At 67.8% G+C, this 113,127-nt stretch carries 100 protein-coding genes and 1 riboswitch (1 of these 101 only partly in view); of the genes, 54 read left to right on the top strand and 46 right to left on the bottom strand.

From position 1 onward, the window contains the following. Window positions 1-91: 91 nt before the first annotated feature. The gene (locus HWW87_RS24545) at window positions 92-853 is read left to right on the top strand and encodes a M48 family metalloprotease (RefSeq protein ID WP_174433422.1); all 762 of its coding nucleotides are present in this window, start codon (window positions 92-94) and stop codon (window positions 851-853) included. Window positions 854-974: 121 nt separating this feature from the next. Here HWW87_RS24545 and HWW87_RS24540 read toward each other — a convergent pair whose 3' ends face one another. Genes HWW87_RS24540 through HWW87_RS24525 form a run of 4 tightly spaced genes read right to left on the bottom strand, consistent with a single transcriptional unit; the run spans window position 975 to window position 5,687 of the window. Beyond that, a complete protein-coding gene (locus HWW87_RS24540) occupies window positions 975-2,675 on the bottom strand; it encodes a lactate permease LctP family transporter (RefSeq protein WP_175822494.1) in 1,701 nt (566 codons plus the stop codon). Between the two features lie 50 nt (window positions 2,676-2,725). Beyond that, window positions 2,726-4,171 (bottom strand): LutB/LldF family L-lactate oxidation iron-sulfur protein, encoded by a 1,446-nt coding sequence (locus HWW87_RS24535; protein WP_175822493.1) that lies wholly within the window; start codon window positions 4,169-4,171, stop codon window positions 2,726-2,728. Then, window positions 4,168-4,893 (bottom strand): lactate utilization protein C, encoded by a 726-nt coding sequence (locus HWW87_RS24530; RefSeq protein WP_175822492.1) that lies wholly within the window; start codon window positions 4,891-4,893, stop codon window positions 4,168-4,170. Before HWW87_RS24530 ends, HWW87_RS24535 begins: the two co-directional genes overlap by 4 nt. Beyond that, window positions 4,890-5,687: a (Fe-S)-binding protein gene (locus tag HWW87_RS24525; RefSeq protein ID WP_175822491.1), complete on the bottom strand. Its 798-nt coding sequence runs from the start codon at window positions 5,685-5,687 to the stop codon at window positions 4,890-4,892. Before HWW87_RS24525 ends, HWW87_RS24530 begins: the two co-directional genes overlap by 4 nt. 128 nt (window positions 5,688-5,815) lie before the next feature. On the opposite strand from HWW87_RS24525, the gene HWW87_RS24520 reads away from it, so the two are divergent. From HWW87_RS24520 to HWW87_RS24510, 3 genes are all read left to right on the top strand, one after another. After that, on the top strand, window positions 5,816-6,532 hold the full coding sequence (locus tag HWW87_RS24520; RefSeq protein WP_175822490.1) for a FadR/GntR family transcriptional regulator: 717 nt from the start codon (window positions 5,816-5,818) through the stop codon (window positions 6,530-6,532). Window positions 6,533-6,701: 169 nt separating this feature from the next. Then, window positions 6,702-8,324: a phospholipase D family protein gene (locus tag HWW87_RS24515; RefSeq protein WP_175822489.1), complete on the top strand. Its 1,623-nt coding sequence runs from the start codon at window positions 6,702-6,704 to the stop codon at window positions 8,322-8,324. Between the two features lie 243 nt (window positions 8,325-8,567). Then, the gene (locus tag HWW87_RS24510) at window positions 8,568-9,341 is read left to right on the top strand and encodes a class II aldolase/adducin family protein (protein WP_175822488.1); all 774 of its coding nucleotides are present in this window, start codon (window positions 8,568-8,570) and stop codon (window positions 9,339-9,341) included. 31 nt (window positions 9,342-9,372) lie between these two features. Here the strand turns inward: HWW87_RS24510 and HWW87_RS24505 are convergent, their stop codons facing one another. Further along, the gene (locus HWW87_RS24505) at window positions 9,373-10,368 is read right to left on the bottom strand and encodes a hypothetical protein (protein WP_175822603.1); all 996 of its coding nucleotides are present in this window, start codon (window positions 10,366-10,368) and stop codon (window positions 9,373-9,375) included. 490 nt (window positions 10,369-10,858) lie between these two features. On the opposite strand from HWW87_RS24505, the gene HWW87_RS24500 reads away from it, so the two are divergent. Together HWW87_RS24500 and HWW87_RS24495 are read left to right on the top strand one after the other, a co-directional pair. After that, complete coding sequence (locus HWW87_RS24500) at window positions 10,859-11,293, top strand: CHRD domain-containing protein (RefSeq protein ID WP_175822487.1); 435 nt, start codon at window positions 10,859-10,861, stop codon at window positions 11,291-11,293. A gap of 83 nt (window positions 11,294-11,376) precedes the next feature. After that, on the top strand, window positions 11,377-12,339 hold the full coding sequence (locus HWW87_RS24495; RefSeq protein WP_175822486.1) for an alpha/beta hydrolase: 963 nt from the start codon (window positions 11,377-11,379) through the stop codon (window positions 12,337-12,339). Here HWW87_RS24495 and HWW87_RS24490 read toward each other — a convergent pair. Beyond that, the gene (locus HWW87_RS24490) at window positions 12,309-13,151 is read right to left on the bottom strand and encodes an EcsC family protein (protein WP_175822485.1); all 843 of its coding nucleotides are present in this window, start codon (window positions 13,149-13,151) and stop codon (window positions 12,309-12,311) included. The genes HWW87_RS24495 and HWW87_RS24490 overlap by 31 nt on opposite strands. Before the next feature lie 106 nt (window positions 13,152-13,257). Here HWW87_RS24490 and HWW87_RS24485 point away from each other — a divergent pair, with 106 nt between their 5' ends. Together HWW87_RS24485 and HWW87_RS24480 are read left to right on the top strand one after the other, a co-directional pair. Continuing rightward, window positions 13,258-14,853, top strand: a complete 1,596-nt coding sequence (locus tag HWW87_RS24485) for an MDR family MFS transporter (protein WP_175822484.1) — start codon at window positions 13,258-13,260, stop codon at window positions 14,851-14,853. Between the two features lie 58 nt (window positions 14,854-14,911). Continuing rightward, entirely contained in the window at window positions 14,912-15,358 is a 447-nt protein-coding gene (locus HWW87_RS24480; RefSeq protein ID WP_174433434.1) for a MarR family winged helix-turn-helix transcriptional regulator, read from the top strand. A gap of 138 nt (window positions 15,359-15,496) precedes the next feature. Here the strand turns inward: HWW87_RS24480 and HWW87_RS24475 are convergent, their stop codons facing one another. Together HWW87_RS24475 and HWW87_RS24470 are read right to left on the bottom strand one after the other, a co-directional pair. Next, the gene (locus tag HWW87_RS24475) at window positions 15,497-16,078 is read right to left on the bottom strand and encodes a DJ-1/PfpI family protein (protein WP_174433435.1); all 582 of its coding nucleotides are present in this window, start codon (window positions 16,076-16,078) and stop codon (window positions 15,497-15,499) included. Between the two features lie 157 nt (window positions 16,079-16,235). After that, window positions 16,236-17,516, bottom strand: coding sequence for an amino acid deaminase (locus HWW87_RS24470; RefSeq protein WP_175822483.1), 1,281 nt, complete (start codon window positions 17,514-17,516; stop codon window positions 16,236-16,238). Window positions 17,517-17,635: 119 nt separating this feature from the next. Between HWW87_RS24470 and HWW87_RS24465 the strand changes: the two genes are divergently transcribed. From HWW87_RS24465 to HWW87_RS24450, 4 genes are all read left to right on the top strand, one after another. After that, a complete protein-coding gene (locus tag HWW87_RS24465; RefSeq protein WP_175822482.1) occupies window positions 17,636-18,574 on the top strand; it encodes a MurR/RpiR family transcriptional regulator in 939 nt (312 codons plus the stop codon). A 2-nt stretch (window positions 18,575-18,576) separates the two neighbouring features. Then, the gene (locus tag HWW87_RS24460) at window positions 18,577-20,058 is read left to right on the top strand and encodes a D-aminoacylase (RefSeq protein WP_175822481.1); all 1,482 of its coding nucleotides are present in this window, start codon (window positions 18,577-18,579) and stop codon (window positions 20,056-20,058) included. A 78-nt stretch (window positions 20,059-20,136) separates the two neighbouring features. Then, entirely contained in the window at window positions 20,137-20,523 is a 387-nt protein-coding gene (locus HWW87_RS24455) for a RidA family protein (protein WP_124453562.1), read from the top strand. 286 nt (window positions 20,524-20,809) lie between these two features. Further along, window positions 20,810-21,163 carry a DUF1493 family protein gene (locus HWW87_RS24450; protein ID WP_175822480.1) on the top strand — a complete coding sequence of 118 codons (354 nt, stop codon included), beginning with the start codon at window positions 20,810-20,812 and terminating at the stop codon, window positions 21,161-21,163. 502 nt (window positions 21,164-21,665) lie between these two features. On the opposite strand, the gene queF is transcribed toward HWW87_RS24450, so the two are convergent. Together queF and ilvA are read right to left on the bottom strand one after the other, a co-directional pair. Further along, a complete protein-coding gene (gene queF, locus HWW87_RS24445) occupies window positions 21,666-22,496 on the bottom strand; it encodes an NADPH-dependent 7-cyano-7-deazaguanine reductase QueF (RefSeq protein ID WP_175822479.1) in 831 nt (276 codons plus the stop codon). A gap of 12 nt (window positions 22,497-22,508) precedes the next feature. Continuing rightward, window positions 22,509-24,032: a threonine ammonia-lyase, biosynthetic gene (ilvA, locus tag HWW87_RS24440; protein WP_175822478.1), complete on the bottom strand. Its 1,524-nt coding sequence runs from the start codon at window positions 24,030-24,032 to the stop codon at window positions 22,509-22,511. Between the two features lie 576 nt (window positions 24,033-24,608). Here ilvA and HWW87_RS24435 point away from each other — a divergent pair. The 18 genes from HWW87_RS24435 (at window position 24,609) to HWW87_RS24350 (ending at window position 46,696) form a co-directional block, all read left to right on the top strand. Beyond that, window positions 24,609-28,634: a DUF3683 domain-containing protein gene (locus HWW87_RS24435; protein WP_175822477.1), complete on the top strand. Its 4,026-nt coding sequence runs from the start codon at window positions 24,609-24,611 to the stop codon at window positions 28,632-28,634. An 85-nt stretch (window positions 28,635-28,719) separates the two neighbouring features. Further along, on the top strand, window positions 28,720-29,163 hold the full coding sequence (locus HWW87_RS24430) for an HIT family protein (protein ID WP_175822476.1): 444 nt from the start codon (window positions 28,720-28,722) through the stop codon (window positions 29,161-29,163). Continuing rightward, a complete protein-coding gene (locus HWW87_RS24425) occupies window positions 29,160-29,573 on the top strand; it encodes a DUF971 domain-containing protein (protein ID WP_175822475.1) in 414 nt (137 codons plus the stop codon). Before HWW87_RS24430 ends, HWW87_RS24425 begins: the two co-directional genes overlap by 4 nt. Window positions 29,574-29,625: 52 nt before the next feature. Next, window positions 29,626-30,357 carry a bifunctional demethylmenaquinone methyltransferase/2-methoxy-6-polyprenyl-1,4-benzoquinol methylase UbiE gene (gene ubiE, locus HWW87_RS24420; protein ID WP_027785403.1) on the top strand — a complete coding sequence of 244 codons (732 nt, stop codon included), beginning with the start codon at window positions 29,626-29,628 and terminating at the stop codon, window positions 30,355-30,357. A 41-nt stretch (window positions 30,358-30,398) separates the two neighbouring features. Further along, window positions 30,399-31,430 (top strand): TIM44-like domain-containing protein, encoded by a 1,032-nt coding sequence (locus HWW87_RS24415; RefSeq protein WP_174388614.1) that lies wholly within the window; start codon window positions 30,399-30,401, stop codon window positions 31,428-31,430. A gap of 164 nt (window positions 31,431-31,594) precedes the next feature. Beyond that, complete coding sequence (locus HWW87_RS24410) at window positions 31,595-32,221, top strand: SCP2 sterol-binding domain-containing protein (protein WP_174388613.1); 627 nt, start codon at window positions 31,595-31,597, stop codon at window positions 32,219-32,221. Window positions 32,222-32,233: 12 nt separating this feature from the next. Beyond that, window positions 32,234-33,811, top strand: coding sequence for a ubiquinone biosynthesis regulatory protein kinase UbiB (gene ubiB / locus HWW87_RS24405; protein WP_034179005.1), 1,578 nt, complete (start codon window positions 32,234-32,236; stop codon window positions 33,809-33,811). Between the two features lie 17 nt (window positions 33,812-33,828). Further along, window positions 33,829-34,455 carry an SAM-dependent methyltransferase gene (locus tag HWW87_RS24400; RefSeq protein ID WP_175822474.1) on the top strand — a complete coding sequence of 209 codons (627 nt, stop codon included), beginning with the start codon at window positions 33,829-33,831 and terminating at the stop codon, window positions 34,453-34,455. Between the two features lie 96 nt (window positions 34,456-34,551). Continuing rightward, on the top strand, window positions 34,552-34,905 hold the full coding sequence (locus tag HWW87_RS24395) for an FmdB family zinc ribbon protein (RefSeq protein ID WP_175822473.1): 354 nt from the start codon (window positions 34,552-34,554) through the stop codon (window positions 34,903-34,905). A 61-nt stretch (window positions 34,906-34,966) separates the two neighbouring features. After that, window positions 34,967-35,617: a DUF502 domain-containing protein gene (locus HWW87_RS24390; protein ID WP_006477842.1), complete on the top strand. Its 651-nt coding sequence runs from the start codon at window positions 34,967-34,969 to the stop codon at window positions 35,615-35,617. 67 nt (window positions 35,618-35,684) lie between these two features. After that, the gene (aspS, locus tag HWW87_RS24385) at window positions 35,685-37,487 is read left to right on the top strand and encodes an aspartate--tRNA ligase (protein WP_175822472.1); all 1,803 of its coding nucleotides are present in this window, start codon (window positions 35,685-35,687) and stop codon (window positions 37,485-37,487) included. A 159-nt stretch (window positions 37,488-37,646) separates the two neighbouring features. Next, the gene (gene nudB / locus HWW87_RS24380) at window positions 37,647-38,141 is read left to right on the top strand and encodes a dihydroneopterin triphosphate diphosphatase (protein ID WP_034208361.1); all 495 of its coding nucleotides are present in this window, start codon (window positions 37,647-37,649) and stop codon (window positions 38,139-38,141) included. Further along, entirely contained in the window at window positions 38,138-39,412 is a 1,275-nt protein-coding gene (gene clsB / locus HWW87_RS24375) for a cardiolipin synthase ClsB (protein WP_175822471.1), read from the top strand. Before nudB ends, clsB begins: the two co-directional genes overlap by 4 nt. A gap of 200 nt (window positions 39,413-39,612) precedes the next feature. Next, window positions 39,613-40,212 (top strand): TetR/AcrR family transcriptional regulator, encoded by a 600-nt coding sequence (locus tag HWW87_RS24370; protein WP_174388606.1) that lies wholly within the window; start codon window positions 39,613-39,615, stop codon window positions 40,210-40,212. A gap of 56 nt (window positions 40,213-40,268) precedes the next feature. Continuing rightward, window positions 40,269-42,056 (top strand): acyl-CoA dehydrogenase C-terminal domain-containing protein, encoded by a 1,788-nt coding sequence (locus HWW87_RS24365; RefSeq protein ID WP_175822470.1) that lies wholly within the window; start codon window positions 40,269-40,271, stop codon window positions 42,054-42,056. 113 nt (window positions 42,057-42,169) lie between these two features. After that, window positions 42,170-44,605 (top strand): 3-hydroxyacyl-CoA dehydrogenase/enoyl-CoA hydratase family protein, encoded by a 2,436-nt coding sequence (locus tag HWW87_RS24360; protein ID WP_175822469.1) that lies wholly within the window; start codon window positions 42,170-42,172, stop codon window positions 44,603-44,605. Window positions 44,606-44,636: 31 nt separating this feature from the next. Then, complete coding sequence (locus HWW87_RS24355) at window positions 44,637-45,836, top strand: acetyl-CoA C-acyltransferase (protein ID WP_174433606.1); 1,200 nt, start codon at window positions 44,637-44,639, stop codon at window positions 45,834-45,836. A 92-nt stretch (window positions 45,837-45,928) separates the two neighbouring features. Next, the gene (locus tag HWW87_RS24350; protein WP_175822468.1) at window positions 45,929-46,696 is read left to right on the top strand and encodes an enoyl-CoA hydratase; all 768 of its coding nucleotides are present in this window, start codon (window positions 45,929-45,931) and stop codon (window positions 46,694-46,696) included. A gap of 51 nt (window positions 46,697-46,747) precedes the next feature. Here HWW87_RS24350 and fdhD read toward each other — a convergent pair whose 3' ends face one another. After that, on the bottom strand, window positions 46,748-47,602 hold the full coding sequence (gene fdhD, locus HWW87_RS24345; protein WP_175822467.1) for a formate dehydrogenase accessory sulfurtransferase FdhD: 855 nt from the start codon (window positions 47,600-47,602) through the stop codon (window positions 46,748-46,750). Between the two features lie 114 nt (window positions 47,603-47,716). Here fdhD and HWW87_RS24340 point away from each other — a divergent pair, with 114 nt between their 5' ends. Further along, entirely contained in the window at window positions 47,717-48,199 is a 483-nt protein-coding gene (locus HWW87_RS24340; protein WP_175822466.1) for a nitrate reductase associated protein, read from the top strand. A gap of 36 nt (window positions 48,200-48,235) precedes the next feature. On the opposite strand, the gene HWW87_RS24335 is transcribed toward HWW87_RS24340, so the two are convergent. After that, entirely contained in the window at window positions 48,236-48,631 is a 396-nt protein-coding gene (locus HWW87_RS24335; RefSeq protein WP_027785387.1) for an acyl-CoA thioesterase, read from the bottom strand. Window positions 48,632-48,805: 174 nt separating this feature from the next. Here HWW87_RS24335 and HWW87_RS24330 point away from each other — a divergent pair, with 174 nt between their 5' ends. Further along, window positions 48,806-50,677, top strand: coding sequence for an ABC transporter ATP-binding protein/permease (locus tag HWW87_RS24330; RefSeq protein WP_175822465.1), 1,872 nt, complete (start codon window positions 48,806-48,808; stop codon window positions 50,675-50,677). Window positions 50,678-50,892: 215 nt separating this feature from the next. Here the strand turns inward: HWW87_RS24330 and murU are convergent, their stop codons facing one another. Together murU and HWW87_RS24320 are read right to left on the bottom strand one after the other, a co-directional pair. Beyond that, window positions 50,893-51,615: an N-acetylmuramate alpha-1-phosphate uridylyltransferase MurU gene (gene murU, locus HWW87_RS24325; RefSeq protein WP_175822464.1), complete on the bottom strand. Its 723-nt coding sequence runs from the start codon at window positions 51,613-51,615 to the stop codon at window positions 50,893-50,895. A gap of 22 nt (window positions 51,616-51,637) precedes the next feature. Beyond that, the gene (locus HWW87_RS24320; RefSeq protein WP_175822463.1) at window positions 51,638-52,687 is read right to left on the bottom strand and encodes a phosphotransferase; all 1,050 of its coding nucleotides are present in this window, start codon (window positions 52,685-52,687) and stop codon (window positions 51,638-51,640) included. 224 nt (window positions 52,688-52,911) lie between these two features. Here HWW87_RS24320 and HWW87_RS24315 point away from each other — a divergent pair, with 224 nt between their 5' ends. From HWW87_RS24315 to rsmA, 4 genes are read left to right on the top strand one after another with little or no spacing between them, the layout of a single operon-like run. Further along, entirely contained in the window at window positions 52,912-55,272 is a 2,361-nt protein-coding gene (locus tag HWW87_RS24315) for an LPS-assembly protein LptD (protein ID WP_175822462.1), read from the top strand. A 51-nt stretch (window positions 55,273-55,323) separates the two neighbouring features. Then, a complete protein-coding gene (locus HWW87_RS24310) occupies window positions 55,324-56,682 on the top strand; it encodes a peptidylprolyl isomerase (RefSeq protein WP_175822461.1) in 1,359 nt (452 codons plus the stop codon). A gap of 11 nt (window positions 56,683-56,693) precedes the next feature. After that, entirely contained in the window at window positions 56,694-57,683 is a 990-nt protein-coding gene (pdxA, locus tag HWW87_RS24305; protein ID WP_174433597.1) for a 4-hydroxythreonine-4-phosphate dehydrogenase PdxA, read from the top strand. Between the two features lie 48 nt (window positions 57,684-57,731). Further along, the gene (rsmA, locus tag HWW87_RS24300; protein WP_175822460.1) at window positions 57,732-58,559 is read left to right on the top strand and encodes a 16S rRNA (adenine(1518)-N(6)/adenine(1519)-N(6))-dimethyltransferase RsmA; all 828 of its coding nucleotides are present in this window, start codon (window positions 57,732-57,734) and stop codon (window positions 58,557-58,559) included. An 84-nt stretch (window positions 58,560-58,643) separates the two neighbouring features. Here the strand turns inward: rsmA and HWW87_RS24295 are convergent, their stop codons facing one another. After that, a complete protein-coding gene (locus tag HWW87_RS24295) occupies window positions 58,644-59,579 on the bottom strand; it encodes a DMT family transporter (RefSeq protein WP_175822459.1) in 936 nt (311 codons plus the stop codon). A 362-nt stretch (window positions 59,580-59,941) separates the two neighbouring features. Between HWW87_RS24295 and gloA the strand changes: the two genes are divergently transcribed. Next, a complete protein-coding gene (gloA, locus tag HWW87_RS24290) occupies window positions 59,942-60,325 on the top strand; it encodes a lactoylglutathione lyase (protein ID WP_174388591.1) in 384 nt (127 codons plus the stop codon). A gap of 107 nt (window positions 60,326-60,432) precedes the next feature. Here gloA and HWW87_RS24285 read toward each other — a convergent pair whose 3' ends face one another. The 5 genes from HWW87_RS24285 to glyQ are packed head-to-tail and all read right to left on the bottom strand — an operon-like array spanning window position 60,433 to window position 65,874. Continuing rightward, window positions 60,433-61,320, bottom strand: coding sequence for a SprT family zinc-dependent metalloprotease (locus HWW87_RS24285; protein ID WP_175822458.1), 888 nt, complete (start codon window positions 61,318-61,320; stop codon window positions 60,433-60,435). Window positions 61,321-61,365: 45 nt separating this feature from the next. After that, a complete protein-coding gene (locus tag HWW87_RS24280; RefSeq protein WP_174433593.1) occupies window positions 61,366-62,130 on the bottom strand; it encodes a lysophospholipid acyltransferase family protein in 765 nt (254 codons plus the stop codon). A 43-nt stretch (window positions 62,131-62,173) separates the two neighbouring features. Further along, on the bottom strand, window positions 62,174-62,737 hold the full coding sequence (gene gmhB / locus HWW87_RS24275) for a D-glycero-beta-D-manno-heptose 1,7-bisphosphate 7-phosphatase (RefSeq protein ID WP_175822457.1): 564 nt from the start codon (window positions 62,735-62,737) through the stop codon (window positions 62,174-62,176). Window positions 62,738-62,747: 10 nt separating this feature from the next. Then, window positions 62,748-64,847 (bottom strand): glycine--tRNA ligase subunit beta, encoded by a 2,100-nt coding sequence (gene glyS / locus HWW87_RS24270; protein ID WP_175822456.1) that lies wholly within the window; start codon window positions 64,845-64,847, stop codon window positions 62,748-62,750. A gap of 22 nt (window positions 64,848-64,869) precedes the next feature. Beyond that, window positions 64,870-65,874 (bottom strand): glycine--tRNA ligase subunit alpha, encoded by a 1,005-nt coding sequence (gene glyQ, locus HWW87_RS24265; protein ID WP_080681364.1) that lies wholly within the window; start codon window positions 65,872-65,874, stop codon window positions 64,870-64,872. 285 nt (window positions 65,875-66,159) lie between these two features. Here glyQ and HWW87_RS24260 point away from each other — a divergent pair, with 285 nt between their 5' ends. After that, window positions 66,160-67,824 (top strand): hypothetical protein, encoded by a 1,665-nt coding sequence (locus HWW87_RS24260; RefSeq protein ID WP_175822455.1) that lies wholly within the window; start codon window positions 66,160-66,162, stop codon window positions 67,822-67,824. 54 nt (window positions 67,825-67,878) lie between these two features. On the opposite strand, the gene lnt is transcribed toward HWW87_RS24260, so the two are convergent. The 8 genes from lnt to HWW87_RS24220 form a co-directional block, all read right to left on the bottom strand. Further along, the gene (gene lnt, locus HWW87_RS24255) at window positions 67,879-69,579 is read right to left on the bottom strand and encodes an apolipoprotein N-acyltransferase (RefSeq protein ID WP_175822454.1); all 1,701 of its coding nucleotides are present in this window, start codon (window positions 69,577-69,579) and stop codon (window positions 67,879-67,881) included. Between the two features lie 52 nt (window positions 69,580-69,631). Next, the gene (locus HWW87_RS24250) at window positions 69,632-70,519 is read right to left on the bottom strand and encodes a transporter associated domain-containing protein (RefSeq protein WP_059504489.1); all 888 of its coding nucleotides are present in this window, start codon (window positions 70,517-70,519) and stop codon (window positions 69,632-69,634) included. A gap of 294 nt (window positions 70,520-70,813) precedes the next feature. Then, the gene (locus HWW87_RS24245; RefSeq protein WP_175822453.1) at window positions 70,814-70,966 is read right to left on the bottom strand and encodes a hypothetical protein; all 153 of its coding nucleotides are present in this window, start codon (window positions 70,964-70,966) and stop codon (window positions 70,814-70,816) included. A gap of 70 nt (window positions 70,967-71,036) precedes the next feature. After that, the gene (locus HWW87_RS24240) at window positions 71,037-71,669 is read right to left on the bottom strand and encodes a gamma-glutamylcyclotransferase (protein ID WP_175822452.1); all 633 of its coding nucleotides are present in this window, start codon (window positions 71,667-71,669) and stop codon (window positions 71,037-71,039) included. A gap of 12 nt (window positions 71,670-71,681) precedes the next feature. Then, entirely contained in the window at window positions 71,682-72,458 is a 777-nt protein-coding gene (gene ybeY, locus HWW87_RS24235) for an rRNA maturation RNase YbeY (protein WP_174433586.1), read from the bottom strand. A 156-nt stretch (window positions 72,459-72,614) separates the two neighbouring features. Then, window positions 72,615-73,661: a PhoH family protein gene (locus tag HWW87_RS24230; protein ID WP_174388583.1), complete on the bottom strand. Its 1,047-nt coding sequence runs from the start codon at window positions 73,659-73,661 to the stop codon at window positions 72,615-72,617. Window positions 73,662-73,694: 33 nt separating this feature from the next. After that, window positions 73,695-75,068, bottom strand: coding sequence for a tRNA (N6-isopentenyl adenosine(37)-C2)-methylthiotransferase MiaB (miaB, locus tag HWW87_RS24225; protein WP_174388582.1), 1,374 nt, complete (start codon window positions 75,066-75,068; stop codon window positions 73,695-73,697). 214 nt (window positions 75,069-75,282) lie between these two features. Then, a complete protein-coding gene (locus HWW87_RS24220; protein ID WP_174433583.1) occupies window positions 75,283-76,215 on the bottom strand; it encodes a LysR family transcriptional regulator in 933 nt (310 codons plus the stop codon). Window positions 76,216-76,362: 147 nt separating this feature from the next. Here HWW87_RS24220 and HWW87_RS24215 point away from each other — a divergent pair, with 147 nt between their 5' ends. The 3 genes from HWW87_RS24215 (at window position 76,363) to ribB (ending at window position 79,596) form a co-directional block, all read left to right on the top strand. Then, window positions 76,363-77,538, top strand: coding sequence for an MFS transporter (locus HWW87_RS24215; RefSeq protein WP_175822451.1), 1,176 nt, complete (start codon window positions 76,363-76,365; stop codon window positions 77,536-77,538). A gap of 216 nt (window positions 77,539-77,754) precedes the next feature. Next, complete coding sequence (locus HWW87_RS24210) at window positions 77,755-78,441, top strand: XRE family transcriptional regulator (RefSeq protein WP_174433581.1); 687 nt, start codon at window positions 77,755-77,757, stop codon at window positions 78,439-78,441. 177 nt (window positions 78,442-78,618) lie between these two features. Then, window positions 78,619-78,767, top strand: a riboswitch (FMN riboswitch). A 118-nt stretch (window positions 78,768-78,885) separates the two neighbouring features. Then, a complete protein-coding gene (gene ribB / locus HWW87_RS24205) occupies window positions 78,886-79,596 on the top strand; it encodes a 3,4-dihydroxy-2-butanone-4-phosphate synthase (RefSeq protein WP_027789183.1) in 711 nt (236 codons plus the stop codon). A gap of 87 nt (window positions 79,597-79,683) precedes the next feature. On the opposite strand, the gene HWW87_RS24200 is transcribed toward ribB, so the two are convergent. The 5 genes from HWW87_RS24200 to HWW87_RS24180 all read right to left on the bottom strand — a co-directional run bounded on the left by HWW87_RS24200 (window position 79,684) and on the right by HWW87_RS24180 (window position 84,705). Then, window positions 79,684-80,370: an HAD-IA family hydrolase gene (locus HWW87_RS24200; protein ID WP_175822450.1), complete on the bottom strand. Its 687-nt coding sequence runs from the start codon at window positions 80,368-80,370 to the stop codon at window positions 79,684-79,686. A 186-nt stretch (window positions 80,371-80,556) separates the two neighbouring features. Then, the gene (gene iolG / locus HWW87_RS24195; RefSeq protein WP_175822449.1) at window positions 80,557-81,543 is read right to left on the bottom strand and encodes an inositol 2-dehydrogenase; all 987 of its coding nucleotides are present in this window, start codon (window positions 81,541-81,543) and stop codon (window positions 80,557-80,559) included. 74 nt (window positions 81,544-81,617) lie between these two features. Then, a complete protein-coding gene (locus tag HWW87_RS24190) occupies window positions 81,618-82,445 on the bottom strand; it encodes a TIM barrel protein (protein ID WP_175822448.1) in 828 nt (275 codons plus the stop codon). A 38-nt stretch (window positions 82,446-82,483) separates the two neighbouring features. Then, window positions 82,484-83,497, bottom strand: a complete 1,014-nt coding sequence (locus HWW87_RS24185) for a xylose isomerase (RefSeq protein ID WP_175822447.1) — start codon at window positions 83,495-83,497, stop codon at window positions 82,484-82,486. A 143-nt stretch (window positions 83,498-83,640) separates the two neighbouring features. Beyond that, window positions 83,641-84,705: a LacI family DNA-binding transcriptional regulator gene (locus HWW87_RS24180; protein ID WP_175822446.1), complete on the bottom strand. Its 1,065-nt coding sequence runs from the start codon at window positions 84,703-84,705 to the stop codon at window positions 83,641-83,643. A 175-nt stretch (window positions 84,706-84,880) separates the two neighbouring features. Between HWW87_RS24180 and HWW87_RS24175 the strand changes: the two genes are divergently transcribed. From HWW87_RS24175 to HWW87_RS24165, 3 genes are read left to right on the top strand one after another with little or no spacing between them, the layout of a single operon-like run. Continuing rightward, on the top strand, window positions 84,881-85,963 hold the full coding sequence (locus tag HWW87_RS24175; RefSeq protein WP_175822445.1) for a fatty acid desaturase family protein: 1,083 nt from the start codon (window positions 84,881-84,883) through the stop codon (window positions 85,961-85,963). A 35-nt stretch (window positions 85,964-85,998) separates the two neighbouring features. Beyond that, a complete protein-coding gene (locus HWW87_RS24170) occupies window positions 85,999-86,307 on the top strand; it encodes a non-heme iron oxygenase ferredoxin subunit (RefSeq protein ID WP_011546150.1) in 309 nt (102 codons plus the stop codon). Window positions 86,308-86,311: 4 nt separating this feature from the next. After that, window positions 86,312-87,562, top strand: coding sequence for an FAD-dependent oxidoreductase (locus HWW87_RS24165; RefSeq protein ID WP_175822444.1), 1,251 nt, complete (start codon window positions 86,312-86,314; stop codon window positions 87,560-87,562). Window positions 87,563-87,622: 60 nt separating this feature from the next. Here the strand turns inward: HWW87_RS24165 and HWW87_RS24160 are convergent, their stop codons facing one another. The 3 genes from HWW87_RS24160 to glpD all read right to left on the bottom strand — a co-directional run bounded on the left by HWW87_RS24160 (window position 87,623) and on the right by glpD (window position 91,550). Next, a complete protein-coding gene (locus HWW87_RS24160) occupies window positions 87,623-88,339 on the bottom strand; it encodes an MIP/aquaporin family protein (RefSeq protein ID WP_011353113.1) in 717 nt (238 codons plus the stop codon). A gap of 80 nt (window positions 88,340-88,419) precedes the next feature. Next, entirely contained in the window at window positions 88,420-89,922 is a 1,503-nt protein-coding gene (glpK, locus tag HWW87_RS24155) for a glycerol kinase GlpK (protein ID WP_174434835.1), read from the bottom strand. Between the two features lie 104 nt (window positions 89,923-90,026). Then, window positions 90,027-91,550 (bottom strand): glycerol-3-phosphate dehydrogenase, encoded by a 1,524-nt coding sequence (gene glpD, locus HWW87_RS24150; RefSeq protein ID WP_175822443.1) that lies wholly within the window; start codon window positions 91,548-91,550, stop codon window positions 90,027-90,029. A 162-nt stretch (window positions 91,551-91,712) separates the two neighbouring features. On the opposite strand from glpD, the gene HWW87_RS24145 reads away from it, so the two are divergent. Then, complete coding sequence (locus HWW87_RS24145; RefSeq protein WP_175822442.1) at window positions 91,713-92,081, top strand: hypothetical protein; 369 nt, start codon at window positions 91,713-91,715, stop codon at window positions 92,079-92,081. Window positions 92,082-92,169: 88 nt separating this feature from the next. On the opposite strand, the gene HWW87_RS24140 is transcribed toward HWW87_RS24145, so the two are convergent. Both HWW87_RS24140 and HWW87_RS24135 read right to left on the bottom strand, forming a co-directional pair. Beyond that, window positions 92,170-92,367 (bottom strand): hypothetical protein, encoded by a 198-nt coding sequence (locus HWW87_RS24140; RefSeq protein WP_006477892.1) that lies wholly within the window; start codon window positions 92,365-92,367, stop codon window positions 92,170-92,172. Window positions 92,368-92,668: 301 nt separating this feature from the next. After that, on the bottom strand, window positions 92,669-93,448 hold the full coding sequence (locus HWW87_RS24135; RefSeq protein ID WP_006493999.1) for a DeoR/GlpR family DNA-binding transcription regulator: 780 nt from the start codon (window positions 93,446-93,448) through the stop codon (window positions 92,669-92,671). Window positions 93,449-93,659: 211 nt separating this feature from the next. Between HWW87_RS24135 and HWW87_RS24130 the strand changes: the two genes are divergently transcribed. The 3 genes from HWW87_RS24130 to HWW87_RS24120 all read left to right on the top strand — a co-directional run bounded on the left by HWW87_RS24130 (window position 93,660) and on the right by HWW87_RS24120 (window position 97,032). Next, window positions 93,660-95,300, top strand: a complete 1,641-nt coding sequence (locus HWW87_RS24130; protein WP_175822441.1) for a gamma-glutamyltransferase family protein — start codon at window positions 93,660-93,662, stop codon at window positions 95,298-95,300. Window positions 95,301-95,627: 327 nt separating this feature from the next. Continuing rightward, a complete protein-coding gene (locus HWW87_RS24125; protein ID WP_175822440.1) occupies window positions 95,628-96,455 on the top strand; it encodes a ferritin-like domain-containing protein in 828 nt (275 codons plus the stop codon). Window positions 96,456-96,525: 70 nt separating this feature from the next. Then, the gene (locus tag HWW87_RS24120) at window positions 96,526-97,032 is read left to right on the top strand and encodes a hypothetical protein (protein WP_175822439.1); all 507 of its coding nucleotides are present in this window, start codon (window positions 96,526-96,528) and stop codon (window positions 97,030-97,032) included. Here HWW87_RS24120 and HWW87_RS24115 read toward each other — a convergent pair. The 3 genes from HWW87_RS24115 to HWW87_RS24105 all read right to left on the bottom strand — a co-directional run bounded on the left by HWW87_RS24115 (window position 97,026) and on the right by HWW87_RS24105 (window position 100,718). Then, window positions 97,026-98,498 (bottom strand): DEAD/DEAH box helicase, encoded by a 1,473-nt coding sequence (locus tag HWW87_RS24115; RefSeq protein ID WP_175822438.1) that lies wholly within the window; start codon window positions 98,496-98,498, stop codon window positions 97,026-97,028. The two genes, HWW87_RS24120 and HWW87_RS24115, sit on opposite strands and share 7 nt — an antisense overlap. 137 nt (window positions 98,499-98,635) lie before the next feature. Continuing rightward, entirely contained in the window at window positions 98,636-99,934 is a 1,299-nt protein-coding gene (locus tag HWW87_RS24110; RefSeq protein WP_174389779.1) for a cytochrome c, read from the bottom strand. A gap of 19 nt (window positions 99,935-99,953) precedes the next feature. Next, on the bottom strand, window positions 99,954-100,718 hold the full coding sequence (locus HWW87_RS24105) for a c-type cytochrome (protein WP_124453691.1): 765 nt from the start codon (window positions 100,716-100,718) through the stop codon (window positions 99,954-99,956). A gap of 378 nt (window positions 100,719-101,096) precedes the next feature. Between HWW87_RS24105 and HWW87_RS24100 the strand changes: the two genes are divergently transcribed. Next, the gene (locus HWW87_RS24100; protein WP_174433928.1) at window positions 101,097-102,029 is read left to right on the top strand and encodes a CopD family protein; all 933 of its coding nucleotides are present in this window, start codon (window positions 101,097-101,099) and stop codon (window positions 102,027-102,029) included. Window positions 102,030-102,180: 151 nt separating this feature from the next. Here HWW87_RS24100 and dgoD read toward each other — a convergent pair whose 3' ends face one another. After that, the gene (dgoD, locus tag HWW87_RS24095) at window positions 102,181-103,329 is read right to left on the bottom strand and encodes a galactonate dehydratase (RefSeq protein ID WP_021160175.1); all 1,149 of its coding nucleotides are present in this window, start codon (window positions 103,327-103,329) and stop codon (window positions 102,181-102,183) included. A 155-nt stretch (window positions 103,330-103,484) separates the two neighbouring features. Here dgoD and HWW87_RS24090 point away from each other — a divergent pair, with 155 nt between their 5' ends. Further along, window positions 103,485-104,168 (top strand): FadR/GntR family transcriptional regulator, encoded by a 684-nt coding sequence (locus HWW87_RS24090; RefSeq protein WP_034185441.1) that lies wholly within the window; start codon window positions 103,485-103,487, stop codon window positions 104,166-104,168. 28 nt (window positions 104,169-104,196) lie between these two features. Here HWW87_RS24090 and HWW87_RS24085 read toward each other — a convergent pair whose 3' ends face one another. Further along, the gene (locus HWW87_RS24085; protein WP_006483256.1) at window positions 104,197-104,442 is read right to left on the bottom strand and encodes a DUF1272 domain-containing protein; all 246 of its coding nucleotides are present in this window, start codon (window positions 104,440-104,442) and stop codon (window positions 104,197-104,199) included. Between the two features lie 147 nt (window positions 104,443-104,589). On the opposite strand from HWW87_RS24085, the gene HWW87_RS24080 reads away from it, so the two are divergent. Continuing rightward, window positions 104,590-104,937, top strand: a complete 348-nt coding sequence (locus tag HWW87_RS24080) for a GFA family protein (RefSeq protein WP_174433930.1) — start codon at window positions 104,590-104,592, stop codon at window positions 104,935-104,937. A gap of 39 nt (window positions 104,938-104,976) precedes the next feature. On the opposite strand, the gene HWW87_RS24075 is transcribed toward HWW87_RS24080, so the two are convergent. From HWW87_RS24075 to HWW87_RS24065, 3 genes are all read right to left on the bottom strand, one after another. Continuing rightward, complete coding sequence (locus HWW87_RS24075) at window positions 104,977-108,084, bottom strand: transglycosylase domain-containing protein (RefSeq protein WP_175822437.1); 3,108 nt, start codon at window positions 108,082-108,084, stop codon at window positions 104,977-104,979. A gap of 248 nt (window positions 108,085-108,332) precedes the next feature. Next, entirely contained in the window at window positions 108,333-109,220 is an 888-nt protein-coding gene (locus tag HWW87_RS24070; RefSeq protein ID WP_175822436.1) for a LysR family transcriptional regulator, read from the bottom strand. 284 nt (window positions 109,221-109,504) lie between these two features. Beyond that, window positions 109,505-110,422 carry a LysR substrate-binding domain-containing protein gene (locus HWW87_RS24065; protein WP_175822435.1) on the bottom strand — a complete coding sequence of 306 codons (918 nt, stop codon included), beginning with the start codon at window positions 110,420-110,422 and terminating at the stop codon, window positions 109,505-109,507. Window positions 110,423-110,631: 209 nt separating this feature from the next. Between HWW87_RS24065 and HWW87_RS24060 the strand changes: the two genes are divergently transcribed. The 3 genes from HWW87_RS24060 to HWW87_RS24050 all read left to right on the top strand — a co-directional run. Further along, window positions 110,632-111,948: an MFS transporter gene (locus HWW87_RS24060; protein ID WP_175822434.1), complete on the top strand. Its 1,317-nt coding sequence runs from the start codon at window positions 110,632-110,634 to the stop codon at window positions 111,946-111,948. A 39-nt stretch (window positions 111,949-111,987) separates the two neighbouring features. Next, window positions 111,988-112,332, top strand: a complete 345-nt coding sequence (locus HWW87_RS37005) for a hypothetical protein (RefSeq protein ID WP_208449965.1) — start codon at window positions 111,988-111,990, stop codon at window positions 112,330-112,332. Between the two features lie 92 nt (window positions 112,333-112,424). Next, on the top strand, window positions 112,425-113,127 hold the 5' portion of the coding sequence (locus tag HWW87_RS24050) for a porin (RefSeq protein WP_175822432.1). It continues 500 nt past the right edge of the window; only the first 703 of its 1,203 coding nucleotides appear in the window; its start codon is at window positions 112,425-112,427; the stop codon falls past the right edge of the window.

The raw sequence follows: 113,127 nt of genomic DNA, 5'->3' as shown, positions 1-113,127 counted from the left end.
TTAACGTGTCATCTGATGTAAACATCTGGTAATTTTCTGCCGGATTATGCAAAATCGGCGCTCCCAAATACAACTATCGAGGGATTCCGGGATGCAACTCAAAAAAGCGGTGGCGGCGTGTGGCGTGGCGTTTCTGTTGAGCGCATGCGGCGGGGTACAGAGCCTTGACGCGAACAGCCTGACGTCGGCGGGGACCAACCTGTACAAGGCAGCGACGCTGTCGGACAGCGACATCGCCGCGCTGTCGAACGAATCGTGCAAGTCGAGCGACGCCGAATCGAAGATCGCGCCGGCGAACAGCGCATACGCGAAGCGCCTGACGAAGGTGATGAAGGGCTTCGGCGACATGACGCTGAACGGCCAGAAGATCAACTACAAGGTCTACATGACCAAGGACGTCAACGCGTGGGCGATGGGCAACGGTTGCGTGCGCGTGTACAGCGGCCTGATGGACATGATGAACGACGACGAGCTGCGCGGCGTGATCGGCCATGAAATGGGCCACGTCGCGCTCGGTCACTCGAAGAAGGCGATGCAGACGGCGTACGCGGTGAGCGCGGCGCGCAGCGCGGCCGGCGCGGCATCGCCGGGCGTGGCGGCACTGTCGAGCTCGCAGCTCGGCGACATCACCGAGAAGTTCATCAACGCGCAGTTCTCGCAGACGCAGGAAAGCGCGGCGGACGACTACTCGTTCGACCTGATGAAGCAGAAGAGCATGAACCAGAAGGGCCTCGTCACCGCGTTCCAGAAGCTCGCGCAGCTGGACGGCGGCAAGAGCTCGATGATGAGCTCGCACCCGTCGTCGTCGAGCCGTGCGCAGCACATCGAGGATCGCATCACGAAGGGCAGCTGATCTCGTAGCTGTTCGCGCAACGGATCGCCGATCGTCAGCGCCGGCGATCGGCAAGCGACATGAAAAAACCCACGCTCGTTCGGGCGTGGGTTTTTTGTTTTTTCGGCGTGCACGCCGCCGCTTACGGCACCATCCCCGGCAGCACGTACGCCTGCACGAGCGTGATCAGCCCGACGATGACCGCGAACAGCAGGCTGTGCCGCACCGTGAAGCGGAACAGCTCGGATTCCTTGCCGACGAGGCCCGTGGCCGCGCACGCGACCGCGATCGATTGCGGCGAGATCATCTTCGCGGTCACGCCGCCCGTCGTGTTCGCGGCGACCGCGAGCGTTTCGGGCACGCCGAGCTGATGGGCGGTGGCCTGCTGCAGCGAGCAGAACAGCGCGTTCGACGACGTGTCGGAGCCGGTCAGGAACACGCCGAGCCAGCCGAGGAACGGCGAGAAGAACGGGAACGCGCCGCCGGTCGAGGCCAGCATCAGCGCGAGCGTCGACGACATCCCCGAGTAGTTCGCGACGAACGCGAACGCGAGCACGAGGCCGATCGACAGGATCGGGCGCGTCAGTTCCTTCAGCGTCTCGCCGAACGTGACGAGCGCGTCGCGCGGCTTCATCCGCAGCAGCGCCATCGAGATCAGCGCGGTCACGAGGATCGCGCTGCCGACCGCCGACACGAGATCGAGCTTCAGCACCGCGTCGAGCGCCTTCGGCGTCGCGGCGATCGGCGCGGTCTTCACGACGAGCTGGTCGAGCCCGGCCACGTGAAACTTCAGCACGGTCGACGCGAGCGCGCCGTGCGCGGCGAACAGCGCCTTGAACGGCGCGATGCTCCACACGGTGACGACCGCCGTCAGGATCAGGAACGGCGACCACGCGCGCACGGTCTGCGCGAGCGTGTACGGCGACGCCTGGCGGCTCGCGCCCGAGCCGTTGCCGCCCGCGCCGAACCCCGCGAGCGCCGCACCGCCGCCGGACGCGACGATTCCGCCTGCCGTCTGCTTCGCGCTGCTCGGCTGCCAGACCTTCAGGAACGCGGCGAGCGACACGAGGCTGACGAGCGACGACGTGATGTCCGGCAGCTCGGGCCCGATGTGGTTCGATGTGAAGTACTGCGTCACCGCGAAGCTGCCGCCTGCGACGAGTGCGGCCGGCCAGGTCTGCCGTACACCGCGCAGCCCGTCCATCATGAACACGAGCCAGAACGGCACCGCGAGCGACAGCAGCGGCAACTGGCGGCCGGCCATCGCGCCGATGTGGAACGGGTCGATGCCCGTCACCTGCCCGGCGACGATGATCGGAATGCCCATCGCGCCGAACGCGACCGGCGCGGTGTTTGCAATCAGACACAGTCCGGCCGCATGCAGCGGCTTGAAGCCGAGGCCGACGAGCAGCGCGGCCGTGATCGCGACGGGCGCGCCGAAGCCGGCCGCGCCTTCGAGAAACGCACCGAACGAGAAGCCGATCAGCAGCATCTGCAGCCGCTGGTCGTCGGTGATCGACAGCACCGACGCGCGGATGATGTCGAACTGACCGGTCTTCACGACGATCTTGTACAGGAACACGGCCGCGACGATGATCCACGCGATCGGCCACAGGCCGTACGCAAAGCCGAAGCCGGCCGCCGCGAGCGCCTGCGGCACGGGCATCCCGTACGCGACGATCGCGACGCCGAGCGCCAGCAGCAGCGTGATCGCGGCCGCGACGTGGCCCTTCATCCGCAGCGCGGCGAGCGCGACGAAAAAGAAGATGATCGGAATCGCGGCGACGAACGCCGACAGCCCGAGGCTGCCGAGCGGGGTGTAGATCTGATGCCAAACCTGCATGGTTGTCTCCTCCATGGATTTATAGGGGTACGGGTTTGAAAGCGGATGCGCTATTCGGGCTGGCCGCGCGCGCGCAGCAGGTCGGACAGGCTGCGCGGCGCCGGTTCGAGCGGCGTGCGGTGCTGCGTCCAGCCCATCTGTTTCGCGGGCGTCAGCGCGCGCAGGCGCGTCGCGGTCCAGCGGAATGCGCGGTACGCGCGCGGATGCGCGAACGCGCCCGACCAGAAGCGCCACACGAGTTCTTCCGCGCGGTGGTAGTTCGCGCCCTGGCCGCGCAGCGGATGCGCGACCGGCTCGTCGGGCTTGCGGTTCGCTTCGGTTCGCAGCCGCACGAGCAGTTGCGGGATCGGGATCCGCACCGGGCACACCTCGCCGCATGCGCCGCACAGCGTCGACGCGGTCGGCAGGTCGGCCGTCGCGTCGAGGCCGAGCAGGTGCGGCGAGATGATCTTGCCGATCGGGCCCGGGTAGGTCGTGCCGTACGCGTGGCCACCGATCCGCGTATAGACGGGGCAGTGATTCATGCACGCGCCGCAGCGGATGCACTGCAGCGTCGCGCGCAGTTGTTCGTCCGCGTAAGCCTGCGTGCGGCCGTTGTCGAGCAGCACGAGATGCAGCTCGCGCGGGCCGTCGCGTTCGCCGGCGCGGCGCGGGCCCGAGATCAGGTTGAAGTAGGTCGTGATCGCCTGGCCGGTGGCCGAGCGCGTGAGCAGGCTCGACAGCGGCACGATGTGCTCGAGCTTCTCGACGACCTTCTCGATCCCCATGATCGCGACGTGCGTGTCGGGCACCGTCGTCGATAGCCGGCCGTTGCCTTCGTTCTCGACGAGCCACAGCGTGCCCGTGTCGGCCGCCGCGAAGTTCACGCCGGACAGGCCGATGTCCGCTTCCGCGAACGCGCGGCGCAGCGCGCGCCGGCCGGTCTGGATCAGTTCGTCGACGTCTTCCGTGTAGCGCGTGCCGGGAAGGTGTGCCTCGAACAGTTCGGCGATATCGCTGCGGGTCTTGTGGATCGCCGGCATCACGATATGCGACGGCTTCTCGCCCGCGAGCTGCACGATGAATTCGCCCATGTCGGATTCGATGCAGTCGACGCCGTGCTCCGCGAGGTAATGGTTCAGCTCGATTTCCTCGCTCGCCATCGACTTGCCCTTGATCACGCGGCGCGCCTTCTTCGCCTGCGCGATGCCGAGTACGATCGCGTTCGCATCGGCGGCCGTCTCGGCCCAGTGCACGTGCACGCCGGCCGCGGTGAGCTTCGTCTCCAGCCGTTCGAGCAGCGCGGGCAGTTGCGCGAGCGCATGCTGCCGGACGGCTTCGCCGAGATCGCGCAGCTGCTGAAGCTCGGTGTCGTCGGGAAACTGGGTCGCGCGCTTGCCCTGCAGGAAGTCCATCGCGCCGCGAAAGCTCTGGCGCAGCGCCGGATCGTCGAGCGCGGCGCGCGCACGGGCCTTGAAGTCTCCGGGGGCGACGAATTGCAGCGGGTGGTCGCTCATCGCGGCAGGTCCTCGCAAGCAGGGATAGCCGGCGGCGCGGCCGAATCGGTGACGATCACGACCCACAGGCGGCGCGGGCCGTGCGCGCCATAGGCGAGCGTCTGCTGGATGTCGGAGGTCTTCGACGGGCCGGATACCAGCACGAGATTGGTCGGCATGCCGGCTTGCCATCGTTCGGCATGCACGGCTGCGTGCAGGTCCGCATGCAGCGTGTTCGCGTGAACGAGCGCGACATGCAGCGGCGGCACCAGCGATACCGTGCGCGGCGTGCCGGCATCGGGCGCGAGCACGACGGTGCCGGTGGCCGCGATGCCCGAGCGTGCGACGGTGAAGCCCGCGTCGATCGTGTCGAACAGCTCGGCCTTCCATGCATCGATCGGCCGGTCGAACGGCACGGGCGCGACCGTATCGGGCAGCGCGCGGGCGAGTGCCGCGGATTCGGCGCGGGCCGGGTCGAGCAGCAGGCGGCGCACGCCGGCGTCGGCGAGGCGTGCGGCCAGTTGCGCGGGCCATGCGTCGGCGCTCGCGCACCAGACTTCGGCGTGCGACGCGGCGAGCGCGGCCTGCATCGCCTGCACGCGTGCATCGGGAGCGTGCCCGGCCGATGCGCGGCGGGTGTCGTAATGCGTGTCGATGCGTGCGTCGAGCGCGGGGGCGGCCGCTGCGGCGACGCCCGGCGCGGCGGCGCGCAGCCGCGCGAGGATCGCGTCGCGCGCGCTCATTGCGAATCTCCGCGCAGCGAGCCGGCGCCGGCCGTGCGGCGCCACAGGAAGCTCGCGAGATGTTCGACCGGCAGCGCCGCGCCGGCCTTGGTCGCGGCGTGGCCGATGTTCAGCAGGCAGCCGCAGTCGGCCGACACGAGCCGGTCGCAGCCGGTCGCGCATGCCGACGCGACCTTGTCGCGCACCATCGCGCCGGAGATGTCCGGATGCTTCAGCGAGAACGTGCCGCCGAAGCCGCAGCATTCGGATTCGCGTTCGTGTTCGATGCGCGTCACGCCCGGCAGTGCGTCGACGAGCGCGACGCCGTGCACGCGCGTGCCCATCTCGCGCCGCGCCGCGCACGACGTGTGCAGCACGACGCGTTCGTCGGGCCCGGCGTCGGCCATGACCGCATCGAGTTGTACATCGAGCACGTGGACGAGGAATTCGGCGAGTTCGTACGTCCGCTCCGCGATTGCATGCGCCTTCGGGCCGTGCACGGGATCGTCGCCGAACAGCGCCGGCCAGTGGTGCCGGATCATGCCGGCGCATGAACCGGACGGCACGATCACGGGCCACGGTTGCGCGAACAGGTCGAGCTGCGCGGCCGCGACGCGGCGCGCTTCGTCGGGATTGCCGCTGCTGTAGGCCGGTTGCCCGCAGCAGCTCTGGCCGCGCGGATAGTGGACGGTCAAGCCTTCGCGTTCCAGCAGGCGGACCGTGTCGAGCCCCGCTTCGGGGACGAACAGGTCGACCAGGCAGGTCGCGAACAGATACACGTGCGCGGGGGCGGTGGGGTACGGCCTTGGGTTCATGTCTCGCTCCAGAGGCGACGGCCCGGCATGCGGAGCGTCGATTTCGCTGCATAATTCCCGCGTCCGCGCCGCAGCTCAAATTGGTTGGGCCAATCGGCGCGGCACGCATTCCGCGGGGAGACGCGACGATGGCAGCGATGACGGCACGGGGCCGGACCGAAGGCGTGATGCGCAAGATCGAGACGGCGCTGCTCGACGGCACGTGGCCGGCCGGCGCGCGGCTGCCGGCCGAGCGCGTGCTCGCGCAGCAGTACGGCGTCGCGCGCAATACGGTGCGCGAGGCGACCCAGCGGCTCGTCGCGCGCGGGCTGCTGCAGAGCCGGCGCGGCGCGGGCGTCTACGTAACCGACCAGTTGCGCGCCGGCATCGCGTCGCCGTGGGGTCAGCTGGTCGCCGATCATCCGGCGCTGCGCGACGACATCCTCGAATTCCGCCGCGTGCTGGAAGGCGCGACCGCCTATTTCGCCGCGCTGCGGGCCGATGCGAACGACCGGCGCCGGATCCGCGCGCTGCTGCGCGAACTCGAAACCGCGCACGCGAACGACGACGCGGCCGTCGAAGCCGCGACCGACGCGAAATTGCACGAGGCGATCGCGCTCGCGTCGCACAACACGATGTTCCTGCACCTGCATACGAGCGTGATCGGGATGCTGCGCGAGCACATCTCGATCAACGTGGCCGGGATGACGACGGGGGACGAGCAGGCATCCGAGTTGCTCTTGTTGCAGCACCGGGTCGTGTGCGACGCGATTTGCGCGCACCGGCCCGAGGAGGCGCGCACCGCGATGCAGACGCATATCGACTACGTGCGCAGCCATTTCGAGCGCAGCGGCGATACGTCGTGAGATTGGTCGGACCAGCGGCGGGGCCGCCCTGCACGGTGCAGGTGGCGGCCTCGCGGCCCGGCCCAATTGACCGGTTCGTCGGGCGCCCACTAGAATCGACCGGAACCGCCTGTCAGCCGCGCGCCGCGGCGATGACGTGCCCATTGATCCGACTGTCGAGGAAGCTTCCGTGCTCACGTCCCTGATCCGGCGCGCACCGGCCGCGCTGTCGTGGCGCGCCGTATGCCGCCAGGCCCGCGCGCTGGTCGTCTGCGCGCTGCTGCCGCTCGCCGCGTGCGCGACGCATCCGCCCGCCACTTCGCTCGATCGTCCCGTCTCCCACGCGTTGTCGGCCGATACCGCGACGCCGTTGCGCGATGCGCTGGCCGCGCCGGAAGCCGCGCATCCGGGGCAGTCGGGCTTCCGGCTGCTGGCCGACGGCGCCACCGCGTTGCAGATGCGCATCGCGCTCGCGCGGGCGGCGACGAAGACGCTCGACATGCAGTACTACATCGCGACCGAGGATACGACCGGCAAGCTGCTGCTCGGCGCGGCGCTGTACGCGGCCGATCGCGGCGTGCGCGTGCGGATGCTGGTCGACGACCTGAACTTCCACGATATCGACCGCGTGATGGCCGCGCTGAATACGCATCAGAACATCGAAATCCGCGTGTTCAACCCGTTCGGCGCGTCGCAGCGCGGCATGATGGAGCGCACGGCCAACTTCTTCACACGGATCGACAGCTTCACGCGCCGGATGCACAACAAGGCGATGATCGCGGACAACCAGCTCGCGATCGTCGGCGGCCGCAATCTCGGCGACGAGTACTTCAGTGCGAGCCCGACGCTGCAGTTCCGCGATCTCGACGTGCTCGCGGCCGGCCCCGTGACGAACGACGTCTCGAAGAGCTTCGACGACTACTGGGCGAGCGCGAGCAGCTATCCGTTGCGCGTGCTCAATCATCAGACGTTCGATCCGAAGGATCTCGACGCGATGCGCGACGAGCTGCGTGACCACTGGCGCAAGAATGCCGATCCGTACAATGCGAAGCCGCTGAACGCGACGCCGCTTGCGCGGCAGATCGCACGTGACGAACTCGAACTCGTGTGGGCACCGGCCGAATTCAAGGTTGACGCACCGGACAAGATCGCGCGGCCGACCGACACCTACGTGAGCCCGCCGATGCGGCGCCTCGCCGAGCTGACGCGCGGCGCGCAGAAGGAATTCCTCGCGTTTTCGCCGTACTTCGTGCCGCACGATGCCGGCGTGAAGATCCTCGGCGACACGGCCGCGCGCGGCGTGCGCGTCGCGATCGTCACGAATTCGCTCGCGGCGACCGACGCGGTCGCGGTGCAGGCCGGCTATGCGCCGTATCGCGTGCCGTTGCTGCAGCGCGGCGTCGAGCTGTACGAATTCAAGTCGCAGCCGGACCAGCAGCCCGCGCGGCTGTTCGGCTCGCGCTCGCGCGCGAGCCTGCATGCGAAGGCGTACGTGATCGACCGGCAGATCCTCGTGATCGGCTCGCTGAACCTCGACCCGCGTTCCGCGCACCTGAACACCGAGCTCGCGCTCGTGATCCACAGTCCGGTGCTCGCGCAGCAGGCCGCGGCGATCTTCGCGCGCGTGACGCAGCCGGACGAAAGCTACCGCGTCACGCTCGCGAAGCGGACCGACGGCAGCCCGCCCGCGCTCGAATGGACGGGCACCGAAGGCGGTCAGGCCACCACCTATCACGTCGACCCGCATGCGGGGCTGCTGCGCAACGTGATGACGGGCATCTTCACGCTGCTGCCGGTCGACGACCAGTTGTAAGGGCGGGAACGGCTCCGGCAAAACCCGCGATACCGGTGTGCGGGGAAAGGTGATATGGTTGTGCGCGCAACGATATGTTGTATCGTGAAGCGCGCCGCCGGACCACTCACGCAATGCGGGACGGAACAGCGCCGAACGACGCGCCGCCGCACCTGTGCGATACACACCGCGCGGCGCCGGCAGACGATGGACGATGCGCACCGCCACGCGCGGTGGTCGCACGGCCCGCAACCGGAGTTCTCCATGCAACGTGTACCGAACCAGCCGTTCACGCGTCCCGCGCGCTTTTCCGAAGCCGAATGGCAGGCGCGGGTGCAGCTCGCGGCCGCCTACCGCATCTTCGACACCCTCGGCTGGACCGAGCTGATCTACAACCATATCTCGCTGCGCGTGCCGGGCGAGGACGGACATTTCCTGATCAACCCGTTCGGGCTCCATTACCGCGAGGTGTGCGCATCGAACCTCGTGAAGATCGACATCGACGGCAACGTGATCGGTCATTCCGACTGGCCGATCAATCCGGCCGGCTTCACGTTCCACAGCGCGATCCATGCGGCGCTGCCCGATGCGCACTGCGTGATGCACGTGCACACGACGCCGACGATGGCCGTGTGCTGTTCGCGCGACGGGCTGTCGTTCTCGAATTTCTATTCGGCGCAGCTGTACGGGAAGGTCGCGTATCACGACTTCGAAGGCATCACCGTGCATCTCGAGGAGGGCCGGCGCATCGTCGACAGCGCGGGCGGGCGGCCCGTGCTGCTGCTGCGCAATCACGGGCCCGTGACGATCGGCGCGACGCTCGCGCAGACGTTCTCGCTGATGTGGCTGCTCAATCGCGCGTGCGAGGTGCAGGTCGCGACGCATGCGATCGGCGACGCGCTGCCGATTGCGCCGCCCGTGCTCGAAGGGTGCGTGCGCGATTCGCTGAATTTCGATCCGAAGCATGGCGCGGGGCAGGACGCGTTCGACGCGCTGCAGCGCATCGTCGACCGGATCGATCCGGGCTATCGCGCGTGACGCGGGCGGCGCGCCCGATGAGCGCGCCCGACTAGAACCGGTAGCCGACGCCGGCCTGGATCACGTCGGTGTCGCGATCGTAGCGCGTGACCACGCGGTTCCACGTGAGGCGCGTGAGCCAGCGCTCGGAGATCCGGTAACTGGCCGAGATCGACACGATGCCGGAGAACCGGCCGTCGCCCGGGCCCGGCTGGCCTTCGCGGTTGCGCTGGTTGACGGTGAAATACGCGCCGGCGCCGGCCGACAACGTGACCTTGTCGTTCAGGAACGCGCGCGTGAGCCACAGCTCCGAGGCGATCCCGTTGCGGCGGACCGCCTGCTTCGCGCCTTCGTACATCCACGTCGCGGTCCAGTCGATCGAACGCGCGAGGCCGCGCCGGTATTCGAGGCTGCCGCCGAGCGTCGACGGCGACGAGCGGCTGTTGAGAATCGTCTCGCCGAGCATCGCGGTGACTTCGTTGTGCGTGACCTTGCGCATACGCGGCAGCGCGGTGTCGCGCGGGCCCGGCGTGTCGGGCGCATCGAGCTGGTAGCCGACGCCGAACATCACCGACGTCGTGTCGAGGCCGCCGAACACCTGCGCGCGGTTGACCTGAAGCTGCGTGATCCAGCGGTGCGACGTGTAGTACGCGGCGCGCACGCTCATCAGCACGCCCCAGCCGTGTGTATTCGAGTAACCGCGGCCTTCGGCGGCCGGCACCGTGTCGAAGTAGCGATACGGGCCCGCGCCGGCCGACAGCACCAGGCGGCGGTGCTCGAGCGGCACGCGGCCCCAGAACTGCACCGCCTGGCCGTCGCGGTGGTGATTCGGCATGTGCCCTTCGTTGTACCACGTGAAGCCGAGCGCGGTATGCGCGCTCAAGCCTTCCTGGTAATCGAACGCCCACGAATACGTGCGTTGGCCGCCGCCCCACAGCGGGCCGGCGAACAGCGAGAATTCCTGCGCGTCGACGGGCGCGCCGTAGAGGGCGGCGACGGAGCAGAGACCCGCCAGCAACGGGCGGACGGGGAGGGGCGGGCAGGGCATCGGGAGACGGGCCGGCACGGTTCACTTTCCAGTCACGACAACACGCGATGATTTTCCTGCGCGGGAAAACACGTGTCGACCCGGGTTCGCGCAATAACGTATTACACGTATCGTGACAACATGCGGGTACGCGGTCGGGTCTCGGCAATCGTCGGCACGCGCGCCGATCGCGATGTGAGCGAGACGAAAAATGATTCGTCATGCTTGGTATTCTGGAAAGAGGCATACGTGCGCGGCATGCCGGCTTGCCGCCGGAGACACGCAAAAAAACGCGGCCGGGGCGGCCGCGTGAATACTCGCAGACTCCTTCGGACGAAGGAAACAAGCAACTGTGAAACGAAGTGTAGCGAAAGGCCGTGCACGGATTCAGGGGCCATGCTGCAAAGGTCTCTTCCAGGTTTCGGCAGGCTGCCGGATCGGGCGGCAATCGACTACCATCCTGTGTGACGCCGCCGCCCGGGCGGCGTACCCTGTCGTACAAGGAGAATCCATGCTCAAGCTGCGTTTGCTCCAGGTCGCGTTGTTCGCGGGCGTGCTGGCCGCCGGCAGCGCCGCTGCCGAAACGGTGCGGCTGTCCGCCAGTCTGCAGCCGTCGAGCGAAGTGCCGCCGACGGCGACCAAGGGCTCGGGCGCCGTCGCCGCCACCTACGACACGGCCACCCACATGCTGCAGTGGACGGCTACTTACGAACACCTCACGGGGCCGGCCACGGCCGCGCATTTCCACGGCCCCGCGCCGGTCGGCCAGAACGCCGGCGTGCAGGTGCCAGTTCCGAAGGACGAGCTGACGAGCCCGATCAAGGGCTCGAAGGAACTCACCGACGCGCAGGTCACCGACCTGATGGGCGGCAAGTGGTACTTCAACATTCATACGAAGGAACACCCGTCCGGCGAGATCCGCGGCCAGGTGATGCCGGCGAACTGAGCGTTTGATATAGAGGCACCCTTCGAGCGGCGCGGGAACGTTCGCACGTACCATCGTCACACTGCGATGACGGAGTGCGTCCGATGAGTTGGCAAAGCAAGTTCGCCTGCTGGCTGCTGCGCTGGCAGTTTCGTCCCGAAACCACGCGCGAGGTGCTCGACCCCGCGCGTGCCCGGCGCTTTACCGACCTGCGGATGATCGTGCCGCGCCGGCCGCCGTCAGGCTATCGGCTGCGCCAGTGCTACGGCCCGGGCGACGCGCCGCTGCGCGGCGAATGGCTCGAACGCACCGATGCGGGCGCGGCGCGCGGGCCCGGCCGTACGCTGCTGTATTTCCACGGCGGCGGTTACTACTTCTGTTCGACGAAAACCCACCGGCCGCTGGTGTTCGGCCTGACGAAGCGCGCGGGCGTGCGCGCGTTCTCGCTCGACTACCGGCTCGCGCCCGAAAACCGCTTCCCGGCCGCGCTCGACGATGCGCTCGCCGCGTACCGGCAACTGCTGGCGCTCGGCACGCCGCCGGAGTCGATCGTGTTCGGCGGCGATTCGGCGGGCGGCGGCCTCGCGCTCGCGACGCTCGTCGCGCTGCGCGATCGCGGCGAGCCGCTGCCGGCCGGCGCGATCCTGTTCTCGCCGTGGACCGACCTGGCCGGCACCGGCGGCACGATGCGCAGCAACGACGGCCTCGACCCGATGTTCGCGGCCGCGGCGCTGCCGAAGGCCGCGAAGCTGTATCTCGGCGACGAGCCGGCAACGAATCCGTACGCATCGCCGCTCTATGCGGACTTCGCGGGCCTGCCGCCGCTGACCATCCAGGCCGGCAGCACCGAGGTGCTGCTCGACGATTCGCGCCGCGTCGCCGAGAAGGCGCAGGCGGCCGGCGTGGCGGTGGAGATCGAAGTGTGGCCCGACATGCCGCACGTGTGGCAGCTGTACGCGCCGATGGTGCCGGAAGCGCGCGACGCGCTCGACCGCGCGGCCGCGTTCCTGCGCCGCGTCGCGGTCGAGCGGGCGGTTCAGCGCGCGGGCGAGGCGTCGATCGCCTGATAGGCGGCCTTGACGGCCACCGAGCCGTACTTGCGTTCGAGCCGGCGCACGGTGAAGTGGCCGTGCGCCATCTGCTGGAAGTGGTCGATGAACAGCGTGTTGACGGTCGCGCCGAGCACGGCGCCGATCGCCGGGATCGACTTCGCGGCCATCTGCTCGGTCACCTGCACCGAGAAGCGCGAGGCCACCGTCTGCACGAGCTTGAACACGGCCGCCGAGCTGTGCGCGGCGATGCCTTTCGCCGTGATGTCCGACGACGCCTTCGAGATCGCCTGCGCGAGCGCGCCGCGCAGCACGAAATAGCCGAGATCGGCGTCCTCCTCCTGCTTGTCCGGGTTGCCGCCCATGCCGAGCACGGCCAGGCATTGCAGCTGCGTATCGACCGACGTCAGGTCCTCGCCCTCGCTGCGCGCGATGTCGCACACCGAGCGGAAGATCAGCGTGGTCGTTACCGGCAGCTCGACCGGCAGCGCGAGAAAGCCGAACGCGCCGCCCGCCGCGCCGGTCGTCGCGACCGCGAGCTTGTGCAGCAGGTTGCTGGGCTTCTCGGGCTCGGCGTCCGGCGACTGCGGCTTGCCGAGCGTGCGCAGCGCGATGTTCAGGCACTTGCGCAGCGCGAGCTGCGTCGCATCGTTGATCTTGCCGGTCGCGAAGTCCGGCAGCCGCGCGATCATTTTCTCGACCGGCGCGCCGAGCACGCCCGTCAGCTTCATCGTCAGCGACGGGCTTTCCAGCACCTGCTTCGCGCGCCGCAGCGCGTCCCGGTCCCCCGGCGACAGCGTCGTGGCGGGGGTGATTGAAATCGGTTCCATCTTTCTCCTTGGCGTGAACGGGCCCTGAACCATCGCCAGCCTAGATTACTCCGGCATGCTAGAATTTTGAGATTATTTGACTCGGCAAAAGTTGCGTCGACAAAAAATGGCCGTCCATACTGCCGCCCACCATTCGAGCGGGCAAGTCCTGCCGTTCCGCGAATCGCTGCTCGCGATGATCGGGCTTTCGTTCGTCACCATGCTGGTCGCGCTGGACCAGACGGTCGTCGGCACCGCGCTGCCGACCATCGTCGCCGAACTCCGCGGCTTCGACCTGTACGCGTGGGTCGCGACCTCGTACCTGCTCAGTTCCGTGATCACGGTGCCGATCTTCGGCCGGCTCGGCGACTATTACGGCCGCAAGCCGTTCGTGATCGCGTCGATCGTCGTGTTCACCAGCGCGTCGGTGCTGTGCGGGATGGCCAACGACATGCTGACCCTCGTGCTCGCGCGCGGGCTGCAGGGGATCGGCGGCGGGATGCTGGTCGGCACCGCGTTCGCGTGCATTCCCGACCTGTTCCCCGATTCCGTCGTGCGGCTGCGCTGGCAGGTGCTGATGAGCTCCGCGTTCGGCATCGCGAACGCGGTGGGCCCGTCGCTCGGCGGCGTGCTGACCCAGTCGTTCGGCTGGCGCTCGGTGTTCTATGTGAATCTGCCGGTCGGCCTGCTGTCGCTGCTGTTCGTGTGGCGCTACCTGCCGCATCTGCGCCACGTCGAGCACGATCGCAAGATGCGGCTCGACTGGCCGGGCGCGCTGCTGATCGCGCTGTCGCTCGGCGCGCTGCAACTGTTCGTCGAATGGCTGCCGAAGTACGGCGTCGCGAGCTGGGCGTCGCTGCTGCTCGTCGTCGCGGTCGTGGCGGGCGTCGGCCTGTGGCACTGGGAGAAGCGCTGCGCGCAGCCGATCTTGCCGTTCGACATGTTCGGCAACCGCGCGCTGTCGGCGCTGTTCGTGCTCGCGATCCTCGCCGGTTTCTCGATGTTCTCGCTGCTGTTCTACGCGCCGCTGCTGTTCCAGGGCGGCTTCGGGATGTCGCCGAAGGAGGCCGGGCTCGTGATCACGCCGCTCGTCGTGTTCATCACGATCGGCAGCATCATGAACGGCCGCGTCGTCACGCGCATCCGAAATCCGAACGCGATGCTGCACGTCGGCTTCGTGCTGTTCGCGGTCGCGTGCGCGGGCATCGTCGTGGCGACCCACACGACGCCGACCTGGATGCTGATGGCGCTGATGGTCGCGGGCGGCATCGGGCTCGGTTTCGTGCTGCCGAACCTCACCGTGTTCGCGCAGCAGACGGCCGGCCGCGAGCACCTCGGCATCGCGACGGCGCTGCTGCAGTCGCTGCGGATGGTCGGCGGGATGCTCGGCACCGCGCTCACGGGCACGCTCGTCAACCAGCTGTATTCGAGCGGCGTGCGCAGCGCGCTGTCGGCCGACCAGGCGATGCAGTGGCACGCGCGGCTCGCCGATCCGCAGATCCTGATCGATCGCGCGGCGCAGGGCGGTCTCGTCGCGGAGTTGACGCGTGCCGGGCATAATGGCGCGCTGCTGCTGGAAGCGGCCCGCGAATCGCTGGTCGGCGCGATTCACCTGGGCGTCGCGATGGCGGCCGTCGTCGCCGTGGTGTCGGTGTGGCAGTGCCGTCGCGTGCCGCCGATCGCGCTGCGGCGCAAGATCGAACCGCACGTCGCGGCCGATTGACCGATCAGGCGGTCGAGCGATTCGACGACTCAACGATTCACCGGAACGAAATCAGCGCATGGAAGAACAGGACCGCGTCGCGATCTTGCAGCAATTCGGACGCACGTATCGCGCATTCATGACCGCGTTCGAAGCGCACGTCGGGCAGCCGATGCCGCGCTGGCGCATCATGGTCGCGCTGCACACGATGGACGGGCATTCGTCGCAGAAGAAGCTCGTCGAAGTGCTGCGCATCGATCCGGGCGCGCTCACGCGCCAGTTGAAGTCGCTCGACGCGCTCGGCTGGATCGAGCGCGAATCGGACGCGCGAGACAACCGCGTGACCAACGTCACGCTGACGGACGCAGGCCGCGCGGCGTTCGACGCGTGCCTGCCGCGCCGCAAGGCGTTTCTCGAACAGACGATGGCGCAACTGCCGGACGACGTGCTGAATGCGCTGTCGGGCGCGCTCGCGATGCTGGAAACGCGGATTGCGGATGTCGGCTCGACGCCGGCGTCGCGCTGAAGGGTGGGAAGGGAACCCGCAACAAGCATCAGGAAGCGGCAGGAAGGGCGCGCGCCCGGCCGAGCATGACCGGCGCGGCACACGGGTCGCGCGTACCCGCCGCCGGCCGGCTTTTCACTTCAACTCATTTCACTTCGTTCACAGTTCGATGCGCGTGCCCAGCAGCACGAGGAACTGTGCGAGCCAGGCCGGATGCGCGGGCCACGCGGGCGCGGTGACGAATGGCGCGTCGGTCACGGCCGCGTCGACCGGAATATCCGCGTATTCGCCGCCCGCGAGCTTCACCTCCGGCGCGCAGGCCGGGTAGGCCGAAATGCGCTTGCCGCGGATCACGTCGGCGGCCGCGAGCAGCTGCGCCGCGTGACAGATCGCGGCGATCGGCTTGCCGGCTTCGGCGAACTCGCGCACGAGCGAGATCACCTTCGGATCCAGTCGCAGGTACTCGGGCGCACGGCCGCCCGCGATCGCGAGCGCGTCGTAGCGCGCCGCATCGACGTCGTCGAACGCCGCATTCAGCGTGAAGTTGTGGCCGGGTTTTTCGGTGTAGGTCTGGTCGCCTTCGAAATCGTGGATCGCGGTCTTGATCTTGTCGCCCGCGCGCTTGCCCGGGCAGACTGCATCGACGTGATGGCCGACGGCCTGCAGCGCCTGGAACGGCACCATCGTTTCGTAGTCTTCGGCGAAATCACCGGTCAGGAACAGGATCTTCTTCGCGGCCATGGCTTTCTCCAGTGAAGCAGCGTTGAAGGCCCGGTCGCGCCATGCATGACGGCGGCGACGGGCCCCGAGGACGAAAGCGCAGTGTACTCCGGCAGATTGAAGCGCGCGTGACGGCTGCCCTGCGCGAGCGGCGGGGCGGCGCCGCGCGCGGCGTGCGTCAGAAGAACGTTTCGACGACTTCCGTCACGCGGAACTGCGGATCGAGCACGAGCACCTGGCGCCACTTGTCGAACGTCAGGCACGGGTGCGAGATGTCGAACGCGACCATGTCGCCGACCTTCACGTCCGCGCCCGGCGGGATCTGCAGGTACGCGTGCTGGTCCATCATCCCGGTGACGGCCCAGCCTTCACTCGCGGCGACGTCGCGCGGCGCGGTGTCGCGGCCCGGACGGAAGTGGCGCGCCGGCTCGGGCAGGCCCGCGTCGAACGCCGCATCGCGCTTGCCGAGCGCGACGATCGCACGATTCTGCTCCGGCACCGACTGCACGTACGCCCACAGCTGCAGCGCCGGCAGCAGCCCTTCGCCCATCGAGCGGGCGATCGGGTTGCGCGCGAACACGTCGGTCTGCGCCTTCTTGTAGATGCCGACATCGTGCGTCAGGTAGCAGCCCGGACGCAGCACGACTTCCGCGAAGCCCGCGTCGGACGCCTTTTTGAATTCTTCCGCGACCACGTCGTACCACGCCGAACCGGCGCCGGACAGGATCGCCGGCGTGCGCGCGAAGCGGCCGGCTTCGGCCAGCTCGCGCGTGAGCGCGACCGCCTGCTGCAGGAACGTGCGGATCTCGCCTTCCTCTTTCAGCACGCCTTCATAGAGCTCAATGCCGGCCAGCTTCAGCGTGTCCGGATAGCGCGCGATCGCGGCCAGCACGGCCTCGCGCTGCGCGGCATCGCGCACGCCCGCGCGGCCGCCCGGCACGCCGAGCTCGATCAGCACGTTCAGCGATTTCTTCGCGTCGCCGAAGAAGCGGCCCAGCTGGTCGACGCTTTCCGCCGAATCGACGAGACAGAAGAATTCGAAATCGGGATCGGACAGCAGCCCCGCGATGATCGTCATGTTCTGGCGGCCGACCAGCTGGTTCGCGAGCAGTACGCGCCGCACGCCGCCGTGATACGCGGCCTGCGTCTGGTGCGCGGTCGCGAGCGTGATGCCCCACGCGCCGGCGTCGAGCTGGCGGCGGAACAGTTGCGGCGCCATCGTCGTCTTGCCGTGCGGCGCGAACTTGACGCCGTATTTCTGCACGAACGCCTGCATCCAGTTCAGGTTGTGTTCGACGCGATCCTCGTAAAGCACGGCGGCCGGCAGGCTGACGTCTTCCGCGAGCAGGTTCCATTCGAGCCGGCCCGCGTCGCCGAGCGGCACGCTCGCGCTCGGCACATTGCCCAGGCCCTTGCCGAACGGATCGATCGTCGCTTCCTGATAGTTTGTAACTTTCATGTCATCCCGCTCCATCATCACTATGCATTGCACTGAAGTTGACATGCCGATGGTACAGAAAGTAGCATCGGCGCGGTGATGTTATTTAATAACATCCAGCTTCGCACCCTTTTCCGCCGATGAATACGCCCGCTTCCCCGTCCGCTTCGCCCGCCGCTGAGCCTCATCCGGCTCAAGCCGCCCCGCCGGTCCTCGACATCGTCGCGCGGATCGCCGAGTGCGCGCCCGAGCTGCGCGAGGCCGAGCGCAAGGTCGCCGCGTTCATCCTCGCCGATCTGGCGCGCGCCGCGCATGCGAGCATCGGCGCGCTGGCGCGCGACGCGGAGGTCAGCGTCGCGACGGTCACGCGTTTCGCGAAGGCCGTCGGTTGCCGAGACGTGCGCGAACTGAAGGTGCTCGTCGCGCAGGCGGCGGCCGTCGGCCAGCGCTTTCTGGTGCCGTCCGACGACGCGCCGGCCGACGACGCGAGCCCCGCGTCGATGGTCTACGACGAGATTCGCGTGGCGCTCGCGCACAACCACCAGCTGCTGCGCAACACGTCGTTCGACGCGGCGGCCGACTTGCTCGCCGCTGCGAAGATGACCTACGTGTACGGGCAGGGCGGCGGCTCGACCGCACTTGCCGACGAGCTGCGCTTCCGGCTCGTGCGGTTCGGCCGCCCGGTCGCGAGTTATCAGGACGGCTTGCTGCAGCGGATGGTGGCCGCGACGCTGTCGAGCGACACCGTCGTCGTCGCGTTGTCGGTGAGCGGGCGCGTACCCGAGCTGCTCGAGAGCTGCCGGCTCGCGAAGCGCTACGGCGCGAAGCTGATCGCGATCACCGCGCCGGCGTCGCCGCTCGCGAAGCTCGCCGACCACCTGATCCCGGTCGTCGCATTCGAAACCGATTTCATTTACAAGCCATCGACATCGCGTTACGCGATGATGATGGCGATCGACGTGCTCGTCACCGGAGTCGCGTTGCGGCTCGGCGATGCGGGCCGGGAATCGCTGCGCCGCATCAAACACGCACTCGATGCGCATCGCGGCGGCGGAGACCGTCAACCGGTAGGAGACTGACCATGCATTCGCATCCCGAAGCGGCCGATACGCTGATCGTCGGCGCGCAGCTGTACGACGGCACCGGCGCACCGCCCGTCACGCGCGACGTCGCGATCCGCAACGGCGTGATCGCGGCGATCGGCAACCTGTCGAACTGGCTCGCCGAGCACGTCGTCGACGCGAACGGCCGTGCGCTCGCGCCGGGTTTCGTCGACGTGCACACGCACGACGACACACACGTGATCCGTGCGCCGGAGATGATCCCGAAGATCTCGCAGGGGGTGACGACCGTGATCGTCGGCAACTGCGGGATCAGCGCGTCGCCGGTGACGCTCGCGGGCGATCCGCCCGACCCGATGAACCTGCTCGGCGAGCGCGGCGCGTTCCAGTACCCGACCTTCGCCGCTTACGTCGCGGCCGTGAACGATGCGCGCCCGGCCGTGAACGTCGCGGCGCTCGTCGGCCATACGGCGCTGCGCAACAACCAGATGGACCGCCTCGACCGGGCAGCGACCGACGGCGAGATCGCCGGCATGCGCGCGCAGCTCGAGGAGGCGCTCGCGAACGGCGCGCTCGGCCTGTCGTCGGGCCTTGCGTACGGCTCCGCGTTCGCGGCGCCGGCCGAGGAAGTGATGGCGCTCGCCGAGCCGCTCGCCCAAGCCGGCGCGCTGTACACGACGCACATGCGCACCGAGTTCGACGCGATCCTCGACGCGATGGACGAGGCCTATCGCGTCGGCCGCCACGCGCAGGTGCCGGTCGTGATCTCGCACCTGAAGTGCGCGGGCCCGTCGAACTGGGGGCGCAGCACCGAGGTGCTCGCATCGCTCGAAGGCGCGCGCCGCTACCAGCCGGTCGGCTGCGACTGCTATCCGTACAGCCGCAGTTCGTCGACGCTCGACCTGAAGCAGGTGACGGGCGACATCGACATCACGATCACGTGGTCGGAGCCGCACCCGGAAGTCGCGGGCAAGCTGCTGAAGGCGATCGCGGCCGACTGGGGCATGACCGAGCAGGAAGCCGCGCAGCGCATCCGCCCGGCGGGCGCCGTGTATCACAACATGTCCGAGGACGACGTGCGCCGGATCCTGTCGCATCCGGCGACGATGGTCGGCTCCGACGGCCTGCCGAACGATCCGCTGCCGCATCCGCGGCTGTGGGGCGCGTTCCCGCGCGTGCTCGGCCATTACGTGCGCGACACGAACCTGCTGCCGCTCGAGGAAGCGATCCGCAAGATGACGTCGCTGTCCGCGCGCCGCTACGGAATCCCGCGGCGCGGCGAGGTGCATGTCGGCTACCACGCCGATCTCGTGCTGTTCGATCCGGCGCGCGTGATCGACGCCGCGACGTTCGAGAAGCCGCAACAGCCCGCGCACGGGATCGACGCCGTGTGGGTGAACGGCGTGCTGACTTACGAAAATGGCCAGCCGACCGGCGAGCGCGCCGGCGGTTTCGTCGCGCGCGGCGAGCGCGTGCCGGCCAGTGCCGATGCGGCGTTCTGAACGCGGCGGGTGTTCCGATCTTCCGTGCGTGCCGCTGTCGGCGCGCGCATCCGTAACCGAAATTTGAGGAGTGAAACGATGAAGCGATATGGCGTAGGCGAAGCGAAGGGAACCGGCGGCCAGGTGATGCCGTTTGCACGTGCGGTCGAGGCCGACGGCTGGCTGTACGTGTCGGGCCAGACGCCGATGGTGAACGGCGAGGTCGTCGAAGGCGGGATCGTCACGCAGTCGAAGCAGACGATCGAGAACGTGATCGCGATCCTGAAGGAAGCCGGCTACGGCCTCGAGCACGTCGTGCGCTGCGGCGTGTGGCTCGACGACGCGCGCGATTTCGCGTCGTTCAACAAGGTATTCGTGTCGTACTTCGGCGAGAACCCGCCGGCCCGCGCGTGCGTGCAGTCGAGCATGGTCATCGACTGCAAGGTCGAGGTCGATTGCATCGCTTACAAGGCGCCGGTGAAGTAACGCGGCAAGGGCGGAAGCTGTACAACAAGGCCGGTGCATGGACGTGCACCGGCCTTGTTGCATTTGACGAAGTCGATGCGAGGGCGAAGATGGGCGGAGGGCGTTCAAATGCAACTCGGTTGAAGTAGGTATGAGCAGCACCGGAACTTTGCATTGTGTGACGAAGTTTTTCCAACGGGCCTCAACGTGGCACACCTGTCTGAGTGGGCTGCGACAGCGAGCCGTGGCTGCATGGCGCGATTCGCCTGGTACAACCGCCTTTCAAACCAGAGGGCGAGGTGTTTTGATGGAAACCGTGCGTTGGGATGAGATCGAGGTCTTCGTCCGATCAGAGGTAGGGCTTGGCAAGTCGATGCCGTTGTCCGCCGCCACGAGGCTTTGGGAGGATCTGGGCCAGACCGGCGACGAAGCCGACGATTTCATGGGCCGCTTTTTCGAGCGTTTTTCCGTCGATGCCGGCGACTTCGATTTTCACCGGTATTTCCTGATGGAGGGCGAAGGGGGCTTCTATTCGTTGTTTCGCCGATGGGTGCTCCGAAAACCGCACGCTCTCGAACGGGAACCGATCACGCTGGCGATGCTGTACCGCGCAGCGGTTGAACGGAAATGGGATGCGCGGCAACTGACCGAGCTGTCGTGAAATGGTGATTCGAATCGCAATTTTGATGTTGGCGCTCTCGCTTAACCACAGCGCGGATGCGGGCACATTGTCTGATAGCGCGCCACCCGGAGGGGCTGTACCCACTGTTGTGTCGGAGTCGGTCGAAATCGTCAGGAACGGCGCGTGGTCGGCTGACATCAGCGGGGACGAAACGGCGGATATGTGTCGTACGTTCGTTCTTCGGCGTGCGGATGTCAGCGCATTTTTCAAGCGTGCGAACCGCGTAACAGAACGGGCGTACAGCCATGACTTGGACGCCGCGAGTTGCTATGCCGAAGGCGAAGCGCGTCTAGCGGGTGGTGGCGCGGCGAAATGGAGGATAGACCAGGCAAGGCGAGGCTTCATTTCCATGCACGATGGTCGAACAATCTATCTGTATTGTCCGAAGTGCCGGGCCGACGTATTCGCACCGAATTAGAGAGGCGCGCCTTCCGCAAACAGGCAGTGTTGGCGGACCGAAAATGTCCGCCAACTCACTCATTTACTGCCGCGCAGTCCGCGCGTTATCCGGCATCGGCTGGTTGTAGTTGGTGCGGAACGGGTTGATGTCGAGCCCGCCGCGGCGCGTATAGCGCGCGTACACCGCGAGCTTCACCGGTTTGCACGCATGCAGGATGTCGAGGAAGATCCGCTCGACGCACTGCTCGTGAAAGCCCGTGTGGTTGCGGAACGAGATGATGTAGCGCAGCAGCCCCGCATGGTCGATCTGCGGCCCGACATAGTGAATCTGCACACTGCCCCAGTCGGGCTGCCCCGTGACCGGGCAGTTCGAGCGCAGCAGGTCGGACACGAGCGTCTCCTCGACCGGCGCTTCGTCCTCGGCGTCGGCGGCCGACAGCAGCGACGGATCGGGTTCGTACACGTCGGTGTCGAGATCGAGCCGGTCGAGCGACAGCCCGTCGAGCTCGTCCATCTGCAGCTTGCGGAAATCGTGCGCCGACACCAGCTGGACCGACACGCTCGCGCCGCACGCGGCCGACACGTCGCGCTTCAGCACGTCGCGCACCGCGTCGACCGAGTCGAACTTCGACTGCGCAAACGAGCCGAGATACAGCTTGAACGATTTCGATTCGACGATGTTCGGCGATTCGGCCGGCACGTAGAACGTCGCGATCGCGACCTGCGGCTTGCCGCGCGCGTTGAGCCACGACAGCTCGTACGCGTTCCAGATGTCGGTGCCGAAGAACGGCAGCGCCGACGTGATGCCGAGCTGCTCGCGCGCGCCGGCGCGCGGAATCGGGAACAGCAGCGACGCGTCGTACTGCGCCGCGTAGACGGTGGCCTTGCCGAGCGGGGAATGTTCGGGATTCATCGTGTGACGCCTTTACGACAGGAAGAGGCGGTAAGCCGGGTTGGCGCTCTCTTCGACATACGGATAGCCGAGCGCCGCGAGGAAGCGTTCGAATTCGGCGCGATCGGCCTGCGGCACCTGCAGCCCGACGAGGATCGAACTGTAGTCCGCGCCCTGGTTGCGGTAATGGAACAGGCTGATGTTCCAGTCCGGCGCCATCGACGACAGGAACTTCATCAGCGCGCCCGGCCGTTCCGGGAATTCGAAGCGGAACAGGCGCTCGTCGAGCGCGAGCGGCGAGCGGCCGCCGACCATGTAGCGGATGTGTTCCTTCGACAGCTCGTCGTGCGTCAGGTCGACGCTGTTGAAGCCGTGCGACTCGAAGTTCGCGGCGATCTCCGCCGATTCGCCGCGGCGCTTGATCTGCACGCCGACGAAGATGTGCGCCGATTGCGCATCGGCGATCCGGTAGTTGAACTCGGTGACGTTGCGATCGCCGACCAGCGAGCAGAAGCGCTTGAAGCTGCCGCGTTCCTCGGGGATCGTGACCGCGAACACGGCTTCGCGCGCTTCGCCCACCTCGGCGCGTTCGGCGACGAAGCGCATCCGGTCGAAGTTCATGTTCGCGCCGGACGTGACCGCGACGAGCGTCTGGTTCTCGATGCCTTCGCGCTCCGCGTACAGCTTCGCGCCCGCGACCGCGAGCGCGCCGGACGGCTCGAGCACGCTGCGCGTGTCCTGGAACACGTCCTTGATCGCCGCGCACAGTGCGTCGGTGTCGACGGTCACGACGCCGTCCAGGTATTCGCGGCACAGCCGGAAGGTTTCCTCGCCGACGAGCTTCACCGCGGTGCCGTCCGCGAACAGGCCGACCTCGGTCAGCTCGACGCGTTCACCGGCCTTCAGCGACTGCGCCATCGCGCACGAATCCTCGGCCTGCACGCCGATTACCTTGATCTCCGGGCGCACGGCCTTCACGTACGCGGCGACGCCGGACGCGAGACCGCCGCCGCCGATCGGTACGAAGATCGCGTGGATCGGGCTCTGGTGCTGGCGCAGGATCTCCATCGCGATCGTGCCCTGGCCGGCGATCACGTAAGGATCGTCGAACGGGTGGACGAACGTGAGGCCGCGCTCTTCCTGCACCTTGACCGCATGCGCGTACGCGTCGCTGTACGACTCGCCGGCCTGGATCACCTCGACACCCGGGCCGCCGTGCGTGCGCACCGCGTCCACTTTCACCTGCGGCGTCGTGATGGGCACGACGATCACCGCCTTGACGCCCATCCGGGCCGCCGAGAACGCGACGCCCTGTGCGTGGTTGCCGGCCGAGGCGGTAATCACGCCGCGCGCGAGCGCGTCCGCCGGAATGTGCGCCATCTTGTTGTACGCGCCGCGCAGCTTGAACGAGAACACCGGCTGGTTGTCCTCGCGCTTCAGGTACACCGGGTTGCGCAGCCGGGCCGACAGGTTGCGGGCCGGTTCGAGTTCCGTCTCGATCGCGACGTCGTAGACGCGCGCGGTGAGGATTTTCTTCAGGTAATCGTGGGATGCCATGGGCGCTCGCGTGCAGTGCGGATGCAGACGGTAAAAGATCAATGATAGCGCCAAGGGTCCGCCCGCATGCAAGCGGCATGCCGAGCGCACCGTCGCGGGGCCGCACGGGCGGCGCGTTCGCGACGCCGGGCGTCCCGCTTTTACCGGTTTAACCGCACGGTTACCGACCGGACGGACGGCGAATGATCGCGCGAAACCGCGCAGAACCCCGCCCGGCGCGGCTCGCGGCGATAGCCCCACGACCTGTCCGGCGTGTCACGGGCGGCCCGATCATGGGTTAGAATTCCGTTTTGAATCAAGGATTCGGAAGATGCAGAGGCACCCTCGGATCGCACCGTTGAAGCCGACGCCGCGCGCAGCCAGCCCCGCGGCCGAACGGCATGCGCGCCGCGCGCGATCGTGCTGATGATTCCGAGTGCCGCCAGGCCCTGTCGCCGGCCAGGAGGGGCGAGTCGCCCGCTCCGGCCCCATGAAGGACAGCCGCGCGCCTGGTAACAGAACAGATTTCCCCAAGATTGCGCCCACGCGCTTGCCGACGCCCGTGCACGGGATATCGGCCCTCCGAGTCGTCCGAACATGAACGCACCACAAGTTTTCGATCCGAATGGCGCGGCCGCCGCCGTTGCCGCCGACCCCGCGCCCCGGTTGCGCGAGATTCCCTACAACTACACGTCCTTCTCGGATCGCGAGATCGTGATCCGCCTGCTCGGCGAAGAGGCGTGGTCGGTGCTCGACGAACTGCGCGCCGAGCGCCGCACGGGCCGCTCGGCACGGATGCTGTATGAAGTGCTCGGCGACATCTGGGTCGTGCGCCGCAATCCGTACCTGCAGGACGACCTGCTCGACAACCCGAAGCGTCGCGCGCTGCTGATCGAGGCGCTGAACCATCGCCTGACCGAGATCGGCAAGCGCCGCAGCGCGGATCTCACCGCGCACCGCGACGACGCGGGCCGCGAGCGCGCGTCGCGCGTCGAGATGCTCGAGACGGCCGCGCAGCGCGCGGTCAACGAGTTCGCCGACGAATTCGACAAGATGGCCGACCTGCGCCGCCGCGCGACCAAGGCGCTCGGCCGCTGCACGCAGAAGGACAACATCCGCTTCGACGGGCTGTCGCGCGTGTCGCACGTGACCGACGCGACCGACTGGCGCGTCGAATACCCGTTCGTCGTGCTGACCCCCGATACCGAAGCCGAGATTGCGGCGCTGATCAAGGCCTGCTTCGAGCTCGGCCTGACCGTGATCCCGCGCGGCGGCGGTACCGGCTACACGGGCGGCGCGGTGCCGCTCACGCCGTTCTCCGCGGTGATCAACACCGAGAAGCTCGAACAGCTCGGCGCGGTCGAACTCACCGAACTGCCGGGCGTCGCGCACAAGGTGCCGACGATCTTTTCCGGCGCGGGCGTCGTCACGCGCCGCGTGACGGAAGCGGCGGAAGCGGCCGGCTACGTGTTTGCGGTCGATCCGACCTCGCTCGACGCATCGTGCATCGGCGGCAACGTCGCGATGAACGCGGGCGGCAAGAAGGCCGTGTTGTGGGGCACCGCGCTCGACAACCTGGCCTGGTGGCGAATGGTCGACCCGGACGGCAACTGGCTCGAAGTCACGCGCCACGAGCACAACCAGGGCAAGATCCACGACATCGCGGTCGCGCGTTTCGAGCTGAAGTGGTTCGACGGCGCGTATGCGCCGGGCGAGAAGCTGCTGCGTACCGAGATGCTCGAGATCGAAGGCCGCCGGTTCCGCAAGGAAGGCCTCGGCAAGGACGTGACCGACAAGTTCCTCGCCGGCCTGCCGGGCGTGCAGAAGGAAGGCTGCGACGGGCTCATCACGTCCGCGCGCTGGGTGCTGCACAAGATGCCCGCGCACACGCGCACCGTCTGCCTCGAATTCTTCGGCCAGGCGCGCGAGGCGATCCCGAGCATCGTCGAGATCAAGGACTACCTGTTCGAGACGTCGAAGCAGGGCGGTGCGATCCTCGCGGGCCTCGAGCACCTCGACGAGCGCTACCTGCGCGCGGTCGGCTATGCGACCAAGAGCAAGCGTAATTCCTTCCCGAAGATGGTGCTGATCGGCGACATCGTCGGCGACGATGCCGACGCGGTCGCACAGGCGACGTCCGAAGTGATCCGGATGGCGAACGGCAAGAGCGGCGAAGGCTTCGTCGCGGTCAGCGCGGAGGCGCGCAAGCGCTTCTGGCTCGACCGCAGCCGCACGGCCGCGATCGCGAAGCACACGAACGCGTTCAAGATCAACGAGGACGTCGTCATCCCGCTGAACCGGATGGGCGAGTACACCGACGGCATCGAGCGGATCAACATCGAGCTGTCGCTGAAGAACAAGCTGCAGCTGGTCGACGCGCTCGAGGCGTTCTTCCGCGGCGGCAACCTGCCGCTCGGCAAGACCGACGACGCGAACGAGATCCCGAGCGCGGAACTGCTGGAAGACCGTGTCCAGCAGGCGCTGGAACTGCTCAAGCGCGTGCGTGCACGCTGGGAATTCGTGCGCGACCGGCTCGACCAGCCGCTGCGCGAGGCGCAGCACTACCTGGTGCAGCTCGGCTACGAGGCGCTCGCCGAGAAGTTCGCGGATCGCGCGGACGAGCAGCCGGGCGCGACCGTGTTCCACATCACGCAGGACCGCACGGTCCGCATCTCGTGGAAGCAGGAGATCCGCGCGGAGCTGCGCGCGATCTTCAACGGCGGCGCGTTCAAGCAGATCCTCGACGAAGCGCAGGCGATCCACAAGCGCGTGCTGCGCGGCCGCGTGTTCGTCGCGCTGCACATGCACGCGGGCGACGGCAACGTCCACACCAACATCCCGGTCAACTCCGACAACTACGAGATGCTGCAGGACGCGCACGCGTCGGTTGCCCGCATCATGACGCTCGCGCGCTCGCTCGACGGCGTGATTTCCGGCGAGCACGGGATCGGCATCACGAAGCTCGAGTTCCTGACCGACGACGAGATCGCCGAATTCCGCGCGTACAAGCAGCGCGTCGACCCGAACGGCCGCTTCAACAAGGGCAAGCTGCTCGACGGCGCCGATCTGCGCAACGCGTACACGCCCAGCTTCGGGCTGATGGGCTACGAGTCGCTGATCATGCAGCAGTCCGACATCGGCGCGATCGCCGATTCGGTGAAGGACTGCCTGCGCTGCGGCAAGTGCAAGCCGGTGTGCGCGACCCACGTGCCGCGCGCGAACCTGCTGTACAGCCCGCGCAACAAGATCCTCGCGACGTCGCTGCTGGTCGAGGCGTTCCTGTATGAAGAACAGACGCGCCGCGGCGTGTCGATCAAGCACTGGGACGAGTTCAACGACGTGGCCGACCACTGCACGGTGTGCCACAAGTGCGCGACGCCGTGCCCGGTGAAGATCGACTTCGGCGACGTCACGATGAACATGCGCAACCTGTTGCGCAAGATGGGCAAGAAGAAATTCAACGCCGGCAATGCGGCGGGCATGTTCTTCCTGAACGCGACCAATCCGCAGACGATCAACCTCGCGCGCGGCGTGATGATGGGCGTCGGCTACAAGGTGCAGCGCTTCGCGAACGACATGCTGAAGAAGGTCGTGACGAAGCAGACGCAGCACCCGCCGGCGACGACCGGCAAGCCGCCCGCGGTCGAGCAGGTGATCCACTTCGTCAACAAGAAGATGCCGGGCAACCTGCCGAAGAAGACGGCGCGCGCGCTGCTCGACATCGAGGACAACAAGATCGTGCCGATCATCCGCAACCCGAAGTCGACGACCGTCGATTCGGAAGCGGTGTTCTACTTCCCGGGCTGCGGCTCCGAGCGGCTGTTCTCGCAGGTCGGGCTCGCGACGCAGGCGATGCTGTGGGAAGCCGGCGTGCAGACGGTGCTGCCGCCGGGCTACCTGTGCTGCGGCTATCCGCAGCGCGGTTCGGGCCAGTACGACAAGGCGGAGAAGATCGTCACGGACAACCGCGTGCTGTTCCACCGGGTCGCGAACACGCTGAACTACCTCGACATCAAGACGGTGGTCGTGTCGTGCGGCACCTGCTACGACCAGCTCGCGGGCTACGAATTCGACAAGATCTTCCCGGGCTGCCGGATCATCGACATCCACGAGTTCCTGCTCGAGAAGGGGATGAAGCTCGACGGCGTGACGGGCACGCGCTACATGTATCACGACCCGTGCCATACGCCGATCAAGACGATGGACCCGGTGAAGCTCGTCAACGAGCTGATGGGCGCGGAGAAGGACGGCTACCAGATCGAGAAGAACGATCGTTGCTGTGGCGAATCGGGCACGCTCGCGGTTACGCGCCCGGACATCTCCACGCAGGTCCGCTTCCGCAAGGAAGAAGAGATCCGCAAGGGCGCCGCGAAGCTGCGTGCGATCCCCGTCGTGGCCGGCGATGCGCCGGCGCCGGCCGCCGCGGGCGCGAACGGCCCGGACGTGAAGATCCTGACGAGCTGCCCGTCGTGCCTGCAGGGCCTGTCGCGCTACAACGAGGATGCGAACATCGAAGCCGACTACATCGTGGTCGAAATTGCGCGCCAGGTGCTCGGCGAGAACTGGATGGCCGATTATGTCGCACGGGCGAACCATGGCGGGATCGAGCGCGTGCTGGTCTAATGCGGGCATGACGACCGCCCGACCGGGCCGGGAATGAGCGGGCGCCGGCGCAGCCATGCCGGCGCCGGTCCATATGGGAGCGACGATGGAATGCGTGTTTTGCCGTGAAGACGGCGGCGAGGTGCTCTGGCAGGACGATGCGCTGCGCGTCGTGCTGGCCACGGGCGAGCACGACTACCCGGGCTTCTGCCGGGTGATCTGGGGCGCGCACGTGGCCGAGTTCTCCGATCTCGGCGAGCCCGAGCGGGCACACCTGATGCGCGTGGTCTACGCGGTCGAGCGGGCCATGCGCCGCGTGATGCAGCCGAACAAGGTGAATCTCGCGAGCCTCGGCAACATGGTGCCGCACGTGCACTGGCACGTGATTCCGCGCTTTTCCAACGATGCCCATTTCCCGCAGCCCGTGTGGGCGCCGCGCCAGCGCAGCGTGTCCGAGGCGCTGCTGCGCTCGCGCGCGGCGCAGGCCTCGCTGCTGCACAATGCGGTGCGCGAGGAAATTCAACGCATGACCGATTCGAGGCAGCCATGAGCGGTTTGACTTCCACGACGCCGATTCCGTCCGGCGTCGTCGTGCACGCGGTATCGCGCGTGCTCGAATTGCAGTACCCGAACGGCGAGAACTTCCGGGTTCCGTTCGAGCTGATGCGCGTCTATTCGCCGTCGGCCGAGGTGCGCGGCCACGGGCCCGGCCAGGAGACGTTGCAGACCGGCAAGCGCGAGGTGACGATCACCGCGCTCGAGGGCGTGGGCAACTACGCGCTGCAGCCGACGTTCTCCGACGGCCATTCGACCGGCATCTACTCGTGGGACCTGCTGTACGAACTGGCGACGCAGCAGGACGCGCTGTGGCGCGACTATTTCGACAAACTGAAGGCGGCGGGCGTCGAGCGCGACGCGCCGATGCAGGCGGCCGGCGCGCCGCACGGCCACTGCCACTGAAATCGACGGCGCCCGCTCGGCGCCGTCTTGCCATTTACTGAGGATCAACGCGATGAGCAAAACCCACTTCGGCTTCGAAAGCGTCGAGGAAAACGAAAAAGCGAAGAAAGTGGCGGGCGTGTTTCATTCGGTCGCGAGCAACTACGATCTGATGAACGACCTGATGTCGGCGGGCATGCACCGCGCGTGGAAGGCGTTCACGATCGCGCAGGCGAACGTGCGCCCCGGCTTCAAGGTGCTCGACATCGCGGCCGGCACCGGCGACCTGACCAGGTCGTTCGCGAAGGCGGCCGGGCCGACGGGCGAGGTCTGGCATACCGACATCAACGAATCGATGCTGCGCGTCGGCCGCGACCGGCTGCTCGACAAGGGTGTCGTGACGCCGTCGCTGCTGTGCGACGCCGAGAAAATTCCGTTTCCGGACAACTACTTCGACGTGGTCACGGTCGCGTTCGGGCTGCGCAACATGACGCACAAGGATGCCGCGCTCGCCGAGATGCGCCGCGTGACGAAGCCCGGCGGCCGCGTGATGGTGCTGGAATTCTCGAAAGTCTGGGATCCGCTGAAAAAAGCGTACGATCTGTATTCTTTCAAAGTATTACCGTGGCTTGGCGACAAGTTCGCGAAAGATGCTGAAAGTTATCGGTATCTTGCTGAATCTATCCGGATGCACCCCGACCAGGACACGCTGAAGACGATGATGGAACAAGCGGGCCTCGATGCCGTCAAATATTACAATTTGTCAGGTGGCGTGGTAGCTTTACACCTAGGGACCAAGTACTAAGGGGTTCTTTCCCTACATTCGTCTTACATTCGGAGAAGCTGATGTCTGAATCGCGTTCGTTGTTCAACCGTAGCAAACCGTCGAAGCCGTGGGCTCGACGGGTCGGCACGCTGCTGATGGTCGGCCTGCTCACGGCCGGCACGTTCGCATCGCTCGACGCCGAAGCCCGGCGCATGGGCGGCGGGCGCAGCATCGGCCGCCAGAATTCCACCGTCACGCAGCGCCAGGCCACGCCGCCTGCGCAGCAGCCGATGCAGCAGGCCGCGCCGTCGCAGGCGCAGCGTGCGAACCCGGCTGCGCCCACGCCGGCCGCGCAGCCCAACCGCTCGCGCTGGCTCGGGCCGATCGCCGGTCTCGCGGCCGGTCTCGGCATCGCGGCGCTGCTGTCGCACTTCGGCCTCGGCGGCGCATTCGCGAGCATGATGGCGAACGTCATCGTGATCGCGTTGCTCGCGATGGTCGGCATCTGGCTGATCCGCAAGTTCATGAATCGCCGTCGCTCGCAGGAGCCGGCGTATTCGGTCGGCGGTGCTGCGTCGTCGTCGGGCGGCTACTCGCAAAGCCCGTCGTTCCAGCAAGGCAACACCGGCAGCAACTACGCGGGTAGCGGCAGCAGCTATGCGAATGAAGCGCAGGGCGTGTTCGGCGGCGGTGCAGCGGCCGCCGGCGCGGCTGCGGCGGCAGCGGCGCCGCTGCAGGTGCCGGCCGGCTTCGACACCGAAGCGTTCCTGCGCAGCGCGAAGGTCTACTTCGTGCGCCTGCAGGCGGCGTGGGACCAGGGCAACCTGGCCGACATCCGCGAGTTCACGACGCCCGAAATGTTCGCCGAGATCAAGATCGACCTCGACTCGCGCGGCAACGACGCGAACCAGACCGACGTCGTGCAGCTCGACGCGGAACTGGTCGCGATCGAGGATCGCGGCATCGAGCAGTCGGCGAGCGTGCGCTTCCACGGGCTGATCCGCGAATCGGCGAATACGTCGGCCGCGCCGTTCGACGAGGTGTGGAACCTGTCGAAGTCGGGCAGTCAGGGCTGGCTGCTCGCGGGTATCCAGCAGATCAACACGCACTGAGCGTGGCCGGCGGCCCGCGCCGCCGGGCACCCGGGCAGCGGCCGCCGCACTGCGACCGCTTGCCGCCCGGGTGTACGGTCAGGCACGGTCTGCCGCCGATCCGACGTTACAATAGAAACCCGCGTGGGCGCCCGGCCCGCGCGGGTTTTTTCTTTCCCAGCCCGATGACCTTTGCCGCCAAGCCTTTTGCTGCTGCCGTCAATCACCTGCTCGCGCGCGAATCGTGGGCGCGCGACCGCCTGATTCCCTATGCGGGCAAGACTGCCCGCATCGACGTGTCCCCCGTCACGCTCACGCTGCTCGTGCAGCCCGACGGCTATCTGTCGGCCGTCGACGCGCACGATGCGCAACAGGTCGACGTGTCGATCGCGCTTGCCGGCGACACGGTCGCCGCGTTCCTGCAGGGCGGCCAGGCGGCCGTGATGAAGCACGTGAAGATCGAAGGCGACGCGGAATTCGCGACGCAGATCGCGAAGCTGGCCGAGCACCTGCGCTGGGAACCGGAAGAAGATCTCGCGAAGCTGGTCGGCGACGCGGCGGCGTACCGGATCGCGACCGTCGTGCGCGACGCCGGCGCGCGCGCGCGCCGCACCGGCCGCAACGTGCTCGATTCCGTCGCCGAATACTGGCTCGACGAGAACCCGCAAGTCGTCCGGCGCGCGTCGCTCGGCGGCTTCGACGCCGAACTGGCGCGCGCACGCGATGCGCTCGCGCGGGTCGAAAAGCGGGTCGAGCGACTCGAACAAAAAATCGGCGCGCGCACGGGTTCCGGCCCGCGCGGCGCGCACTGAGGGCCGCAGGGCATGCGCATTTTCCGTTTCATCAAGATTGTCTACACCGTCATCCGCTTTGGTCTCGACGAAGTGATGCTGTCCCGGATCGACGACCGGCGCGTGAAGCTGCTGTTGCGGATCACGACGATCGGCCGCCGCTACTCCGATCCGCCCGCCGTGCGGCTGCGTCACGCGCTCGAAAGCCTCGGCCCGATCTTCGTGAAGTTCGGCCAGGTGCTGTCGACGCGCCGCGACCTGCTGTCGGTCGATTTCGCGAACGAACTCGCGAAGCTGCAGGATCAGGTGCCGCCGTTCGATTCGGCCGTCGCGATCGCGATCATCGAGAAGTCGCTCGGTGCGCCGGTCGACGAGCTGTTCGACGAATTCGAGCGCGAGCCGATCGCGAGCGCGTCGATCGCGCAGGTGCATTTCGCGAAGCTGAAGCAGGGCGTGCACGCGGGCAAGGCCGTCGCCGTGAAGGTGCTGCGGCCGAACATGCTGTCGGTGATCGATTCGGATCTCGCGCTGATGCGCGACATCGCGATCTGGACCGAGCGGATGTGGGCCGACGGCCGGCGGCTGAAGCCGCGCGAGGTCGTCGCCGAATTCGACAAGTACCTGCACGACGAGCTCGACCTGATGCGCGAGGCCGCAAACGGCAGCCAGCTGCGCCGCAACTTCGCGGGCCTCGACCTGCTGCTCGTGCCGGAGATGTTCTGGGATTTCTCGACGTCGCAGGTGCTCGTGATGGAGCGCATGACCGGCGTGCCGATCAGCCAGGTCGAGACGCTGCGCTCGGCCGGCGTCGACATCAAGAAGCTCGCGCGCGAAGGCGTCGAGATCTTCTTCACGCAGGTGTTCCGCGACGGCTTCTTCCATGCGGACATGCACCCCGGCAACATCCAGGTGAGCCTCGATCCGAACACGTTCGGCCGCTATATCGCGCTCGATTTCGGGATCGTCGGCGCGCTGTCCGATTTCGACAAGAACTACCTCGCGCAGAACTTCCTCGCGTTCTTCAAGCGCGACTACCACCGCGTCGCGACGCTCCACCTCGAATCGGGCTGGGTGCCGCCCGAGACGCGCGTCGAGGAGCTCGAAAGCGCGATCCGCGCGGTGTGCGAGCCGTATTTCGATCGCGCGCTGAAGGACATCTCGCTCGGCCAGGTGCTGATGCGCCTGTTCTCGACGTCGCGCCGCTTCAACGTCGAGATCCAGCCGCAGCTCGTGCTGCTGCAGAAGACGATGCTGAACGTCGAGGGGCTCGGCCGCTCGCTCGATCCCGAACTCGACCTGTGGAAGACCGCGAAGCCGTATCTCGAGCGCTGGATGACCGAACAGATCGGCCTGCGCGGCTGGTACGAGCGGTTCAAGGTCGAGGCGCCGCAGTGGAGCAAGACGCTGCCGCAACTGCCGCGCCTGATCCACCATGCGATGGCCGCGCGCCACGATGCGCCGCGCGCCGCGAGCGAGGATCTGATGCGTCAGGTCCTCGTCGAGCAGAAACGGACGAACCGGCTGCTGCAGGCGTTGCTGATCTTCGGCCTGGCCGTCGGCGTCGGGGCGCTTGTCGCGCGCGTGCTGCTCGCGCTCGCGTACGGCGCTTGACCGAAAGGAGCACGGCGATGTCCGATCCGAAGCAACCGGCCGCACCGTCGGCCGCCGATTTCTCGACGCGCGACCCGGGTAGCGCGTCGTTCTGGAACGAGCGCTTCGAGCGCGGCGTGACGCCGTGGGAATTCGGCGGCGTGCCGGACGGCTTTCGCGTGTTCGCGCATCGGCTCGAGCCGTGCGCGGTGCTGATTCCCGGCTGCGGCAGTGCGCAGGAGGCCGGATGGCTCGCGCAGGCCGGCTGGCCGGTGCGTGCGATCGATTTCGCCGCGCAGGCGGTCGCTGCTGCGAAGGCGCAGCTCGGCGCGCATGCGGACGTCGTCGAGCAGGCCGATTTTTTCCAGTACCGGCCGCCGTTCGACGTGCAGTGGGTGTACGAGCGTGCGTTCCTGTGCGCGCTGCCGCCGAGCCTGCGTGCCGGCTATGCGGCGCGGATGGCCGAGCTGCTGCCCGCGGACGGATTGCTGGCCGGCTATTTCTTCCTGGCGGCGAAACCGAAGGGGCCGCCGTTCGGGATCGAGCGTGCGGAACTCGACGCGCTGCTCGCGCCGCACTTCGAGCTGCTCGAGGATTTGCCCGTGACCGATTCGCTGGCCGTGTTCGACGGGCACGAGCGCTGGCTCACGTGGCGTCGCCGCTGATGCGCGGGCGTCGCGGCCATTGCCGGAGCGCGCCGGGGTTTCAGCTATAATTCAAGGTTTTGCAAGCCGTTTCCAGTTTCTGCGGGAAAAATAATCATGCCGATCTACGCCTATCGATGCGAAGCGTGCGGTTTCGCGAAGGACGTGCTCCAGAAGATGAGCGACGCGCCGCTGTCGCAATGCCCTGAATGCGGGAAGGATGCTTTTCGCAAACAGGTGACCGCCGCCGGTTTCCAGCTGAAGGGCTCGGGGTGGTATGTCACCGATTTCCGCGGCGGCTCGGGCGGCGCCAGCGCACCGGCGGCGGCGTCGGGCGACGCGGCGCCGGCCGCACCGGCGGCGGAAGCCGCCCCCGCCGCGGCCGCGCCGGCTGCGGCGAGCAGTTCGGGCAGCACCACGACGACGAGCGCCGCGCCGGCTCCGGCCGCAACGCCCGCCGCCGGCAGTTGACCGTCGCGGCCCGACCGGGTCGCGACCAACCCGCGCTTCCGGCGCGGTTCATTGACGGCAGATGATGAAAAAGACGACGCTGAAAACGGTGTTCCTGACCGGCTTGCTGGTTCTCGTCCCGCTCGCGATCACGCTGTGGGTGCTCGGCCTCATCATCGGCACGATGGACCAGACACTGCTCCTGCTGCCCGAATCGTGGCAGCCCGAGCGGATGCTCGGCTTCCATCTGCCGGGGATCGGCGCGGTGCTGACGCTCGCGTTCATCTTCGTCGTCGGGCTGGCCACGCAGAACTTCATCGGCCAGAAGCTCGTCACGTGGTGGAACGCGGTCGTGCGTCACATCCCGGTCGTCGGGCCGATCTACACGAGCGTCAAGCAGGTATCGGACACGCTGCTGTCGAGCAGCGGCAACGCGTTCCGCAAGGCGCTCCTGATCGAATACCCGCGCCGCGGCTCGTATACGATCGCGTTTCTGACCGGCACGCCCGGCGGCGACGTGGTCAACCATCTGACGGAAGAGTACGTGAGCGTGTACGTGCCCACGACGCCGAACCCGACGTCGGGCTTCTTCCTGATGCTGCCGAAGAGCGAAGTCATCGAACTCGACATGTCGGTCGATGCCGCGCTCAAGTACATCGTCTCGATGGGCGTCGTGGCGCCTTCGGCGCCGGCTCCGGCGCCCGCCCGCCGTCCCGTCGAGCCGCCGCTGTAAGTAAAGAATCATCGCCCGGGCCGCGCGTTGCGGCGCCCGTTGATCAAACCGAACGAAAGCAAACATCATGTCGATGCGTACTGAATACTGCGGTCTCGTGACCGAACACCTGCTGGGCCAAACCGTGTCGCTGTGCGGCTGGGTGCAGCGCCGCCGCGATCACGGCGGTGTGATCTTCATCGACCTGCGCGATCGTGAAGGCCTCGTGCAGGTGGTGTGCGACCCGGATCGCGCGGAAATGTTCGCGACCGCCGAAGGCGTGCGCAACGAATTCTGCGTGCAGATCAAGGGCCTCGTGCGCAACCGTCCGGAAGGCACGGTCAACGCCGGCCTGAAGAGCGGCAAGATCGAAGTGCTGTGCCACGAGCTGAACGTGCTGAACGCGTCGGTCACGCCGCCGTTCCAGCTCGACGACGACAACCTGTCGGAAACGACGCGTCTCACGCATCGCGTGCTCGACCTGCGCCGTCCGCAGATGCAGCACAACCTGCGCCTGCGCTACCGCGTGGCAATCGAGGCGCGCAAGTACCTCGACGAGCAGGGCTTCATCGACATCGAAACGCCGATGCTGACGAAGAGCACGCCGGAGGGCGCGCGCGACTACCTCGTGCCGTCGCGCACGAACGCGGGCCAGTTCTTCGCGCTGCCGCAGTCGCCGCAGCTGTTCAAGCAGCTGCTGATGGTCGCGAACTTCGACCGTTACTACCAGATCACCAAGTGCTTCCGCGACGAGGATCTCCGCGCCGACCGCCAGCCGGAATTCACGCAGATCGACTGCGAAACGTCGTTCCTCGGCGAGCAGGAAATCCGCGACCTGTTCGAAGACATGATCCGTCATATCTTCAAGACGACGATCGACGTCGAACTCGACGCAACGTTCCCGGTAATGCCGTACTCGGAAGCGATGGCGCGTTTCGGTTCGGACAAGCCGGACCTGCGCGTGCAGCTCGAATTCACCGAGCTGACCGACGCGATGAAGGACGTCGACTTCAAGGTGTTCAGCACGCCGGCCAACGCGAAGGACGGCCGGGTCGCGGCATTGCGCGTGCCGAAGGGCAGCGAACTGTCGCGCGGCGACATCGACGGCTACACGGAATTCGTGCGCATCTACGGCGCGAAGGGCCTCGCATGGATCAAGGTCAACGAGAAGGCGAAGGGCCGCGACGGCCTGCAAAGCCCGATCGTGAAGAACCTGCACGATGCGTCGATCGCGGCGATCCTCGAGCGCACCGGCGCTGAAGACGGCGACATCATCTTCTTCGCGGCCGACCGCGCGAAGGTCGTCAACGACAGCCTCGGCGCGCTGCGCCTGAAGATCGGCCATTCGGAATTCGGCAAGGCGAACGGCCTCGTTCAGGCCGGCTGGAAGCCGCTGTGGGTCGTCGACTTCCCGATGTTCGAATACGACGACGAAGACGCGCGCTACGTCGCCGCGCACCATCCGTTCACGAGCCCGAAGGACGAGCACCTCGAATACCTCGAGACCGATCCGGGCCGCTGCCTCGCGAAGGCGTACGACATGGTGCTGAACGGCTGGGAAATCGGCGGCGGCTCGGTGCGTATCCACCGCGAGGAAGTGCAGAGCAAGGTGTTCCGCGCGCTGAAGATCGGCGCGGAAGAAGCGCAACTGAAGTTCGGCTTCCTGCTGGACGCGCTGCAGTACGGCGCGCCGCCGCACGGCGGTATCGCATTCGGTCTCGACCGCATCGTCACGATGATGGCCGGCGCCGATTCGATCCGCGACGTGATCGCGTTCCCGAAGACACAGCGTGCGCAGGATCTGCTCACGCAGGCGCCGAGCCCGGTCGACGAGCGTCAGCTGCGCGAGCTGCACATCCGTCTGCGTCAGCCGGAACAGCCGAAGGCGTAACGCGTTTTCGCACCCGGTCGTGTGTGCGGTCACGCCCACACGACACCCACGAAAAAGGCGCAGTGATGCGCCTTTTTCGTTTTTTGCGGTACAGTCGCAGCACTTGCCGCACGTTCGGGCGCAGGCCCGGCGCACGGCCCTGTGCCGCATGAAACAAAGATGACGAAGCCGCCGAAAATCCCCGAATCCGTTCTCGTCGTGATCTACACGCCCGACCTCGATGTGCTCGTGATCAAGCGTGCCGACCAGCCCGATTTCTGGCAATCGGTCACCGGCTCGAAGGACGCGCTCGACGAGCCGCTCGCGCTCACCGCCGCGCGCGAAGTGGCCGAGGAGACCGGCATCGCGATCGGCACGCCGGACGTGCCGGCCACCGCGCTCGTCGACTGGCATCACCGGATCGAATACACGATCTATCCGCAATACCTGCATCGCTATGCGCCGGGCGTCACGCGCAACGTCGAGCACTGGTTCGGCCTGTGCGTGCCGCATCGCGTCGACGTGACGCTGTCGCCGCGCGAGCACGTCGATCATGCGTGGCTGCCGTTCCGCGAGGCGGCCGCGCGCTGCTTCTCGCCGTCGAACGCCGAGGCGATCCTGCAATTGCCCGCGCGCGTGGCCCTCGCGCGTGCGCCGCACGGCTCGTCCGCATGAATGCGGAGACCCGCAAGCGCTTCGCGCAATTGCGGCAGATGTTCCTGCAGGAGCGCGGCTCCGCGTCGCGGCTCGCGTTTACGGCCGGCAATACGGTGCGGCTGTGCGAAACCGGCGGCGAATTCTTCCATGCGCTGATCGAACGGATCGACGCCGCCCGCGAGCAGGTGATGCTCGAAACCTACATCTTCTGCGACGACGAGGCCGGTCGCCCGGTGTCGGACGCGCTGATCCGCGCGGCGCAGCGCGGCGTGCGCGTGCGCGTGATCACCGACGGCATCGGCACCGCGCGCCTGCCGCTGTTCGACACGTGGGCCGAGTCCGGCGTCGAGCACTGCATCTACAACCGCTTCCTGTTCGGCCGCTTCGGCTTCTCGCGCACGCACCGCAAGCTCGCGGTGATCGATCACGCGGTCGCGTTCTGCGGCGGCATCAACATCGTCGACGACTACACGCAGGGCAGCGCGACGCTGCCGTTCCCGCGCTGGGATTTCGCGGTCGAGATGGCCGGGCCCGCGGTGTCCGACGTGCGCGCGGCGTTCGAGCTGCAGTGGCACCGGATCCAGTTCGGCCACAAGCCGTATGCGCAGTATGCGGCGGGGCTGCACGGCGGCGAAGCGTTCCCGGACATGTTCCGGCGCTGGATGCGCAGCCACCGGTGGATCAAGGCCGGCGCGCTCCGGGTCGTGACCGAGCCGAGCGTCGCGTTCGTCGCGCGCGACAACGTCGTGAACCGCCGCGCGATCGAGAAGGCCTATCTCGCGGCGATCGGCCAGGCGCGTCAGCGGATCCTGCTCGCGAATCCGTATTTCATGCCGGGCCGCAAGCTGCGCCGCGCGCTGACGGGTGCGGCACGGCGCGGCGTCGACGTGCGGGTGCTGATCGGCCGCAAGGAATTCACGGCGCTCGATACGGCCGTGCCGTTCCTGTATCACTCGCTGCTGCGCGCGGGCGTGCGCGTCGCCGAATACGACAAGACGATCCTGCACGGCAAGGTCGCCGTGATCGACGACAACTGGGCGACGGTCGGCTCGTCGAATCTGGACGCGCTGAGCCTGATGCTGAACAATGAAGCGAACGTCGTGCTGGTGCGCTACGATGCAGTGACGAACCAGTTGCGCGACGCGATCGCCACCGCGTTCGCCGAAGGCCGGGAGATCGACGCCGCGCACTACGCCGCGCGCCCGCGCATCGAGCGGCTGCTGAACTGGCTTGCGTACAACACGTACCGCCTCGTGATGAAGGCGCTGACGGTCGGCGGTTACGACTGACGCCGACTAAGTATTCGCTTCAAAAAATCTGTCCGCACGTTCGTGCGGAAAAGCCGCTCCGGTCCCGCCGGAATCGCGCAAAATAGCGGCTCGGTTAGACACCGGTTTCTAATAATTTCCTTGTTTCGCGAGCGGCCGCACTCAATAATAGTACGGCCGTTCGATTTTATTCGAACCCCCGAACGGTTACAGAAATAGCTATGCGAAAAGGCGAACAGACGCGTGCCGCGATACTTGAAGCTGCTTTGGACCTCGCCAGCCGTGATGGGCTGGAGGGGCTGACGATCGGCCTGCTGGCCGAGCGCATGCAGATGAGCAAGAGCGGCGTGTTCGCGCACTTCGGATCGCGCGAAGACCTGCAGGTCGAGGTCGTCCGCGAGTATCACCATCGTTTCGAAAACGAGGTGTTCTTTCCGAGCCTGCGCGAGTCGCGCGGTCTGCCGCGTCTTCGGGCGATGCTGGCGCGCTGGATCGAGAAGCGCATCCAGGAGGTGACGACCGGGTGCATCTACATCAGCGGCGCAGTGGAGTACGACGACCGGCCGGACAGCCCCGTGCGCGAGCAGTTGATCGCGAGCGTGACCGCCTGGCGTGCCGCGTTGCTGCGCGCCATTTCGCAGGCGATGGACGAAGGGCATCTGCGCACGGATACGGATCCGGACCTGATGCTCTTCGAGTTGTACAGCTTCACGCTCGGCCTGCATCACGACGCACGCTTCCTGCATTCGCCGGACGCCGTGCGCCTCACGTGGGCCGCGCTGGAAAAGACGATTGTTTCGTATCAGAGCGAGAGCCGTTAGCGGCGCGTGATCCGCCCGCCAGGAGCTCGAGCCGTTGCCCACCTTTGGAGAGAGTCATGGGACAGTACGCCGCGCCGCTGCGCGACATGCAATTCGTGTTGCACGAGCTTCTGAACGTCGAAGCCGAAGTCAAGCAAATGCCCAAGCATGCGGACCTCGACGCCGACACGATCAACCAGGTCCTCGAGGAAGCGGGCAAGTTCTGCTCCGAGGTACTGTTCCCGCTGAACCAGGTCGGTGACCGCGAAGGCTGCACGTATGAAGGCGACGGCGTCGTGAAGACCCCGACCGGCTTCAAGGAAGCGTATCAGCAGTACGTCGAGGCCGGCTGGCCGGCGCTCGGCTGCGATCCGGACTACGGCGGCCAGGGCCTGCCCGCGTTCGTGAACAACGCGCTCTACGAAATGCTGAACTCGGCGAACCAGGCATGGACGATGTATCCGGGCCTGTCGCACGGCGCGTATGAATGCCTGCACGCGCACGGCGCGCCGGAACTGCAGCAGCAATACCTGCCGAAGCTCGTGTCGGGCGAATGGACGGGCACGATGTGCCTGACCGAGCCGCACTGCGGCACCGACCTCGGCATCCTGCGCACCAAGGCCGAACCGAACGGCGACGGCTCGTACTCGATCAGCGGCACGAAGATCTTCATCTCGAGCGGCGAGCACGACATGTCGAAGAACATCGTCCACCTCGTGCTCGCGCGTCTGCCGGACGCGCCGCAAGGCACGAAGGGGATCTCGCTGTTCATCGTGCCGAAGTTCATTCCGGACGCGTCGGGCGAGCCGGGCGAGCGCAACGGCATCAAGTGCGGCTCGATCGAACACAAGATGGGCATCCACGGCAACTCGACGTGCGTGATGAACCTCGACGGGGCGAAGGGCTGGATGGTCGGCGAGCCGAACAAGGGCTTGAACGCGATGTTCGTGATGATGAATGCCGCGCGCCTCGGCGTCGGCATGCAGGGCCTCGGCCTCACGGAAGTCGCGTACCAGAACTCGCTGACGTACGCGAAGGAACGCCTGCAGATGCGCTCGCTGACGGGCCCGAAGGCGCCGGACAAGCCGGCCGACCCGATCATCGTGCACCCGGACGTGCGCCGCATGCTGCTCACGCAGAAGGCCTACGCGGAAGGCGCGCGTGCCTTCACGTACTGGTCCGCGCTGCAGATCGACAAGGAGCTGTCGCACGCCGACGAAGCGGTGCGCAAGGAAGCGGCCGACCTCGTCGCGCTGCTTACGCCGATCATCAAGGCGTTCCTGACCGACAACGCGTTCGAGTCGACCAACCATGCGATGCAGATCTACGGCGGCCACGGCTTCATCTCCGAGTGGGGCATGGAGCAGTACGTGCGCGACGCGCGGATCAACATGATCTACGAAGGCACGAACTCGATCCAGTCGCTCGACCTGCTGGGCCGCAAGGTGCTCGGCGACATGGGTGCGAAGCTGAAGAAGTTCGGCAAGCTCGTCACCGAATTCGCGGAAGCCGAAGGCGTGAAGCCGGAAATGGCCGAGTTCATCAACCCGCTCGCCGACATCGGCGACAAGGTGCAGAAGCTGACGATGGAAATCGGCATGAAGGCGATGCAGAACCCCGACGAAGTCGGTGCTGCGGCCGTGCCGTACCTGCGTACCGTCGGCCATCTGGTGTTCTCGTACTTCTGGGCGCGCATGGCGCGTCTCGCGCTCGACAACGAAGCATCGGGCGACCCGTTCTACAAGGCGAAGCTCGCCACCGCCCGCTTCTACTTCGCGCGTCTGCTGCCCGAAACGGCATCGACGATCCGCGCCGCGCGCGCCGGTTCGAAGACGCTGATGGAAGTCGACGAATCGCTGTTCTGACGCGAGTCCGGGCGGTGCGCGCCGCGCGCCGCCCGAACGCAACGGTTCCTGGTACTCACTTCGCCGTGCAGCCCTCACATTCCGCGCTGCACGACACTATCCGGAGACATCCCGTGAGCAATTTCCTGATTCGCAAGGTCGCCGTGCTGGGCGCCGGCGTGATGGGCGCGCAAATCGCAGCGCACCTCGTCAACGCGCGCGTGCCAGTGCTGCTGTTCGACCTGCCGGCCAAGGACGGCCCGAAAAACGCGATCGCGCTGAAGGCGATCGAGAACCTGAAGAAGCTGTCGCCCGCGCCGTTCGGCGTGAAGGACGATGCGAAGTACCTCGAAGCGGCGAACTACGAAGACGACATCGCGAAGCTCGCCGAATGCGACGTCGTGATCGAGGCGATCGCCGAGCGGATGGACTGGAAGCACGACCTGTACAAGAAGGTCGCGCCGCACATCGCGCCGAACGCGATCTTCGCGACCAACACGTCGGGCCTGTCGATCACGAAGCTGTCCGAAGGGTTCTCGGACGAGCTGAAGTCGCGCTTCTGCGGCGTGCATTTCTTCAACCCGCCGCGCTACATGCACCTCGTCGAGCTGATCCCGACCGCGCATACGCGCCCGGACATCCTCGACCAGCTCGAAACCTTCCTGACGAGCGTCGTCGGCAAGGGCGTCGTGCGCGCGAAGGACACGCCGAACTTCATCGCGAACCGCGTCGGCATCTTCTCGATCCTCGCGGTGATCACCGAGGCCGCGAAATTCGGCCTGCGCTTCGACGAAGTCGACGACCTGACGGGCAGCCGCCTCGGCCGCGCGAAGTCGGCGACGTTCCGCACCGCGGACGTGGTCGGCCTCGACACGATGGCGCACGTGATCAAGACGATGCAGGACAACCTCGCCGACGATCCGTTCTTCCCGGTCTACCAGACGCCCGCCGTGCTCGCCGAGCTGGTGAAGCAGGGCGCGCTCGGCCAGAAGACGGGCGGCGGTTTCTACAAGAAGGAAGGCAAGGCGATCAAGGTGCTCGACGCGAAGACGGGCACCTACGTCGATTCGGGCGCGAAGGCGGACGAAACCGTCGGCCGCATCCTGAAGCGTCCGCCGGCGGAACGCCTGAAGCTGCTGCGCGAGACGGATCATCCGCATGCGCAGTTCCTGTGGTCGATCTTCCGCGACGTGTTCCATTACATCGGCGTGCATCTCGAATCGATCGCCGACAACGCGCGCGACGTCGACCTCGCGATCCGCTGGGGCTTCGGCTGGAACGAAGGCCCGTTCGAAGGCTGGCAGGCCGCCGGCTGGAAGCAGGTCGCCGAGTGGGTGCAGGAAGACATCGCGGCCGGCAAGGCGCTCGCGAACGTGCCGCTGCCGTCGTGGGTGCTCGAAGGCGAAGTCGCCGACAAGGGCGGCGTGCACACGGCCGAAGGCTCGTGGGCGCCGGCTGCGAAGCGCTTCGTGCCGCGTTCGGACCTCGCGGTCTACGACAAGCAGGTGTTCCGTGCGCCGCTGCTCGGCGAAGCGGGAGCCGATCCGAAGACGTACGGCAAGACGCTGTTCGAAACCGATGCGGTGCGTGCATGGGTCGACGACCGTGCCGGCGAGGACGACGTCGTGATCGTGTCGTTCAAGTCGAAGATGAACACGATCGGACCGAGCGTGATCGACGGCCTCGTGCAGGCGATCGAACTCGCGGAGAAGGACTACAAGGGCGTAGTGATCTGGCAGCCGACGTCGCTGAAGCTCGGCACGCCGGGCGGCCCGTTCTCGGCCGGCGCGAACCTCGAGGAGGCGATGCCCGCGTTCATGATGGGCGGCGCGAAGGGCATCGAGCCGTTCGTGAAAAAGTTCCAGGAAGGCATGCTGCGCGTGAAGTACGCGAACGTGCCGGTGGTGGCGGCCGTGTCGGGCATCGCGCTCGGCGGCGGGTGCGAGTTGATGCTGCACAGCGCGAAGCGCGTCGTGCACGTCGAGAGCTACATCGGTCTCGTCGAAGTGGGCGTCGGCCTCGTGCCGGCGGGCGGCGGCCTGAAGGAAGCGGCGCTGCGCGCCGCGGACGCCGCGACGGCCGCGAACGCGACCACCGACATCCTGAAGTTCGTCACGAAGTCGTTCGAGAACGCGGCGATGGCGAAGGTGTCGGCGTCCGCGTACGACGCACGTGCGATGGGCTACGTGAAGCCGTCCGACACGATCGTCTTCAACGTGTTCGAACTGCTCGACACCGCGAAGAAGGAAGCGCGTGCGCTGGCCGACACCGGCTACCGCGCACCGCTGCGCGCGAAGGACGTGCCGGTCGCGGGCCGCTCGGCGATCGCGACGATCAAGGCATCGCTCGTCAACATGCGTGACGGCCGCTTCATCAGCGACCACGACTACCTGATCGCGAGCCGCATCGCCGAAGCCGTGTGCGGCGGCGACGTCGAGGCCGGCAGCCTCGTCGACGAGCAGTGGCTGCTCGCGCTGGAGCGCCGCGCATTCGTCGAGCTGCTCGGCACGCAGAAGACGCAGGAACGGATCATGGGCATGTTGCAGACCGGCAAGCCGGTGCGTAACTGAGCGAGCGGACAGAGCGGACAAGGAGTCTGAAATGAGCAAACAATTGCAAGACGCATACATCGTCGCCGCCAGCCGCACGCCGATCGGCAAGGCCCCGCGCGGTGTCTTCAAGAACACGCGGCCGGACGAGCTGCTGGTCCACGCGATCAGGTCGGCGGTCGCGCAGGTGCCCGGCTTCGACACGAAGCTGATCGAGGACGCGATCATCGGCTGCGCGATTCCGGAAGCCGAGCAGGGCCTGAACGTCGCGCGGATGGGCGCGCTGCTCGCCGGCCTGCCGCAGACGGTCGGCGGCGTGACGGTCAACCGCTTCTGCGCGTCGGGCATCACCGCGCTGGCGATGGCGGCCGACCGCATCCGCGTCGGCGAATCGGACGCGATCTTCGCGGGCGGCTGCGAGTCGATGAGCATGGTGCCGATGATGGGCAACAAGCCGTCGATGTCGCCGCACATTTTCGATCGCAACGAAGATTTCGGCATCGCGTACGGGATGGGCCTGACGGCCGAGCGCGTTGCCGAGCAGTGGAAGGTGAGCCGCGACGACCAGGACGCGTTCTCGGTCGAGTCGCACCGCAAGGCGCTCGCCGCGCAGCAGGCCGGCGAATTCAACGACGAGATCGCCGCCTACACGATCACCGAGCGTTTCCCGAATCTCGCCACCGGCGAAGTCGACGTGAAGACGCGCGAGATCAAGCTCGACGAAGGTCCGCGCGCGGATACGTCGATCGAAGGCCTCGCGAAGCTGCGCACGGTGTTCGCGAACAAGGGCTCGGTCACGGCCGGCAACAGCTCGCAGACGTCGGACGGCGCGGGCGCGCTGCTCGTCGTGTCGGAGAAGGTGCTGAAGGAGTTCAACCTGACGCCGCTCGCGCGCTTCGTGAGCTTCGCGGTGCGTGGCGTGCCGCCGGAAATCATGGGCATCGGCCCGAAGGAAGCGATTCCGGCCGCGCTGAAGGCCGCCGGCCTGAAGCAGGACGATCTCGACTGGATCGAGCTGAACGAGGCGTTTGCCGCGCAGTCGCTGGCGGTGATGCGCGATCTCGGCCTCGATCCGTCGAAGGTCAACCCGATGGGCGGCGCGATCGCACTCGGTCACCCGCTCGGCGCGACCGGCGCGATCCGCGCGGCGACCGTCGTGCACGGCCTGCGCCGCCGCAACCTGAAGTACGGGATGGTCACGATGTGCGTCGGCACCGGCATGGGCGCCGCGGGCATCATCGAACGCCTGTAAGCGGGACGCGACGAAAAGCGACGACGGTGCGCGGGCCACGAGCTCGCGCACCGTTTTTTCATTCCGGTAGAGGACAGTCAAAGGAGACGGTTGTGGCCGACATTCAAGTGGAACGCGCCGACGGCGTGATGACGATCACGATCGCGCGCCCGGCGAAGAAGAATGCGCTGACGGCGGCGATGTACCAGACGATGGCCGATGCGCTCGCCGACGCGCAGGAAGACAAGGCGACGCGCGTGATCCTGCTGCGCGGCAGCGACGGCAATTTCAGCGCGGGGAACGATCTCGAGGATTTCCTGAAGTCGCCGCCGAAGGACGACACCGCATCGGTGTTCCAGTTTCTGGCGCGGATCAGCAGCGCGAGCAAGCCGGTCGTGGCAGCCGTGCCGGGCATCGCGGTCGGCGTCGGCGTGACGATGCTGCTGCACTGCGATCTGGTCTACGCGGCCGATACCGCGACGTTCTCGCTGCCGTTCGTGCAGCTCGGGCTGTGCCCGGAAGCCGCATCGAGCGCACTGCTGCCGCGCCTGGCCGGCCATCAGGTCGCCGCCGAGAAGCTGCTGCTGGGCGAGGCGTTCGACGCGCTGGAAGCGCACCGGATCGGCATCGTCAATCGCGTGCTGCCGGCGGCCGAGCTCGACGCGTTCGCGGCGAAGCAGGCGGCGAAGCTGGCGGCGCTGCCGGCGGCATCGCTGCGTGTGACGAAGGCGCTGTTGAAGGATACGGGCGGCGTGGCTACCGCCGCGCGGATGGCCGAGGAGGCGGCCCACTTCTCCGCGATGCTGCGCGCGCCGGAAGCGCGCGAGGCGATGACGGCGTTCTTCGAGAAGCGCAAGCCGGATTTCCGTCAGTTCGACTGACGGAGCAGGCCGCGCCGGCGGTGGATCGCCGGTGCGCGGCCGGGCGTGCGATCAGGCCGTGCCGTAGTCGACGTAACCCGTTTCGCGGCAGAAGCTGACGAGCCGCAAGCCGGCCGCCTTCGCGATCTGGATCGCGAGCGACGACGGCGCGGAGATGGTCGCAACCAACGGGATGCCGACCCGCGCGGCCTTGCGCACGAGCTCGTAGCTCGCGCGGCTCGACAGGAACACGAAGCCGTCGGTGGTATCGGCGCGCGCCAGCACGAGCGAGCCGATCAGCTTGTCGAGCGCATTGTGGCGGCCGACGTCCTCGAATGCCGTCCGGATCGCGCCTGTTGCGTCGCACCACGCGGCCGCATGCAGGCCGCCGGTCAGTTTCGTGAGCGCCTGATGCGCCGGCAGCGCATGCGCGGCGCGCGCCAGCGCGTCGGGGGCGAGGCGCGCGAGAAAGCCGGTATCGGGCACGCGTTCGGGCGCAAGGTCGAGCAGGTCGATGCTTTCGATGCCGCAGACGCCGCAGCCCGTGCGCCCCGCGAGCGCGCGGCGCCGGTCCTTCAGCGCGGCGAACGCCTGCTGGACGACTTCCAGGTGGACTTCCGCATGCGGCAGCGGCGCGTCGGCGTGCAGGATCACCTCGATGTCCTTGATGTCGCTGCCGCGCGCGACGATCCCTTCCGAGATCGCGAAGCCGACCGCGAACGCTTCGAGGTCGCATGGCGTACACATCATCACCGCGTGCGAGATGCCGTTGAAGACGAGTGCGACCGGCCATTCCTGGCCGACGAAGTCGTGTGCGGTTTCGACCGCGCCGCCGCGCGTGCGGCTCACGGGCAGCTCGATCGCGCCGCGCGGTTCATCGCGAAGCTCGTCGCGCAGTTCGTCTGATTGGGTCGGATTCACGAGCACTCCCGTTGATTCGAGGCACGGCCGGCGACGATCGTGCCGCCGCCCGCGCGCAGAGGTTCTAAAATACCCCAGGCAAGCCGGCCGCGCCGGCATCCGCCACGTCAGGTAACGACCATGGGACTCAGCGACGCTCCGTTGCTCTTCAACTTCGAACACGATTCGTCGGAAAACTTCACGTACATCCCGATGATCGTGCGTTTCAATCTCGACCGCTTCGGGCTGCGGATTTCGCTCGAACAGTGGCAACTGCTGCCGCTCGAGGACCGCAAGCTGCTCGCGCGCTTTCCGGCCGACGACGACACCGCGATCGAGCCCAATTTCGATCATGCGCTGTTCGAAATGCTGCGCACGCACGCCGATCTGGAGCCATCATGGTTCCAGCCGGACGAGCAGCCGGCCTGGCGCGCCGTCGATATGGTGCCGGAGTCGCTCGTGCAGCAAAGCGCGCTGGCCGGGCTGCCGGCGCCCGCGCTCGCGCAGTGGCAGCGGCTCGCGCCGTTCCAGCGCTACGTGCTGGTGAAGTTGTCGCGCAAGCCGACGCTGAATCACGATTTCCTGCCCGCGATGCGGGAGTTCGGGCTGACGGCCACGCACTGACGGCCGCGTGCCGCGCCGCGGCGCGGCGCCTGCCCGTCAGAGCGGCGGCAGTTGCCGCGGCTTGCGGTCCGAGCCGGTCGCGACGTAGGTGAGCGTGGCTTCGGTGACTTTCACGACTTCGCCCATCAGGCGCATGCGCTGCGCGTACACCTCGACGTCGACCGTGATCGACGTGTTGCCGGTGCGCATGATGGTGGCGTAGAAGCTCAGCAGATCGCCGACGAATACCGGCTGCTTGAACACGAACGAGTTGACCGCGACCGTCGCGACGCGGCCGTTCGCACGCTGGCTCGCGGGAATCGAGCCGGCGATGTCGACCTGCGACATGATCCAGCCGCCGAACACGTCGCCGTGGACGTTCGCGTCGTGCGGTTGCGGGACGACGCGCAGCGCGGGCTGCTTCTGCGGGAGATCGAGGGTCGAATCGGTCATGGCGGGGGCTTTCATCCTGTAATAAATGGGCCGCCGCGCGCAGCCTGGCCGGCGAGGGCGCCGGCAGCGGCGCGAAGCGGCTTCTGCGACAATACAACGTTCGCAAATTGTACGAGAAAGCGCGCGAGCCGGCCGCCGATACGCGTGTCCGGTGTCGCCGCATAACCCTTCCCCATGCGCCGATTTCCCGCTTCCGGCGAGCCCGCGCCGGCTTCGACCGGGCCTCGCAACGACTGGCAGACCATCCGGTCGCTGCTGCCGTACCTGACCACCTACAAATGGCGCGTCGCGCTCGCGCTCGGCTGCCTGATCGGCGCGAAGGTCGCGAACCTCGGCGTGCCGGTCGTGATGAAGCGCATCGTCGACCATCTGTCCTACGTGCAGCAGCTCACCGCGCTCGGCCGTGCCGAGCAGTCGGCCGGCATCGTGCTCGCGGGCGGCGTCGGCCTGCTGGTGGTCGCGTATGCGTTCGTGCGGCTGTCGACGTCGCTGTTTACCGAACTGCGCGAAATCCTGTTCTCGAAGGTCACCGAGAGCGCGGTGCGCCAGCTCGCGCTGCAGGTGTTCCGGCACCTGCACGGGCTGTCGCTGCGGTTCCATCTCGAGCGGCAGACGGGCGGCATGTCGCGCGACATCGAGCGCGGCACGCGCGGCATCCAGCAACTGATTTCGTACTCGCTGTACAGCATCCTGCCGACGCTCGTCGAGGTCGGGCTCGTGCTCGGCTTCTTCGTGGTCAAGTACGAGGCCTACTACGCGTACGTGACGTTCGCGGCGCTGGTCACGTACATCGTGTTCACCGTGAAGGTCACCAACTGGCGCACGCACTTCCGCCGCACGATGAACGAGCTCGATTCGCGCGCGAACTCGCGGGCGATCGACTCGCTGATCAACTACGAGACGGTGAAGTACTTCGGCAACGAGGAGTGGGAGGCGCAGCGCTACGACGAGAACCTGAAGCGCTACCGGAAGGCCGCGATCCGCTCGCAGAATTCGCTGTCGGTGCTGAACTTCGGCCAGCAGGCGATCATCGGCACCGGGCTCGTGTTCATCCTGTGGCGCGCGACGCAGGGCGTGCTCGCGGGCAAGCTGACGCTCGGCGATCTCGTGCTGATCAACACGTTCATGCTGCAGCTGTACATTCCACTGAACTTCCTCGGCGTCGTCTATCGCGAGCTGAAGCAGAGCCTGACCGACATGGACCGGATGTTCGGGCTGCTGTCGGCGCCGAAGGAAGTGGCCGACCGGCCCGAGGCGCCGCCGCTCGCGGTGGCCGGCGCGCAGGTGCGCTTCGAGCACGTGAACTTCGCGTACGAGCCGTCGCGGCAGATCCTGCACGACGTGACGTTTACGATCGATGCCGGCACGACGACCGCGGTGGTCGGCCACAGCGGTTCGGGGAAATCGACGCTGTCGCGGCTGCTGTTCCGCTTCTACGATCTCGACCGGCAGGCGGGCGGCGCGATCCGGATCGACGGCCAGGACATCCGCGACGTCACGCAGGAATCGCTGCGCGCGTCGATCGGGATCGTGCCGCAGGACACCGTGCTGTTCAACGACTCGATCTACTACAACATCGCGTACGGCCGGCCGACGGCGAGCCGCGACGAGGTGGTCGCGGCCGCGCGCGCCGCGCACATCCACGACTTCATCGAAAGCTTGCCGAAGGGCTATGACACGCCGGTCGGCGAGCGCGGGCTGAAGCTGTCGGGCGGCGAGAAGCAGCGCGTCGCGATCGCGCGCACGTTGCTGAAGGATCCGCCGGTGCTGCTGTTCGACGAAGCGACGTCGGCGCTCGATTCGCGCTCGGAGCGCGCGATCCAGCACGAACTCGACCAGATCGCGCGGCATCGCACGACGCTCGTGATCGCACACCGGTTGTCGACGGTCGTGCACGCGCAGCAGATCCTCGTGATGGACCACGGGCGGATCGTCGAGCGCGGCACGCACGACGAACTCGTGCGCGCCGACGGGCTGTATGCGCAGATGTGGGCGTTGCAGCAGCAGCGCGCGGCGGCCGGCGGGGAAGAGGCCGAGGCCGCGTGAGCGCGGGTGTCGCGCAACGCGGCGCGCGGCGGGGGCGGGCGGTGTGCCGGCTGTCCGGCAGCATGCAGCGTGGCGCCGTCACGGCCGGGTGAGCCGGCGGGGCGTTCCCGGCATTCGATTCCGGATCGGTTCGCGGCCGGTTGACGGGGCGCCGTCATCGGCCTGTCAGCCCATCGGCCGCCGCACCGGCGAACCGGCAATCAGCCGCGAAACGATCAGCCCGCGGCGGCGCGCAGCCGCGCGTCGAGTTCGCCGAGCTGCGCGGGCGTGCCGACGTTTTCCCAGATGCCTTCGTACAGTTCGCCGCTCGCGCGGCCGGCTTCGATCGCCGCGCGATAGTACGGCGTCAGCGCGCGCCGCGTGCCGGGCGCGAGGTCGCGGAACATCCGCGTGTCGTACAGTCCGATGTTGCCGAACGTGAAGCGCGCGGCGCCGTCGAGCGCGAGACGGCCGTCGTCGCCGAGCGCGAAGTCGCCGGCCGGGTGAAACGGCGGGTTCGGCACCATCACGAGGTGCATCGCCGGCGTGTCGAGCGCGGCCATCCGGGCGGCGCGCGGTGCGAGCGTCCGGTAGTCGAACGCGCAGTACACGTCGCCGCTGACGGCCGCGAACACGGTCGGCCGGCCGTCGCGCTCGAGCAGCGGCAGCGCCTGCGCGATGCCGCCGGCGGTTTCCAGCGCTTCGCCCTCGGCCGAATACGCGAGCCGTACGCCCCAGTGCGAACCATCGCCGAGCGCGGCCTCGATCTGCTCGCCGAGCCATGCGTGGTTGATCACGATCGTGTCGATGCCCGCACGCGCGAGCGCCTCGATCTGCCACACGATCAGCGGCTTGCCGCCGGCTTCGAGCAGCGGCTTCGGGCGGGTGTCGGTCAGCGGGCGCATCCGGTCGCCGCGCCCGGCGGCGAAGATCATCGCCGTGGTCAGGGTAGTGCTCATGTTCGACTGGGTGTGAGGGCGGTCAGAACGTATAGCCGACGTCGGCCGGCGCGGTGCCCTCGAGCGCGTCGAGCAGCTTCGCGAACGGCACGAGCGGGCGATAGCGCAGCGCGACCTTGCGTGCATAGGTCAGGAAGCGCGGCAGGTCGTTCAGGTAGTGCGGCTTGCCGTCGCGGTAGTTGATGCGCGCGAACAGGCCGAGGATCTTGATATGGCGCTGCAGCCCCATCCATTCGAGCTGGCGGTAGAACTCGCCGAAGTCGGGATCGACCGGCAGGCCGGCCTTTTTCGCCTTCTCCCAGTAGTACGCGAAGCAGTCGAGCTCGAATTCCTCGTCCCAACTGATGAACGCGTCGCGCAGCAGCGACACGACGTCGTACGTCAGCGGCCCGTACACGGCGTCCTGGAAATCGAGCACGCCCGGGTTCGGCTCGCAGACCATCAGGTTGCGCGGCATGAAGTCGCGCAGCATGAAGCCTTGCGGCTGCGCGTGCGCGCTCGCGACCAGCAACGCGAACGTGCGGTCGAGCGTGCCGCGCATCGCGTCGGTGACCGGCTTGCCGAGGTGGCGGCCGACGAACCATTCGGGCAGCAGCTCCATTTCGCGGCGCAGGAACGCTTCGTCGAACGGCGGCAGCACGTCGGGCTTCGACGTGAGCTGGAAGCGGATCAGCGCGTCGAGCGCGTCGCGCATCAGCGCTCGCGCGGCGGCCGGGTCGGCCGGATCGAGCACCGAGATGTACGACGTGCGGCCGAGGTCGCTCACGAGCATGAAGCCTGCGTCGAAATCGTGGGCCAGCACGTCCGGCACGTGGTCGCCGGCCGCGGCGAGCAGCTGCGCGACCTGGACGAACTCGCGGCACTTCTCGGGCGGCGGCGCATCGACCGCGATCAGGGTGCCGCCGGGGCTCGTGGCCGACGCGACGCGGAAATAGCGGCGGAAACTGGCGTCCGACGACGCGGGCGCGAGGGTCGACAGATCGAGCGCGTAGCGCCCGGCGAGCGGGTGCAGCCACGCGGTGAGCGCTTCGAGGCGGGCGTCGGGCTGGGATGCGGCGGATGGGGGCGTCATGAAACTCGGCGGAGGGGGGAACGTCTTGCCATATAATACCCCACGACTTTTTTGACGCGCCCCGCGTCAGCTTCCGCCGTGCAGGCCCCGCCGCCTGTCGCGCCGTCCGCCCGATCGCCTCCCCGGTTTGCGAAGAGCCGCAGTCGCGGCTCGACGGCGCGGCCCGCCGCGCGCGAAGGTGCCGTGCAGGCGCGGTTGACAAGGGGCGATTCGCCAAACGATAGATGCCGCCCAAACCGCTATTCCCGAATGTTTTCCCCGGTGACGGGGCGCCGCGCAAACGGCGGCTCGCGCTCGCGCTCCTGGCCGTGCCCGGCCTCGTGCCGGCCGTGTCGTACGCGCAGCTGTCGGGCGCGGCTGCGCAGCCGCAGCCGCTCGACTCGCCGTGGGATCTGCGTCTCGCACCCCAGCTCGAGGATCATCCGCTGAAGGACGGTGCGAAGCCGGCCGCCTTCGTGATCGCCGACCATACGAGCGGCACCGCCGAGCAGGACCTCGCCGCGAAGGGTTCCGCCGAGCTGCGGCGCGGCGACGCCGTCGTGAAGGCCGACGCGATCCACTACGATCAGGATACCGACATGGCCGATGCGTACGGCCAGGTCAAGGTGGTCAATGGCGGTACGTCGTTCGCGGGCCCCGAGGCGCACCTGAAGATCGAGGCGAGCCAGGGCTTCATGACCGCGCCGAAGTATCACTTCAACATGACGGGCGGGTCGGGCAGCGCGGAGCGCGTCGACATGGTCGACAACGAGCGCTCGGTGTTCGTCAACGGCACGTATACGGCGTGCCAGTGCTCGACGGACCCCGCGTGGTACATCAAGGGCAGCCGCTTCGATTTCGATACGGGCGCCGACGAGGGCACCGCGCGCAACGGCGTGCTGTTCTTCCAGGGCGTGCCGATCTTCGCGAGCCCGTGGATGACGTTCCCGCTGTCGGGCGAACGGCGCAGTGGCCTGCTGCCGCCGACGTTCTCGATGAACTCGAACAACGGCTTCGAGCTGTCGCTGCCGTATTACTTCAACATCGCGCCGAACCGCGACCTGACGCTCACGCCGCGCATCATCTCGCGGCGCGGCGTGATGACCGAAGCGACGTTCCGCTACCTGTCGCCGTCGTATTCGGGCACGTTTACGGCCAATTACCTGCCGGACGACCGGCTCGCGCACCGCAACCGCTACGCGATCTACTGGCAGCACCAGCAGAACTTCGGCGGCGGCTTCGGCGGCTACGTCTACTTCAACAAGGTCTCGGACAACACGTATCCCGAAGACCTCGGGTCGACGAACCAGTTCATCAACGGGACGCAGACGCTGTACCAGCAGGAGGCCGGCCTCACGTACAACAACGGCCCGTGGTCGGTGCTCGCGCGCTACCAGCACTGGCAGACGCTGCCGCCGTCGATCGCCCCGTACAGCCGCGAGCCGCAGTTGAACGTGAAGTACACGAAGTACAACGTCGGCGGCTTCGACTTCGGCGCGGAAGCCGACTATTCGCGGTTCCGCATCACGACCGCCGATGCGACCCAGGGCGACCGGATCGTCTTCAACCCGTACATCTCTTACGGCGTATACGGTCCCGGCTACTTCGCCGTGCCGAAGGTCCAGTACCACTTCGCGTCGTACGACCTGAACTACCTGTCGTCGACCACGCCGAACAGCCCGAAGCGCTTCACCGAGTCGATCCCGACCGTGAGCTTCGATTCGGGCCTGATCTTCGATCGTTCGGTGCGCCTGTTCGGCCAGGACTTCATTCAAACCCTCGAGCCGCGCCTGTACTACGTGTACACGCCGTATCGCAATCAGTCGAACGCGCCGCTGTTCGACACCGCGGAATCGGACTTCGGCCTCGCGGAGATCTACCAGCCGAACACGTTCGTCGGCAACGACCGGATCGCCGATGCGAACCGGATCACGGCCGGCCTCACGTCGCGCTTCATCGATCCGCGCACCGGCGACGAGCGCGCGCGCTTCGTGATCGCGCAGCAGTACTACTTCGCCGATCAGCGCGTCACGCTGACCCCCGGGCAGAGCGCCGTGCTGGCGCGCCACTCGGACCTGATCGTCGGCGCCGCGCTGAAGCTCGGTTCGGGCTTCATGTCCGAGACGGCGTTCCAGTACAACCAGAACAACAACCAGCTCGTGAAATCGAGCGTCGGTTTCGGCTACAGCCCGGGCGAGCGCCGCGTGATCAATGTCGGCTACCGCTATACGCGCGCGAACACCACGCTCGACAACCAGCCGATCAACCAGTTCCTGGTGTCCGCGCAATGGCCGCTCACGCGCCGCCTGTATGCGATCGGCCGTTTCAACTACGACCTCGCCGGAGATCGCGTGGTCGACGGTCTGGTCGGCTTACAATACGACGCGGATTGCTGGGCGCTCGGGGTCGGGGTGCAGCGGGCCGCGAACGGCATCAATACGTCGGGACAGCAGAACTCGTCGACGCGATTCATGATGCAGCTGACGCTCAAGGGCTTGTCGACCGTCGACAACGGCCTCGTGTCCGCATTCCGCGCCGGGGTGCCGGGCTACACGCCGTTGCCGCCGCCGCCGCCGCCGATGTCCCGCTTCAGCAACTACGAGTAACGCCGGCATGTCTGCACCGGTCAGCACGATTTCAATGGAGTTTCAGTGGCAATGAAGAAAACCCTTCGTTTCGCGGCAGTCGTGTCCAGCCTCGCCGCGTCCGCCGCGCTGCTCGCCGCCGCGCCGGCCGCGGCGCAGGCGCTCGGTTCGCAAGGTGCGCAGCTCGCCGACGAAGTCGTCGCGGTCGTCAACAACGACGTGATCACGGGCCGCGAACTCGACCAGCGCGTGGGCCTGATCGCACGCCGGCTGCAGCAGCAGAACGCGCCGGTGCCGCCGGCCGACCAGCTGCGCGCGCAGGTGCTGAACCAGATGGTGCTCGAACGTATCCAGGTGCAGAAGGCCAAGGACGACGGGATCCGCATCGACGACGCGACCGTGCAGGCCACGCTGCAGCGTCTCGCGCAGGCGAACGGGATGACGCTCGACCAGTACCGCGCGCGTCTCGAGGCGCAGGGCGTGCCCTGGAGCATCTTCACGAACGACGCGCGCACCGAGCTGATGCTGTCGAAGCTGCGCGAGCGCGAGGTCGACGGCAAGATCACGGTGTCGGACGCCGAGGTCGCGAACTACATCGCGAGCCAGCGCGGGCCGAACGCGTCGCAGCAGCAGGACCTGCGCTTCCAGCACATCTTCATCAAGGCGCCCACCAACGCGCCGCAGGCCGATATCGAGGCCGCGCAGAAGAAGGCCGACGCGCTGCTGCAGCAGGCGAAGTCGGGCGCCGATTTCGAGCGGCTCGCGAAGAACAACTCCGAAGCGAACGACGCGAAGAAGGGCGGCGATCTCGGCTTCAAGGCGCCGAGCGCGTTGCCGCCCGACGTCGTCGACGCCGCGTCGAAGCTGCGCCCGGGCCAGGTCAACCCGACGCTGATCCGCGTGCCGGACGGCTTCGAGATCGTGCGCCTCGTCGATCGCCGCCAGAGCCAGGGCGCAACCGCCGCGGCACCGAAGATCGTCCAGACGCACGTGCGCCACATCCTGCTGCGCGTCGGCGAAGGCAAGTCGGAAGGCCAGGCGCGCCAGCAACTGGTCGACATCCGCAACCAGGTCGCGGCCGGCGGCGATTTCGCGAAGTTCGCGCGCACCTACTCGCAGGACGGTTCGGCGTCGCAGGGCGGCGATCTCGGCTGGATCAGCCCGGGCGAGACCGTGCCGGAATTCGAGCGCGCGATGAACAACCTGCAGGACGGCCAGATCAGCCAGCCGATTCGTACCGAGTACGGCTACCACCTGATCCAGGTGCTGAATCGCCGCGAAGCGGAAGGCTCGGTGCAGCAGCAGATGGACATCGCCCGTCAGGCGATCGGCCAGCGCAAGGCCGAACAGGCGTATGCCGACTGGCTGCGCGAGCTGCGCGATTCGTCGTACGTGCAGTACAAGATCGGCGGCGTCGGCCCGGCGAACTGAGCGAGCATCGGATGACCACGCCCGCGCTGCAGATCGCGATCACGACCGGCGAACCCGCGGGGGTCGGCCCGGAGCTGACCGTGCAGGCGCTGCGTGACGCCGCGCAGCGCTGGCCCGACGCGCATTTCACCGTGCTCGGCGATGCAGCGCTGCTCGATGCGCGGGCGGCGGCGGTCGGTGCCGACCCGGCCACGCTGGCCGGCGGTGCGCAGGTGTCGGTCGCGCATCATGCGCTGGCCGTGCCCGCGCAGGCGGGCAAGCTGGACGCGGCGAACGGCCGCTACGTGCTCGGCCTGCTGGACGCGGCGATCGACGGCGCGCTGGCTGGCCGGTACGACGCGATCGTCACCGCGCCGCTGCAGAAAAGCACGATCAACGATGCGGGCGTGCCGTTCACCGGCCATACCGAATACCTGGCCGAACGCACGCATACGCCGCGCGTCGTGATGATGCTGGCGGGCACCGGCGACCGGCCGCTGCGCGTCGCGCTCGCCACCACGCACCTGCCGCTGAAGGACGTATCGGCCGCGCTGACGATCGACGGGCTCGTCGAGACGCTCGCGATCATCGATCGCGACCTGCGGCGCGACTTCGGTCTCGCCGCGCCGCGCATCCTCGTGACGGGCCTGAACCCGCATGCGGGCGAGAACGGTTATCTCGGCCGCGAGGAGATCGACGTGATCTCGCCGGCGCTGGCCCGCGCGAACGCGCAACGCATCGACGCGCGCGGCCCGTATCCGGCCGACACGCTGTTCCAGCCGCGCCATCTGGCCGATGCCGACTGCGTGCTCGCGATGTTCCATGACCAGGGCTTGCCCGTGCTGAAGTACGCGACGTTCGGCGAGGGCATCAACGTGACGCTCGGGCTGCCGATCATCCGCACGTCGGTCGATCACGGCACCGCGCTCGATCTGGCCGGCACGGGCCGCGCGGATCCGGGCAGCATGATCGCCGCGCTCGATACGGCCGTCACGATGGCGCGCCATCGCCGCGCAGCCTGACGCTGCCGGTTTTACCCCATTCGTCGTATTTTTCGTTTTACTCAGTCGATGTCGAACAGCAGACAGCACCAAGGCCATTTCGCGCGCAAGCGCTTCGGGCAGAACTTCCTCGTCGATCACGGCGTGATCGACTCGATCGTCGCGACGATCGGCCCCGCGCGCGGCCAGCGGATGGTCGAGATCGGCCCCGGGCTCGGCGCACTGACCGGGCCGCTGATCGAGCGCCTTGCGACGCCCGAGTCGCCGCTGCACGCGGTCGAGCTCGATCGCGACCTGATCGGGCGCCTGCAGCAACGCTTCGGCGCGCTGCTGGAACTGCACGCGGGCGACGCGCTCGCGTTCGACTTCCGTTCGCTCGCGGCGCCCGGCGACAAGCCGTCGCTGCGGATCGTCGGCAACCTGCCGTACAACATTTCCAGCCCGCTGCTGTTTCACCTGATGACGTTCGCCGATGCGGTCATCGATCAGCATTTCATGCTGCAGAACGAAGTCGTCGAGCGGATGGTCGCGGAGCCGGGCACCAAGGCGTTCTCGCGGCTGTCGGTGATGCTGCAGTACCGCTACGTGATGGAAAAGATGCTCGACGTGCCGCCGGAATCGTTCCAGCCGCCGCCGAAGGTCGATTCGGCGATCGTCCGGATGATTCCGTACGAGCCGCACGAACTGCCGGACGTCGATCCGGTGCTGCTCGGCGAAGTCGTCACCGCCGCGTTCTCGCAGCGCCGCAAGATGCTGCGCAATACGCTCGGCGAGTACCGCGAGACGATCGATTTCGATGCGCTCGGCTTCGATCTCGCGCGCCGGGCGGAGGACGTGAGCGTGGCCGAATACGTCGGCGTCGCACAGACGCTTGCGGCGCGGCGCAAGGCCGGATGACGCGCGTGGCGCGAGCCATCGGCTGTATCGAAGAGGCTGCCTGACCGGCAGCTTTTTTATTGCCCGCGCGTCTTGCGCCGGTCGTCATATCCGCCGGCGCGGCGGCGCGTTGACGAGCGCGATGCCGGTCAGCACGAGCGCGGCCGCGGACATGAAGCGCCAGCCGACCGTTTCGCCGAGCAGCAGCACGCCGAACGCGACGCCGAACAGCGGCGACAGGAACGTGAAGACGGACAGCCGGGATGCGCTGTAGCGCGTCAGCAGCCAGAACCACGACAGGTAGCTGACGAACGCGACGATCACCGACTGGTACGCGAGGCTCACGAGCGCGACCGGCGTGACCTGCACGAACGACATCTGGCCGCACAGCGCGGCGAGCCCGACCAGTACGACCGCCGATACCGCGAGCTGGTAGAACAGCGTCTTGCTCGCGCTGGCCCGCGCGAGCGCCGTCGAGCGCACGACGACCGTCGTCGCGGCCCACATCGCGCCGCCGAGGATCCCGAGCGCGTCGCCGGCGAGCCCGGCCAGCACGGACGCGCCGGGCGCGCGCGGCTTCAGGAAGCCGTCCGCGAACGCGAGCGCGATGCCGGCGAATGCGAGGCCGACGCCGGCCCATTGCGTGCGCTGCAGCCGCTCGCCCGGCGCGAACAGGTGCAGGCCGAGCGCGGTGAAGCACGGCGCCGTGTACAGGAAGATCGCCATGTGCGACGCGCTCGTCAGCGTGAGCCCGAAGAACACGCAGATGAATTCGCCGGCGAACAGCGCACCGGCCGCGAGCCCCGCGCCGAACGTGCCGTCCGCTTGGAACAGCGGCGTGCCGCGCGTGCGGGCCCAGCCCCATAGCAGCATCGCGGCGATTACCGAGCGCAGCCCGGCCTGGAACATCGGCGCGATCGCGGCGTTCGTGCTCTTGATCGCGACCTGCTGGAAGCCCCAGATCGCGCACAGCAGCAGCATCAGGCCTACGGCGCGCGTATCGAGTGCGCGGCGCACCGGGGCGGCGGCAAGCGCGGTCATTGGCGCACCTCGCGGGTGCGGTACGGCGGCAGCGAGGTCAGGCGGGCGGCGCGTTCGGCGCGCTCGAATTGGCGGTTTCGCACGGCAGTGTGGCGGCAAGGAAGAGTGGTGGTCACGGTCGGGCGGCGGCACGCATGCCCGCTTTTGGTGCGAAGTGGAAGGATGTTACCCGATCGGCGCGGTGGCCGGGCGAACCGGATCGTGCCGTTTTCCGCCGCGGCGCTCGTGCTCGCGAGGGGTCAACCGATGCGCCGCATCGGCCGCGCGCCCCCGGCTAGGCGTCCCCGGTTAGGTGCCCGGCGAGATTCACCCGACTCCGGTAGAATTCTCGGCTCTGGAAAGTCCCCACAGGAGTACAACACATGCGTTTGCTGCATACGATGCTGCGAGTCGGCGATCTCGACCGCTCGATCAAGTTCTACACCGAATTGCTCGGCATGAAGCTGCTGCGTCGCGAGGATTATCCGGAAGGCAAGTTCACGCTCGCGTTCGTCGGCTATGAAGACGAGAGCACGGGCACCGTGATCGAGCTGACCCATAACTGGGAGACGCCGTCCTACGATCTCGGCAACGGCTTCGGCCATCTGGCGGTGGCGGTCGACGATGCGTACGCGGCCTGCGACAAGATCAAGGCGCAAGGCGGCAAGGTCACGCGCGAGGCGGGCCCGATGAAGCACGGCACGACCGTGATCGCGTTCGTCGAGGATCCGGACGGCTACAAGATCGAGTTCATCCAGAAGAAGTAAGCGCCGGATGAGCGGTTCGCGGCGCGTTGCGCGTCGCGGGCAACGAAAACGGGCGATGCGGCGTGATCCGCATCGCCCGTTTGGCGTTTACGTCGTGACCAACGTCGTTACAGCGATGGCAGCAGCTCGGGCGGGTGATGCTTGAGCGTGTGCCGCGCTTCGCGGAACTCGGGGAAGATCGATTCGACGGTCTGCCAGAAGGCCGGGCTGTGGTTCATTTCGCGCAGGTGCGACAACTCGTGCGCGACGACGTAGTCGATGATCGACATCGGGAAATGGATCAGCCGCCAGTTCAGGCGGATCTTGCCGTCGCTCGAGCAACTGCCCCAACGCGTCGCGGCCGACGACAGCGCATACATCGAATACGTGACGCCGAGCTTTTCCGCGTAGACCACGAGGCGTTCGCCGAAGATGCGTTTCGCTTCGCCTTGCAGCCAGCCCTGCACGCGATCCTTGATCTGCTGCATGTCGGCCTGCACGGGCAGCGGCAGTGACAGCCGCAGCGCATCGGCGTCGAAGGCGACGGCGCCCGCGCCGAGCGCGATCGTCACCGTCTTGCCGAGATACGGCAGCTGCGCACCGTCGCGCCAGTCGATCTGCGGCAGTGCGCGCTGCTCGGTGCGCGTCTTCCACTCCGTGAGCTTCGCGAAGATCCAGCGTTGCTTCTCGGCGATCGCCGCTTCGATGTCGGCGAGCGTGACCCAGCGCGGTGCGGTGATCGACAGCCCGCTGCCGTCGATCGTGAAGCCGATCGTGCGGCGCGCCGAGCGCTTCAGCCGGTATTCGAGCACGCGGCTGTCGAGCGCGAACGTGCGCACGCGCGAGCGGTCGGGGGCCGGGCCCGGATCGAGCGGCGCGGCGGGGGCGGCTTCGGGCGGCGCCGGCGGGGCGGCAGGCGCCGACGGCGCCGCGGCCGGCCCGTCGAAGAGCGGCAGATCCATCTGTCGATGATCGAGGGCCACGACGGCAGGCCGTGGCCGCGGACGCTGTTTCATCAGTTCGCTTCTTTTTGTCGTACGCAACGGCTGCAATCCGGGGCTTCAGGCGCGCGCGGCATCGCGGGTGCCGGTGTTGCCCGCCTGACGATACGCATCGGGATCGATGCGGCGCATTTCCGCTTCGATCCAGGCTTCGACCTGCGAGTTCAATACGTCGGGCGTCTTCCCTTCGACGGGAATCGGCTTGCCGATCGACACGGTGATGACACCCGGGAATTTCGTGAACGAGTTGCGCGGCCACACCCGACCTGCATTGTGCGCGATCGGCACGACCGGCGCGCCGGTTTCGATCGCGAAGCGCGCGCCGCCCGTCTTGTACTTGCCCTGCTTGCCGACCGGCGTGCGCGTGCCTTCGGGGAACATGATCATCCATGCGCCTTCCGACAGGCGCTTCTTGCCTTGGCGGATCACCGAGGTGAACGCGTTCTTGCCTTCCTTGCGGTTGATGTTGACCATGTGCAGCAGCCCGAGCGCCCAGCCGAAGAACGGCACGTACAGCAGCTCGCGCTTGAACACGTAGCAGAGCGGCTTGGGCATCAGCGCCGGAAACGCGAGCGTCTCCCACGCGGACTGGTGCTTCGACAGCAGCACGGCCGGGCCGTCGGGCAGGTTCTCGAACCCTTCGATCCGGTAGCGGATGCCGTTCAGCCAGCGCACGACCCACAGCGTCGACTTGCACCAGCCGGCCGCCATCCAGTAGCGCGCGTCGGGGCGCATGAACGGGAACGCGATGAAGCACGCGGTGGCGTACGGCACCGTGTACAGGATGAAGTAGATCAGCAGCAGCAGGGAGCGGACGAAGCGCATCGGCGTGAGTCTGTCGTTGGGGAGGATGCGCGCGGCAGCCGCATCACTCGTGTTCGTGTGAAAGAAAGTCGAGCGCGAACGCGCGCAGGTCGTCGTGGACCGTCGTGCCGGGCGGCAGATTGCCCGCGGCGAGCGTCTTCTTGCCCTTGCCGGTCAGCACGAGGTGCGGCTGGAAGCCGACCGCGACGCCGGCCTGCAGGTCGCGCAGCGAATCGCCGACGACCGGCGTGTGAGCGGGATCGATCTCGAAGCGCTCGGCGATCATCTGCATCATGCCGGGTTTCGGCTTGCGGCAGTCGCAGTGATCCTCGGCCGTGTGCGGGCAGAAGAACACCGCGTCGATGCGCGCGCCGACCGCGGCCGCCGCGCGATGCATTTTCAGGTGCATCTCGTTGAGCGCGGCCATGTCGAACAGCCCGCGACCGATGCCGGACTGGTTGGTCGCGACGACCACGCGGTAGCCCGCGTGGTTGAGCCGGGCGATCGCCTCGAAGCTGCCGGGCAGCGCGGTCCATTCGTCGGGCGTCTTGATGAACGCATCCGAATCGACGTTGATCACGCCGTCCCGGTCGAGGACGACGAGCTTTCGGTTGGGGCTGATCGGCATCGTGCGGCCCTTATGCGGCGAGCTTCGAGATGTCGGCGACGCAGTTCATCTGCTGGTGCAGCGCGGACAGCAGCGCGAGACGGTTCGCGCGCAGTGCCGGATCTTCCGCGTTGACCATCACGTCGTTGAAGAACGTGTCGACCGGCGCGCGCAGCGCGGCGAGCGCCGACAGCGCGCCCGTGTACGCCCGCGCCTCGAGCTGCGACTGCACGTGCGGCGTGACGGCCGCGAGCTGTTCGTGCAGCGCCTTCTCGGCGGCCTCGACGAGCAGCGCCGGCTGCACCGCGCCGTTCGCGACGCCTTCCGACTTCTTCAGGATGTTCGAGATCCGCTTGTTCGCGGCCGCCAGCGCTTCGGCTTCCGCGAGGCGCGTGAATTCGCGCACCGCGTCGAGGCGCGCGACGAGATCGTCGATGCGCGTCGGGTTCAGGCTCAGCACCGCGTCGATTTCGCCGGCCGAATAGCCGCGCTCGCGCAGCAGGCCGCGCAGGCGATCCATGAAGAACGCGAAGATGGCGTCGGTCGATTCGGCGACGCCCGGCACGCCGTCGAAGCGTGCGTAGGCCGTGCGCAGCAGCGCGACGAGGTCGAGCGGCAGCTGCTTTTCGAGCAGCAGGCGCAGCACGCCGAGCGCGTGGCGGCGCAGCGCGAACGGATCCTTCTCGCCGGTCGGCGCGAGGCCGATGCCCCAGATGCCGACGATCGTTTCGAGCTTGTCGGCGAGCGCGACGGCGGTCGAGACCGGCGTGGTCGGCAGCGCGTCGCCGGAGAAGCGCGGCTGGTAGTGCTCGGCGCAGGCGAGCGCGACGTCGTCGGCTTCGCCGTCGTGGCGCGCGTAGTACGTGCCCATCGTGCCCTGCAGTTCCGGGAACTCGCCGACCATGTCGGTCAGCAGGTCGGCCTTCGCGAGACGTGCGGCGCGCTTCGCGTGCGCGGTGTCGGCGCCGATCGCCGGGGCGATTTCGCCGGCCAGCGCCTCGAGGCGCTCGACGCGTGCGAGCGCCGAACCGAGCTTGTTGTGATAGACGACGTTCGCGAGCTGCGGCACGCGCTCGGCGAGCGGCTTCTTCTTGTCCTGCTCGAAGAAGAACTTCGCATCGGCGAGACGCGGGCGCACGACGCGCTCGTTGCCTTCGATGATCTCGCCCGGCGTCTTCGTCTCGATGTTCGACACGATCAGGAAGCGCGAGCGCAGCTTGCCGGCGACGTCGGTCAGCGCGAAATACTTCTGGTTCGTCTGCATCGTGAGGATCAGGCATTCCTGCGGCACCTGCAGGAATTCGTCCTCGAAGCGGCACGGGTAGACCACGGGCCATTCGACCAGCGACGTCACTTCGTCGAGCAGCGATTCGGGCATCACGACCGTGTCGCCGTTCGCATGTTCGTTCAGTTGCGTGCGGATCGTTTCGCGGCGATCGGCGAAGTGCGCGATCACGCGGCCCTTGTCGCGCAGCGTGTCGGCGTACGCGCGGGCATGCTGGATCGCGACGAGGCCGTCGGACAGGAAGCGGTGGCCGAGCGTGGTATCGCCGGCGTCGACGCCGAATGCGGTGACGGGCACGACGCGGTCGTCGTGCAGCACCGTCAGGCGATGCACCGGGCGCACGAACTTCACGTCCGAGCCATCCGGGCGCTGGTACGTCATGAATTTCGGGATCGGCAGCTTCGCGAGCGCTTCGTCGAGTGCGGCCTGCAGGCCGTCGGCGAGCGTGGCGCCGGCCGCCGAATAGTTGATGAAGAACGCTTCGGCCTTGCCGTCCTGCGCGCGCTCGAGATCGGCGATCGACGCGTTCGGGTGGCCGAGCGCCGCGAGCTTCTTCGCGAGCGGGGCCGTCGGCTTGCCTTCGGCGTCGAGCGCGACCGACACGGGCAGGACCTTTTCGCGGACCTGTTTGTCAGGCGCGACCGCGCGTACGTTCTGCACGACGACCGCGAGGCGGCGCGGCGTGGCGTAGCGTTCGAACACGAGTTCGCCTTCGACGAGGTCGCGCGCCGCGAGGCGTTGCGCGAGACCTTCGGCGAATGCGTCGCCGAGGCGCGCGAGGGCCTTCGGCGGCAGCTCTTCGGTCAGCAGTTCGACGAGCAGGGGGGCGGGATGATTATGCGTCATGGTTGGAATGAATCTCGTCTCGTCAGTCCTGATCGATCTTGCGTTCGACCTTGAGCGGCGGCGCCCATGCCGGTTGCGCGGCGTCCTGGGCGTCGGTGGTGAGGCCCGGCACGCCCGGCGGGTTGCCGAGCATCGGGAAGCCGAGCTTCTCGCGCGAGTCGTAGTAAGCCTGCGCGACGAGACGCGACAGCGCGCGGATGCGGCCGATGTACGCTGCCCGCTCGGTGACCGAGATCGCGCCGCGCGCGTCGAGCAGGTTGAACGTGTGGCCGGCCTTCAGCACGAGTTCGTACGCGGGCAGCGCGAGCTGCGCGTCGATCATCTTCTTCGCTTCCGCTTCGTAGCTGTTGAAGAACGTGAACAGCAGGTCGACGTTCGCGTGCTCGAAGTTGTAGGTCGACTGCTCGACCTCGTTCTGGTGGTACACGTCGCCATACGACAGGCGGCGCAGCTCGGGGCCGTTCGGGCCTTGCTCTTCCCACTCGGTCCACACGAGGTCGTACACGTTCTCGACCTTCTGCAGGTACATCGCGAGGCGCTCGAGGCCGTACGTGATCTCGCCGAGCACCGGCTTGCATTCGAGGCCGCCGACTTCCTGGAAATACGTGAACTGCGTGACTTCCATCCCGTTCAGCCACACTTCCCAGCCGAGCCCCCACGCGCCGAGCGTCGGGTTCTCCCAGTCGTCCTCGACGAAGCGCACGTCGTTCTGCTTCAGGTCGAAGCCGAGCGCTGCGAGCGAGCCGAGGTACAGGTCGAGGATGTTTTCCGGCGCCGGCTTGAGCACGACCTGGTACTGGTAGTAGTGCTGCAGGCGGTTCGGGTTTTCGCCGTAGCGGCCGTCCTTCGGGCGGCGCGACGGCTGCACGTACGCGGCGCGCCACGGCTCGGGGCCGACCGCGCGCAGGAACGTGTGGACGTGCGACGTGCCCGCGCCGACTTCCATGTCGATGGGCTGGAGCAGGGCGCAACCCTGCTTGTCCCAGTAGGACTGCAGCGTCAGGATGATTTGCTGAAACGTAAGCATGAAGAGCCTTCGTGGCGCTGGCGCTCCGTTGCGGGCGGCGCTCCGGGCGGGCCCGGAGGGTCGGCTCGCGCGGCGGCGCGGCTTGTTAGTGTGCTGAAACGCGTAATTTTACCGGATCGGCGGCCGGATGCGGCCGGAAGGCAGATGCGGGCACCGCCGCACCGGTCCGGCGGCCTGCGCACACGGGCGCAGGCGCCATGCCGCGGCGCTTCGCGCGGGCGTTAAGATGCGCGTATTGCGGCGCGCGCCACGCGTGCCGCGTCACCGCTTGCCGACGCCGACTGCATGGACGACTCGACCGATATTCTGATTCCGCTGCTTCCGCCGTTCCTCGCGCTGCTCGGACAGGCCGCCGACGCGCACGCGCGCGGCGAGCGCGCCGCGCACGATCTGTGGCTGGCCGCCGCCGCCCATCTGCATGCGGTCGATGCGGCGGCGATCGCGCAGTTCACGGCCACGCTGGTTGCTCGACAGCGCACGGCCGATGCGGTTGCGCTTGCCGAATGCGCGGCGCGTGCGCAGCCGGGCGCGGCCGCGCATTTCAACCACGGCTACGCGCTGCAGATGGCCGGCCGTCACGCGGATGCGGTCGCGCCGTACCGCGCGGCGCTCGCGATCGATGCCGGCTGGCCGTCGCTGCGCAACAACCTCGCGATTGCGCTGCGCTTGTCGGGCGCTGATCGCGCGGAGGAGATCGCGCTGCTCGACGCGGCCGTGAAGCACGATCCGCACGACGTGCAGGCGTGGATCAATCTCGTCGTCGCGCGGATCGCGACGCACGATCTGGACGGTGCGCTCGCGTGCGCCGCGCGGCTCGCCGACCTCGCGCCCGACAACGCGCTCGCGATGAACAACGTCGCGATGGCGATGAAGGAGGCGCAGCGCTGGGACGATGCCGAGCGCCATGCGGCGCGTGCGTGCGAGCTGGCGCCCGACGATGCGTCGTTCCGCTTCAATCTCGCGATCATCCAGCTCGTGCGCGGCAACTACGCGGCCGGCTGGCGCGGCCACGAGGCGCGCTGGGACGGCGCGGGCGAGTTGCGCGGCCGCCGGCCGGCGCTGCCGGGCCCGCGCTGGCAGGGCGAGCCGCTCGCCGGCAAGACGCTGCTGGTGTGGGGCGAGCAGGGGCTCGGCGACGTGCTGCAGTTCTGCCGCTTCATCGCGCCGCTCGCCGAACGCGTGCATCGCGAGGGCGGCCGGCTCGCGTGGAATACGTTTCCGGCGCTCGGCGCGCTGATGCAGCGCAGCCTCGGCGCGCACGCGGACGTGTTCGGCGCGGGCGGCGGCGTCGATGCGCTGCCGGCATTCGATTACGAAGTGCCGCTGATCGGCCTGCCGCTGATGCTCGGCATGGCGGCATCGATGCTCGCCGAGTCGGTGCCGTACCTGCGCGCCGAACCGGGCGCACGCGACGCATGGCGCGCGCGGCTCGCGGGCGGGAGCCGGCTGAAGGTCGGGCTCGTGTGGACGGGCAGCGCGGGCCATCAGCGCAATCCGTTCCGGCGCGTGGGGCTCGAACGCTATGCCGACGCGTTTCGCGGCCTCGATGGCGTCACGTTCTATTCGCTGCAGCCGGGGGCGGACGCGGATGTCGCCGCCGCGCGCGCGGCCGGTTTCGCGATCGAAGACTACACGGACGAATTGAAGCGCTTCGACGATACGGCCGCGTTCATCGGCGCGCTGGATCTCGTGATCACCGTGTGCACGTCGGTCGCGCACCTGGCCGGCGCGCTCGGCGCGCGCACCTGGGTGCTGCTCGACGTGAATCCGCACTGGCCGTGGCTGCTCGATCGCCGGGACAGCCCGTGGTATCCGACCGCGACGTTGTACCGGCAGCCGACGTTCGGCGCGTGGGCGCCGGTGCTGGAAGAAGTGAGCCGCGACCTGCGGGGCCTCGCCGCGCAGCCGGATCGATTGGATCAACCGGACCGGTCGGCCCGGCAGGCCTGAACGGCCGGCCGGTTCGCGGTCACGGGCCGCCGCGCGCGGCAGCGGCCCGTTGCGTCATCGCGCTTCGTCGTCGCCGGGCTGCCGGCTATTGCGCCGGCGCAGCCCGGGCCCGAACGTGAAGCCGAACGCGAGCAGCACGAACGATACCGCGAGCACGATGTTGTTGCCGCTCGTCACGTACGGCGTGAAGCCGCTCGTGCCTTCGATCCGCACGTCGAGCGAGCCGATCGTGAACGGCTTCAACTGGCCGAGCACGCGGCCGTGCGCGTCGATCGCGGCCGTCATCCCGGTGTTGGTCGAGCGCAGCATCGGCCGGCCCGTTTCGAGCGAGCGCATCCGCGCGATCTGCAGATGCTGGTCGAGCGCGATCGTGTCGCCGAACCACGCGAGATTCGTCACGTTGACGAGCACGCCGGGCGGTTGCGGGTTGTCGCGGATCGTCGCGGCGATTTCCTCGCCGAACAAGTCCTCGTAGCAGATGTCGGCCATCACCGGCTGGTTGTGCACGAGGAACGGCTTCTGCACCGGCGCGCCGCGCGCGAAGTCGCCGAGCGGCATCTTCATCAGGTTGACGAACCAGCGGAAGCCCCACGGGATGAATTCGCCGAAGGGCACGAGGTGATGCTTGTCGTAGTGATAGATGTCGCGCGAATTCGGCGTCACGCCGTACAGGCTGTTCGTGTAGTCGACGTAGTGGCCGTCCTCGGTCACCGACGCGCCGACCGCGCCGAACAGCACGGCCGACCCGGTCGTGTCGCTGAACTTGCGGATCGCGACGGCGAACGGTTCGGGCAGTTCCTGGATCATCACCGCGATCGCGGTCTCGGGCGTGACGATCAGGTCGGCCGGCTTCTCGACGATCATCTGCTGGTACATCTTGATCGCCGCGTCGATGCCTTCCTGCTCGAACTTGATGTCCTGCTTCACGTTGCCCTGCAGCAGCCGCACGGTGAGCGGTGCGTTCGCGGGCACGGTCCACGTGACCTGCGACAGCCCGAGGCCGGCCGCGACGAGCGCGACGGCGATGCCGGCCGGCGCGGCGATGCGCACGCGCGCGTTGCCGTTCGATGCGCCTGCTCCGCTGTCACGCACCGGCGACGGGCGCGCGGCGGCGAGCGCCTGCACGACCAGGGCGGCGAACAGCGCGAGCACCCACGCGATCCCGTACACGCCGACCACAGGCGCAAAGCCCGCGAACGGGCCGTCGACCTGCGGGTAGCCGCTGCCGAGCCACGGAAAGCCGGTGAACACGGTGCCGCGCAGCCATTCGCCGAGCGCCCACGCGCTCGCGAATGCGAACGCGCCGTGCCAGGTCGGCGAGAACGGCCGCGGGTCGGGGGCGCGGCGATGCGACGCATGGCCCGCGCAGAACGACCACAGCCCGGCCGAGAACGCCGGGTACAGCGACAGGTACAGCGAGAACAGCACGAGCGCGCCGCCCGCGAGCGGCGCGGCCATCTCGCCGTACACGTGCATGCTGATGTAGAGCCACCAGACGCCGCTGATGAAGTTGCCGAAGCCGAACGCGCCGCCGGTGAGCGCGGCGCCGCGCCAGCTCGACGTGCGCGTCAGCTGCGCGAAAAACCAGACGAATACGACGAGTTGCAGCCAGCCGCCATGCGGCGTGGGCGCGAAGCTGAGCGTATTGGCCGCGCCGGCGAGCAGCGCGGCCGGATAGTGCCAGCGCGGCAGCGCACGGCCGGGCGCCGGCGCGAGAAGGCCGCCAGCCGGGCGGGACGGGATCGGATCGTCCATGTGAAGCGGAAGAGGGCGAGCGGTTGAAGGAGGCGCGGCTGGCGCGGTACGGTCAGTCTTCGTGCGAGGTTTCGGCGCGACGGCTGGCGAGCGGGTTGCGGCGCACCAGCAGCACATGAACCTGGCGCGCATCGCCGCGCTGGATTTCGAACACGAGGTTGCCGAGCTGCAGCTTCTCGCCGCGGTGCGGCACGCGTCCGAAATGATGGGTGATCAGGCCGCCGATCGTGTCGACTTCGTCGTCGGGGAAATCGGTGCCGAACACCTCGTTGAACTGCTCGATCTCGGTGAGCGCGCGCACGCGGTAGCGGCCGTCCGGCCCCGAGATGATGTTGCCGGCTTCCTCGTCGAAGTCGTACTCGTCCTCGATGTCGCCGACGATCTGTTCGAGCACGTCCTCGATCGTGATCAGGCCCGCGACGCCGCCGTATTCGTCGACGACGATCGCCAGGTGGTTGCGGTTCACGCGGAAGTCGTGCAGCAGCACGTTCAGGCGCTTCGATTCCGGAATGAACACGGCCGGACGCAGCATCCCGCGCACGTCGAACTCTTCCTCGGCGTAGAAGCGCAGCAGATCCTTCGCGAGCAGCACGCCGATCACGTTGTCGCGGTTCTCCTCGTACACCGGATAGCGCGAGTGCGCCTTTTCGAGGACGAACGGGATGAAATCCTCGGGCTTGTCGGCGATGTTGATCGCGTCCATCTGCGCGCGCGGCACCATGATGTCGCGGGCGCACAGATCGGAGACCTGGAACACGCCTTCGATCATCGACAGCGAGTCGGCGTCGATCAGGTTGCGTTCGTGGGCGTCCTGGAGGATTTCCAGCAACTCGCCGCGGGATTCGGGCTCGGGCGAGATGAAGTCGGTCAGGCGCTCGAGCAGCGAGCGCTTTTCTTGCGGTTTGTCGGTTGGCTTACGACTGGGATACGAATCGTTCATGGTGGTGCGCCCGGGTCATGCCGGGGCGCGCGGTCACGGAGTAGGCAAGGATACACCAAGGGCACGACGCGGCCGTGTCACCCGGCCGCACGGCCAGGATGGGCGGCTCGCGCGGGCCCCGCTCGCGGACGGCCGCGCCGGGCGCGACGTCGTCCTCGGGTCCATCCTATCGCAGAAAGAGCTGGCGGGGCGCGGCGGCCAAAAAACGGCGGCGGGAACGGCGGCGCGCCCCGATGCGGGAAACGGCCGATGACGGCGGCATTCTGCCGCAGGCGGGCGCCGCCGGCGCGCCGCTCAGAATCGCATGCCGGCCGAGCAGCCGCCGGCGGCCGCGCCGTTGGTCGCGGCGCCGCCGCAGCCGAGTATCCCGCAGCCGGACAGCGCGACGCTCGCGGCGACGAGCAGCGCGGCGATCCTGCAACGCGACCAGCGTGACGGTTGTTTCATCGGGCGTGTCCTCGTGCGGATGCGCGGGCGGCGCGGTGTCGCAGGGCGGCAGGCCGCGCGTCGTGTCGGATCACCGGCATCGCGCGAGCAACCCTTCCAGCGCGCGGTCGGGGATGCCGCTCGCGCGCAGCGCGTCGACCGTGCGGCTCACGTAGTCGAGCGTCGTGCCGTAGCGGCCGGCCGCGCAGCCGAACACTTCCTTCACGACGGGGTCGGGCAGCTTGCCCGTATAGGTCGGTGCGTCGCGGCGCATCACGAACGCGAGCGCGTTCACGCGTTCGCCGGTCTCGAGCGAGCACGGCAGCCACGCGGGCCGGTACGAGCCCATCGGCATCTCGCGCTTCCACAAGGTCTCGAGATGCGGCTGCGCGGTCGGCCCGGAGAGCCGGAATGCGATGCCCGAGCACGAGCCGCCGCGATCGAGCGCGAGCACGAGGCCCGGCCGTTCGGGCGTGCCGCGGTTCACGCGCGACCACAGGTAGAGCCCGCGGTGATAGCCGTGCACCTTGCCGCGCACGGCGGCGACGGTCGGCAGCCCGGGGTTCCAGATCAGCGAGCCATAGCCGAACAGCCAGAGATCCTGTCGGCCGTCCCAGTCGCGCATCGTGTGCGCGAGCGACGCCGCGAGCTCGTCTTCCGTCAGCAGACGGCCTTCACCGATCGATGGCGGGTAGGCGGGCGGCAGCATCGCGGGGTTACGCATCGGGCGAACGGCTTACTGGTACGGGTTCGGGAAACCCAGTTTCGCGAGGATGTCGACTTCGAGCGCTTCCATTTCGGCCGCGTCCTCGTCGCTCGTCTCATGGTCGTAGCCCTGCGCGTGCAGCGCGCCGTGCACCAGCAGGTGCGCGTAATGGGCCATGAGCGGCTTGCCCTGGTCGTGCGCTTCCTTCTCGACCACCGGGCAGCACAGCACGAGGTCGCCGATCACGGTGCCGTCGGGCGCCGGGTCGTACGCGAAGGTCAGCACGTTGGTCGGATAGTCCTTGTGGCGGTAGCCGGCGTTCAGCGTACGGCCTTCGTTTTCGCCGACGAAGCGCACGGTGAGCTGCGCGCTCGCGAACAGCGCCGGCTCGATCCATTCGGCGATCAGCTTGCGTTTGGGCAGCGTCTTGCGCACGTCGCTCGTGATTTCGTCACCGTACTGCACGGACAGGTCGAATTCCAGCGCGCGCGGCTCGTCTTCGGGGTCGTCCTCGCGCGGCGCGAATTCGGCGCCGACGTGCAGCGTCACGCTGTCGTAATGCTCGGGCTGCAGCGCGAGCTTCGCGCGCATCGCCGGATCGTTGTGCTGCGCGACGATCGCGACAGCCGCGTCGCCCGAGCTGCCCGACAGGTCGAACATCAGGCTGCGGCCGTCCGGGAAGTCGATCCGCAGCCCTTGCGCGTTGACGGTCCGGGCTTTGCCCTTCGCGTCGAACAGCGAAAGGCGGGGGGATTCGGACGCGGCGGACGGGGCGCGACCGGACTGGCGGGAACGGGAGGATTTCATGACGCGTGCGGCGATTGGGACGCGTTGAGGATACACCAAACGGCCGATCGCGCCCGAATTCGCCCGGGCCGCGCGCGGGCGAAAAAAAGCCCGGCGCGCCGTCTGGCGGGCCGGGCCGGGAGGCTGGGGGCGGCGCGCAGGCGCCGCCGCCGCCGCTCAGCCGTCCTGATGCTGCGCGTGGAATTCGTCGTACGCCTCGACGATGCGCGCGACGAGCGGATGGCGCACCACGTCCACGCTCGTGAAGCGCGTGAGCGCGATGCCGCGCACGCCGCCGAGCACCTGCTGCGCCTCGACGAGGCCGCTCTTGTGGCCGCGCGGCAGGTCGACCTGGCTCGTGTCGCCGGTCACGACCGCCTTCGAGCCGAAGCCGATCCGCGTGAGGAACATCTTCATCTGCTCGGGCGTCGTGTTCTGCGCCTCGTCGAGGATGATGAACGCGTGGTTCAGCGTGCGGCCGCGCATGTACGCGAGCGGCGCGATCTCGATCATCTGGCGCTCGAACATCTTGGCCGTCTTGTCGAAGCCGAGCAGGTCGTACAGCGCGTCGTACAGCGGCCGCAGGTACGGGTCGACCTTCTGCGCGAGGTCGCCCGGCAGGAAGCCGAGCCGCTCGCCGGCCTCGACGGCCGGGCGCGTCAGCACGATCCGCTTGACCTGGTCGCGCTCGAGCGCATCGACCGCGCACGCGACCGCGAGGTAGGTCTTGCCGGTGCCGGCCGGCCCGATGCCGAACGTCACGTCGTGCGACAGGATCTGCTTCAGGTATTCGCGCTGGGCGGGCGTGCGGCCGCGCAGGTCGGCGCGCCGCGTGTAGAGCTTCGGCCCCGGCTCTTCGTCCGGCTCGCTGGCGTCGAGCTGCACGACGGGTTCGTCGAACGGATGGTCGGGGTCGCCGCGAAAGCGCACGTCGAGCGGTTCCTGGCGGCCGTTGCCGGCCGTGTGGCGCACTTCGACCAGCGCGAGCTGGATGTCGTCGACCGACAGCGGATCGCGCGCGCGGTTGTAGAAGTTTTCGAGCGCGGCGAGCGCGAGCTTGGCGCCGCGCCCGCGGATCGTGATCCGGTGGCCGCGCCGCGCGAGCGTGACGTCGAGCGCCTGTTCGATCTGCCGCAGGTTTTCGTCGAGCGGGCCGCAGAGGTTGGCGAGGCGCGCGTTGTCGTCGCGCGGGGCGGTGAATTCCAGTGCTTGGACGGTCTTCAAAGTAGCGTCGGGCTCCTGTCGGGCGTCAGTCGGTCAGTGGGTGGCCGCGCTCGCGTCGTCGCTGACGAGCACGAGCTCGCCGCGCAGCGAGTGCGGGTACGCATGGTTGATCTTCACGTCGATCATCTGGCCGATCAGGCGCGGGTGCGACGCGAGCGGCGCCGGGAAATTCACGACCCGGTTGTTCTCGGTGCGGCCCGCGAGTTCGTTCGGGTCCTTGCGCGACGGGCCCTCGACGAGGATCCGCTCGACCTTCCCGACCATCGACTGGCTGATGCGCGCGACGTTCTCCTCGATGGTCGCCTGCAGATGTTGCAGGCGTTTGAGCTTGACCTCGCGCGGCGTGTCGTCGTGCAGGTTCGCGGCCGGCGTGCCGGGGCGCGGGCTGTAGATGAACGAGAAGCTGGTGTCGTAGCTCATCTCGTGCACGAGCGCCATCATCTTGTCGAAATCGTCCTCGGTCTCGCCGGGGAAGCCGACGATCATGTCGGTGGACAGCGACAGGTCGGGGCGGATCGCGCGCAGCTTGCGGATCACCGACTTGTATTCGAGCACCGTGTAGCCGCGCTTCATCGCCATCAGGATGCGGTCGGAGCCGTGCTGGACCGGCAGGTGCAGGTGGCTCACGAGCTTCGGCACCTTCGCGTAGGTGTCGATCAGGCGCTGCGTGAATTCCTTCGGGTGCGACGTCGTGTAGCGGATCCGCTCGATGCCGGGGATGTCGGCGACGTATTCGATCAGCGTCGCGAAATCGGCGATGTCGGTCGAACCGGCCGTCAGCGCGCCGCGGTAGGCGTTCACGTTCTGGCCGAGCAGCGTGACTTCGCGCACGCCCTGGTCGGCGAGGCCGGCCACTTCGGTCAGCACGTCGTCGAGCGGGCGCGACACTTCATCGCCGCGCGTGTACGGCACCACGCAGTAGCTGCAGTACTTCGAGCAGCCTTCCATGATCGACACGAACGCGCTCGGCCCCTCGACGCGCGCGGGCGGCAGGTGGTCGAACTTCTCGATTTCGGGGAACGTGATGTCGACCTGCGCGCGGCCGCTCGCGCGGCGCGCGTCGATCATCTGCGGCAGGCGGTGCAGCGTTTGCGGGCCGAACACGAGGTCGACGTACGGCGCGCGCGACACGATCGACGCGCCTTCCTGGCTCGCGACGCAGCCGCCGACGCCGATCAGCAGGCCCGGCTTCGCTTCCTTCAGCTCGCGCACGCGGCCGAGATCGGAGAACACCTTCTCCTGCGCCTTCTCGCGCACCGAGCACGTGTTGAACAGGATGATGTCCGCGTCTTCCGGCGTATCGGTCTTTTCGAGGCCTTCGGCCGCGTTGAGGACGTCCACCATCTTGTCCGAGTCGTACTCGTTCATCTGGCAGCCGAAGGTCTTTACGTAAACTTTCTTGGTCATGGGGATTCGCCGTTCGCAGTGGTTGACCTGGGGGCGTCGTCAAGGGTGAATCGGGACGGCCGTGCGCTGCACGCGAATCGCGCGCATCCAGCAGGAAAGGCCGTCGGGAAAGCCTTCCATTATAGCTTTTCACGCCACGGCGGACGGGCGGCCGGTTGCGGGCGCGCGACGCCGGCTTCCGGGTTCCGACCCCTAGATGGCGGCGGGTCGACCGTCAGCGGCATGCGTTCAGCAGGTCGTCGAGCGCGGCTTCCTCGCGCGCGAAGCGTTCGGCGAGAAAGTCGAGCAGCACGCGCACGCGCGGCGCCATGTAGCGCTTGCTGTGATAGATCGCGTGCAGTGGCGCGTCCTGGTGCCGCCAGTCGGGCAGCAGCACGCGCAGCCGGCCCGCGCGGACGTCGTCGGCGATGTCCCACAGCGACTTCAGCGCAATGCCGTGGCCGCGCAGCGTCCATTCGCGCGTGAGGCCGCCGTCGTTGGTCTCGAACGCGGTCGCGACGGGCACCGTGTGGATCTGCACTTCGTCGCCGCGCGTGAAATGCCAGGTGTTCATCGGGCCGGACGCGATCGTGATCACGTTGCACGGAAAGCGGGCCAGATCGTGCGGATCGGCCGGCACGCCATGACGTTCGACGAACGACGGCGCCGCGCACAGTACGCGCCGGTTGGTCGCGAGCCGGCGGGCGATCAGCGCGCCGTCGGGCGGCGCGGCGAAGCGGATCGCGAGATCGATCTCGTCCTGCCACAGGTTCGACGACGAATCGGACGCCGTCAGCGAGAACGTGACGCCCGGATGCAGCGTCGTGAATTCGTCGAGCCAGTCGAGCAGCTGGTGGCGGCCGAAATCGGACGTCGACGACAGCCGCACCTTGCCGCTCACGACGTTGCGGCCTTCCTGCAGCATCGCATCCGCGTCGTCGAGCGCCTGCAGCGCCTGGCGGCAGCAGTTCAGGTACAGCTTACCTTCGTCGGTGAGCCGCAATTGCCGCGTCGAGCGTTCGAACAGCCGCGTCGCGATCTTCGCCTCGAGCTTCGCGAGCCGCGCGCTCGCGGCGGCCGGCGTGAGGTTCAGCTTGCGCCCGGCGGCGGACAGGCTGCCGAGCTCCGCCGCCTCGACGAACAGCCGGATGTCGCCCAGTCGATCCATGCGATTTTCCAGAAATATTTGAAAATGGTTCAAAAGCCACGCCAATTATCAAATATAGGCGTCTTCGGGACAATGCGCGCACATCCCGCTTTCTTGTGCGGTGCGGCACCGATCCTGCGCCGCGGCCGCCGCCTTCCGGAGAACGTCATGCCCATTCCGTTACTGGCGCTCGCGATCAGCGCCTTCGCCATCGGCACCACCGAATTCATCATCATGGGCCTCTTGCCCGAAGTCGCGCACGACCTGGCCGTGTCGCTGCCGTCGGCCGGCCTGCTCGTCACCGGCTATGCGCTCGGCGTCGCGGTCGGCGCGCCGCTGCTCGCGGTGCTGACGAGCCGCATGCCGCGCAAGGCCGCGCTGCAGTTGCTGATGGCGATCTTCATCGTCGGCAACGTGCTGTGCGCGACCGCGTCCGGCTACGCGATGCTGATGGTCGCGCGCGTCGTCACGTCGTTCGCGCACGGCTCGTTCTTCGGCATCGGCGCGGTGGTCGCCGCGTCGCTCGTGCCGGCCGACAAGCGTGCGAGCGCGATCGCGCTGATGTTCACCGGGCTCACGCTGTCGAACGTGCTCGGCGTGCCGTTCGGCACGTTCGTCGGCCAGTTGCTCGGCTGGCGCGCGTCGTTCTGGATCGTCGCCGCGCTCGGCGTGCTCGCGCTCGGCGGCGTGGCCGCGCTGGTGCCGAACCGCCACGACAGCGGGCCGGTCGGCCTCGGCCACGAAGTGCGCGTGCTGAAGGAGCCGCAGGTGTGGCTCGCGCTGCTGATGACCGTGCTCGGCTTCGGCGGCGTGTTCGTCGTGTTCACGTACATCGCGCCGATTCTGGAAACCGTGTCGGGCTATTCGCCGCGCGCGGTCGCGCTGATCCTCGTGCTGTTCGGCGCGGGGCTGACGGTCGGCAATACGATCGGCGGCAAGCTCGCCGACCGCGCGCTGATGCCGTCGCTGATCGCGATCCTCGTCGCGCTGATGGCCGTGATGGCCGTGTTCGCGAAGACCAGCCACCTGCCGGTCGCGGCCGCCGTCACCGTATTCGTCTGGGGGATCGCCGCGTTCGCGACGGTGCCGCCGCTGCAGGCGCGTGTGGTCGAGAAGGCCGCGAGTGCGCCGCATCTCGCGTCGACGCTGAATATCGGTGCGTTCAACGTCGGCAACGCGGGCGGCGCGTGGCTCGGCGGCCTCGCGCTGGAACACGGCTTCGCGCTCGATGCGCTGCCGTGGGTGGCGGTCGCGGTGACGTTCGTCGCGCTGCTCGTCACGTGGCTCGCGATGCGGCTCGACGCGCGCGGCCCGGCGCGCGACGCCGCGCCGGCGGCGCAGTGAGCGTCGCCGCGGCGCGCTGACGGCGACGCCATAGCGGCAGGAAAAGGTTCGCGAGAAACGCATTCCTCCGCGATGCTGATAACGGTGTGAAGATAACTTCGTTTGCCCGTGCCAGGCCGGGTGATAGCGTCTCGATACGCGCCATGACTGGCGCAACCCGATTCCATTCCGGCTTACCCCCTACGCAGGGCCGCGCAGCGGCCCGGAGGCAATGCTATGTCTTCATCCTTGGCGCTCGTGCGCGACGTGTCTTCCTTCGAGTCCGGCAATGCTGCCGACCCGCGCGCGTCCGCGTCGCTCGACGCGCTCGAGCAGGTCGTCGGCGTGAATCTCGCGCGCTTGCGCGCCGAGCGGCAACTGTCGCTCGATGCGCTTGCGCGATTGTCCGGCGTGTCGCGCGCGATGCTCGCGCAGATCGAATCGGCGCGCAGCGTGCCGTCGATCAAGGTGCTCTGCAAGATCGCCGCGGCGCTGAAGGTGTCGGTCGCCGCGTTCCTGCGACGCCATGCAGTGAACGGTTTCGAGCACCTGGCGGCCGAGCGCGCGTCGCGCGTCGTCAGCTCGAACGGCCGCTTCTCGGCACGTGCGCTGTACCCGGAAGGCGAGCCGGCCGCGGCCGAATTCCACGAGCTGCGGATCGCGCCGCTGCATACGGAGCCGGGCGCACGTCGCGCACCCGGCACGACGGTCAACCTCGTCGTCAGCGAAGGCACGCTCGAAGTCAGCGTGCACGACCGCCGCCAGCTGCTCGCGACCGGCGACGCGATCGTGTTCGATGCCGACCAGCCGTACAGCCTGCGCAACCCGGGCGACAGCGAGGCGCGTGCGTTCCGCGTGACGGTGAGCCCCGAGGTGCCGCCGCGCTGGCTCGTGCCCGATGCGGCGCACGCGGCCGTCAACTGATCGCGCGGGCCGCGCGGCGCGACCGCGTTCCCGACTGTCGCGGGATCGCGGGTTCGCCCGGCGGCCGTTCGGACGATGCCGTTAGACGGGGTCGTCAGTAAGGTTTTACGCTGCGCGTCGCGCGCGGCTGTTGTATGCTTGGCCCGCCGGTGACGGGGCGTTCCCGTCCGGCAATCAGTGCGTCTTCAGGGCGGGGCGAAATTCCCCACCGGCGGTAGGCTGGCGTAAGCCGGCGAGCCCGCGAGCGCCCGCGCATCCGCGCGGGGTCAGCAGATCTGGTCGAATGCCAGAGCCGACGGTCACAGTCCGGATGAGAGAAGATGTGCAGATAGTCATGTCCGTCAGGGCCGCTTCGCGCTGCATGCGAAGCGGGTTGTCGTTCTGTCTGTTTGCAATGCCCTGAAACGTTTTTCGCCCAAATCGTCTTTGCGAGGAGCGTTTCACATGTCCTTGATGTCCGTTTCGTCGGCACCCGCCGACGCCTTTGCCGATCTCCCTCTGCTGGACTCCGAACCGGTGCCGCCGCGCATCGCCGCTGCGCTCGATGCGATGCGCGCAGGCCGCGCGGTCGTGCTGCAGGACGACCACGACCGCGAGAACGAAGCCGACCTGATCGTCGCCGCCGAGCGCATCACGCCCGAGACGATGGCGCTGCTGATCCGCGAGTGCAGCGGCATCGTGTGCCTGTGCCTGACCGACGACACGGTGCGCGCGCTCGAGCTGCCGCCGATGGTGCAGACCAACGAAAGCCGCAACGGCACCGCGTTCACCGTGTCGATCGAGGCGCGCGAAGGCGTGCATACCGGCGTGTCGGCGGCCGATCGCGTGACGACGATCCGTGCGGCGATCGCCGAAGGCGCGAAGCCGCACGACATCGTGCGCCCCGGCCACGTGTTTCCGTTGCGTGCGCAACCGGGCGGCGTGCTGGCGCGCCGCGGTCACACCGAAGGCACGGTCGACCTGTCGATCCTCGCGGGCCTGAAGCCGGCCGGCGTGCTGTGCGAGCTGATGAATCCGGACGGCACGATGACGCGCGGCGACGATGTCGAGCGCTTCGCGCAACGGCACGGGCTGCCGATGCTGACGATCGCGGAACTCGTCGAGTTCCGCGAGGCGCTGGCGGCGGCGCGCGAACGCTGCTGCGAGCCGGCCTGAGTAAAAGTGAAGGAAAGGCGGGCGCGTTCGCGCGCCCGTGGCGCGGCCGGATCGATCCAGGCGGACCCGATCCGGCCCGAATGACGATCAGGACTGCACGTCGCCGAACTCGCCGCGCATGCCGGCTTCGACGAGCGCCGGCAGTTCATCCATGTTGCGCATGATCCGCGTGATGCCCATCGCGCGCAGCGCGTCCGCGTAGTTGTCGGGGATGTGGCTCGCGCCGACGAACGCGATCGTCTTCATCCCGGCCGCCCGCGCGGCATTCAACCCCGAGATGCTGTCCTCGACGACGACGCAGCGCGCCGGCGCGACGCCGAGCGTATGCGCCGCGTGGAGGTAGACGTCGGGGTAGGGCTTCGGCCGCGCGACCTGTTCGGAGCTGAACACCCGCTCGCCGAAGATCTCGGTGAGCGATGCGCGCTTCAGCGAGCTGCGCACGCGCACGAGCCGGCTGTTCGACACGACGGCGGCCGGCAGCGTGACCTTCAGCAGCGCGTCGCGCACGCCGCTGATCGGCGCGAGCGATTGCGCGAGCGCGACTTCGATGTTGTGCTCGATGGTCTCGATGAAGTTGGCCGGCATCTCGATCCCGAAGCGGGATTCGATGCCGGTGAGGAAACGCGACGTCTGCTGGCCGAATGCCGACTTCGCGGCGGCTTCGAAATCGAGGTTCGGGAACGTGGCGGACAGCGTGTCGAGCAGCACGCGGTCGGCGATGACTTCGCTGTCGACGAGCACGCCGTCGCAGTCGCAGATGAGGTGATCGAGCATGGTGATGAAAACGCGGGAAATCGGCGACGCCGATCGATTCGCCATCATACGTGCTTTCACGCGCAGGCCGCGCGACGTGTCGGCAAATTTGCCCGATGCGGCCGTGCGGTTGCGGCAGGCCGTGCGGTGTGCCGCCGATCGCGCGGCGGCGGCCCGCTTGCCCGGATCGCGCCGCCGTTTGCCGCGTTACAGCTCGATCACGCGCCCCGTTTTCCACGACGTCATCGCGGCTTCGGCCAGTTCGAGCGCGGCGAGCCCGTCGTCGATCGTCGTCCTGACCGGCGTGCCGTCGCGCAGCGCGTCGACGAAATGCGCGATCTCGGCCGCGTACGCGTGCCGGTAGCGTTCGAGGAAGAACGGCTCCGGCACGTCCGTCGCGATGCCGTCCGCGAGCCATGCGCTCACCTCGGTCGGCCGCACGTTACCGGCCTGCAGCATCCCGTGGCTGCCGAGCAGTTCGAAGCGCTGGTCGTAGCCGTAGGCCGCGCGCCGCGACGTGTTGATCTGGCACAGCAGCCCGCGCCGCGTGCGGATCGTCACGGCGGTCGAATCGATGTCGCCCGCGTCGCGCACGGCCGGATCGGTCAGGCAACTGCCCGTCGCGTGCAGCGTCTGCGCTTCGTCGCCGAGGATCCAGCGGAACACGTCGAAGTCGTGGATCAGCATGTCCTTGAAAATGCCGCCCGAGCGGCGAATGTAGTCGGCCGGCGGCGCGCCCGGATCGCGGCTCGTGACGACCAGCATTTCCGGCGCGCCGATTTCGCCGCGCTCGACGCGTGCCTTCAACGCCGCGAAGGTCGGGTCGAAGCGGCGCTGGAAGCCGATCATGCAGGTCACACCGGTGCGCCGCACGACGTCCGCGCACGCACGCGAGCGTTCGACGGTGAGGTCGACCGGCTTCTCGCAGAACACCGCCTTGCCCGCGTTCGCGGCCGCGACGATCAGGTCCGCGTGCGTGTCGGTGCTCGACGCGATCACGACGGCCCGCACCGACGCATCGCCGAGCGCGCGTTCGATGTCGGCGACCTGCGCGCCGTGCGTGCGGGCGAGTGCTTCCGCCGACGGCGCATGCCGGTCGATCACGTACTTCAGTGTCGCGCCCGGATGGCGCGCGAGATTCGCCGCGTGGATCTTGCCGATTCTGCCCGCGCCGAACAAAGCGAATTCGATCATTCCGTTCTCCTGTGGATTCTGTTGTTTTCCGGATGCGCGACCGGCGTGGGCCGCGCACCGTCACGACGGTCCGCTCAGCGATCCGCCAGCTCGCCGAGCACGTAGTCGATGCTCGCCCGCAGCCGGTCTTCGATGTCGCCGGCTTCGGCGATTTCGTTCGCGAACGGCTCGAACGACAACGCGCCGCGATAGCCGCGCGCGAGCAGCTCGCGCAGTTGCCGGATGTTGCCGAGCCGGTCGGCGCCGCCGACCAGCACGCGGTGGCCGTCGCGCATCCGGTCGACCGGCAGGTCGGCTTCCTCGACGCCCGAGATGTGCACGAGGCCCGTCAGGTTCGGGAAGAAGATGTCCTCGCCGGCGAGGTGATGGTGGAACGTGTCGTGCACGAGCCGGAACACCGGCTCGCCCGCCGCCGCGTAGATGCCCTTCACCGCGTCCGACTTGCGGCGCAGCGCGCATTCCTCGAAGCCGAGCGGCTCGATGAAGCCGAGCAGGCCGCGGGTGTCGAGGATCGGCTTCAGCGCCTTCAGCGCCGTCACGAGATCCGCGTGGCGGGCGTCCGCGCTGCGCGTGTCGCCGCGGCTGTTGGTCGGGCACAGCACCAGCGCTCGCGCGCCGCATTGCGCCGCGTAGTCGGCCAGCACGGTCGCCTCGTCCGCGCGCTCGGCGTTCCATTGCTCGAAGCGCTGCAGCGCGTTGATCGTCAGGATCGTCACGCCGCCGGCTTCGGCCGTCGCGCGTACCGCGGCGGCCGGCGTGCCGTCGGCGAGCTCCACGCCGTCCAGATCGTTGCGGATCTCGATCGTGTCGACGCCGAGGCGCCGGCACAGCGCGACGTAGCGGTCGAGCGGCAAGCGCGGCGCGCTCATCCGGTTCAGCGAAAAGTGGAAGGCTTGCGTCATCGTTCTGTCCTTGGGGCTGGAGTGGGGCGGGGTCCGAATCAGGTGCCGGTGTGCGCGGCGAGTGCCTGCCACGTGTCGCGCAGCCAGTGCGCGCACGCGACGTTGTTGTCGAAGATCGAATAGCGTGCGCCGCCGCCGTAGTCGGGAAACGGGATGAACTCGCAACTGATCTGTTCGAGCCGTGCCGGCCGTGCGTGAGCGGGAGCCTGCGCCTGCGCTTGCAGCAACTGGCGCAGCGCGGTTTTCCACGGGTCGAGCGACGCCGCACGCCATTCGCCGTGATAGGCGCCCGGCGCGGGTGCGACGAACGGGTACTGGATGCCGCGGCCGGGCCTGCCATCCGCACGGCGCATCCAGCGGTTGTCGGGGTTGTTCGGCGTCACGCTGCGCGCATGCGCATGCCGGACCCAGCCGCGCGCGATCCAGTCGGCGTAGATCGCGGCGGGCGATGCCGGGTCGAGCAGCGCGCGGCCGCCGTCGGTCGATTCGCGCAGGCCCGCTGCGTCGAGTTCGGCGCGGTTGCCGATCTTGAACAGCAGATGCGAATGATCGAGCGTGATCCGGAACGGCACGCCGGCCTGCTCGACATGCCGCGCGACGCGCGCCACGCGCGCGACATCTTCGCTCCACATGTCGACGTGCACTTCGAGGCTCGGCAGGCAGCCGACCGGCTCGCCCAATGCGTACGCGCGCAGGTAGAAATCGGCGACTTCGCGATCCGACAGCGGATGGCCGTCGGCGTGATGCGCGAACAGCTGGCAGTTGAGCACCGTGCTGCCGAAGCGTGCGCCTGCCTCGACGATCTCGGTCACATGCGCTTCGTCCTGCCCGGCGCGCCAGATGCCGCCGATCACGCGAATCGGCAGCGCGTGGCGGTCGACCAGCGCGAAATACGGCGACAGGTCTTCGCCGCGCGCCGGGTTCTTTTCGATGTAATCGAACACGCCGGCAGCGGCGACCATCCGGAAGCGCTCGGCGGGCGCGGGCGGCGGCAGCCCGTCGTGTTCGAGCACGCCGTCGAGGTTCACGCCGATGAGGATCGGTTCAGCCATCGTCTCCTGTCCGTTATGGTCTATCGATGGCTGACCAATGTACGGATGCGCGGCGCGGGCTGCATGACAAACGTTGACGAAAAATCGCCCATGCCGTGGTCGATTTTTTCGCTGCGAGTACGCGCTGCGCCGCGCGGCGCGATTCACGGCTGCAGGTATGCGCTCGTCCTCACGTTCGCCGGACAGAACACGCGGAATTCGACCGGGTCGTCCGGCGGCGGCTGTTCGACGATGCCGCACGCATGCAGCACGTGCTGCAGCGCGGAAATCGCCTGCCCGTCCGGATCCTGGTCGATCGCGAGATCCATCGCGCCGGCTTCGATGAAGGTGCGGTGCAGATCGATCATCTCGTGGCCGATCCACACGACGCGCCCGATCGCGCCGGCCTTGCGCAGCGCCGCTTCGATGCCGACCGAACCGGCGCCGCTGTTGTAGATCGCGACCACGTCGTCGTGCGCCTGCAGCGCCTTCGACACCACGCGGTAGCAGCGGTCGTCCTGGTCGAGCGTCTCGATCGGCGCGTCGTCGCAGCGCACGGCGGCGAACGCGTCGGCGAGCTGGTCGCGGCAGCCGGCCATCCGGTCGACGTGCGCGCGGTAGCCCATCCGGCCGCCGAGCAGCAGCACGCGGCCGGGGCGCGCCGCGAGGCGGCCGATGTAGTAGCCGGCCGTGCGCCCCGCGCGATAGTTGTCGATGCCGGCGAAGTGCGCGCGGTCGATGCCGCCGATGTCGGTGACCATCGTGACGACGGTCTCGCCACGCGCGATCGCGCCGGCCAGCGCGTCGCGCATGCGGGCCGTGTCGTGCGCGGTGACGATCAGCGCCGCGCGCCGGTACGCGGGCCGCTCGATCAGCGCGGCGGCGCGCGCGTCGTCCGCGGCGGGCAGGATCGTCCGGTGCACGACCACGCGCCGGTCGAGCATCTGCAGCGAGCGCTGCAGCGCCTGCTGCAATCGTCGGAAGAACGGCGCATCGGTGTCCGGCAGCAGCACGTCGACGTGGATCAGCCCGTGCCGCGTGTCGGGCAGTTGCCGCGGCACGCCGAGCTGCCGCGCGGCCGCCACCACCCGTTCGCGCGCCTGCGCGGAGACGCTGCCGCGCTCGTTCAGCACGCGATCGACGGTCGTCGTGCTGACGCCGGCGAGCGCCGCGATCTCGTCGAAGCGCGCGGTGCGCTTGCGCCAGCGCGGCCCGGATTCACCTGCCATGGTCGTCTCCATCGTGAAGGGTCGCCATCGATCGCGTGGCGTTGTCGGGAACGCTAAAGCGATGGCGAAATTTCGTCAACGTTTCGATTGAGGCGGGGCGGCCGGTCGCCTAATTTCGGTCTTATGGCGAAGCGCTTGCCGCGCTTTCCGCGCACCAGAACCCCAGGAGACAGACGTGGCCCATACCGACGACCCGGCACGCGAGCGCACGGCGGCGCGCCGTCAGGCATACCGAATGATCGGCGGCGCCGGCGAGCGCGCGCACGCGGCCGGGCTCGTCAACGCCGCGTGGTACCGGTGCGCGGTGCCGCGCCCGCTGATGAAGCAGCTGATGCAGCGCGGCGATGCGCGTGCGATCCGCGACACGCTGATCTGGTACGCGGCGATCGCGATCAGCGGCGCGCTCGCGTGGCTGGCGTGGCGCGCGCATTCGGCGTGGGCGATCCCGGCGTTCTTCGTGTACGGCACGCTGTACTGCAGCCCGGCCGATTCGCGCTGGCACGAATGCGGGCACGGCACCGCGTTCCGCACGCGCTGGATGAACGACGCGTTGTACCAGGTCGCGTCGTTCCAGGTGTTCCGCCGCGCGACCGCATGGCGCTGGAGCCATGCGCGCCATCACACCGATACGCTGGTCGTCGGGCGCGATCCCGAAATCGCCGCACCGAAGCCGACCGACTGGCTCGCGCTCGCGCTGAACGTCGTCGCGTTGAAGCACGTGGCCGGCGAGTTGCGCAAGATGATCGCGGTGTCGGTCACCGGCCGGCTCGACGACGAGGAGCGCACCTACGTGCCCGAATCGGAATGGCCGAAGGTCGTGCGCGAGTCGCGCATCCATCTGGCGATCTACGCGCTCGTGACGGGCGCCGCGGTGTACTGGCACACGATCCTGCCGCTGCTCTACATCGGGCTGCCGAGCCTCTACGGCGCGTGGCTGTACCTGTACTTCGGCCTCACGCAGCACGCGGGCATGCCCGAGAACGTGCTCGATCACCGGCGCAACTGCCGGACCGTGATGATGAATCCGGTGTTCCGCTTCCTGTACTGGAACATGAACTATCACGTCGAGCACCACATGTTCCCGATGGTGCCGTTCCATGCGCTGCCGAAGCTGCACGAAGCCGTGAAGGCCGACATGCCGCCGCCGTACCGCAGCACGCTGGCGGCCTATGCGGAGATCGTGCCGGCGCTGGTCCGGCAGACCCGCGACCCGTCCGACTACGTCGTGCGGCCGGTGCCCGATGCCGCGCGTGCATGACCGTTATCGAACTTCCGACGAAGGAGACACACACCATGACGCAATGGATCGACACCGGCGCGCTCGACGACATCGACGACGAAGACGTCGCGCGCTTCGATCATGCCGGCCGCACGTACGCGATCTACCGGATCGACGGCGAGGTCTATGCGAGCGACGGCCTGTGCACGCACGAGCAGGTGCATCTCGCGGACGGGCTCGTGATGGATCACGTGATCGAATGCCCGAAGCACAACGGCCGCTTCGACGTGCGCGACGGCCGGCCGCTGTCGGCGCCCGCCTGCGAGAAGCTGCGCACGTATCGCGCGAAGATCGAAGACGGTCGCATCCTGATCGAGGTATGACGCGATGACCCACGACCGGGTGATGGCGATCGTCGGCGCGGGCCATGCGGGCGGCCGCGCGGCGCAGGTGTTGCGCGCATCCGGCTGGCGCGGGCGTATCGTGCTGATCGGCGCGGAGCCGCATCCGCCGTACGAGCGGCCGCCGTTGTCGAAGGGTGTGCTGACGGGCGAGCGCAGCGCGGCGCAATGCCGGTTGCGCGATGCGGAAGCATGGGCGGCCGATCGCATCGAACGGAGCGTCGCGACCGTCGAGCGCATCGATCCGCCCGCACGCGAAGTGCGCGTGTCCGGCGGGCAGGTGGTCGGCTACGACGCGTTGCTGCTGGCCACCGGCGGCCGTGCGCGCCGTCTTTCCATTCCGGGCGCGGCGCTCGACGGCGTAGTTGCGTTGCGCACGCTCGACGATGCGGCCGCGCTCGGTGCGCGGCTCGTGCCCGACGCGCGGATCGTGCTGATCGGCGGCGGCTTCATCGGTCTCGAAGTCGCGGCGTCGGCGCGGCAGCGCAGCTGCCGCGTGACCGTGCTCGATGCGGCACCGCGGCTGCTTGGCCGCGCGGTGCCGGAAGCCATCGCGACGCGCGTGCATGCGCTGCACGACGAACAGGGCGTGGCGATCCGTCTGAACCGGAAACCGGTTGCGATCGAGCGGATGTCGGGCGGTGCGCTGGCCGTCGTGCTCGACGACGGCGACACGCTGCTCGCCGACACGGTCGTGGCCGGCATCGGCATCGAACCGTCCGACGAGCTCGCGCGCGCTGCGGGCCTTGCGGTCGAGCGCGGCATCGTCGTGAATGCGCAGCTCGAGACGTCGGCGCGCGGCATCTACGCGGCCGGCGACGTCGCGGTGTTTCCGAGCGCGTTATCGGGGTTGCCGATTCGACAGGAGACGTGGCACGGCGCCGACACGCAGGCGCACGTCGCGGCCCGCAACATGCTTGGTGCCAGCGAACCGTATCGCGACATACCGTGGTTCTGGTCCGATCAATACGATGCGCAGTTGCAGGTGGCCGGGGAGCCGGCGCTCGGCACGCAGTCGGTCGCGCGCGTGCTCGGCGACGATGCGGAAATCCATTTCCATTTCGATGCGGGCGCGCGGCTGGTCGCGGCGAGCGGCTTCGGCCGTGCGGCGGGATTCGCGAAGGAAATGCGCGTGGCGAGAATGCTGGTCGAGCGCGGGATCGACGTGACGCCGGCAGCGGTCGCGGACGTCGACGTGAAGCTGAAATCGCTGGTGGCGGCCGTGAATGACCGGTAGAAGAACGGCGGGCAGTGAAGCGCGCGGCAGTGCAGGCCGCGCGCTTCATTCAGACCGCGATCAGGCCATCGCGTGCAGGCGCAGATACAGCCCGGCTGCCGCCGCGCCGCCGAGCAGCGGGCCGACGACCGGCACCCATGCATAGCGCCAGTCGCTGTCGCGCTTGCCGGGAATCGGCAGCAGCGCATGCATGATGCGCGGCGACAGGTCTCGCGCCGGGCTCATCGCATAGCCGGTCGGGCCGCCGAGCGAGATGCCGATGCCGAGCACCAGCAGGCCGACGGGCAGCGCGTCGAGTGCGCCGAGGCCGACCTGCGGCGACGCGAGATACAGCACGCCGAGGATCAGCACGAACGTGCAGATTGCTTCGGTCAGCACGTTGTGCGTGACGCTGCGGATCGCCGGCGCCGTGCAGAACACCGCGAGCTTCAGGTCCGCATCGGCTTCCTTCGCGAAGTGCTGGCGATACGCGAGCCACACGAGCAACGCGCCTGCCATCCCGCCGAGCATCTGCGCGAGGATGTAGCCGCCGACCTTCGACCACGCGAACTTGCCCGCGAGCGCGAGACTGATCGTGACGATCGGGTTCAGGTGCGCGCCGCTGAACGACGCGGTCACGTAGACCGCGACGAATACCGCCATCGCCCAGCCCATCACGATCACGATCAGGTCCGCGCCTTTGCCCTTGGTCTTGGCAAGCAGCACGTTTGCGACCGCGCCGTTGCCGAGCAGCACGAGGATCGCCGTGCCGATGAATTCCGCAATATAAGGTGACATGTTGTCTCTCGTAGATTGCGGCGGACTCGCGCGCTGCGCGGTCCGCCGGTGTTGTTGTATTTCGTTCGAGGGTGTTGCGGTTACTGCGTGTCGTCGGCCCATGCCTTCGCGGCGCGTACCGCGCGCTGCCAGCCGGCCATGCGCTGCTCGACCTGCTCCTTCGGCATCGACGGTGCGAAGCGGCGATCGAGCTGCCACTGGTCGCGCACTTCGTCGAGGTTCTTCCAGTAGCCGATCGCGAGGCCCGCGAGGTAGGCCGCGCCGAGCGCGGTCGTCTCGGTGATCTGCGGACGCACCGCGTCGACGCCGAGCAGGTCGGCCTGGAACTGCATCAGCAGGTCGTTCGCGCTCGCGCCGCCGTCCACCCGCAGCTCGCCGATGCTGATGCCCGAATCGGCTTCCATCGCGGCCAGCACGTCGAGCGACTGGTACGCGATCGCATCGAGCGCCGCGCGGGCCAGATGCGCGGCGCTCGTGCCGCGCGTGACGCCGAACACCGAGCCGCGTGCCCGTGCGTTCCAGTGCGGCGCGCCGAGGCCGGCGAACGCGGGCACGAGGTAGACGCCGTCGGTATGCGGCACACTCGCGGCGAGCGCTTCGATTTCCGCGGCCGTCTTGATGATGCCGACGCCGTCGCGCAGCCACTGCACGACCGCGCCCGCGATGAAGATGCTGCCTTCGAGCGCGTACTGCACGTCGTCGCCGATCTGCCATGCGATCGTCGTGACGAGGTTGTTCTTCGACTCGATCGGCTTGTCGCCGGTGTTCATCATCAGGAAGCAGCCGGTGCCGTAGGTGTTCTTCACCATGCCCGAGGTCGTGCACATCTGGCCGAACAGCGCCGCGTGCTGGTCGCCGGCGATGCCCGCGAGCGGGATCTTCGACGCGAACACGGTGGTCTTCGTGTGGCCGTAGATCTCCGACGACGCCTTCACTTCCGGCAGCATGCTGCGCGGGATGTCGAGCAGTTCGAGCAGCTCGCTGTCCCACTCGCGCGTGTGGATGTTGAACAGCATCGTGCGCGACGCGTTGGTCACGTCGGTCACGTGCAGTTCGTGCTTCGTGAAGTTCCACACGAGCCAGCTGTCGACGGTGCCGAACGCGAGCTTGCCCTGGCGCGCCTTGTCGCGCGCGCCCGGCACGTTGTCGAGGATCCAGCGGATCTTCGTCGCGGAGAAGTACGAGTCGATCGGCAGGCCGGTCTTCGCGCGCACCTTCGCTTCGAGGCCCTGCTTCTTCAGCGAATCGCAGAAGTCGGCGGTGCGGCGATCCTGCCAGACGATCGCGTTGTAGACGGGCTGGCCCGTCTCGCGATCCCAGACGATCGTCGTTTCGCGCTGGTTGGTGATGCCGATCGCGGCGATCGACGTGCCGTTCAGGCCCGTGCGGGTGACGGCTTCGGCGGCGACGCCGGCTTGCGTCGACCAGATTTCCTGCGGGTCGTGCTCGACCCAGCCGGGTTGCGGGTAGATCTGTTCGAATTCCTTCTGGGCGATCGATACGATATTGCCCTGGCGATCGAACAGCATCGCGCGGGAACTCGTGGTGCCCTGGTCAAGCGCGAGGATGTACTGGTCCTGCATGTCTCTCATCTCCATCCGTGGATTGGCTTAGTTGTGATGCGCGCCGCATGCGGGCGGCGCGTCGGTGAATCAACGTCGGTCAGGCAACTGCAACTGCATTCGCATCAGGCGTGCGGCGCATGCGCTGCGGCGAACCACGCATCGACCGCGGCGGTCACGGCGTCGAGCGTGCCGGGCGCGACGTGCAGCCCGAGCTTCGAGCGGCGCCACAGCACGTCCTGCGCGCAGGTCGCCCATTCGGCGTCGCGCAGGTAGCGCAGTTCCGCGTCGTGGATGCCCGGCGCGATTTCGGCGCCCAGATCGGCAAGCGACTTCGCGCCGTCGATCACGCGCTCCGCACGCGTGCCGTACGCGCGTGCATAGCGGCGCGCGAGTGCGGCGGGCAGCCACGGGTGGCGTTTCGCGAACGCGCCGGCGAACGCGTCGAACTTCGCGTTCGCGATGTCGCCGCCCGGCAGCGCGACGCCGGCCGTCCAGGTCTTCGCGTCGCGGCCGAGCGCGCGGCACAGCATGTCGCCGGCTTCTTCGGCGAGCTTGCGGAACGTCGTGATCTTGCCGCCGAACACCGACAGCAGCGGGGCGCCCGCGCCGTCGTCGAGCTCGAGCCGATAGTCGCGCGTGACGGCCGATGCGTTCGCCGCATTCTCGTCTTCCAGCAGCGGGCGCACGCCCGAATAGGTCCAGTGCACGTCGGCCGGCGAGATCTTGCGCTTGAAATAGCGGTTGATCGAATCGCACAGGTACTGCGTCTCGTCGCGATCGATCGCGACCTTCGCGGGATCGTTCGTGTATTCGACGTCGGTCGTGCCGATCAGCGTGAAGTCGTGCTCGTACGGAATCGCGAAGATGATCCGCTTGTCCGGATTCTGGAAGATGTACGCGTGATCGTGGTCGAACAGGCGGCGCGTGATGATGTGGCTGCCCTTCACGAGCCGCACGCTGTGATGCGCGCCGCGGCCGAGCGCGCCGTGCAGCACGTCGCCGACCCACGGGCCGGCCGCGTTCGCGATCGCGCGCGCGTGCACGACGCGGATCGACCCGTCGGCCTGCTGCAGCCGCGCTTCCCATTCGTCGCCGCGGCGTTCGGCGGAAACGAGCTTCGTGCGCGTCAGGATCTCGGCGCCGCGCTCCTTTGCATCCATCGCATTCAGCACGACGAGGCGGGCGTCGTCGACCCAGCCGTCGGAATACACGAAGCCGCGCTTGATCGAGTCGATCAGCGGCGCGCCGGCCGCATGGCGGCGCATGTCGATGCCGCGCGAGCCGGGCAGCAGTTCGCGTTTCGCGAGGTGATCGTAGAGGAACAGGCCGATGCGGATCAGCCAGGCCGGGCGCAGGTTCGGCATGTGCGGCATCACGAAGCGCAGCGGCCACATGATGTGCGGCGCCGCGCGCAGCAGCGTCTCGCGTTCCTGCAGCGCCTTGCGCACCAGCCCGAACTCGTTGTACTCGAGGTAACGCAGGCCGCCGTGAATCAGCTTCGTGCTGGACGACGACGTGTGCGACGCGAGGTCGTCCTGCTCGCAGAGCATGACCGACAGGCCGCGGCCGGCCGCATCGCGCGCGATGCCCGCGCCGTTGATGCCGCCGCCGACGACGAGCAGATCGTAGCGATTCGGTTGGGTCACCTGCTGTCCTTATCGTCTGTTGAAATATGGCGAACATGAAATGTTCGAATTCGAAATTTAACGAACGGAATCGAAAAAGTAAAGTTCGAAAAAGCGGGGCCAGTAGCGCGCGACACGATCCCGGACGATACTGGCGGAGTCGACCGTTTCGCGAGGTGAATCATGCGTATTGGGATGTGGGCCGGCATGTGCGCCGTCCTTCTGGCGGGCTGCAGCGCGGGGACGCCGCCGCTCACCGGCAACTGGCGGGCGCCGTCGTTCGTCGACTTGCAGACGTCGTGCGGCGGCACGGCGCGCGACTGGGGCGCGGACGCGCAGCCGGTCTACTCGACGCTGTACGACGCGTACGTGGCGAAACGGTATCGCGGGCTCACCGAAGCGAACTATTGCGCGTTCGTAAACGAACTTTCGACCCACTATGTGGCGCCCGACGCGGCGACACGGGCCGGCTGGATCGCGTATTTCAACGGCGCGCGCGCGCAGGCCATCAGCTGGCGGGCGGCGGTCGATCCGACGTTGCGCGGCGGCTGAAGCCGGCGGCGGCGAACGGGCAGGCGGGAGGCAGGAACGACCGCGCGGCCGGAGTCCGGCCGCGCGATCAGGTCAGGAACAGCGGGGCTTACGAATAGCGGTACTTGATGGATCGCAGCGCGGCGTCGCCGGTCTCGGTCACGCAGTATTTGCGCCCCGAGCCGAGCCCTTCCAGGCGGACGAGTTGTTGTTCGAGCAGGATGTCCAGTTCATCCCGATCCATGTCGCGCTGGTCAGGCGCGTCCTTTACAAGCAAGAGCGTGGCGAATTCATGCGGACTCAGCATCGTTCTCTCCATGGCAATCGGACTGCCCGCGCGGCCGGCGCATACGCCGCCGCGCGATACCCCGCAGGGGTATGGCTTGGGGGGAAAGCTGTATTCGCCGGCCCTGCAATTCGCACCGCCCTGGCACAGGCGGCTCGGCGAACGGGCCGGGGAACTGGAGTCTAGTCGAGCGCGCAGGCAACGACAAATCGTGCCCCGTTAATTTTCCGTTTGACAGAAAGGGCCACCACAAGCGGTCCGCGCGCGGCGCCAACTTCTTGATTTCACTTGAAGTTTCAGGTGCAGTGCAGCATCGCAAGCGTCATTCCGCGACGTACACCTGGGTGCCGGCGGCGGCCACCGTATCGGCCATCTCGGGCGGCAGCGGCTTGTCGGTGAAAAGCGCGTGCACCTGGCTCAGATGGCCCTGGCGCACCAGCGCCGGGCGGCCGACCTTCGAATGGTCGGTCACGAGGTAGACCGTGCGCGCATGCTGCATGATCGCCTCGGCGACGCGCACCTCGCGCGTGTCGAAATCGCGCAGCGTGCCGTCGGCCTCGATCGCCGACGTGCCGATGATCGCGTAGTCGACCTTGAACTGGCGGATGAAGTCGATCGCGAGCTCGCCGACGATGCCCTTGTCCCACGGCCGCACGATGCCGCCCGTGATCAGCACCTCGCAGTCGGGGTAGCCGCTCATCATCGACGCGACGTTCAGGTTGTTCGTGATCACGTGCAGCCCGTGATGGCGGTTCAGCGCGCGCGCGACTTCCTCGGTCGTCGTGCCGAGGTTGATGAACAGCGACGCCTGGTCGGGGATGTGCGACGCCGCGAGCGCCGCGATGCGCCGCTTCTCGTCGTGGAACATCCGCTGGCGCGCCGTGTACGACACGTTCTCCGAGCTGGTCGGCAGGCTCGCGCCGCCGTGGTAGCGGCGCAGCAGGTTCAGGTCGGCGAGCCAGTTCACGTCGCGGCGGATCGTCTGCGGCGTCACCGCGAAGTGCGCGGCGAGATCGTCGACGGTCACGAAGCCGTCGCGCTGCACCCATTCGAGCAGTTCCTGCTGGCGCGCGTTGAGGGTGAGGCGGGGATCTCGGGTCATGGCTCGATGGTCGTGTCGTGAGACGGAGCGGGTATTGTAAGGGCGGCAACGGCGTTCGGCCGGCCTGCCGGGCATCGCTGCACATGATTCATGTAGAAATTGCATGGATTCATGTGACAAATGAATTTGTGCGATTGCGCTGATCGCGCTGCAATGGCGGATTGCCCGCTCACGCGGGCGGGTTCATTCGGCTTTCGACGAGGTGGTATCGATGACTGATTTCAACTGGCACAACCCGTATCCGTCGACCCGCATTCCGGTGTTCGCGCGCAACGTCGTGTCGACGTCGCACCCGCTGGCCGCGCAGGCCGGGCTGCGGATGCTGTGGAAGGGCGGCAACGCGGTGGACGCGGCGCTCGCCGCCGCCGCCGCGATCACGGTCGTCGAGCCCGTGTCGTGCGGGCTCGGCGGCGATGCATTCGCGCTCGTGTGGGACGGCGAGCGGCTGTCGGGGCTGAATGCATCGGGCGTCGCGCCGGCCGCCTGGAACGTCGACTACTTCCGCAAGCGCCATGGCGAGGACGCGCGCGGCATCGCGAACAAGCCGACGCGCGGCTGGGACACCGTCACCGTGCCGGGCGTGATCGCAGGCTGGGAAGCGCTGCACGCGAAGTTCGGTTCGCTGCCGTTCGCGGACCTGCTCGAGCCGGCGATCGAGATTGCGGAGCGCGGCTATGCGGTGCCGCCGATCGTCGCGCACAAGTGGGCGGCGGCCGTTCCCGAACTGCAGGGCCTGCCGGGCTTCGCGGACACCTTCATGCCGCGTGGCCGCGCGCCGCTCGTCGGCGAACGCGTGTGCCTGCCCGGTCATGCGCAGACGCTGCGCACGCTCGCGAAGGACGGCGCCCGTGCGTTCTACGAAGGCGCGCTCGCCGAGCGTATCGCCGCGTTCGCGCGCGAAGGCGGCGGGGCGCTGACCGAAGCCGACCTGCGCGCGTACCGGCCGGAATGGGTCGAGCCGATCGGCAAGCGCTTCGGCCGCCACACGATTCACGAGATCCCGCCGAACGGGCAGGGCATCGCCGCGCTGATCGCGCTCGGCATCGCCGAGCATGCGGGCGCGACCGAATGGCCGGTCGACTCGGTCGATTCGCAGCATCTGCAGATCGAGGCGATGAAGCTCGCGTTCGCGGACGTCTATCGCTACGTCGCCGATCCGCGTGCGATGGACGTCACGCCCGAACAGATGCTCGACGATGGCTATCTCGCCGAACGCGCGAAGCTGATCGATCCTGCACGTGCGACGCACTTCGCCGCCGGCCGCCCGCATTCGGGCGGCACGATCTACCTGTCGGCGGCCGACGAACGCGGGATGATGGTGAGCTTTATCCAGTCGAACTACATGGGCTTCGGTTCGGGGCTCGTGGTACCCGGCACGGGCATTGCGCTGCAGAATCGCGGGCACGGCTTCTCGATGGACCCGGCTTCGCCGAACGTCGTCGCGGGCGGCAAGCGGCCGTTCCACACGATCATCCCGGCGTTCGTCACCGAGGAAGCCAACGGCCGCACCGAGGCCGTGATGAGCTTCGGCGTGATGGGCGGCGACATGCAGCCGCAAGGCCACCTGCAGACCATCGTGCGGATGCTCGGCTATGGCCAGCAGCCGCAGGCCGCGTGTTGCGCGCCCCGCTGGAAGGTCAACCGCGACTTCACGCTCGACGTCGAGGCGACGATGAACCGCGCGACGGTCGACGCGCTGGCCGCCCGCGGCCATACGATCAAGTCGATCGACGATCCTTACATGGATTTCGGTTCGGGGCAGTTCGTGTGGCGCCTCGATCCCGACGATCCGGAGCGCGGCTACGTAGCCGCGAGCGACAGCCGGCGCGACGGGCTGGCAGTCGGTTTCTGACGGATCGCTTCCAGCTTTCCCGGCAGTTTTCCCGCATCACGGGCGGCCCGGCGGCCGCCCGTTTCGTTTGGGCTCGGCGCATACCATCGAATGCGCGCAAGCGGTTTGAAGGTCTCGTCTAACGAACGGCAACAGGCGCCGTGGAACTGCGCCTGTCGGGGATGGTCAGTGCTTTGGAGCACGAACATCAAAGTCCGGCTAAGATGCCAGGATGGTTCGGCCGGACCGATTCACTATAAACGCATGTAAAACGCCGCCCGCGGATCGGCTGGCGCCTGTGCCCCAGGCATGGGCCGGCCTCCGCGCGACGACTGGGAGCGCACCACCATGGACACCAAAACGACGCATGTGATGCCGTGGCGTATCGAGGACATCGACCTGAACCGGATCGATCGTCAGCGTGCCGCCGCGAACGAGGATCTGCTGCTGCTGCTGTGCGCGTCGTCGTTCATCGAAAGCGGCTCGGATCTCTATACGAGCAATCTGAGCGAATTCTTCAATGACGATCCGGAAGTCTCCTCATGGCTCAACAATGCATGGGAGCACGAAGAATTGCAGCACGGCCGCGCGCTGAAGGCGTACATCGCGCACGTGTGGCCCGAGTTCGACTGGGATACCGCCTTCGCGAATTTCTTTGCCGAGTATTCGAAGACCTGCTCGGTCGACGCGTTCGAGAAAACCCGCGCACTCGAAATGGTCGCACGCTGCGTCGTCGAGACGGGCACGGCCACGCTCTATCGCGCGATCAACGAATGCTCGGACGAGCCGGTGCTGAAGGAAATCACCGACAACATCCGCACGGACGAAGTGCGTCACTACAAGCACTTCTTCAAGTTCTTCAAGAAGTACAACCAGGTCGAAGGCAACGGCCGGCTCGCGGTGCTCGGTGCGCTGGCGCGCCGCGTGATGGAAATCAAGAACGAGGATTCCGAGATCGCGCTGCGCCATGTATTCGCGATCCGCTATCCGGACCGCGTCGGCGACAGCCAGTACAACCGCGAGCGCGCCGCGCGCATCAATTCGCTGGTCCGGCGCAACCTGTCGGCCGACATGTGCGTGAAGATGCTGCTCAAGCCGCTCGACCTGCCCGCGAAGATCCAGCCGGGCGTCCACTATCCGCTCACGAAGATCACGCGGCACGTGTTCCTGCGCTGAGCGCGGCGGCGGGGCCCGTCGCGCGTATGCTGGCGCATCCTCATCCGATCCGCACCCGGGCCACGCCATCATGACCGATACTCATCGCCACGCGCTCGAACAATGGACGTTCGACACGTGGCCGTCCGCCGTCGTGTCGCTGTTCGACGGCACCGCACTCGAGCGTCATGCCGACGTCGCCGCGTCGCTGATCGTCGCGACCGACGACGGCCAGTTGCGCACGACGCTGCTCGGCGTCGGTGAGATCTATGCACACGATGCGCGCACGCTGCTGATCGCGCTCTGGCCGAAGTCGCGGGCGGCGCGTGCAATCGCGCAACGGCGCACGGCCGCGTTGACGCTCGTCGCGGACGGTGCGTTCTTTCAGGCGCAACTGGAGATGGCGCCGCTCGAGGGAGACTTCGGCGGACTGGCCGGATTCGCTGCGACGATCGCGCAAGGCGATGCGCAGCGGGTCGGCTATGCGCGTCTCGCGACAGGCGTCACGTTCACGCTGGAAGGGGAGCGCGCCGCGGTGCTCGCACGCTGGCAACGCCAGATCGAGCACCTGCGGCGCGCGGCCGCGCGGCTTCAGTGACCGCGCTGGCCGCTGCGCGACGAACGGTTGCGGTTCGGATGCGCAGCGTTGCCGCTTGCCGGGCGGGCGCTGTTGCCGCCGCTCGCCGGACGTCCGCCGCTATTACCACCGGCGCCGGCGCCGCCTTGCGTGCGCGGCTTCGCGGCCTTCTGCGGTGCAGCCTTCGGTTGCCCGGCCTTCGGTTGCGCGTTGCCGTCGCGTTTCGCGGCCGGCTGGCCTGAGCCGCCGGCACGCGGCTGGCGATTGCCGCCGCCACCACCACCGCCACCGCCGCGCGGCTGCTGCTGCCCGCGGCGCTGCTGGATCGGCTCCGGCTTCACGTTCGGATCGGGTTCGAAGCCCGCGATCACTTCCTGCGGGATCTCGCGCTTGATCAGCCGCTCGATGTCGCGCAGCAGCTGCTTCTCGTCGACGCACACGAGCGACACGGCTTCGCCGGTCGCGCCTGCGCGGCCCGTGCGGCCGATCCGGTGCACGTAATCCTCGGGTACGTTCGGCAGGTCGAAGTTGACGACGTGCGGCAACTGGTCGATGTCGATCCCGCGCGCGGCGATGTCGGTCGCGACGAGCACCTGCAGCGTGTTGCTCTTGAACTCGGCCAGCGCGCGCGTGCGTGCCGACTGGCTCTTGTTGCCGTGGATCGCCATCGCGCTGATGCCGTCCTTCGTCAGCTGCTCGGCGAGCCGGTTCGCGCCGTGCTTGGTGCGCGTGAACACGAGCACCTGGAACCAGTTGTGTTCGCGGATCAGGTGCGTGAGCAGCTCGCGCTTGCGGTCGCGGTCGACCGGGTGGATCTTCTGCGCGACGCTTTCGGCGGTCGTGTTGCGGCGAGCGACCTCGATCAGCGCCGGCGAGTCGAGCAGGCTGTCGGCGAGCGCCTTGATTTCATCGGAGAAGGTCGCCGAGAACAGCAGGTTCTGGCGCTTCGGCGGCAGCTTCGCGAGTACGCGCTTGATGTCGTGGATGAAGCCCATGTCGAGCATCCGGTCGGCTTCGTCGAGCACGAGGATGTCGAGATTCGACAGGTCGATGGTCTTCTGCTGCATGTGGTCGAGCAGGCGTCCCGGCGTCGCGACGACGATGTCGACGCCGCGCTTGAGCGCATCGATCTGCGGATTGATGCTGACGCCGCCGAACATCACGGTCGAGCGCAGCTTCACGTACTTGCTGTACGCGCGCACGCTTTCCTCGACCTGGGCGGCGAGTTCGCGCGTCGGCGTGAGGATCAGTGCGCGCACCGCGCGCTTCGCGCCACGTTGCTCGGTGTAGAACGTGTGCAGGCGTTGCAGGATCGGCAGCGTGAAGCCGGCGGTCTTGCCGGTGCCGGTCTGTGCGCCGGCGAGCAGGTCGCCGCCGCCGAGGACGGCCGGGATCGCCTGCTGCTGGATCGGGGTCGGCGACGTGTAGCCGAGCTCGTTGACCGCCTTGACCAGCGGTTCGGCCAGGCCGAGAGATTCGAAAGACATAGATACCACTCTTGAGTTTTATGATCGGCGATGCATCGCGCGGCCCGCGCGGCAAACCTGCATCGCAAAACAGCCAAAAAGCAAAAGGGCGCGGCCGCGGTTTCCCGCAGCCGCGCCCCGTGTGTGTGAGCCGCTTCTTAGTCGAGCGGCGCGGAACGCAGATCGCTCACCTGTTGCGGCGAGATCGGCGTACCGTTGTTACCCCAAGACATCCGGATATACGTGACGACCGCCGCGACCTCCTGATTCGACAGCGACTGTGCGAACGGCGGCATCCCATACGGACGCGGATTCTTGAACGTGCTCGGCGGGTAGCCGCCATTCAGCACCATGCGGATCGGGTTGACGGCCGATTCCATCATGATCGAGTGGTTGCCCGCGAGCGGCGGATAGGCCGGCGGCTTGCCGGCGCCGGTTTCGGCGTGGCAGGTCGCGCAGTTGTCCGCGTAGATCTTCTTGCCCTGGTCGAACAGCGCGTTGCCGAACTGCTTCGACGGCTCGTACTGCATGTTCTTCGGCGCTTCAGCCTTCTGCGGGATCGACTTCAGGTACGTCGACATCGCGCGCGTATCTTCGTCGGTCATGTACTGCAGGCTGTTGTGGACCACGTCCGCCATCGGGCCGAATACCGCGCCCTTCTGCGACACGCCGGCTTGCAGCAGGTCGGACAGCTCCTGCACGTGCCAGTCGCCGAGGCCGAGTTCCTTGTCGTTCGTCAGCGACGGCGCATACCAGTTCTGCAGCGGGATCAGGCCGCCGGCGAACGCCGACGAGCTCACCGGGCCGCCCATCATGTTGATCGACGTGTGGCACATCGAGCAGTGGCCGAGGCCTTCGACGAGATATGCGCCGCGGTTCCATTCGACCGACTTCGTCGGATCCGGCTTGTACTCGCCTTCCTTGAAGAACAGCGTGCGCCAGCCGATCAGCAGGTTGCGGTTGTTGAACGGGAACTTCAGTTCGTGCGGACGGCTCGGCACCGACACCGGCGCCACCGAGCGCAGGTACGCGTAGATCGCGTCCGAATCGGCGCGCGTGACCTTCGTGTAGCTCGCGAACGGGAAACCCGGGTACAGCAGGCTGCCGTCCTTCGAGCGACCCGTGTGCATCGCGCGGTAGAAGTCGTCCGACGTCCACTTGCCGATACCGGCCTGGTCGTCCGGCGTGATGTTCGGCGTGTACATCGTGCCGAACGGCGTCGCCATCGGCAGGCCGCCGGCGAACGACTTGCCGCCGCGCACGGTGTGGCACGCGATACAGTCGCCGACGCGCGCGAGGTATTCGCCCTTCTTGATCAGCGCGGCCTGGTCGGCCGGCGTGGCCGCGACGGCGGCAGCGCCGTGCAGCGTGTCGTTGCCGGGCCACAGGACCGGCACGAGGGCGGCGGCCGCGACGATCGCGACGGCCGAGAGTGCAAACAGGGACTTGCGTTTCATTGTGTCTGTCTCCCTTGCCTTATTGCGGTTCGCTGCCGCAGGCGAGCGGAGTCTTCATCGAACGCGCCGGGGCCGGCACGGGGTTGGCGGGCGCCGGTTGCGCGGCGAGCCATGCGGTCACGGCCGTCACGTCTTCGTCGGAAAGCTTCGCGGCGATGTCGTGCATGCAATCGGGCGCCTTCGCGTGGCGGTTGCCCGAGCGCCATGCGCCGAGCTGCGCGCTCAGGTAATCGGCGTGCAGGCCGACGAGGCCCGGGATCGCCGGCTGCATGCCGGTGAGCCCTGCGCCGTGGCAGGCCACGCAGGCCGGCAGCTTGCGGGACGGGTCGCCCTGCGTGACGAGCTGCTTGCCGCGTGCGAGCGTCGCGGCCGGCAGCGTCGGCTTCGCCGGCGTCGGGTACGGCGGACGCTCGGCCGAGAAGTGCTCGGCGATTTCGCGCAGGTAGTCGTCGTTCAGGTACGTCAGCAGGTAGTTCATCGGCGGGTACTTGCGCCGGCCGTCACGGAAGTTGACGAGCTGGTTGTACAGGTACTCGGCCGGCTTGCCGGCAAGACGCGGGAAATAGTCGTTGTCCGTGCCTTGGCCGTGAACGCCGTGGCATGCGGTACAGCCGCGCACGCGCTCGGCCATGGTATCGGGTGCCTTGAGCGGCGCCTGCTGGGCGTGCGCTTGCTCCGTGGGCTTGGTCTGCGCTTGGGCAGCGCTCATAAGGCCCGCGCCGCCGATCATCAGAACGGCGAGCAGCGGACGGAAGAGGCGTCTTGAAGACACACGAGACTCCATGTTTATTCGTCGGGGACCTTGTCCGGGCTACGATCGGCTCGGCGCATGGACGGCAGGACAGCCGGGCTGCTGCGACGCGGCATTCTATCATCGATGGGTAATGACGGCTATTTGACGAAAGGACATCGGTTCCTGTCTGTTTGCGACTTGCGACAATTTGACGCGCATTGCGCGACGGTCGAGTGAACCGGCGTGCGCTTTCACCCTCGAAGACCGTACACTCGCGGGTCGCGCGGCGCCGCCTCCGCCGCAGGTCCAGTCATTTCTCCCGTTTCCGGATTCATCGATGACGTTTCTTACCCTGCCGTTGCCTGCCTCACGCTGTCCGTCCCGTTGCCGCCGCATTGCCGGCCTGCCGCTTGCGGGAGGGAATGCGCGATGAAGTTCGACAGCTTGTGGATCGGTCAGGTCGCGCTTGCTGCGCTGATGGATGCGGCGTTCGCGATGGCGGTCGGCTCGGCGCTGCTCAAGGCGTGGCTCGGCAAGGACGGCGCGCGGCCGCTCGTCGCGCCGTCGCATCCCGCATGGCTGCGCGCGCAACATTCGCTGGTCGCGGCGGCGCTGGCGCTGGTGCTCGCCGATCTCGGCTGGCTCGTCTACGAGGCCGCGACGATGAGCGGCGCGGGGCTCGGCGGCGCGTTCGCCGCGATGCCCGTCATGCTGATGCAGACGCACACGGGCTTCGCGTGGAGCGTCGCGTTCGCCGGCGCGGTGGTGCTCGCGATCGTCGCGCTCGCGAAGCCGGACGGCCCGGTCGCGCATGCGGTGCTGTGGCTCGCGGTGATCGTGGTCGCGGCCGGCAAGGCCTCGCTCGGCCATGCGGCCGATAGCGGCGTGCTGTCCGCGGCTGTCGGCGTGCAGACGCTGCACCTGCTGGCCACCGCCGTATGGGGCGGCCTCGTGCTCGCGGGCGGGCTCGCGGTGCTGCCGGCGCTGGGGGCGTCGGTCGCGCGCGGCGCGCTGATCCGCATCGGCCAGCACCTGTCGCGCACGTCGATCGTCGCGGTCGTCTTCGTGCTCGGCACCGGCGTGCTCAACGCGATCCGCGGGCTCGGCGGTTCGCTCGCGCCGCTCGACGGCAGCACGTGGGGGCGCGTGTTGCTGCTGAAGCTGCTGCTCGTCGCGCTCGCGCTCGTGCTCGGCGGGCTCAACCGCTTCTCGGCGCTGCCGCGCCTGCGCCGCACCGCGTCGACCGAGGACGCGCACACGTTCCGCAACATCCTGCATCTCGAAGGGATGACGATGATCGGGGTGTTCGTCGCGGCGGCCGTGCTGTCGTTCAGCGTGCCGGGGTTCGCGGCGCTCGGCTGACCGGGGAGGCCGTGCGGGGCAGGGTAGCGACGCTTCTGTCGACGCCCCGCGGATCGCAGAAGCAAAAACGGCCGCCTGTCGGGCGGCCGTATCGTTCCGAAGCCGGTACGCGGCGTGATCGTCGCGCATCCCGGCTCGTCTCACTCCTTCATCACCACTCCGCGACGCTGCCGTCCGCGTGGCGCCACACCGGGTTGCGCCAGCGATGGCCCGTCTTCGCCATCTCGCGCACCTTCTCCTCGTTCACGTCGATGCCGAGCCCCGGGCCCTGCGGGATCGCGACGAAGCCGTCTTCGTAGCGGAACACCTCGGGGTTGCGCAGGTAGTCGAGCAGGTCGTTGCCCTGGTTGTAGTGGATGCCGAGGCTCTGTTCCTGGATGAACGCGTTGTAACTGACCGCGTCGAGCTGCAGGCACGCGGCGAGCGCGATGGGCCCAAGCGGACAGTGCAGCGCGAGTGCGACGTCGTAGCTTTCCGCGAGCGTCGCGATCTTGCGGCACTCGGTGATGCCGCCCGCGTGCGATGCGTCCGGCTGGATGATGTCGACGTAGCCGCCCGCGAGGATGTGCTTGAAGTCCCAGCGCGAGTACAGCCGTTCGCCGAGCGCGATCGGCGTGTTGGTCTGGTTGACGATGTCGCGCAGCGCCTCGGCGTTCTCCGACAGCACCGGCTCCTCGATGAACATCAGCTTGTACGGATCGAGCTCCTTCGCGAGCACCTTCGCCATCGGCTTGTGCACGCGGCCGTGGAAGTCGACGCCGATCCCGACGTGCGGGCCGACCGCGTCGCGCACCGCCGCGACGTTCGCGATCACCTGCTCGACCTTGTCGTAGGTGTCGACGATCTGCAGCTCTTCGGAGCCGTTCATCTTCACGGCCTTGAAGCCGCGCTCGACGACCGCGCGTGCATTGTTCGCGACGTCGCTCGGCCGGTCGCCGCCGATCCACGAATACACCTTGATGCGGTCGCGCACCTGGCCGCCCAGCAGCGCGTGCACCGGCACGCCGTGATGCTTGCCCTTGATGTCCCACAGCGCCTGGTCGACGCCCGCGATCGCGCTCATCATGATCGGGCCGCCGCGGTAGAAGCCCGCGCGGTACATCACCTGCCAGTGATCCTCGATCAGGAGCGGGTCGCGGCCGACGAGGTAGTCGGCCAGTTCCTGCACGGCGGCCTCGACCGTGTGCGCGCGGCCTTCGACGACCGGCTCGCCCCAGCCGACGATACCCTCGTCGGTTTCGATCTTGAGGAACAGCCAGCGGGGCGGGACGACGAAAGTTTCGAGGCGGGTGATTTTCACGATGCGAGTCTCCATGGTTGACCGGCGCGGGCGCTCGGGCGCGGCGCACGGTCGCGTGCTTTCACGGTTATCCTAGCGTAGCCCGATAAAAAATAGTATTAATAGCACTATTGTGCAGATAGTGGGCAGCCGGCACGCCGGCGCAACGGAGAACGATCATTCAACGCGACCTGCATGGACAGACGGCCTTCCGGCTCGCGACGGCGATCCTGCGCGGCGACTATCCGCCCGAATCGCTGCTGCCGAGGGAACCCGACCTGATGGAGATGTACGGCGTGAGCCGTACGGTGATGCGCGAGGCGCTGCGCACGCTGACGTCGAAGGGGCTGGTCGAATCGCGGCCGAAAGTCGGCACGCGCGTGCGCCCACGCCGTGCGTGGAACCTGCTCGATGCCGATCTGCTCGACTGGTATGCGCGCGTGGCGCCGCCGCTCGCGTTCGCGCTGAAGCTGCAGGAGATGCGCGAGATGATCGAGCCGTACGCGGCCGCGCTGGCCGCGCGTACCCATACACCCGACGCGTTCGACGCGATCGAGGGCGCGGCGCGCGCGATGGCCGCCGCGCGCAACGTCGACGAATGGGTGCGCGCCGACCTGCGCTTTCACCTGAGCGTGCTGGAGGCCGGCGGCAACGAGCTGCTGGTGCCGCTCGGCGCGCTGATCGATCGCACGCTCGAGGCGCAACTGCAGCTGAACGCGCGTCGGGCGGACGTGTACAACGCGTCGCTCGCCGAGCATACGGCCGTCAGCGATGCGATCCGCGTGCGCGACGAGGACGGCGCGCGCCGCGCGATGGCAACGCTGCTCGCGGTGACGCGCGCGCGGATCGAGATGTCGTGACGGGAGCAGGGCGGTTGGTGCCGCGCCGTCAGGCGTTCGCGCAGCCGCCCGGCTTGTGGATGCGTTCCGTCGACGGCGGATACTTCGCGAGCAGGCTCGCCGGCCGCCGCGGGCGCGCGACCAGGTCGCCGCCGCAGTTCGGGCAGCGGCCCTTCAGCACGTCGTCCGCGCAGGTCGCGCAAAACGTACACTCAAATGTACAGATGCGCGCTTCCGCCGAATCGGGCGGCAGGTCCTTGTCGCAGCATTCGCAGCCGGGGCGCAGTTCGAGCATGACGGTCTCCTGGGTCGGTGGGGATGGGCGCCGCCCGGACATTGCGTGCGGCGCATGCGAGCGCTACTGTACGCGTTTGGATCGGCCCGGCCAACGGTGTCCCGCCCGGGCGCCGGCGATGCGCACGGGCTGCACCGGGAGACGACCATGCTTTATCGCGGAAGCTGTCATTGTGGAGACGTGACGTTCGAGGCGGAAGGCGACCTGCAGGGCGTGATGGCGTGCAACTGCTCGATCTGCCAGCGCAAGGGTGCGCTGATGTGGTTCGTGCCGCGCGACCACATGAAGCTGCTGACGCCCGACGAGAATCTGGCGACCTACATGTTCAACAAGCACGTGATCCGGCATCGCTTCTGCAAGCGCTGCGGGATTCATGCGTTCGGCGAAGGCGTCGATCCGAAGGGCACCGCGATGGCCGCGATCAACGTGCGCTGCCTCGAGGGCGTCGACCTCGACGCGCTGCCCGTCACGCACTACGACGGCCGCTCGCACTGAGCGGCGCGCCGGCGCGGGCGCCTGCGCGCCGCGATCAGGTCAGGATGGTTGCACGGCCGCCGCGTTCGGCGCAGGCGTTTCCGCTTGCGGCGCCGGGCCGGCGGTGCGCGTGCCGGCGTCGGCCGGGCGTTCGATCAGCGGCGCGAGCGCCGGCGCCATCGACTTCAGCAATTGCACCGCCATCGCGCTCGTGAAATCGTAGCGCGCCGCATACGGCTCGTGCGCGGTCGCCGTCAGCACCCCGAAGAACCGGTCGCCGATCACGAACACGAAGGTGCCGCTGCGGTTGACCTTGCGCGACTCGATCAGCCGCGCGCCGCGTGCATAGACGTTGAAGCGCTGGTCACCCGTCCCCGTCTTGCCGTACACGTCGAGCGTCTTGCCGTCCGGCAGCGTGAGCCCGCCCGCGAGGCGGCGCGCGGTGCCGTGGAGCACGACGTCGCGCAGCAGCGCGTGCGTCACGTTGACGATCTCCGGCGCCAGCATCGGCTGCGGCTGCGCGGCCGCGCGCACGAAGCGGGTTTCGTACGGCGTGCCCTTCGCGAAATCGAGCCGCGTGATCGTCTCGGTCGGCGCCTTCTGGCCGCCGTCCGCGATCAGGCCGATCAATTTCGCGAGCGCATCGGGCTGGTCGCCCGATGCGCCGATCGCGGCCGCATAGGACGGCGTCACTTCCGCGAACGGGTAGCCGAGCGCGCGCCACGACTTCGTGATCTCCGCGTACGCGCGCAGCTCGACCATGCGGCGGATGCGCCGGTCCTGCGTCGCGTGGTAGCGGGTCTTGTACAGCCACGAATACGTGTAGAAACGCGCATCGCGGCTGTCGCGCTGAACGTCGGCGAGCGCTGTGCCCGGGTGCGCGCGCAGGTAGTTGAGCGTCCACAGCGCGAGCGGATGGACGCTCGCGATATAGCCGCGGTCGTTGAGGTTGAAGCGGTCGATCGCGTACTTCGCATAGAGCGCGGCGAGATCGTCGTCGGACAGCGTCGCGGCCGGCGTGCCCTTCAGTTGCGCACGCATCTGCGCATCGAACCACGCGAGCGATTCGTTCGGCGCGACGCTGCGCAGCACCGTCGCGATCTTCGGCGGCGACTTGCGTACGTCGCGCAGCATCAGCGCGAGCGCGTCGTCGGGCGCCTTGCCCGCATAGCGCGTGTAGTAGCGCTTCACGTAGACCTGGCTTTCGCCGTCGACGAATTGCTGGAGGTAATGCTGGCGCTGCGCGGGATCGTTGAGCCACGACGACGACGGGCCGGCCGCCTGCAGCGTCTCGTAGTGGACGATGTCGCGCATCAGCCGCACGAACACGAGGTTCACCGAGTGCTCGAACGCCGCGTGCAGCGTCAGGATGCGGCCGTTGTCCGACTTCTCGAAGTTGGAGAACACCTGCGCGCCGCCGCCCGTGTAGAACACGTCCGGGCTCGCCGAATACTTGCGTTCGACGGCCGCGTCGAGCATCGCCTGCAGCGAGCGGTCGCGCGTATGCGACAGGTAGTCGAGCGCCCAGCGCGACAGAGCATCGATCGGATCGGGCTTCACGCGCGCCAGCTCCGCGTTCGACAGGTTCGCATAACGCGCATGCAGGTCGGCGACGATCTGCAGGTACGTGATCAGCGTGCGCAGCTTCGCGGTCGAGCCGAGGTTGATGCGGCCGCCGCGATTCACGTCGAACGGCTGGTTCACGCTGTCGGTCTGCACGCGCAGCATGTTCGCGCCGTTGCGGTGCTCGTACAGCGTAAAGCTGTACGTGAGGTGCGACGGGTCGTCCTTCGGCGCGAGCATCTCGAAACCGTACAGGCCGGCGGCCTGCGCGCCGTCGCGCGTCGACGCCCGCGCGAGCCGCTCGGCGACCGCCTGCTGCACGCCGTTGTCGAGGGTGCTGGTGGCCTGGAGGTCGAGCTGGTCGAGCTGGTACAGGTCGCTGATGCCGAGCGCCGACAGCAGCGACGCACGCGCGGAGGTGACGGCCTTGCGCGACACGAACGACTGCACGCGCGGGGCCGGCGGCGGCGCGCTGCGTTCGATCTGCGCGGCGAGCGCGGCATCGCGCAGCGCGGGCGAGATCACGCCGCCGTTCGACAGCAGCCGCAGGTAGCTGTCGGTCAGCTTCTGCAGCGCCGGATAGCCGCGATTGAGGAAGTACGACGGCGCGCGCTGCGCGATCAGCAGCGACAACACCTCGCGGAACGTCTTGCCCTGCTGGTCGACGTTGTCGCCGGTGGTCGGCGCGGACAGCACGCGGTTCACGTCGTTGAAGTCGCGGCCGTACCACGCGGCGAGACCGTCGCCGATGCCGGTGATTTCGCCCACGTGCGGCCGCGCGGCGAGCGGCACCGAGTTCAGGTAGCGCACCACGATCGTGCGGCGCGCGAGCATCGTCTGCGGGCCGTTCAGGTAGGCGCGCACCGACGCGGAGGCGATCTGCCGCAGCTTCTCGGGCGGCGTCGCGGTGCGGCCCTCGGGCGAATGGCGGAACTTCTCGATCTGCGTCGCGAGCGTGCTGCCGCCCGGGCGCGCCTGGTGGCGGTTGACGACGTGCAGCGCCTGGTCGGCGAGCGCGCGGCCGAAGCGCCCCCAGTCGAGTGCCGGGTTGCGGTTCGGCTCGTTCGCATCGAGCAGGTAGCGATCCTCGATGAACAGCAGCGAATCGGTGATCACGCGCGGCACCGTGTCGAAGTCGGCATAGACGCGCTGCGGGAACACGGTCGCGAACAGCGGCGAGCCGGTCGAATCGAACAGCATCAGGCCAGTCTGGTCTTTCTCTTCGTAAGGAAGGAACAGCCCGCGCTGGCCGAGCGACAGCATCCGCTGCGAATCGCGCGCCTGTTCGCTGACGACGAAGCCGCGCGCGAGCAGCCGCTGCTGGAACGCGGGAATCATCGCGTAGCCGAAGCGCTGGTCGTACGGGCCGTTCGCGGGGAAGCGGATGTGATCGCTCGGCCCCGCCTCGACCGTGTAGCCGACGTCGCGGGTGAGCTCGGACAGGTAGCGCGCCTGCAGCCGGGACGTTTCGATCTCGGTCTGCACGAGCCGCGCGACGATCGCCACCGCGATCAGCAGTGCGGCGAGCAAAGACCACTTGACCCACGTCCAGACCGATGCGGCACCGGTCACGCGCGGCAGGATACGATTCAGCGGCCGATTCATGGCGGCGTCTCCCTGAGGGACGCGGTTATCCGGCCGCACCCCATTAAGGATTAGTGTAGTCCTCCGCGGCGGGCTGCCAAGAGCGGTTGACTACCGAGATGCGCCGGCGCAACAGGCGTGCCCAGGCCAGCCGGGCGACGGGCCAACGGCCGTCGGCGCGCCTGCCGGCGCGCCGCCACGGCCATGCGAGGGTCGAGCGGGCAGCGGTGAGTCGGCGTGAAAAAATGGTGCGCGATTCCACGGTTCATTCAACTGACGAAATGGTCGATCAGGTGATCGACGAAAAGCCGGGCCTTGCGCGGAAAGTGCCGCCGGCTCGGGTACGCGACATTCATCTCGAGTTCCTCCAGCAGATAGCCCGGAAGCAGCGCGATCAATCGGCCTGTATCGAGATCCGGCTGGACGAGGAAGTCGGGCAGGACCGCGATGCCCATGCCCGACAGCGTCCAGTTGCGCAGCAGTCCGATGTTGTTCGACGACGCGGACTTGTTGGGCCGCACGGTAATGCGCGTCTGTTCGTGGTCGAACGACAGGTATTCGCCGGCGAAATCGGCATGGAACGCGAGACACGCATGCGACGCGAGATCGTGCGGATGGGCCGGCGCGCCATGTCGTTCGACATAGTGTGGCGCAGCGCAGACGATCCGGTGGATTCGCGAGAGCGGGCGCTTCACGAGGGTGTTGTTGCTGATGTGCTGGGACAGCAGCAGCCCGAGGTCGAAGCCCTCGGAGACGAGGTCGACGTGACGGTCCACGATCGTGACTTCCGGCACGATGGCCGGATGGCGTGCCTTGAACGCGTCGATGGCCGGCGCGAGCACGTGCATGCCGAACATGACCGGCGCGGCGATTTTCAGCGATCCGATCGGCTCGTGGTGCATCGATGCGATCGTTTCCTCGACCCGGTCGATTTCCTCGATCACGTGACGGATCTGCGCCAGATAGAGGTGGCCCGCGTCGGTCAGCGACAAACTGCGGGTCGTGCGATTCAGCAGGCGTGCGCCGAGCCGGTCCTCGATGCCCATGACGAGCCGGGTGGCCGACGAATTGGAGATGTTCAGTTCCGTGGCCGCGCGCGCAAAACTGTGCAGTTCGGCGACCTTGACAAATAACCGCATCGGTAGGAGTTCGTCCATTTTTTTATCGATAAAGAGAAAGTAACAATTGAATTCTATCTATCGATTTGATGACTTGAACGACTCGTTTAGGCGAATGATTATTATGGAATCGCATATTTATCTGGTGTGCGAAAGGTCCCAGAATGGTGGGTTTGAAGCGCATGTTGCCCGTCGCACCATTGATTTGTCCTTTAATCCTTTTTACGGAATTTGTATTTAGTAATTGTACGAAAATATTGGTCGATATTTAAGTGAACGCGTGCGGTTTTATCGACGCGATTTGAAGCGAACAAGACGCGTCCCTATCGCCATAGCAGCTTCGCGCGATCGTGCCGCCGCACGGCCTCGGCGAAGCAGTGAATCAGGTAGTCGCAGGCCACCGTGTTCAACGCGTCGCGGCGCGTGAGTACGCCGACCGACACGGCGGGAATCGTTTCCGCCACGTCGATCGCGACCATCCGTTCGCGAATCCAGTCGATTGCCATGAAGCTTTGGGGCACGCACGACACGGTGTCGGTATGCACCGACAGCGAAAACGCCGCGCTGAACGACGTGCATTCGACGATCGGCTGCGGCGCCGGATAGCCGTGCGCGACGAACACGTCCTGCAGCAGCCGGCCGATGCTTTCCGGCGACGTGTTGAGGATCCACTGCGCCGCCTGCAGTTGCGCGAGCGACGTGCAATGACGCAGCGGATTGCTCGCGCGCGTCATCAGGATCAGCTCCGATTCGAGCAGCGGCCGGAACGTGAATTCGGGCGACAGCCGCGCCGCGTCGACGATCGCGATCACGAAATCGAGCGAGCCGTCGCGCAGGCGCGGCAGCGCCGTGTCGAGAAACCCTTCGCGCACGTCGAGGCGAATGGCCGGCATCCGCTGGCGGAACGCGTCGAGCGCGGCCGGCAGGAAGCCGAGCGAGATCAGCGGCGTCAGCGCGCAGGCGAGCGCGCCTCCCGTGCCGCCCGACAACTGGATCACGTCGTCGCGCGCGTGCTGCATTTCCGCGAGGATCAGCCGGGCGCGCGCATAGACGGCCTGCCCGAAGCGGGTGAGCTGTGCGCCGCGCGCATTGCGCGTGACGAGCGGCACGCCGAGATCGAGTTCGAGTTCGCGGATCGCCTTCGTCAGCGCGGGCTGCGACAGATGGATCGCGCGCGCGGCCGCGCGCAGGCTGCCGTGTTCGGCGATGGCGGTAAGCGCCCGGAGCTGATGGTGTTTCACGGCGTGGCGTGGCGTGGCGGGGCGCGGCGGCGGTTGCGACGCTCGTATCCTACCTGCGATGGCGCCGGGGAAAATACGTGATAACCGTGCGTTATCACGATCGAAAAATGTCGCTCCGGGTGATGTGTCTTGAATGTCTAGACTGCATGCGCGGGCCGCCGAACCGGCTGCGCACACGAGACGCACAACCAGTACGGAGACACACCTTCATGAAGGCGCCCCGAGCGGACGGCATGCTCGGCGGGCATGTCGGCGACGTTGCCGCATCCCCGTCCAATCGTCGGCTGATCGTCGCAATCACGATCGGCAACGGCCTCGAATTTTTCGATCTCACCGTGTTCAGCTTTTTCGCGGTGCTGCTCGGCAAACTGTTTTTTCCCGCGGTGTCCGCCCAGCAGCAATTGCTGATGTCGGTCGCGACCTTCGGTGTCGGCTTCATCGCGCGGCCGGTCGGCGGCGTCGTGATCGGGCTCGTCGCCGATCGCTTCGGCCGCGTGCCGGCGATGAACCTCACGCTCGTCACGATGGCGATCGGCACCGGGATGATCGGCGTGCTGCCGACCTATGCGCAGATCGGCATCGCGGCGCCCGTGCTGGTGGTCGTCGCGCGGCTGCTGCAGGGCTTTTCGGCCGGCGGCGAGGTCGGCGTATCGACGTCGCTGCTCGCCGAGCGCGCGCCGCCCGGCGAGCGCGGCTACTACACGAGCTGGCAGTTCGCGAGCCAGGGCGCCGCGGCGCTGGCCGGCTCGTTCGTCGGCTTCCTGCTGTCGTATTTCCTCGAACCGGCGGCGCTCGAATCGTGGGGCTGGCGCGTGCCGTTCCTGCTCGGCGTGCTGATTGCGCCGGTCGGCCTCTATCTGCGCGCGCGCTTCAATGCGATCGAGCAGCACGCGCCGGCCGCGGCCGCGCGGCGTCCGTCCGCGGTGCTCGGCACGGTGCTGCGGCGCGACGGCCGTGCGGTGCTGATCGCGCTCGGCCTCGTGATCGGCGGCACGGCCGCGCACTTCATCGTGCTGTATTACATGTCGACGTATGCGATCAGGGAGCTGCACCTGCCGATGGATACCGCGCTGTGGTGCGGGATCCTGTCCGGCGCGGTGATGTTCGTCGCCGCGCCGCTCGGCGGGCGGCTGTCGGACCGCACCGGCAGCAAGCGCATCGCGCTGTGGTCGCGCATCGCGCTGACCGTGCTGATCCTGCCGGGTTTCTGGCTGATCCGCGCGGTGCCGTCGATCGCGACGATGTATGCGGTCGTGATGCTGCTCGCCGCGCTGCACTCGATCAACGCGGGCGCGAACGGCGTGATCCTCGCCGAGCTGTTCCCGAAGAGTACGCGGGCAACCGCGCTGTCGATCGCGTATGCGGGCGGTGTGTCGATCTTCGGCGGCTTCGCGCAGTTCATCGTCACGTGGATGATCGGCGCGACCGGTAACCCCGCGGCGCCGGCGTGGTACGTGATCGTCTGCGGCGTGCTGTCGCTCGTCGCGCTCGCATTCGCATCGGATCGCAGCGGCCACGATGCGTGACGGCGGGCGCTTCGTTCTTTCCACTTCGCGCCGAACCGTATGACGGCCACCGTTTCGTTTTCGTCCGCGCCGGCTGGCGTCGTGGCCCACCCGTCGACCGAGGCGCCGCTCCTGTCGGTGCCGCGCGGCATCGGCGCGACCGGCATGCAGATCGGCATACAGATCCGCGGCCGCTATCGCGAGCAGTGGAGCGTGCTGCAGGTCGGCCACGCGTACGAGGTCGCGGCCGGCCGCCGCCGGTTACCGTCCGCTGCCGCTGCCGCTGCCGCTGCCGCTGCCGCTGCCGCTGTCGCTGCCGCTGTCGCTGTCGCTGTCGCTGTCGCTGTCGCTGTCGCTGTCGCTGCCGGCGCGATGCGCCGACTGGTCGACCCGATTCATTCCTGACCGTTCCGGTTCCCACCGGAGCAGGCCGCGCGCCTGCGGGGGACGCGCACGCCTGCGTTTGGCCATTCGACCCGCGCAATGGAGACCTTCCGATGAAAAAACGGCTGTTGGCAGGCGCGGGTGTCGCGCTGATCGCGGGTGCGGCGCATGCACAGGGCAGCGTGACGCTGTACGGCATCATCGACGAAGGGCTGACCTACACGAGCAATCTCGCGATGACGGGCCCCAACGGCACCGTAAGCGGCAAGCCCGCGTGGCGGATGCTCGGCGGCGTGCAGCAGGCGAGCCGCTGGGGGCTGCGCGGCGTCGAGGATTTCGGCGGCGGGCTCGCGGCGGTCTTCACGCTCGAGAACGGCTTCGATCCGAGTACCGGCAAGCTCGGGCAGGGCGGGCTGATGTTCGGCAAGAAGGCATTCGTCGGGCTGTCGGGGCCGTTCGGCACCGTCACGCTCGGGCGGCAGTACGACACCAACGTCGACTTGCTCGGGCCGCTCGAAGCGGCTGCGCTGTTCGGCGGCTACATGGTTGCGCACCCCGGCGACCTCGACAACGTGAACAACGCGAACTCGACCAACCACGCGATCAAGTTCACGAGCAACGACTACGGCGGGTTCCGCTTCGCGGCGATGTACGGCGTCGGCGGCATCGCGGGCGCGGCGACGCGCAACCAGGTGTGGTCGATGACGGCGGCGTACACGCGCGGGCCGCTCGCGGCCGCGGCCGGCTACCTGAATGCGCGCAACCCGAACGTGTCGTTCTTCGGCACGACGGGCAGCCCCGCGCCGGTCGTCGGCG

Origin of the sequence: Burkholderia sp. BCC0419 (assembly GCF_902830285.1) — a bacterium.
In the GTDB taxonomy this organism is placed as follows: Bacteria; Pseudomonadota; Gammaproteobacteria; order Burkholderiales; family Burkholderiaceae; genus Burkholderia.
This window is presented reverse-complemented; position numbering and strand designations above follow the sequence as displayed.

What these genes read in the sequence shown, in the direction of transcription:
- HWW87_RS24200 (WP_175822450.1), bottom strand. Translation starts at nt 80,370, where the DNA reads ATGCTCGATCACCTCATCTGCGACTGCGACGGCGTGCTCGTCGACAGC.
- HWW87_RS24475 (WP_174433435.1), bottom strand. Translation starts at nt 16,078, where the DNA reads ATGGCCGCGAAGAAGATCCTGTTCCTGACCGGTGATTTCGCCGAAGAC.
- lnt (WP_175822454.1), bottom strand. Translation starts at nt 69,579, where the DNA reads ATGGACGATCCGATCCCGTCCCGCCCGGCTGGCGGCCTTCTCGCGCCG.
- HWW87_RS24340 (WP_175822466.1), top strand. Translation starts at nt 47,717, where the DNA reads ATGGGACTCAGCGACGCTCCGTTGCTCTTCAACTTCGAACACGATTCG.
- ilvA (WP_175822478.1), bottom strand. Translation starts at nt 24,032, where the DNA reads ATGGCATCCCACGATTACCTGAAGAAAATCCTCACCGCGCGCGTCTAC.
- HWW87_RS24315 (WP_175822462.1), top strand. Translation starts at nt 52,912, where the DNA reads ATGCCGCCCAAACCGCTATTCCCGAATGTTTTCCCCGGTGACGGGGCG.
- HWW87_RS24485 (WP_175822484.1), top strand. Translation starts at nt 13,258, where the DNA reads ATGGCCGTCCATACTGCCGCCCACCATTCGAGCGGGCAAGTCCTGCCG.
- HWW87_RS24310 (WP_175822461.1), top strand. Translation starts at nt 55,324, where the DNA reads ATGAAGAAAACCCTTCGTTTCGCGGCAGTCGTGTCCAGCCTCGCCGCG.
- HWW87_RS24425 (WP_175822475.1), top strand. Translation starts at nt 29,160, where the DNA reads ATGAGCGGTTTGACTTCCACGACGCCGATTCCGTCCGGCGTCGTCGTG.
- HWW87_RS24145 (WP_175822442.1), top strand. Translation starts at nt 91,713, where the DNA reads ATGCGTATTGGGATGTGGGCCGGCATGTGCGCCGTCCTTCTGGCGGGC.
- gmhB (WP_175822457.1), bottom strand. Translation starts at nt 62,737, where the DNA reads ATGCCGATCAGCCCCAACCGAAAGCTCGTCGTCCTCGACCGGGACGGC.
- HWW87_RS24115 (WP_175822438.1), bottom strand. Translation starts at nt 98,498, where the DNA reads ATGTCTTTCGAATCTCTCGGCCTGGCCGAACCGCTGGTCAAGGCGGTC.
- HWW87_RS24490 (WP_175822485.1), bottom strand. Translation starts at nt 13,151, where the DNA reads ATGGAACCGATTTCAATCACCCCCGCCACGACGCTGTCGCCGGGGGAC.
- HWW87_RS24465 (WP_175822482.1), top strand. Translation starts at nt 17,636, where the DNA reads ATGAATACGCCCGCTTCCCCGTCCGCTTCGCCCGCCGCTGAGCCTCAT.
- queF (WP_175822479.1), bottom strand. Translation starts at nt 22,496, where the DNA reads ATGAATCCCGAACATTCCCCGCTCGGCAAGGCCACCGTCTACGCGGCG.
- HWW87_RS24480 (WP_174433434.1), top strand. Translation starts at nt 14,912, where the DNA reads ATGGAAGAACAGGACCGCGTCGCGATCTTGCAGCAATTCGGACGCACG.
- HWW87_RS24500 (WP_175822487.1), top strand. Translation starts at nt 10,859, where the DNA reads ATGCTCAAGCTGCGTTTGCTCCAGGTCGCGTTGTTCGCGGGCGTGCTG.
- HWW87_RS24355 (WP_174433606.1), top strand. Translation starts at nt 44,637, where the DNA reads ATGAGCAAACAATTGCAAGACGCATACATCGTCGCCGCCAGCCGCACG.
- ubiB (WP_034179005.1), top strand. Translation starts at nt 32,234, where the DNA reads ATGCGCATTTTCCGTTTCATCAAGATTGTCTACACCGTCATCCGCTTT.
- nudB (WP_034208361.1), top strand. Translation starts at nt 37,647, where the DNA reads ATGACGAAGCCGCCGAAAATCCCCGAATCCGTTCTCGTCGTGATCTAC.
- aspS (WP_175822472.1), top strand. Translation starts at nt 35,685, where the DNA reads ATGTCGATGCGTACTGAATACTGCGGTCTCGTGACCGAACACCTGCTG.
- HWW87_RS24085 (WP_006483256.1), bottom strand. Translation starts at nt 104,442, where the DNA reads ATGCTCGAACTGCGCCCCGGCTGCGAATGCTGCGACAAGGACCTGCCG.
- HWW87_RS24400 (WP_175822474.1), top strand. Translation starts at nt 33,829, where the DNA reads ATGTCCGATCCGAAGCAACCGGCCGCACCGTCGGCCGCCGATTTCTCG.
- miaB (WP_174388582.1), bottom strand. Translation starts at nt 75,068, where the DNA reads ATGACCAAGAAAGTTTACGTAAAGACCTTCGGCTGCCAGATGAACGAG.
- glpK (WP_174434835.1), bottom strand. Translation starts at nt 89,922, where the DNA reads ATGCAGGACCAGTACATCCTCGCGCTTGACCAGGGCACCACGAGTTCC.
- rsmA (WP_175822460.1), top strand. Translation starts at nt 57,732, where the DNA reads ATGTCGAACAGCAGACAGCACCAAGGCCATTTCGCGCGCAAGCGCTTC.
- HWW87_RS24525 (WP_175822491.1), bottom strand. Translation starts at nt 5,687, where the DNA reads ATGAACCCAAGGCCGTACCCCACCGCCCCCGCGCACGTGTATCTGTTC.
- HWW87_RS24140 (WP_006477892.1), bottom strand. Translation starts at nt 92,367, where the DNA reads ATGCTGAGTCCGCATGAATTCGCCACGCTCTTGCTTGTAAAGGACGCG.
- HWW87_RS24125 (WP_175822440.1), top strand. Translation starts at nt 95,628, where the DNA reads ATGGACACCAAAACGACGCATGTGATGCCGTGGCGTATCGAGGACATC.
- HWW87_RS24510 (WP_175822488.1), top strand. Translation starts at nt 8,568, where the DNA reads ATGCAACGTGTACCGAACCAGCCGTTCACGCGTCCCGCGCGCTTTTCC.
- iolG (WP_175822449.1), bottom strand. Translation starts at nt 81,543, where the DNA reads ATGATCGAATTCGCTTTGTTCGGCGCGGGCAGAATCGGCAAGATCCAC.
- HWW87_RS24120 (WP_175822439.1), top strand. Translation starts at nt 96,526, where the DNA reads ATGACCGATACTCATCGCCACGCGCTCGAACAATGGACGTTCGACACG.
- HWW87_RS24330 (WP_175822465.1), top strand. Translation starts at nt 48,806, where the DNA reads ATGCGCCGATTTCCCGCTTCCGGCGAGCCCGCGCCGGCTTCGACCGGG.
- HWW87_RS24520 (WP_175822490.1), top strand. Translation starts at nt 5,816, where the DNA reads ATGGCAGCGATGACGGCACGGGGCCGGACCGAAGGCGTGATGCGCAAG.
- HWW87_RS24135 (WP_006493999.1), bottom strand. Translation starts at nt 93,448, where the DNA reads ATGACCCGAGATCCCCGCCTCACCCTCAACGCGCGCCAGCAGGAACTG.
- clsB (WP_175822471.1), top strand. Translation starts at nt 38,138, where the DNA reads ATGAATGCGGAGACCCGCAAGCGCTTCGCGCAATTGCGGCAGATGTTC.
- HWW87_RS24190 (WP_175822448.1), bottom strand. Translation starts at nt 82,445, where the DNA reads ATGACGCAAGCCTTCCACTTTTCGCTGAACCGGATGAGCGCGCCGCGC.
- HWW87_RS24110 (WP_174389779.1), bottom strand. Translation starts at nt 99,934, where the DNA reads ATGAAACGCAAGTCCCTGTTTGCACTCTCGGCCGTCGCGATCGTCGCG.
- HWW87_RS24540 (WP_175822494.1), bottom strand. Translation starts at nt 2,675, where the DNA reads ATGCAGGTTTGGCATCAGATCTACACCCCGCTCGGCAGCCTCGGGCTG.
- HWW87_RS24180 (WP_175822446.1), bottom strand. Translation starts at nt 84,705, where the DNA reads ATGGCAGGTGAATCCGGGCCGCGCTGGCGCAAGCGCACCGCGCGCTTC.
- HWW87_RS24430 (WP_175822476.1), top strand. Translation starts at nt 28,720, where the DNA reads ATGGAATGCGTGTTTTGCCGTGAAGACGGCGGCGAGGTGCTCTGGCAG.
- HWW87_RS37005 (WP_208449965.1), top strand. Translation starts at nt 111,988, where the DNA reads ATGACGGCCACCGTTTCGTTTTCGTCCGCGCCGGCTGGCGTCGTGGCC.
- HWW87_RS24080 (WP_174433930.1), top strand. Translation starts at nt 104,590, where the DNA reads ATGCTTTATCGCGGAAGCTGTCATTGTGGAGACGTGACGTTCGAGGCG.
- HWW87_RS24450 (WP_175822480.1), top strand. Translation starts at nt 20,810, where the DNA reads ATGGAAACCGTGCGTTGGGATGAGATCGAGGTCTTCGTCCGATCAGAG.
- HWW87_RS24170 (WP_011546150.1), top strand. Translation starts at nt 85,999, where the DNA reads ATGACGCAATGGATCGACACCGGCGCGCTCGACGACATCGACGACGAA.
- HWW87_RS24245 (WP_175822453.1), bottom strand. Translation starts at nt 70,966, where the DNA reads ATGAAACAACCGTCACGCTGGTCGCGTTGCAGGATCGCCGCGCTGCTC.
- HWW87_RS24530 (WP_175822492.1), bottom strand. Translation starts at nt 4,893, where the DNA reads ATGAGCGCGCGCGACGCGATCCTCGCGCGGCTGCGCGCCGCCGCGCCG.
- glyQ (WP_080681364.1), bottom strand. Translation starts at nt 65,874, where the DNA reads ATGCTTACGTTTCAGCAAATCATCCTGACGCTGCAGTCCTACTGGGAC.
- HWW87_RS24455 (WP_124453562.1), top strand. Translation starts at nt 20,137, where the DNA reads ATGAAGCGATATGGCGTAGGCGAAGCGAAGGGAACCGGCGGCCAGGTG.
- HWW87_RS24100 (WP_174433928.1), top strand. Translation starts at nt 101,097, where the DNA reads ATGAAGTTCGACAGCTTGTGGATCGGTCAGGTCGCGCTTGCTGCGCTG.
- ubiE (WP_027785403.1), top strand. Translation starts at nt 29,626, where the DNA reads ATGAGCAAAACCCACTTCGGCTTCGAAAGCGTCGAGGAAAACGAAAAA.
- HWW87_RS24250 (WP_059504489.1), bottom strand. Translation starts at nt 70,519, where the DNA reads ATGAACGATTCGTATCCCAGTCGTAAGCCAACCGACAAACCGCAAGAA.
- HWW87_RS24435 (WP_175822477.1), top strand. Translation starts at nt 24,609, where the DNA reads ATGAACGCACCACAAGTTTTCGATCCGAATGGCGCGGCCGCCGCCGTT.
- HWW87_RS24535 (WP_175822493.1), bottom strand. Translation starts at nt 4,171, where the DNA reads ATGAGCGACCACCCGCTGCAATTCGTCGCCCCCGGAGACTTCAAGGCC.
- HWW87_RS24415 (WP_174388614.1), top strand. Translation starts at nt 30,399, where the DNA reads ATGTCTGAATCGCGTTCGTTGTTCAACCGTAGCAAACCGTCGAAGCCG.
- HWW87_RS24105 (WP_124453691.1), bottom strand. Translation starts at nt 100,718, where the DNA reads ATGGAGTCTCGTGTGTCTTCAAGACGCCTCTTCCGTCCGCTGCTCGCC.
- HWW87_RS24240 (WP_175822452.1), bottom strand. Translation starts at nt 71,669, where the DNA reads ATGCGTAACCCCGCGATGCTGCCGCCCGCCTACCCGCCATCGATCGGT.
- HWW87_RS24495 (WP_175822486.1), top strand. Translation starts at nt 11,377, where the DNA reads ATGAGTTGGCAAAGCAAGTTCGCCTGCTGGCTGCTGCGCTGGCAGTTT.
- HWW87_RS24545 (WP_174433422.1), top strand. Translation starts at nt 92, where the DNA reads ATGCAACTCAAAAAAGCGGTGGCGGCGTGTGGCGTGGCGTTTCTGTTG.
- HWW87_RS24365 (WP_175822470.1), top strand. Translation starts at nt 40,269, where the DNA reads ATGGGACAGTACGCCGCGCCGCTGCGCGACATGCAATTCGTGTTGCAC.
- HWW87_RS24410 (WP_174388613.1), top strand. Translation starts at nt 31,595, where the DNA reads ATGACCTTTGCCGCCAAGCCTTTTGCTGCTGCCGTCAATCACCTGCTC.
- HWW87_RS24460 (WP_175822481.1), top strand. Translation starts at nt 18,577, where the DNA reads ATGCATTCGCATCCCGAAGCGGCCGATACGCTGATCGTCGGCGCGCAG.
- HWW87_RS24130 (WP_175822441.1), top strand. Translation starts at nt 93,660, where the DNA reads ATGACTGATTTCAACTGGCACAACCCGTATCCGTCGACCCGCATTCCG.
- HWW87_RS24390 (WP_006477842.1), top strand. Translation starts at nt 34,967, where the DNA reads ATGATGAAAAAGACGACGCTGAAAACGGTGTTCCTGACCGGCTTGCTG.
- HWW87_RS24280 (WP_174433593.1), bottom strand. Translation starts at nt 62,130, where the DNA reads ATGCGCTTCGTCCGCTCCCTGCTGCTGCTGATCTACTTCATCCTGTAC.
- HWW87_RS24075 (WP_175822437.1), bottom strand. Translation starts at nt 108,084, where the DNA reads ATGAATCGGCCGCTGAATCGTATCCTGCCGCGCGTGACCGGTGCCGCA.
- murU (WP_175822464.1), bottom strand. Translation starts at nt 51,615, where the DNA reads ATGAGCACTACCCTGACCACGGCGATGATCTTCGCCGCCGGGCGCGGC.
- HWW87_RS24370 (WP_174388606.1), top strand. Translation starts at nt 39,613, where the DNA reads ATGCGAAAAGGCGAACAGACGCGTGCCGCGATACTTGAAGCTGCTTTG.
- HWW87_RS24220 (WP_174433583.1), bottom strand. Translation starts at nt 76,215, where the DNA reads ATGGATCGACTGGGCGACATCCGGCTGTTCGTCGAGGCGGCGGAGCTC.
- ribB (WP_027789183.1), top strand. Translation starts at nt 78,886, where the DNA reads ATGTCCTTGATGTCCGTTTCGTCGGCACCCGCCGACGCCTTTGCCGAT.
- HWW87_RS24470 (WP_175822483.1), bottom strand. Translation starts at nt 17,516, where the DNA reads ATGAAAGTTACAAACTATCAGGAAGCGACGATCGATCCGTTCGGCAAG.
- glyS (WP_175822456.1), bottom strand. Translation starts at nt 64,847, where the DNA reads ATGACGCATAATCATCCCGCCCCCCTGCTCGTCGAACTGCTGACCGAA.
- HWW87_RS24215 (WP_175822451.1), top strand. Translation starts at nt 76,363, where the DNA reads ATGCCCATTCCGTTACTGGCGCTCGCGATCAGCGCCTTCGCCATCGGC.
- HWW87_RS24060 (WP_175822434.1), top strand. Translation starts at nt 110,632, where the DNA reads ATGAAGGCGCCCCGAGCGGACGGCATGCTCGGCGGGCATGTCGGCGAC.
- HWW87_RS24395 (WP_175822473.1), top strand. Translation starts at nt 34,552, where the DNA reads ATGCCGATCTACGCCTATCGATGCGAAGCGTGCGGTTTCGCGAAGGAC.
- HWW87_RS24335 (WP_027785387.1), bottom strand. Translation starts at nt 48,631, where the DNA reads ATGACCGATTCGACCCTCGATCTCCCGCAGAAGCAGCCCGCGCTGCGC.
- HWW87_RS24160 (WP_011353113.1), bottom strand. Translation starts at nt 88,339, where the DNA reads ATGTCACCTTATATTGCGGAATTCATCGGCACGGCGATCCTCGTGCTG.
- HWW87_RS24285 (WP_175822458.1), bottom strand. Translation starts at nt 61,320, where the DNA reads ATGAAACAGCGTCCGCGGCCACGGCCTGCCGTCGTGGCCCTCGATCAT.
- gloA (WP_174388591.1), top strand. Translation starts at nt 59,942, where the DNA reads ATGCGTTTGCTGCATACGATGCTGCGAGTCGGCGATCTCGACCGCTCG.
- HWW87_RS24260 (WP_175822455.1), top strand. Translation starts at nt 66,160, where the DNA reads ATGGACGACTCGACCGATATTCTGATTCCGCTGCTTCCGCCGTTCCTC.
- ybeY (WP_174433586.1), bottom strand. Translation starts at nt 72,458, where the DNA reads ATGAAATCCTCCCGTTCCCGCCAGTCCGGTCGCGCCCCGTCCGCCGCG.
- HWW87_RS24320 (WP_175822463.1), bottom strand. Translation starts at nt 52,687, where the DNA reads ATGACGCCCCCATCCGCCGCATCCCAGCCCGACGCCCGCCTCGAAGCG.
- HWW87_RS24165 (WP_175822444.1), top strand. Translation starts at nt 86,312, where the DNA reads ATGACCCACGACCGGGTGATGGCGATCGTCGGCGCGGGCCATGCGGGC.
- HWW87_RS24505 (WP_175822603.1), bottom strand. Translation starts at nt 10,368, where the DNA reads ATGCCCTGCCCGCCCCTCCCCGTCCGCCCGTTGCTGGCGGGTCTCTGC.
- HWW87_RS24185 (WP_175822447.1), bottom strand. Translation starts at nt 83,497, where the DNA reads ATGGCTGAACCGATCCTCATCGGCGTGAACCTCGACGGCGTGCTCGAA.
- HWW87_RS24295 (WP_175822459.1), bottom strand. Translation starts at nt 59,579, where the DNA reads ATGACCGCGCTTGCCGCCGCCCCGGTGCGCCGCGCACTCGATACGCGC.
- HWW87_RS24210 (WP_174433581.1), top strand. Translation starts at nt 77,755, where the DNA reads ATGTCTTCATCCTTGGCGCTCGTGCGCGACGTGTCTTCCTTCGAGTCC.
- HWW87_RS24070 (WP_175822436.1), bottom strand. Translation starts at nt 109,220, where the DNA reads ATGGACGAACTCCTACCGATGCGGTTATTTGTCAAGGTCGCCGAACTG.
- pdxA (WP_174433597.1), top strand. Translation starts at nt 56,694, where the DNA reads ATGACCACGCCCGCGCTGCAGATCGCGATCACGACCGGCGAACCCGCG.